106 protein-coding genes and 2 pseudogenes (2 of these 108 only partly in view) are annotated in these 114142 nt (G+C 60.8%); 32 read left to right on the forward strand and 76 right to left on the reverse strand.

Annotated features, from left to right (window positions below):
• The 4 genes from JFU58_RS00770 to fabB form a co-directional block, all read left to right on the forward strand.
• Positions 1 to 750 carry the 3' portion of an ABC transporter substrate-binding protein gene (locus tag JFU58_RS00770; RefSeq protein ID WP_201139696.1) on the forward strand. It extends 162 nt beyond the left edge of the window, so 750 of the gene's 912 nt are visible here — the last part of the coding sequence; its start codon lies off the left edge, out of view; it ends in the stop codon at positions 748 to 750.
• Positions 747 to 2648: an ATP-binding protein gene (locus JFU58_RS00775; RefSeq protein WP_201139697.1), complete on the forward strand. Its 1902-nt coding sequence runs from the start codon at positions 747 to 749 to the stop codon at positions 2646 to 2648. The genes JFU58_RS00770 and JFU58_RS00775 overlap by 4 nt, the downstream gene beginning before the upstream one ends.
• A gap of 248 nt (positions 2649 to 2896) precedes the next feature.
• On the forward strand, positions 2897 to 3412 hold the full coding sequence (fabA, locus tag JFU58_RS00780; RefSeq protein WP_003210552.1) for a 3-hydroxyacyl-[acyl-carrier-protein] dehydratase FabA: 516 nt from the start codon (positions 2897 to 2899) through the stop codon (positions 3410 to 3412).
• 11 nt (positions 3413 to 3423) lie between these two features.
• Complete coding sequence (gene fabB / locus JFU58_RS00785; RefSeq protein WP_017480195.1) at positions 3424 to 4644, forward strand: beta-ketoacyl-ACP synthase I; 1221 nt, start codon at positions 3424 to 3426, stop codon at positions 4642 to 4644.
• Positions 4645 to 5566: 922 nt separating this feature from the next.
• Here fabB and JFU58_RS32500 read toward each other — a convergent pair.
• The 3 genes and pseudogenes from JFU58_RS32500 to JFU58_RS00795 form a co-directional block, all read right to left on the reverse strand.
• Positions 5567 to 6430 (reverse strand): methyl-accepting chemotaxis protein, encoded by an 864-nt coding sequence (locus tag JFU58_RS32500; protein ID WP_404942412.1) that lies wholly within the window; start codon positions 6428 to 6430, stop codon positions 5567 to 5569.
• Positions 6422 to 7219: pseudogene (locus tag JFU58_RS32505) on the reverse strand (MCP four helix bundle domain-containing protein); the annotation flags it as partial. The gene JFU58_RS32500 and the pseudogene JFU58_RS32505, both read right to left, overlap by 9 nt.
• A 120-nt stretch (positions 7220 to 7339) precedes the next feature.
• Positions 7340 to 8344 carry an amidohydrolase family protein gene (locus JFU58_RS00795; protein WP_201139698.1) on the reverse strand — a complete coding sequence of 335 codons (1005 nt, stop codon included), beginning with the start codon at positions 8342 to 8344 and terminating at the stop codon, positions 7340 to 7342.
• A 140-nt stretch (positions 8345 to 8484) separates the two neighbouring features.
• Between JFU58_RS00795 and JFU58_RS00800 the strand changes: the two genes are divergently transcribed.
• Together JFU58_RS00800 and JFU58_RS00805 are read left to right on the forward strand one after the other, a co-directional pair.
• Entirely contained in the window at positions 8485 to 8901 is a 417-nt protein-coding gene (locus JFU58_RS00800) for an OsmC family protein (protein ID WP_017477540.1), read from the forward strand.
• Between the two features lie 63 nt (positions 8902 to 8964).
• Positions 8965 to 9837, forward strand: a complete 873-nt coding sequence (locus JFU58_RS00805; protein WP_093207593.1) for a pirin family protein — start codon at positions 8965 to 8967, stop codon at positions 9835 to 9837.
• Positions 9838 to 9972: 135 nt separating this feature from the next.
• On the opposite strand, the gene JFU58_RS00810 is transcribed toward JFU58_RS00805, so the two are convergent.
• The 4 genes from JFU58_RS00810 to JFU58_RS00825 form a co-directional block, all read right to left on the reverse strand.
• Complete coding sequence (locus tag JFU58_RS00810; protein ID WP_063028214.1) at positions 9973 to 10701, reverse strand: dienelactone hydrolase family protein; 729 nt, start codon at positions 10699 to 10701, stop codon at positions 9973 to 9975.
• A gap of 66 nt (positions 10702 to 10767) precedes the next feature.
• A complete protein-coding gene (gene htpG, locus JFU58_RS00815) occupies positions 10768 to 12672 on the reverse strand; it encodes a molecular chaperone HtpG (RefSeq protein WP_063033923.1) in 1905 nt (634 codons plus the stop codon).
• An 89-nt stretch (positions 12673 to 12761) separates the two neighbouring features.
• Positions 12762 to 13214: a PaaI family thioesterase gene (locus tag JFU58_RS00820; RefSeq protein ID WP_063028212.1), complete on the reverse strand. Its 453-nt coding sequence runs from the start codon at positions 13212 to 13214 to the stop codon at positions 12762 to 12764.
• Positions 13211 to 13687, reverse strand: a complete 477-nt coding sequence (locus JFU58_RS00825) for a PaaI family thioesterase (protein ID WP_063028210.1) — start codon at positions 13685 to 13687, stop codon at positions 13211 to 13213. The genes JFU58_RS00820 and JFU58_RS00825 overlap by 4 nt, the downstream gene beginning before the upstream one ends.
• 158 nt (positions 13688 to 13845) lie before the next feature.
• On the opposite strand from JFU58_RS00825, the gene JFU58_RS00830 reads away from it, so the two are divergent.
• Complete coding sequence (locus JFU58_RS00830; protein WP_017477534.1) at positions 13846 to 14088, forward strand: hypothetical protein; 243 nt, start codon at positions 13846 to 13848, stop codon at positions 14086 to 14088.
• A 253-nt stretch (positions 14089 to 14341) separates the two neighbouring features.
• Positions 14342 to 17875 carry a dermonecrotic toxin domain-containing protein gene (locus JFU58_RS00835; protein WP_201139699.1) on the forward strand — a complete coding sequence of 1178 codons (3534 nt, stop codon included), beginning with the start codon at positions 14342 to 14344 and terminating at the stop codon, positions 17873 to 17875.
• An 87-nt stretch (positions 17876 to 17962) separates the two neighbouring features.
• On the opposite strand, the gene brnQ is transcribed toward JFU58_RS00835, so the two are convergent.
• Positions 17963 to 19276 carry a branched-chain amino acid transport system II carrier protein gene (gene brnQ, locus JFU58_RS00840; protein ID WP_063028206.1) on the reverse strand — a complete coding sequence of 438 codons (1314 nt, stop codon included), beginning with the start codon at positions 19274 to 19276 and terminating at the stop codon, positions 17963 to 17965.
• A 523-nt stretch (positions 19277 to 19799) separates the two neighbouring features.
• Between brnQ and JFU58_RS00845 the strand changes: the two genes are divergently transcribed.
• The gene (locus JFU58_RS00845; RefSeq protein ID WP_201139700.1) at positions 19800 to 20762 is read left to right on the forward strand and encodes an IS110 family transposase; all 963 of its coding nucleotides are present in this window, start codon (positions 19800 to 19802) and stop codon (positions 20760 to 20762) included.
• Between the two features lie 110 nt (positions 20763 to 20872).
• Here JFU58_RS00845 and sucD read toward each other — a convergent pair whose 3' ends face one another.
• From sucD to sdhC, 9 genes are all read right to left on the reverse strand, one after another.
• Complete coding sequence (gene sucD / locus JFU58_RS00850; RefSeq protein WP_003210566.1) at positions 20873 to 21754, reverse strand: succinate--CoA ligase subunit alpha; 882 nt, start codon at positions 21752 to 21754, stop codon at positions 20873 to 20875.
• Positions 21754 to 22920: an ADP-forming succinate--CoA ligase subunit beta gene (sucC, locus tag JFU58_RS00855; RefSeq protein ID WP_003210567.1), complete on the reverse strand. Its 1167-nt coding sequence runs from the start codon at positions 22918 to 22920 to the stop codon at positions 21754 to 21756. Before sucC ends, sucD begins: the two co-directional genes overlap by 1 nt.
• Before the next feature lie 214 nt (positions 22921 to 23134).
• Positions 23135 to 24571, reverse strand: a complete 1437-nt coding sequence (gene lpdA, locus JFU58_RS00860; RefSeq protein WP_017477531.1) for a dihydrolipoyl dehydrogenase — start codon at positions 24569 to 24571, stop codon at positions 23135 to 23137.
• A 95-nt stretch (positions 24572 to 24666) separates the two neighbouring features.
• On the reverse strand, positions 24667 to 25905 hold the full coding sequence (odhB, locus tag JFU58_RS00865) for a 2-oxoglutarate dehydrogenase complex dihydrolipoyllysine-residue succinyltransferase (RefSeq protein ID WP_093207585.1): 1239 nt from the start codon (positions 25903 to 25905) through the stop codon (positions 24667 to 24669).
• Positions 25906 to 25949: 44 nt separating this feature from the next.
• Complete coding sequence (locus tag JFU58_RS00870) at positions 25950 to 28781, reverse strand: 2-oxoglutarate dehydrogenase E1 component (protein ID WP_063028202.1); 2832 nt, start codon at positions 28779 to 28781, stop codon at positions 25950 to 25952.
• A gap of 262 nt (positions 28782 to 29043) precedes the next feature.
• Positions 29044 to 29748 carry a succinate dehydrogenase iron-sulfur subunit gene (locus tag JFU58_RS00875; protein ID WP_003210571.1) on the reverse strand — a complete coding sequence of 235 codons (705 nt, stop codon included), beginning with the start codon at positions 29746 to 29748 and terminating at the stop codon, positions 29044 to 29046.
• Positions 29749 to 29759: 11 nt separating this feature from the next.
• Positions 29760 to 31535, reverse strand: coding sequence for a succinate dehydrogenase flavoprotein subunit (gene sdhA, locus JFU58_RS00880; protein WP_063028200.1), 1776 nt, complete (start codon positions 31533 to 31535; stop codon positions 29760 to 29762).
• A gap of 3 nt (positions 31536 to 31538) precedes the next feature.
• A complete protein-coding gene (sdhD, locus tag JFU58_RS00885; protein WP_003210573.1) occupies positions 31539 to 31907 on the reverse strand; it encodes a succinate dehydrogenase, hydrophobic membrane anchor protein in 369 nt (122 codons plus the stop codon).
• Positions 31901 to 32275 carry a succinate dehydrogenase, cytochrome b556 subunit gene (gene sdhC / locus JFU58_RS00890; RefSeq protein ID WP_008433998.1) on the reverse strand — a complete coding sequence of 125 codons (375 nt, stop codon included), beginning with the start codon at positions 32273 to 32275 and terminating at the stop codon, positions 31901 to 31903. The genes sdhD and sdhC overlap by 7 nt, the downstream gene beginning before the upstream one ends.
• A 363-nt stretch (positions 32276 to 32638) precedes the next feature.
• On the opposite strand from sdhC, the gene gltA reads away from it, so the two are divergent.
• Positions 32639 to 33928, forward strand: coding sequence for a citrate synthase (gene gltA, locus JFU58_RS00895; RefSeq protein ID WP_003210575.1), 1290 nt, complete (start codon positions 32639 to 32641; stop codon positions 33926 to 33928).
• 163 nt (positions 33929 to 34091) lie between these two features.
• Here gltA and JFU58_RS00900 read toward each other — a convergent pair whose 3' ends face one another.
• From JFU58_RS00900 to JFU58_RS00910, 3 genes are all read right to left on the reverse strand, one after another.
• A complete protein-coding gene (locus JFU58_RS00900; RefSeq protein ID WP_003210576.1) occupies positions 34092 to 35750 on the reverse strand; it encodes a cation acetate symporter in 1659 nt (552 codons plus the stop codon).
• Positions 35747 to 36058 carry a DUF485 domain-containing protein gene (locus JFU58_RS00905; protein ID WP_003210577.1) on the reverse strand — a complete coding sequence of 104 codons (312 nt, stop codon included), beginning with the start codon at positions 36056 to 36058 and terminating at the stop codon, positions 35747 to 35749. The genes JFU58_RS00900 and JFU58_RS00905 overlap by 4 nt, the downstream gene beginning before the upstream one ends.
• Positions 36059 to 36297: 239 nt before the next feature.
• On the reverse strand, positions 36298 to 37149 hold the full coding sequence (locus JFU58_RS00910; protein ID WP_026077970.1) for a glycine betaine ABC transporter substrate-binding protein: 852 nt from the start codon (positions 37147 to 37149) through the stop codon (positions 36298 to 36300).
• Positions 37150 to 37479: 330 nt separating this feature from the next.
• Between JFU58_RS00910 and JFU58_RS00915 the strand changes: the two genes are divergently transcribed.
• Positions 37480 to 39033: a glycoside hydrolase family 17 protein gene (locus JFU58_RS00915; RefSeq protein ID WP_093210195.1), complete on the forward strand. Its 1554-nt coding sequence runs from the start codon at positions 37480 to 37482 to the stop codon at positions 39031 to 39033.
• 88 nt (positions 39034 to 39121) lie between these two features.
• Here JFU58_RS00915 and JFU58_RS00920 read toward each other — a convergent pair whose 3' ends face one another.
• Positions 39122 to 39490, reverse strand: a complete 369-nt coding sequence (locus JFU58_RS00920; protein WP_063028197.1) for a hypothetical protein — start codon at positions 39488 to 39490, stop codon at positions 39122 to 39124.
• Between the two features lie 236 nt (positions 39491 to 39726).
• On the opposite strand from JFU58_RS00920, the gene JFU58_RS00925 reads away from it, so the two are divergent.
• A complete protein-coding gene (locus tag JFU58_RS00925) occupies positions 39727 to 41025 on the forward strand; it encodes a serine protein kinase PrkA (protein WP_010166231.1) in 1299 nt (432 codons plus the stop codon).
• Complete coding sequence (locus tag JFU58_RS00930; protein WP_003210582.1) at positions 41018 to 41806, forward strand: MlaA family lipoprotein; 789 nt, start codon at positions 41018 to 41020, stop codon at positions 41804 to 41806. The genes JFU58_RS00925 and JFU58_RS00930 overlap by 8 nt, the downstream gene beginning before the upstream one ends.
• Positions 41807 to 41836: 30 nt before the next feature.
• Here the strand turns inward: JFU58_RS00930 and JFU58_RS00935 are convergent, their stop codons facing one another.
• From JFU58_RS00935 to JFU58_RS00965, 7 genes and pseudogenes are all read right to left on the reverse strand, one after another.
• A complete protein-coding gene (locus tag JFU58_RS00935; RefSeq protein WP_201139701.1) occupies positions 41837 to 43828 on the reverse strand; it encodes an FUSC family protein in 1992 nt (663 codons plus the stop codon).
• 72 nt (positions 43829 to 43900) lie between these two features.
• A complete protein-coding gene (locus tag JFU58_RS00940; RefSeq protein WP_093207576.1) occupies positions 43901 to 44884 on the reverse strand; it encodes a GlxA family transcriptional regulator in 984 nt (327 codons plus the stop codon).
• A gap of 34 nt (positions 44885 to 44918) precedes the next feature.
• Entirely contained in the window at positions 44919 to 45824 is a 906-nt protein-coding gene (locus tag JFU58_RS00945; RefSeq protein WP_063028192.1) for a DUF808 domain-containing protein, read from the reverse strand.
• Between the two features lie 67 nt (positions 45825 to 45891).
• A pseudogene (locus JFU58_RS00950) lies at positions 45892 to 47312 on the reverse strand (efflux transporter outer membrane subunit).
• Positions 47309 to 50434: an efflux RND transporter permease subunit gene (locus JFU58_RS00955; protein WP_177025445.1), complete on the reverse strand. Its 3126-nt coding sequence runs from the start codon at positions 50432 to 50434 to the stop codon at positions 47309 to 47311. Before JFU58_RS00955 ends, JFU58_RS00950 begins: the two are co-directional and overlap by 4 nt.
• A gap of 5 nt (positions 50435 to 50439) precedes the next feature.
• Positions 50440 to 53502: an efflux RND transporter permease subunit gene (locus tag JFU58_RS00960; RefSeq protein WP_201139702.1), complete on the reverse strand. Its 3063-nt coding sequence runs from the start codon at positions 53500 to 53502 to the stop codon at positions 50440 to 50442.
• Between the two features lie 13 nt (positions 53503 to 53515).
• Positions 53516 to 54643, reverse strand: a complete 1128-nt coding sequence (locus JFU58_RS00965) for an efflux RND transporter periplasmic adaptor subunit (protein ID WP_063028188.1) — start codon at positions 54641 to 54643, stop codon at positions 53516 to 53518.
• A gap of 241 nt (positions 54644 to 54884) precedes the next feature.
• On the opposite strand from JFU58_RS00965, the gene JFU58_RS00970 reads away from it, so the two are divergent.
• Both JFU58_RS00970 and JFU58_RS00975 read left to right on the forward strand, forming a co-directional pair.
• Complete coding sequence (locus JFU58_RS00970; protein ID WP_063028186.1) at positions 54885 to 55490, forward strand: TetR/AcrR family transcriptional regulator; 606 nt, start codon at positions 54885 to 54887, stop codon at positions 55488 to 55490.
• A 206-nt stretch (positions 55491 to 55696) separates the two neighbouring features.
• Positions 55697 to 56155, forward strand: coding sequence for an REP-associated tyrosine transposase (locus tag JFU58_RS00975; protein ID WP_081253099.1), 459 nt, complete (start codon positions 55697 to 55699; stop codon positions 56153 to 56155).
• A 115-nt stretch (positions 56156 to 56270) separates the two neighbouring features.
• Here JFU58_RS00975 and JFU58_RS00980 read toward each other — a convergent pair whose 3' ends face one another.
• On the reverse strand, positions 56271 to 56711 hold the full coding sequence (locus JFU58_RS00980) for a GlcG/HbpS family heme-binding protein (protein WP_201139703.1): 441 nt from the start codon (positions 56709 to 56711) through the stop codon (positions 56271 to 56273).
• Positions 56712 to 56978: 267 nt separating this feature from the next.
• On the opposite strand from JFU58_RS00980, the gene gcl reads away from it, so the two are divergent.
• From gcl to JFU58_RS01020, 8 genes are all read left to right on the forward strand, one after another.
• Entirely contained in the window at positions 56979 to 58754 is a 1776-nt protein-coding gene (gene gcl, locus JFU58_RS00985; protein ID WP_063028181.1) for a glyoxylate carboligase, read from the forward strand.
• Positions 58755 to 58764: 10 nt separating this feature from the next.
• A complete protein-coding gene (hyi, locus tag JFU58_RS00990; protein ID WP_201139704.1) occupies positions 58765 to 59547 on the forward strand; it encodes a hydroxypyruvate isomerase in 783 nt (260 codons plus the stop codon).
• Between the two features lie 162 nt (positions 59548 to 59709).
• Positions 59710 to 60600, forward strand: a complete 891-nt coding sequence (locus tag JFU58_RS00995; RefSeq protein WP_201139705.1) for a 2-hydroxy-3-oxopropionate reductase — start codon at positions 59710 to 59712, stop codon at positions 60598 to 60600.
• Positions 60601 to 60779: 179 nt separating this feature from the next.
• Positions 60780 to 62045, forward strand: a complete 1266-nt coding sequence (locus JFU58_RS01000; protein ID WP_201139706.1) for a glycerate kinase type-2 family protein — start codon at positions 60780 to 60782, stop codon at positions 62043 to 62045.
• A 17-nt stretch (positions 62046 to 62062) separates the two neighbouring features.
• Positions 62063 to 63478 carry a pyruvate kinase gene (gene pyk, locus JFU58_RS01005; protein WP_201139707.1) on the forward strand — a complete coding sequence of 472 codons (1416 nt, stop codon included), beginning with the start codon at positions 62063 to 62065 and terminating at the stop codon, positions 63476 to 63478.
• A 131-nt stretch (positions 63479 to 63609) separates the two neighbouring features.
• Positions 63610 to 64485, forward strand: coding sequence for an urea transporter (locus JFU58_RS01010; protein WP_093207557.1), 876 nt, complete (start codon positions 63610 to 63612; stop codon positions 64483 to 64485).
• 31 nt (positions 64486 to 64516) lie between these two features.
• Complete coding sequence (locus tag JFU58_RS01015) at positions 64517 to 65341, forward strand: ion transporter (protein WP_177025432.1); 825 nt, start codon at positions 64517 to 64519, stop codon at positions 65339 to 65341.
• A 105-nt stretch (positions 65342 to 65446) separates the two neighbouring features.
• Positions 65447 to 66451 (forward strand): sulfate ABC transporter substrate-binding protein, encoded by a 1005-nt coding sequence (locus JFU58_RS01020; RefSeq protein WP_201139708.1) that lies wholly within the window; start codon positions 65447 to 65449, stop codon positions 66449 to 66451.
• A 141-nt stretch (positions 66452 to 66592) separates the two neighbouring features.
• On the opposite strand, the gene JFU58_RS01025 is transcribed toward JFU58_RS01020, so the two are convergent.
• Positions 66593 to 67207, reverse strand: coding sequence for a DUF5666 domain-containing protein (locus JFU58_RS01025; protein WP_017477504.1), 615 nt, complete (start codon positions 67205 to 67207; stop codon positions 66593 to 66595).
• Between the two features lie 178 nt (positions 67208 to 67385).
• On the opposite strand from JFU58_RS01025, the gene JFU58_RS01030 reads away from it, so the two are divergent.
• Complete coding sequence (locus JFU58_RS01030; RefSeq protein ID WP_026077966.1) at positions 67386 to 68582, forward strand: MFS transporter; 1197 nt, start codon at positions 67386 to 67388, stop codon at positions 68580 to 68582.
• On the opposite strand, the gene JFU58_RS01035 is transcribed toward JFU58_RS01030, so the two are convergent.
• Complete coding sequence (locus JFU58_RS01035; protein ID WP_017477502.1) at positions 68583 to 68987, reverse strand: type II toxin-antitoxin system HicB family antitoxin; 405 nt, start codon at positions 68985 to 68987, stop codon at positions 68583 to 68585.
• A gap of 21 nt (positions 68988 to 69008) precedes the next feature.
• Positions 69009 to 69197 (reverse strand): type II toxin-antitoxin system HicA family toxin, encoded by a 189-nt coding sequence (locus JFU58_RS01040; protein WP_026077965.1) that lies wholly within the window; start codon positions 69195 to 69197, stop codon positions 69009 to 69011.
• Positions 69198 to 69412: 215 nt separating this feature from the next.
• On the opposite strand from JFU58_RS01040, the gene JFU58_RS01045 reads away from it, so the two are divergent.
• On the forward strand, positions 69413 to 70294 hold the full coding sequence (locus JFU58_RS01045) for a LysR family transcriptional regulator (RefSeq protein WP_063028164.1): 882 nt from the start codon (positions 69413 to 69415) through the stop codon (positions 70292 to 70294).
• Here JFU58_RS01045 and phnP read toward each other — a convergent pair.
• The 13 genes from phnP to phnC all read right to left on the reverse strand — a co-directional run bounded on the left by phnP (position 70291) and on the right by phnC (position 80733).
• Positions 70291 to 71040 (reverse strand): phosphonate metabolism protein PhnP, encoded by a 750-nt coding sequence (gene phnP, locus JFU58_RS01050; RefSeq protein WP_093207547.1) that lies wholly within the window; start codon positions 71038 to 71040, stop codon positions 70291 to 70293. The two genes, JFU58_RS01045 and phnP, sit on opposite strands and share 4 nt — an antisense overlap.
• Entirely contained in the window at positions 71031 to 71594 is a 564-nt protein-coding gene (gene phnN, locus JFU58_RS01055; RefSeq protein ID WP_177025429.1) for a phosphonate metabolism protein/1,5-bisphosphokinase (PRPP-forming) PhnN, read from the reverse strand. The genes phnP and phnN overlap by 10 nt, the downstream gene beginning before the upstream one ends.
• Positions 71594 to 72742, reverse strand: coding sequence for an alpha-D-ribose 1-methylphosphonate 5-triphosphate diphosphatase (locus JFU58_RS01060; RefSeq protein WP_063028157.1), 1149 nt, complete (start codon positions 72740 to 72742; stop codon positions 71594 to 71596). Before JFU58_RS01060 ends, phnN begins: the two co-directional genes overlap by 1 nt.
• Positions 72732 to 73451 (reverse strand): phosphonate C-P lyase system protein PhnL, encoded by a 720-nt coding sequence (gene phnL / locus JFU58_RS01065; RefSeq protein WP_063028155.1) that lies wholly within the window; start codon positions 73449 to 73451, stop codon positions 72732 to 72734. The genes JFU58_RS01060 and phnL overlap by 11 nt, the downstream gene beginning before the upstream one ends.
• A complete protein-coding gene (phnK, locus tag JFU58_RS01070; RefSeq protein WP_108083535.1) occupies positions 73451 to 74260 on the reverse strand; it encodes a phosphonate C-P lyase system protein PhnK in 810 nt (269 codons plus the stop codon). Before phnK ends, phnL begins: the two co-directional genes overlap by 1 nt.
• Positions 74221 to 75087 (reverse strand): alpha-D-ribose 1-methylphosphonate 5-phosphate C-P-lyase PhnJ, encoded by an 867-nt coding sequence (locus JFU58_RS01075; protein ID WP_063028151.1) that lies wholly within the window; start codon positions 75085 to 75087, stop codon positions 74221 to 74223. The genes phnK and JFU58_RS01075 overlap by 40 nt, the downstream gene beginning before the upstream one ends.
• Positions 75080 to 76156 (reverse strand): carbon-phosphorus lyase complex subunit PhnI, encoded by a 1077-nt coding sequence (locus JFU58_RS01080; RefSeq protein ID WP_093207541.1) that lies wholly within the window; start codon positions 76154 to 76156, stop codon positions 75080 to 75082. The genes JFU58_RS01075 and JFU58_RS01080 overlap by 8 nt, the downstream gene beginning before the upstream one ends.
• A complete protein-coding gene (phnH, locus tag JFU58_RS01085) occupies positions 76156 to 76746 on the reverse strand; it encodes a phosphonate C-P lyase system protein PhnH (RefSeq protein ID WP_063028147.1) in 591 nt (196 codons plus the stop codon). The genes JFU58_RS01080 and phnH overlap by 1 nt, the downstream gene beginning before the upstream one ends.
• On the reverse strand, positions 76746 to 77183 hold the full coding sequence (phnG, locus tag JFU58_RS01090) for a phosphonate C-P lyase system protein PhnG (protein ID WP_017477491.1): 438 nt from the start codon (positions 77181 to 77183) through the stop codon (positions 76746 to 76748). The genes phnH and phnG overlap by 1 nt, the downstream gene beginning before the upstream one ends.
• An 11-nt stretch (positions 77184 to 77194) precedes the next feature.
• Positions 77195 to 77899, reverse strand: a complete 705-nt coding sequence (phnF, locus tag JFU58_RS01095; protein WP_177025426.1) for a phosphonate metabolism transcriptional regulator PhnF — start codon at positions 77897 to 77899, stop codon at positions 77195 to 77197.
• Between the two features lie 35 nt (positions 77900 to 77934).
• On the reverse strand, positions 77935 to 78717 hold the full coding sequence (gene phnE, locus JFU58_RS01100; RefSeq protein ID WP_003210621.1) for a phosphonate ABC transporter, permease protein PhnE: 783 nt from the start codon (positions 78715 to 78717) through the stop codon (positions 77935 to 77937).
• 148 nt (positions 78718 to 78865) lie between these two features.
• Positions 78866 to 79867 (reverse strand): phosphonate ABC transporter substrate-binding protein, encoded by a 1002-nt coding sequence (gene phnD / locus JFU58_RS01105; RefSeq protein ID WP_063028145.1) that lies wholly within the window; start codon positions 79865 to 79867, stop codon positions 78866 to 78868.
• Between the two features lie 32 nt (positions 79868 to 79899).
• Positions 79900 to 80733: a phosphonate ABC transporter ATP-binding protein gene (gene phnC, locus JFU58_RS01110; protein ID WP_201139709.1), complete on the reverse strand. Its 834-nt coding sequence runs from the start codon at positions 80731 to 80733 to the stop codon at positions 79900 to 79902.
• Positions 80734 to 81107: 374 nt separating this feature from the next.
• Between phnC and JFU58_RS01115 the strand changes: the two genes are divergently transcribed.
• The gene (locus tag JFU58_RS01115; protein WP_063028142.1) at positions 81108 to 81518 is read left to right on the forward strand and encodes an NUDIX hydrolase; all 411 of its coding nucleotides are present in this window, start codon (positions 81108 to 81110) and stop codon (positions 81516 to 81518) included.
• 141 nt (positions 81519 to 81659) lie between these two features.
• Here the strand turns inward: JFU58_RS01115 and JFU58_RS01120 are convergent, their stop codons facing one another.
• Entirely contained in the window at positions 81660 to 82556 is an 897-nt protein-coding gene (locus JFU58_RS01120) for a LysR family transcriptional regulator (protein WP_201139710.1), read from the reverse strand.
• Positions 82557 to 82662: 106 nt separating this feature from the next.
• Between JFU58_RS01120 and JFU58_RS01125 the strand changes: the two genes are divergently transcribed.
• Positions 82663 to 83895, forward strand: coding sequence for an MFS transporter (locus tag JFU58_RS01125; RefSeq protein WP_201139711.1), 1233 nt, complete (start codon positions 82663 to 82665; stop codon positions 83893 to 83895).
• 147 nt (positions 83896 to 84042) lie between these two features.
• On the opposite strand, the gene JFU58_RS01130 is transcribed toward JFU58_RS01125, so the two are convergent.
• The 10 genes from JFU58_RS01130 to ccmA all read right to left on the reverse strand — a co-directional run bounded on the left by JFU58_RS01130 (position 84043) and on the right by ccmA (position 91356).
• Positions 84043 to 84447: a hypothetical protein gene (locus JFU58_RS01130; protein ID WP_003210627.1), complete on the reverse strand. Its 405-nt coding sequence runs from the start codon at positions 84445 to 84447 to the stop codon at positions 84043 to 84045.
• Between the two features lie 15 nt (positions 84448 to 84462).
• Entirely contained in the window at positions 84463 to 85656 is a 1194-nt protein-coding gene (ccmI, locus tag JFU58_RS01135; RefSeq protein ID WP_201139712.1) for a c-type cytochrome biogenesis protein CcmI, read from the reverse strand.
• Entirely contained in the window at positions 85649 to 86122 is a 474-nt protein-coding gene (locus tag JFU58_RS01140; RefSeq protein ID WP_201139713.1) for a cytochrome c-type biogenesis protein, read from the reverse strand. The genes ccmI and JFU58_RS01140 overlap by 8 nt, the downstream gene beginning before the upstream one ends.
• Positions 86119 to 86655, reverse strand: coding sequence for a DsbE family thiol:disulfide interchange protein (locus JFU58_RS01145; RefSeq protein WP_063028134.1), 537 nt, complete (start codon positions 86653 to 86655; stop codon positions 86119 to 86121). The genes JFU58_RS01140 and JFU58_RS01145 overlap by 4 nt, the downstream gene beginning before the upstream one ends.
• Positions 86652 to 88640 carry a heme lyase CcmF/NrfE family subunit gene (locus tag JFU58_RS01150; protein ID WP_201139714.1) on the reverse strand — a complete coding sequence of 663 codons (1989 nt, stop codon included), beginning with the start codon at positions 88638 to 88640 and terminating at the stop codon, positions 86652 to 86654. Before JFU58_RS01150 ends, JFU58_RS01145 begins: the two co-directional genes overlap by 4 nt.
• A 3-nt stretch (positions 88641 to 88643) precedes the next feature.
• Complete coding sequence (gene ccmE / locus JFU58_RS01155) at positions 88644 to 89099, reverse strand: cytochrome c maturation protein CcmE (RefSeq protein ID WP_008434786.1); 456 nt, start codon at positions 89097 to 89099, stop codon at positions 88644 to 88646.
• Positions 89096 to 89272, reverse strand: a complete 177-nt coding sequence (gene ccmD / locus JFU58_RS01160) for a heme exporter protein CcmD (protein ID WP_008434788.1) — start codon at positions 89270 to 89272, stop codon at positions 89096 to 89098. The genes ccmE and ccmD overlap by 4 nt, the downstream gene beginning before the upstream one ends.
• Positions 89269 to 90024, reverse strand: coding sequence for a heme ABC transporter permease (locus JFU58_RS01165; protein ID WP_093207520.1), 756 nt, complete (start codon positions 90022 to 90024; stop codon positions 89269 to 89271). Before JFU58_RS01165 ends, ccmD begins: the two co-directional genes overlap by 4 nt.
• Before the next feature lie 85 nt (positions 90025 to 90109).
• On the reverse strand, positions 90110 to 90778 hold the full coding sequence (gene ccmB / locus JFU58_RS01170; protein ID WP_003210635.1) for a heme exporter protein CcmB: 669 nt from the start codon (positions 90776 to 90778) through the stop codon (positions 90110 to 90112).
• The gene (gene ccmA / locus JFU58_RS01175) at positions 90775 to 91356 is read right to left on the reverse strand and encodes a cytochrome c biogenesis heme-transporting ATPase CcmA (protein ID WP_242488193.1); all 582 of its coding nucleotides are present in this window, start codon (positions 91354 to 91356) and stop codon (positions 90775 to 90777) included. The genes ccmB and ccmA overlap by 4 nt, the downstream gene beginning before the upstream one ends.
• A 252-nt stretch (positions 91357 to 91608) precedes the next feature.
• Between ccmA and fliK the strand changes: the two genes are divergently transcribed.
• The 4 genes from fliK to JFU58_RS01195 all read left to right on the forward strand — a co-directional run bounded on the left by fliK (position 91609) and on the right by JFU58_RS01195 (position 95309).
• Positions 91609 to 93192, forward strand: coding sequence for a flagellar hook-length control protein FliK (gene fliK / locus JFU58_RS01180; protein ID WP_201139716.1), 1584 nt, complete (start codon positions 91609 to 91611; stop codon positions 93190 to 93192).
• Positions 93189 to 93518 (forward strand): EscU/YscU/HrcU family type III secretion system export apparatus switch protein, encoded by a 330-nt coding sequence (locus JFU58_RS01185; protein WP_003210638.1) that lies wholly within the window; start codon positions 93189 to 93191, stop codon positions 93516 to 93518. Before fliK ends, JFU58_RS01185 begins: the two co-directional genes overlap by 4 nt.
• A 163-nt stretch (positions 93519 to 93681) precedes the next feature.
• Positions 93682 to 94062, forward strand: a complete 381-nt coding sequence (locus JFU58_RS01190) for a Rap1a/Tai family immunity protein (RefSeq protein WP_201139717.1) — start codon at positions 93682 to 93684, stop codon at positions 94060 to 94062.
• 83 nt (positions 94063 to 94145) lie between these two features.
• Entirely contained in the window at positions 94146 to 95309 is a 1164-nt protein-coding gene (locus tag JFU58_RS01195; RefSeq protein WP_201139718.1) for a hypothetical protein, read from the forward strand.
• Between the two features lie 33 nt (positions 95310 to 95342).
• Here the strand turns inward: JFU58_RS01195 and JFU58_RS01200 are convergent, their stop codons facing one another.
• From JFU58_RS01200 to flhA, 14 genes are all read right to left on the reverse strand, one after another.
• Positions 95343 to 95738: a DUF2802 domain-containing protein gene (locus JFU58_RS01200; protein WP_017477477.1), complete on the reverse strand. Its 396-nt coding sequence runs from the start codon at positions 95736 to 95738 to the stop codon at positions 95343 to 95345.
• Entirely contained in the window at positions 95739 to 96224 is a 486-nt protein-coding gene (locus JFU58_RS01205; protein ID WP_003210641.1) for a chemotaxis protein CheW, read from the reverse strand. It lies immediately after the preceding gene.
• 73 nt (positions 96225 to 96297) lie between these two features.
• The gene (locus JFU58_RS01210) at positions 96298 to 97101 is read right to left on the reverse strand and encodes a CheW domain-containing protein (RefSeq protein WP_201139719.1); all 804 of its coding nucleotides are present in this window, start codon (positions 97099 to 97101) and stop codon (positions 96298 to 96300) included.
• A gap of 151 nt (positions 97102 to 97252) precedes the next feature.
• Entirely contained in the window at positions 97253 to 98041 is a 789-nt protein-coding gene (locus JFU58_RS01215; RefSeq protein ID WP_093207498.1) for a ParA family protein, read from the reverse strand.
• A gap of 51 nt (positions 98042 to 98092) precedes the next feature.
• Entirely contained in the window at positions 98093 to 98980 is an 888-nt protein-coding gene (gene motD, locus JFU58_RS01220; RefSeq protein WP_003210644.1) for a flagellar motor protein MotD, read from the reverse strand.
• Between the two features lie 15 nt (positions 98981 to 98995).
• Positions 98996 to 99736, reverse strand: coding sequence for a flagellar motor protein (locus tag JFU58_RS01225; RefSeq protein WP_017477474.1), 741 nt, complete (start codon positions 99734 to 99736; stop codon positions 98996 to 98998).
• Positions 99736 to 100857 (reverse strand): protein-glutamate methylesterase/protein-glutamine glutaminase, encoded by a 1122-nt coding sequence (locus JFU58_RS01230; protein WP_093207495.1) that lies wholly within the window; start codon positions 100855 to 100857, stop codon positions 99736 to 99738. The genes JFU58_RS01225 and JFU58_RS01230 overlap by 1 nt, the downstream gene beginning before the upstream one ends.
• Before the next feature lie 49 nt (positions 100858 to 100906).
• On the reverse strand, positions 100907 to 103129 hold the full coding sequence (locus tag JFU58_RS01235) for a chemotaxis protein CheA (protein WP_201139720.1): 2223 nt from the start codon (positions 103127 to 103129) through the stop codon (positions 100907 to 100909).
• Between the two features lie 11 nt (positions 103130 to 103140).
• Entirely contained in the window at positions 103141 to 103929 is a 789-nt protein-coding gene (locus tag JFU58_RS01240) for a protein phosphatase CheZ (protein WP_063028114.1), read from the reverse strand.
• An 18-nt stretch (positions 103930 to 103947) separates the two neighbouring features.
• On the reverse strand, positions 103948 to 104322 hold the full coding sequence (locus tag JFU58_RS01245) for a chemotaxis response regulator CheY (RefSeq protein ID WP_005790040.1): 375 nt from the start codon (positions 104320 to 104322) through the stop codon (positions 103948 to 103950).
• 170 nt (positions 104323 to 104492) lie between these two features.
• Positions 104493 to 105233: an RNA polymerase sigma factor FliA gene (fliA, locus tag JFU58_RS01250; RefSeq protein WP_003214541.1), complete on the reverse strand. Its 741-nt coding sequence runs from the start codon at positions 105231 to 105233 to the stop codon at positions 104493 to 104495.
• Positions 105230 to 106063, reverse strand: coding sequence for a flagellar synthesis regulator FleN (gene fleN, locus JFU58_RS01255; RefSeq protein ID WP_003192912.1), 834 nt, complete (start codon positions 106061 to 106063; stop codon positions 105230 to 105232). The genes fliA and fleN overlap by 4 nt, the downstream gene beginning before the upstream one ends.
• A gap of 105 nt (positions 106064 to 106168) precedes the next feature.
• A complete protein-coding gene (gene flhF, locus JFU58_RS01260) occupies positions 106169 to 107485 on the reverse strand; it encodes a flagellar biosynthesis protein FlhF (protein WP_017477470.1) in 1317 nt (438 codons plus the stop codon).
• 11 nt (positions 107486 to 107496) lie between these two features.
• Positions 107497 to 109611 (reverse strand): flagellar biosynthesis protein FlhA, encoded by a 2115-nt coding sequence (gene flhA / locus JFU58_RS01265; RefSeq protein ID WP_207198184.1) that lies wholly within the window; start codon positions 109609 to 109611, stop codon positions 107497 to 107499.
• Between the two features lie 401 nt (positions 109612 to 110012).
• Here flhA and JFU58_RS01270 point away from each other — a divergent pair, with 401 nt between their 5' ends.
• Entirely contained in the window at positions 110013 to 110228 is a 216-nt protein-coding gene (locus JFU58_RS01270) for a DUF6124 family protein (RefSeq protein WP_207198202.1), read from the forward strand.
• Positions 110229 to 110394: 166 nt separating this feature from the next.
• On the opposite strand, the gene flhB is transcribed toward JFU58_RS01270, so the two are convergent.
• The 6 genes in view from flhB to fliN are tightly spaced (at most 13 nt apart) and all read right to left on the reverse strand, a layout consistent with a single transcriptional unit that may run on beyond the window.
• Positions 110395 to 111531 carry a flagellar biosynthesis protein FlhB gene (gene flhB / locus JFU58_RS01275; RefSeq protein WP_093207489.1) on the reverse strand — a complete coding sequence of 379 codons (1137 nt, stop codon included), beginning with the start codon at positions 111529 to 111531 and terminating at the stop codon, positions 110395 to 110397.
• A 3-nt stretch (positions 111532 to 111534) separates the two neighbouring features.
• Positions 111535 to 112311, reverse strand: a complete 777-nt coding sequence (gene fliR, locus JFU58_RS01280; protein ID WP_003214551.1) for a flagellar biosynthetic protein FliR — start codon at positions 112309 to 112311, stop codon at positions 111535 to 111537.
• A gap of 13 nt (positions 112312 to 112324) precedes the next feature.
• The gene (gene fliQ / locus JFU58_RS01285) at positions 112325 to 112594 is read right to left on the reverse strand and encodes a flagellar biosynthesis protein FliQ (protein WP_003214552.1); all 270 of its coding nucleotides are present in this window, start codon (positions 112592 to 112594) and stop codon (positions 112325 to 112327) included.
• Positions 112595 to 112597: 3 nt separating this feature from the next.
• Positions 112598 to 113341: a flagellar type III secretion system pore protein FliP gene (gene fliP, locus JFU58_RS01290; RefSeq protein WP_003214554.1), complete on the reverse strand. Its 744-nt coding sequence runs from the start codon at positions 113339 to 113341 to the stop codon at positions 112598 to 112600.
• The gene (gene fliO, locus JFU58_RS01295) at positions 113341 to 113775 is read right to left on the reverse strand and encodes a flagellar biosynthetic protein FliO (RefSeq protein WP_177070635.1); all 435 of its coding nucleotides are present in this window, start codon (positions 113773 to 113775) and stop codon (positions 113341 to 113343) included. The genes fliP and fliO overlap by 1 nt, the downstream gene beginning before the upstream one ends.
• A 1-nt stretch (position 113776) precedes the next feature.
• Positions 113777 to 114142, reverse strand: partial view of a flagellar motor switch protein FliN gene (gene fliN / locus JFU58_RS01300; protein ID WP_201139721.1) — the 3' portion only. 102 nt of this gene lie beyond the right edge of the window; only the last 366 of its 468 coding nucleotides appear in the window; its start codon lies off the right edge, out of view; it ends in the stop codon at positions 113777 to 113779.

Below are 114142 nucleotides of genomic sequence, written 5' to 3' on the forward strand. Positions count from 1 at the left end.
GACAGCGTGAAGTTCACCCGACTCAAAGACCTTCCCTCCCCGGCGCACTTGCCGGCCAGCACCCGCCTGATCCTGCTGGACCTGCCCAGCCTCGACTGGCGCCTGCAAGACACCCAGGGCCCGCCGACCCTGGTATTGCGCATCAGCCGCCTGCAAGCCCGCCAGCGCCTGGGTGATAGCGTGCCGCCCAAGATCAGCTTGTTGTGGAGCGACCCGCCGCTGGACCGCCAACTGCGCCTGATCAGCGGCACCCTGCCCCAGGCCCGGCGCATCGGCGTGCTCTATGGCATCGACAGTGAATTCCTGCTGCGCGAGCTGCGCCAGTACGCAGCCCCCATGGGCCTCGAGATCGTGCCCCAGCTGTGGGACAACATTAATGACAGTCGCCCGTTGCAAAGCCTGTTCAAGAACAGCGACGTCTTGCTGGGGCTGGATGATCCCCAGCTGTACAACCCGAAAACCGCGAAAAACCTGCTGCTTAGCAGCTACGCCAGGCAGTTGCCACTGGTCGGGCCTAACGCCGGGTTCGTCAAGGCCGGCAGCCTGGCCAGCACCTACAGCGATCAGGCCGACTGGCTGAACGTACTTGACCGGCTACTGGACCATGCGCCCGCCAACTGGCCACGCTCGCTGTACCCGGAACGTTTCAAAGTCGTGGGCAACCCGCAGGTTGCGCGCTCACTGGGGATCGAACAGGTGGACGAAACCAACGTCGCCGCCCGCCTGGCCGAAGGAGAAAAACGCCCATGACCTTACGTCGCCGTTGGGACATCAACACCCGAACCCAGCTCATCACCCTGGGCCCGGCACTCCTGCTGACACTGCTGTTGATCAGCTTCTTTACCTTCGTACGGATCCAGGACTTGCGCCAGGAGCTGGACCACACCGGCCAGTTGATCGCCAACCAACTGGCGCCGGCCACCGAATATGGGGTTATTTCCGGCAACAACGACGTGCTCGAAAGCCTGTTGCGGGCCACCCTGGCCACGCCCCATGTGCGCTTTCTGGAGATTCAGGACAGCTCCGAAAACATTCTGGTGTATGTCGAGCAGCCGTCAGAGAAGCATGATCGCTCGCTGTCGGTGAAAGTGTTCCAGGCGCCGATTCGCCTGCAGCATATCCAGTTGGGCAATGACTTCTTCCAGGACAGCACCACAGAACCCAAGGCTCCCCGCGCGGATTATCTGGGACGGGTGATTGTCGGCATGTCCAACGACGCGTTCAGCCAGCGCCAGCAGGAAATCCTGTTCAAGGCCGGGATTCTTGCGCTGTTCGCCCTGTTGTTTACCTTCCTGCTGGCCCGGCGCCTGGCGGCCAGCCTGTCGCAACCCATCAGCGCCATGGGCAATGCAGTCAAGGCAATCCAGCAGGGCGATTACCAGACGCCACTGCCTATCGTCGATGACTCGGAACTGGGCGACTTGTCGCGCCACATCAATAACCTGGCCGACGGTTTGAACCAGGCCAGTCGTGAACAGCACCAGGCCATGGCCCAGTTGATCCAGACCCGCGAAGAAGCCGAGCGGGCGAACAATGCCAAGTCGGACTTCCTGGCGATGATGAGCCATGAACTGCGCACGCCGATGAACGGGGTGCTGGGCATGCTGCAACTGCTGGAAACCACCGACATGACCGAGGAGCAGACCGAATACGCGGCACTGGCCTCGGAGTCCACCGAACACCTGCTGAAGGTGATCAACGACATCCTCGACTTCTCGCGCATCGAGCGCGCGGCACTGGAGCTTGAGCACATTCCGTTCGACCTGGTGGAGCTGATCAGCAGTTGCGCCCAGGCTTTCCAGCATGCCGCCCAGCAACGCGGACTGGCGCTTGAAGTACCGATCCCGCAGGGCCTGGGCTCGCTGCAAGTACAGGGCGACCCGACCCGCATCCGGCAGATCCTGGTGAACCTGATCGGCAATGCCCTCAAGTTCACTGAGCACGGCACCGTCACCGTCGAACCCCATTGGCAGACCCTGGACCATGAATTGCTGTGGTTCACCTGCACCGTGCGCGACAGCGGGATTGGCATTTCCGCCGAGCGTCTGGAACTGATGTTCGACGCGTTCCAGCAAGCCGACAGTTCCATTTCAAGACGTTACGGTGGCACCGGACTGGGCCTGCCTATTGCACGCACCCTGGCCGAACGCATGGGCGGCACCCTTCGCGCCCAGAGCCAGGAAGGCCAGGGCTCGGTATTCACCCTGGAAATCCCCCTGGCGATCTACCAGCAGAGCTTGCCGGTGCTCGTGCCGAACGCCGAAGGCAGTGCCAGCGCAGGCGAAGGCCGCAACGTATTGCTGGTGGAAGACAATCCGGTCAACCGCACGGTGGTCGAAGCCATGCTGCGCAGCCTGGGGTTCGAGGTGAGCATCGCCACCGATGGTGCCGAAGCGATTCGCAGTGCCGAGAGCCTGATTTTTACCGCGATCCTGATGGACTGCCGACTGCCGGGCATCGATGGCTACGAGGCCACCCGGCAGATTCGCCAGTTGCCCGGCTGCGCCGACCTGCCGATCATTGCCCTCACGGCCAATGCCTTGCAGGGTGACCGCGAAGCCTGTCTGGCAGCCGGAATGAACGATTACCTGGCAAAGCCGTTCAAACGCACGGATTTACAGCAAATCTTGCAGCGATGGGTGCAGTAACACGGTGCCATCAGCCAACTGCGACTGGCGTGAAAGACGAAAGTGCGGCAGTCTTAGGCACCCGAACGGGCCCGTAAACCGGCCCGGTTTATAATTTCAGTGCACAAGTGTACATTCATGACCTTGACGCTGTGACTTTCACTACAACGCAATAGTCTATGTGTAGGCTGCCGATATGAGGCATGAACGCTTCAGTCGGCCGGGAAGATTTGCCCTGCCCTGCCGCATGGGATTATTGAGGAGCTCGCATGACCAAACAAAACGCCTTTACTCGGGAAGACCTGCTGCGCTGCAGTCGCGGTGAGCTGTTCGGCCCAGGTAACGCGCAACTGCCCGCCCCGAACATGCTGATGGTGGATCGCATCACCCATATCAGCGAAGAGGGTGGCAAGTACGGCAAAGGTGAATTGGTCGCCGAGCTGGATATCACCCCTGACCTGTGGTTTTTCGCCTGCCATTTCGAAGGCGATCCGGTGATGCCGGGCTGCCTGGGCCTCGACGCCATGTGGCAGCTGGTCGGTTTCTACCTGGGCTGGCAAGGCTTGCCGGGCCGCGGTCGCGCCCTGGGTTCGGGCGAGGTGAAGTTCTTTGGCCAGGTCTTGCCGACCGCCAAGAAAGTCACCTACAACATTCAAATCAAGCGCGTCCTCAAGGGCAAGCTGAACCTGGCCATTGCCGATGGTTCGGTGACTGTCGACGGTCGCGAGATTTATACTGCCGAAGGCCTTCGGGTCGGCGTATTCACTTCCACTGACAACTTTTAAGGGTTATCCGCATGCGCCGCGTCGTTATCACTGGTCTGGGCATTGTTTCGTGCCTGGGCAATGACAAAGAGACCGTCTCCGCTAACCTGCGTGCAAGTCGCCCTGGCATCCGCTTCAACCCGGAATATGCCGAAATGGGTCTGCGTAGCCAGGTTTCCGGCTCCATCGACCTGCCCCTCGAAGAACTGATCGATCGCAAGATCTATCGCTTCGTCGGCCACGCAGCTGCTTACGCCTACCTGGCCATGAAGGACGCGATCACCGATTCCGGCCTGAGCGAAGACCAGGTGTCCAACGTGCGCACCGGCCTCATCGCCGGTTCCGGTGGCGCGTCAACCTTGAACCAGATGGAAGCGCTGGACATCCTGCGCGAGAAAGGCGTCAAGCGTGTTGGCCCGTACCGCGTCACGCGGACCATGGGCAGCACCGTTTCCGCCTGCCTGGCCACGCCGTTCAAGATCAAGGGCGTGAACTACTCGATCTCCTCCGCTTGCGCCACCAGTGCTCACTGCATCGGTACCGCTGTAGAGCAGATCCAGTTGGGCAAGCAGGACATCGTGTTTGCCGGTGGCGGTGAAGAAGAACATTGGAGCCAGTCGTTCCTGTTCGACGCCATGGGCGCCCTGTCGACCCAGTACAACGAAACCCCGGAAAAAGCTTCCCGCGCCTATGACAAGAACCGTGATGGTTTCGTCATTGCCGGCGGTGGCGGCATGGTGGTGGTCGAGGAGCTGGAACACGCCCTGGCCCGTGGCGCGAAGATCTACGCGGAAATTGTTGGCTACGGCGCGACGTCCGACGGCTACGACATGGTTGCGCCAAGCGGCGAAGGCGCCATCCGCTGCATGCAGATGGCCATGTCCACCGTTGATACCCCGATCGACTACCTGAACACCCACGGTACTTCGACTCCGGTCGGCGACTCCAAGGAAATGGAAGGCGTGCGTGCGGTATTCGGCGACAAGGCTCCGGCAATCAGCTCTACCAAGAGCCTGTCGGGTCACTCCCTGGGCGCCGCGGGCGTTCACGAAGCGATCTACTGCCTGCTGATGATGGAAGGCAACTTCATGGCAGGTTCTGCCAACATCGAGGAACTGGATCCGGACGTGGCTGACATGCCGATTCTGACCAAGACTCGTGAAGATGCGACCATCAACACTGTGATGAGCAACAGCTTTGGCTTTGGTGGCACTAACGCTACCTTGGTGCTGAAGCGCTGGCAGGGTAAGTAAGTCCCCGCGGCTTGATCGCCTGAAAACGCCCCGACTGGTTCGGGGCGTTTTTTTTTGCCTCGGTTGTTGGGTGTATATCCATTATTTGGGTGATGGCTGCCTATGGTTCCGCTCTTACAGCGGCTCACTTTTGAAAAGCGCAAAAGTAAGCAAAACGATCTTGCCCCACCACTCGGCACCTCGCCTAGGCTCGGTGTGCTCACTCCGGCTTTGGACCGTGGGCCGCCGCGATGGGCCATCCTTGGCCCAGCGCGGCTAACCCGGCGTCCTGCCGGGTTACCCACGCTCCAAAGCCTGCGTTCGGCCAGCGTGGTTTAACGGGGCGCCTAAGATCAAAATCAAGATCAAAAGCAAGAGCACAGCGGCCTACCGGCCGGCTTGAGTGTTGAAGAGCAAAATCAAAAGCCAAAGCGGGCACGGTCCAAATGTGGGAGCTGGCTTGCCTGCGATGGCATCGCCTCGGTGTATCTGAAAGACCGAGGTGTCTGCATCGCAGGCAAGCCAGCTCCCACAGAAAAGCAGAGCTGCATCAGTTTCAGATTTGGCTTACGCTCTGAATCTTGCCTTTGCTTTCAACACTCAAGCCGGCCGGTAGGCCGCTGTGCTCTTGCTTTTGATCTTGATCTGACTGCCCCAATAAGCCCGAGGCCGAACGCAGGCAGTGCGGAGCGGGTAAACCGGCAGGACGCCGGTTTAGCCGCGCTGGGCCAAGGATGGCCCATCGCGGCGGCCCGCGGAGCAGTGCCGGAGTGAGGGAACACCGAGCCTAGGCGAGGTGCCGACAGGCGGGGCAGAGCCCTTTGCTTACTTTGGGCTGGGCCGGCATTCCGGCTTTTCCAAAGTGAGCCGCTGTAAGAGCGGAACCCTAAGTGGCCGTAACCTAAATAACGGATATACACCCCACTCTCCAAAAAACACGGGCCTAAACCGAAAACCTAGCCACCATCGTATTGAGATCCACCGCCAACCGCGACAACTCCTGGCTCGCCGCACTGGTCTGATTCGCCCCCGCCGAAGTCTGCTGCGCCAAATCGCGAATATTCATCAAATTGCGATCCACCTCCCGCGCCACCGCCGCCTGCTCTTCCGAGGCACTGGCAATCACCAGGTTACGCTCGTTGATCAGCGTAAAAGCCGAAGCAATCTCCTCCAGCGCCGTCCCAGCCGACTTGGCGATATCCAGCGTCGACCGCGCCCGAGTATTGCTCTGCTGCATAGAGCTCACCGCCTGATCAGTCCCCTGCTGAATCCCACTGATCATCTGCTCGATTTCCTGCGTCGACTGCTGGGTCCGATGAGCAAGCGCCCGCACCTCATCCGCCACCACTGCAAATCCACGCCCGGCATCCCCGGCCCGCGCGGCTTCAATGGCAGCATTCAACGCAAGCAAATTGGTCTGCTCGGCAATCGAGCGAATCACATCCAGCACCTTGCTGATGCCATACACCTTCTGCGCCAGGTCCTCCACCTGCGTCGCATTGGCCGTCACGTCATCCGCCAGGGACTCAATCGACAACACCGTCTGATGCACCTGCTCGCGACCATGCTGGGCAATACGGTCCGACTCACGGGACGCCTGTGAAGTGGCCACCGCATTGCTCGCCACCTCCTCCACCGCCGCCGTCATCTGGTTCACCGCCGTGGCCGCCTGCTCAATTTCCTGACTCTGCTGATGCAGCCCACGGGTGGCATCTTCCGTCACACAGCTGAGCTCTTCGGAAGCCGACGCCAATTGGCTGGACGAATCAGAAATACGCCGAATAGTTTCCCGCAGGCTCTCCTGCATGCTTTTCAGCGCCTGCTGCAAACGCGCCGGTTCATCCTTGCCGCTGACGGTAATCACACCGGTGAGGTCGCCGCTGGCCACGCCCTGGGCGACTTTCAGCGACTGGGATAACGGCAGCACGATGCTGCGGGTCAGCAGCAACGCCAGGCCAATGGTGATCAGTGCCGTCACGGCAATCATGCCCACCACCCAACTGCGCGATTGGGTGAACACACTTTGGGCCAGGCTCGCCGCCTGATTGGCGCTGACCTTGTTCAGTGTCACCAGCTCACGCAGGGTGCCGGCCAATTCATCAGCCAACTGGTTCATCTCGCCGTTGACCACCTTGATCGCGTCTTCCAGCTGGTTGGCCTGGGAAAACGCCATCACTTGCTCTTGGCGTTGCAGGTAGCGCGCTTCCTCGGCTTTAAAGCGATCGAACAGCACCCGCTCTTCGGGCAGCACAATCAAGCCTTCATAGAGCGACTGGGCCTTATGCAGACCGTTTTTCAGTTCGGTGATTTTCTGTTCATTCTGCGTGATCGCCTGCGGGTCGCGGTTAAGCAGCAGACGCAACGTCAAGGCCCGCACCCGCAGCAGATCCTGATTCATCTCGCCGACCGCCATCACGCTGGGCAGCCAGTTGTTTTCCACCTGATCCGACTGTTGACGCATATTGCCCATCTGCAACAAGGCGAACCCGCCCAGGGCAAATACCATCAGCGCCAGCAAACCAAAACCCAGGCCGGCGCGAGGGGCGATATTCAGACTTCTGATATTCATGCTCGGATCCTTCCAAATGCGCTGCATCCACCTGCAGCGGGCTCTTGAAAGGTATCGGCGAAGAACGGAGTTTGCGTAAGACGAAAACGCGATATCAAAACGCCTTATGATCGCCCTGCCCCGGCTGTAGCGATTCAGCTAAGCCCATCACCTGGGCTTGGGCAGAATCGCCAGGAAATTGTCCCGCGCGACCTTTCTGGCCACGTCCTCAGGCAGCGTATCAAGGAACGGGTCAAAGCTGCGCATTTCCTTACCGAGCTTGTTGAAACGTCCTACCACGTCTGAGCCGAGCATGAAGCGGTCCGGGAAGCGCTCTACCAGCTCTAACCACTCAGGGCGTGGCTTTCCCGCCTCATCCAGCAAGTAAGGCGTGAGCACGCTCCAGGAGAGGTCGACGTACAGGTTCGGATAAGCCTCCAGCATGCGCGCCAGGGTCGGCAGCAAAAAATCCATCTGCGTCTGGTGCCGATGGATTTCCATGCTGCTGCCCGCGTGGGCCCAGATAAACCGGGTGTGCGGATGGTTGCGCAGAGGCTCTTCCATTTCCGCCAGGTACAACGGATTTTTCTCACGCTTGGAGGTGATGTTGGAATGCACCATCACCGGCAGATCATTCTCCGCCGCCAGGTGATAGATGCGGGTCATCGCCTCGTTGTTGGCCCTTGGGGTGTCGCCGGAGGTCAGCGCAGTCAGGTCGTCGTGACGGGTAAAGACTTCGCCGATGCCTTGCCACAGCCCTGGATTGAGGTCGAGCATGCGCTGGATGTGGGACGCGGCGTTTTTATCGTTGGGGTTGAAACCGCTGAGGAACGGGTGAAAGTGCTGGCGTTGTTCCGGGGCCAGCTTATTCACCGCATCGGCGACAAAGACGTCAGTGGCGCTGTACCAATACGCGTCGGCATCGTCGCCGGCGTAATAGCGCGGACGCTTGGGTTCGTCTTCATGCCATTTCTTGGCCACGGGAATGCCGGAAATCATCACATGCTCGATGCGATTATCGGCCATGGCCTTGAGCAACTTGTCCATGCCCGCCGACTCCTGGAAGAAGTCGACGTAGTGCAGGTGTGCATCGCTGTAGGCATAGTCGCGGGCCTGCACCGCAAGGCTCGCGGCGGACAGTAACAGGGCAATACTCAGGCGGGTCCGGCGCACAGGGGTCTCTCAAACAAGGGCTAATGAAGGTAGACCTCAGGCCTCATCCGTGGGTTCAGCGGTAAACAATGGGGAACACCAAGGTGCCAGCATGCTCTATAACTGCATGAGCTTCTTCCTGCCACCCTGTGAGGTTTGCCATGCCTGTTACCGTGAATACGCTGAACGCCGAAAACTTTCGTCACAGCGTCAACATCAATAACCATGAGCTGTTTACCGACCTGCCCAAGAGCCTGGGCGGCGACGATTCGGCGCCCTCTCCCCACGATTACTTCGATGCCGCGCTGGCGTCGTGCAAGGCGCTGACGGTCAAACTCTATGCGCAGAAAAAAGACATTCCGCTGACCGGCGTCACCGTGGAAGTCACCCACGACAGCACCGAAGAGCAAAAGGGCAAATACAAGCTCAGCGTCAAACTCACCCTCAAGGGCGTACTCACCGACGAGCAACGCGATGAACTGCACCGCGTGGCGGATCGCTGCCCGGTGCACAAGCTGATGACCACCGCCGAAGTCACCATCGAGACCAAGCTCTCGGAAGGCGCCTTCAGCCAGTAGCGGCAACCTCCCGTCGAGCGGGTTATGCTCATGCCATCTAACCCGCTCAGACTGGGATGCACCATGACCACAACGACCGTGATCCGCCCGCGCGCCGAAGATGTGGAAGGCCAACCGATCCTGCGCCCGCTGCCCTCCCGGCAATGCCGCAGCGTCGGGCCTTTCGTGTTTTTCGACCATATGCTGCAAACCCGTTATGCCCCGGGCACCGGCATGAATATTCGCCAGCACCCGCATATCGGCCTCTCCACCCTGACCTACCTGTTTGAAGGCGAACTCCTGCACAAGGACAGCCTCGGCTCCGACCAATTGGTCAAGGCCGGGGACGTCAGCTGGATGACCGCCGGCAGCGCCATTGCCCACGTTGAACGTAGCCCCGAGGCGTTGAAGGCCAGTGGTTTCAGCCTGCACGGGTTGCAAGTGTGGCTGGCCTCGCCCCGGGAACATGAGCAAGGGCCGGGGCACTACAGCCATCACCCCGCCGCCAGCTTGCCGGTAAGTGACAACCTCGGCGTGCAGATTCGCCTGATTGCCGGTAGCGGCTTTTGCCTCGAGTCACCCGTGCCGGTGTTGTCGCCCACCTTGTATGCCGAGGTGCGGATGCAGACGGCTACGACGCTGCTGATCCCGGATGAGCATGCAGAACGGGCGGTGTATGTGCTGGAGGGTGAGGCGCAGCTGGATGGCGAGGTGCTGGAGGTGCATAGCCTGGTGGTGTTGCCGGCAGGCGAAAGCATGGCGCTGTTTGCCGAGACCGATTGCCATCTGATGGTGTTCGGCGGCGCGGCGCTGGATGGGCCACGGCGGATTAACTGGAATTTTGTGGCGAGTGATCCTGCGTTGATCGAGCAGGCTCGGCAGCGTTGGGCGGCTGGGGATTGGCCGACAGTGCCGGGGGAAAGTGAGCGGATTGAGTTACCTGGAGGCAAGGCTTAAGCGCTTTATTGCTGGTGAAACAGCCTTCGCGAGCAAGCCCGCTCCCACATTTTGACCGTGTACACCCTGAAGGAACGCGGTCGAAAGGTGGGAGCGGGCTTGCTCGCGAAGGGGCCAGCTCAGGCAACCGAACTATCAGCCCTTGAACACTTCATCCAGCAAGTTATGCATCGACTGGAAGGCCCGTGCAGCGGTCTTCGCGTCATACATCATCTTGCCCGGCACATTGGCGTGCGGGTCGGTAAACGAGTGCACCGCACCGCCGTAGCTCAGCAATTGCCAATCAACACCGGCTGCGTTCATTTCATCTTCAAACGCCGGCAGTTGCTCTTTCGGCACCAACGGGTCGGAAGCACCGTGCAACACCAGCACGGAACCCTTGATGTTTTTCGCATCGGCCGGGTTCGGTGTGTCGAGGCTGCCATGGAACGAAACCGCCGCTTTCAACGGAGCACCGGTACGCGCCAGCTCCAGGGAGCAGCAACCACCGAAGCAGAAACCGAAGGTCGCCAGCTTCGAGGTATCCACCGCGGCTTCGGTCTGGGTTTTCAGGTGATCAAGTGCAACCTGCATGCGCTTGTTCAGCAGCACCCGATCATTCTTCAACGGCATCATCGCCGCGCCCGCTTCATCGCCATTCGAGGGGCGAACCGTTTGCCCATAAAGGTCGGCGAGCAGCACCACGTAGCCCTTGCTGGCCACGCTCTTGGCGATCTCTTCAGCGCCGGCACTGACACCCATCCAGTTCGGCGCCATCAACAACCCTGGCAGCGGGCCCTTATGACTGGCATCAAACGCCAGGCGGCTTTCATAAGGCTGGCCATCAATCTGATAGACCACGGAACGCACGGTGATTTGGCTCATCATTTACTCCAGGTGAAAGGCTCTAGAACGAAAAAACCCGCCGAAGCGGGTTTTTCTACAACGGTGTTAAACCGACAGTTCAACCAACAGCTTGTTCAGTCGGCGCACATAAGCGGCCGGGTCTTTCAGGCTGTCGCCGGCAGCCAGGGCTGCTTGGTCGAAGAGGATGTGCGACAGATCGCCAAACCGCTCTTCGCTCTGCTCGCCGTCGAGTTTCTCGATCAGCGGGTGAGCCGGGTTGAATTCGAAGATCGGCTTGGAGTCCGGAACCTTCTGGCCGCTGGCTTCCAGGATCTGACGCATCTGCATGCCCAGGTCCTGCTCGCCGATGGCCAGGATCGCCGGGGAATCGGTCAGACGGTGGGAAACCCGCACTTCGCTGACAGCATCGCCCAAGGCGGTCTTGATTCGCTCAACCAGGCCCTCTTTGGACTTGGCCACTTCTTCAGCGGCTTTCTTGTCTTCTTCGGAATCCAGGTTGCCCAGGTCCAGGTCGCCACGGGCGACGTCAACAAAGCTCTTGCCGTCGAAGTCGCTGAGGTAGCTCATCAGCCACTCGTCGATTCGGTCGGTCAGCAGCAGCACTTCGATGCCTTTCTTGCGGAAGACTTCCAGGTGCGGGCTGTTCTTGACCTGAGCGTAGGTTTCGCCGGTCAGGTAGTAGATCTTGTCCTGACCTTCCTTGGCGCGAGCCAGGTAGTCGGCCAGGGAAACGGTCTGCTCACCGTCGTCACCGTGGGTCGATGCGAAACGCAGCAGGCCGGCGATTTTTTCCTTGTTGGCGAAATCTTCTGCCGGGCCTTCTTTCATGACCTGGCCGAAGTTTTTCCAGAAGCCCTTGTATTGCTCAGGCTCGTTCTTCGCCAGCTTTTCCAGCATGTCGAGGACACGCTTGGTCAGCGCCGACTTCATGGAGTCGATGATCGGGTCTTTCTGCAGGATTTCCCGCGACACGTTCAGCGACAGGTCGTTGGAGTCGACCACGCCTTTGATAAAGCGCAGGTACAACGGCAGGAAGGATTCCGCCTGGTCCATCACGAACACGCGCTGCACGTACAGCTTCAGGCCTTTCGGCGCTTCACGCTGGTACAGGTCGAACGGAGCACGGGCCGGTACGTAGAGCAACGAGCTGTATTCCAGCTTGCCTTCGACCTTGTTGTGACTCCAGCTCAACGGGTTCTCGTAGTCATGGGCGATGTGCTTGTAGAACTCCTGGTATTCCTCGTCTTTGACTTCAGTACGAGGACGGGTCCACAGGGCGCTGGCACGGTTGACCACTTCCCATTCCTGGGCAGGCGCCTCTTCGCCTTCGACCGCCGCTTGTTCTTTCGGCAGTTCGATCGGCAAAGCGATGTGATCGGAGTACTTCTTGATGATGTTGCGCAGGCGCCAGCCATCGGCGAACTCGTCTTCACCGGACTTCAGGTGCAGGACGATACGGGTACCACGGTCAGCCTTGTCGACGGTGGCGATTTCAAATTCGCCCTCGCCTTTGGACGACCAGTGGACGCCTTCGCTGGCAGCAAGGCCGGCGCGGCGGCTGAATACTTCAACCTTGTCGGCAACGATGAAGGCCGAGTAGAAGCCCACGCCGAACTGGCCGATCAGGTGCGAATCTTTCTTCTGGTCGCCCGACAGGTTTTTCATGAAATCAGCGGTGCCGGATTTGGCGATGGTCCCCAGGTGGGTGATCGCATCGTCGCGGCTCATGCCGATACCGTTGTCTTCGAGGGTGACGGTTTTCGCGTCTTTGTCGAAGCTCACACGGATTTTCAGTTCCGCGCCGCCTTCCAGCAACTCAGGCTTGGACAGGGCTTCGAAACGTAATTTGTCGACAGCGTCAGAGGCGTTCGAGATCAATTCGCGAAGGAAAATTTCCTTGTTGGAATACAGCGAATGGATCATGAGGTGCAGCAGTTGCTTCACCTCGGTCTGGAAGCCCAGGGTTTCCTTTTGAGTTTCCACACTCATGGTCATCAAACTCCAATTGGATGGCAGTGGCCGCGCCCTTGAGGGTTGGCGGCGGGTTGTCATCAAAGTTGGGGGCTAAGACCAGGATTTCAAGGGCGGGCCGGTTCCTCAATCTTGAAATGTGCACGGGCGGTGGCAATCGGTTCGGCCGGGGTACTTTGCCATGCGGTAATCGCCACATTGGCTACTCGTCGGCCCTGGCGCCATACCTGGCATTTGGCGTAGGTGTCGCGAAACTGGCCGGCGCGCAGGTAATCCAGGGAAAAGTCGATGATTTTGGGGACGCCTGGTGCACCGGTGAATACCAGCAAATGCAACGCCGCGGACAGCTCCATAAAGCCGGCAATCACCCCACCGTGGATTGCCGGCAATATCGGGTTACCAATGTTGTCCTTGTTGGCCGGCATGCGGAACAGCAATTCATCCCCCAGCCGCGTGCATTCAATGCCGATCAGTTTGGCGTAGGGAATCAGGTTGAGCAGCGCCTCATAGTTGCCGCGCTCATGGGCCTGCTGCAGACGCGTCTTGAACTGATGCTTCATGGCTGTTCTCCCTTGATTGCATTGCCCAGGCCCTGGCTGCCCTTGAGGCGCTTGCCCATGCGCATGAAGGTGCCCACCACATGGGCAATCGGCTGCTGCGGGTCGTCCTGATAGGCGAAGCCGCGGGTGAAGATCACGTCGGTGGTCACCCGGTAGCACTGGGCAAAACCGAATACCGGCTTGTGGGGTTCGGCCGGGTGCATGTAGTCGACACGCAGGTCCAGGGTCGGGCAGACCTCGAACTCCGGCAACACACATAAGGTGGCCATGCCGCAGGCGGTGTCCATCAAGGACGTGAGCGCGCCGCCGTGGATCACGCCGGTCTGCGGATCACCGACGATATGCGGTCCATAGGGCAGCACCAGCGTCATGCCATCTTCACTGGCGGCATGGACCTGGATACCCAGCACCTGGCAGTGGCGCAACGCTGAAACAAAGCGCGTGGCACGGGATAAAAGAGGATTTTCGGTCATTCAGTCTGGACTCTTATTAGTGTTGACCCGCGGTGTAGACAGTGCGGGTGAAAGTTCCTTGGCGGCTGTGGTTTATATATCTGTGTAATAAAAGGAACTAATGCTGAACCCCTACGCTCGAAAGGCCAGAAGATATCTTCAATAAGGAGAAACACCCCATGCGCAAGACTTTAGCTATTTCCATGATGCTGGCCGCTGCCCTCGGTCTCGCTGCCTGCGACAAGAAATCCGAAGACAAAGCCCAAGATGCTGCTGCACATTCTGAGCAAGCTCAGAAAGACATGGCGAAGGCTCAGGATAAAGTGAATGACGCTGCGAAAGAAAACGCCGATGCTGCCAAAGCTCAGGCCGAATCGAACGAAGCCGCCGCAAAAGAAGCAGCACCTGCAACCGGTTCTTGAGTCTGACGACTTGAACACCGTGGCTTGAAAAGCCAGTGTTGCAAAGGTTGCAAAGAAAGCCCGCCAAGTGCGGGCTTTACTTTGTCTGCTGCTTTTATCGGCGCAGTAACGTGCGAAAGATCGGACTAAGCCTCAATTGGCCCGAGGAACCAGCCCCACATTTAGAATCACTCAATTAACGCCCCGAAGGTACGGAGCTCCGCCATCGCTGGAATAGAAGGGAATGCCATGCTACTTCAGAGATAGAACCACCATGCTCACCCCCTCCAAACCCTCCAGCCCGGTATCCACCCCACACCTTGCCCCGCCGCCCACCAACAAACCGACGGCGCCCACAAGGCCGACAGCGCGACAAATTACGCAACCTCATACAGCGGGCTTGAATCACAGTGATTTCGTCATCCCCGGAGTGCGCGGCATAACGCCGGTCGTCGCGGATACCAACCGCCCCGCCACCGTCACCACCCAATCCCAATTGATTGACCAGCACCGGAAACTGAACAAACAAATTACTGACCTGCTAAGCCACCAGACAACATTCCATCGATTTATTCAGGTCCAGTTGAAAAAAGCCTTTCCCGAGCTCGATTCAATTGATCCGAATTCCATTCACGTCAAAACGTACGGTCAAAAGCCCGGCGCAGAACGCATCCTGACATCTACACAAACGCTGTCCCAGGCACTGTTCGACAAGATCATGGAAGTGAACCTGAACGCACTCACCGGTTCGCCTGACAAAGAAACTGAAACCGCCTTTTATATTAATGCACCAGACGGTGGTGCTCAGCGCAAGCTCGAACCCCGTTGTTCATTGCTCACGATCGCCCAAAATATTGCGACCCGGCTTCCCATCGCGCTCAGCAGCTATTGGAAAAAACCACCCTCAGGCCTCGGGTCCCAAGCGCCACGACAAGAACAGTTGCTGGCCTTGCATAGGCAGATGCTCTCCACCGAGGCGGCGCTACGCGTTGAGGACGGGACACTCAGCCACCCCGGCAAACAGCTGATCGACACGGCCTTTCAGTACCCCACCCTCGCAGCACGCGAAGGTGCGTTTGCATCAGGCAGTCGCCCCGGGGTGTACCCCATCAGGATTAATGACAACACCCCCAAGGGGGCGCTTTTAGCCGGCTGCTTCCTTATCACCAGCAAAGACGGATCGTCAGCTGAAGCGCCCTACACAGCAACGGACATCCGAAATATAGGGCTCAACGCGCCTAACGGTCCCGTTGTGCTTTACACCCCCTGCGACGGGTTCGAGGAGTTCGCGACCCCGGCCGATGCCCGTGAAGCCTTGTTACGCAGGATCAACGGTGATGAGGAGAAAGCAGGCGTACTGCTGAAAAGCTTGCCGCTGTCGGTGCAGCACAGTCGCAACCCACAATGGGGCGACGACTTGATGCTGGGGTTCGCGCCGGTATCGGGAGACGTGGTGGCCCAGGCATTGCCCTTGTTGCTGAAGCGCCAGGCAGATGAGGTTATGGAAACACTACAGTTCGCCTTCACCGCCGAGCCCGGCAAATATGGCACCGGGAATGTGCTGGATCCCGCAATCGCCACGGGCATCAATGACGCCGCCGACCTGTCGCTGCAATTTGATGGCAGCAATGCGATGCTCGCACGCAACGAAAAACTAATGGAAAAACGCCAGCCGCCATGGCTAAAAGAACTGACTCCGGAGCAGGAAGCCCGCTACCGGGACCTTGAGCAGGCGGAGCAGACCAGTTTCTCCCGCCTGCAACCGCTGCTGGAGAAACTGCCCTCCCTGGGAGATTTTGCAAAAAAGCTGCTGCTCCAGGCACTGAAAGACAAACTGCAAAAGCGCTACCCGAAGGATGACGTCGACCCCGACAAACTGATGGTCCGGGTCACGACAGAAAAATCCATAAACCTTCGTCAAATTGTGCTGCCCCGTATCCCTTTGCCGCCTACCACTGAACTGATATCGCTGACCGACCTGGCCCTGCGGAACACCTTGGCCTGGGATTCTGGCGTCTCACTGCTGTCCACCCAAACAACTTGGGAAGCAAATCTGGTCGGCGCCGACGGAAAACGCGTGACGCTGGATACGCAATGGCTTGAGGAGCTGATCAAGCCAGCCGATGTGGGTGGCAACTACCTGAGGCTGCTCGGTGAAAAGCTGGACCCGAGCGCCACATCGGGAGAGGCGGCGGCGTTGCGCAACGCCTGGAAGCATAACCAACAGGCGAGGCTGGCCAAGGACGCTTTTTTGACATCCCTCGATCCGGATGCCTATCTGAACAGGCAAAAAATCGCCGAGCAGTGGATCAACGCATCGATAGCCCATGCCGATTCCACCACATGGCCGGTTGTGAATGGGTCCTCCATCATCTCCCACCGTGTCGCAAGGGATGGAAAACCGGTTCAAGGCATGCTGGTCATCCAGCCAGCCGACCATCCATCGTTGGTGCTATACAGCCCGGACGCCCCCGACGGACGTCCCTTCAGGGAAATAGTCGGCCAGGGCCAACTGAACACTCTGCTGGCCAAACCTGAGTGGAAAACCTATATGGACCAGCGGGTTTCACCTGCAGATAAGTACTCGATTCACGACAAACTCTTCATACACCCGGTCAACATGGTCCTGAAGCAGCTGGCAGTCGACCATGAAGCCGGTATCGCGCTCAAACCGGTCAAAGGCTCCCTCGGCGAGCATCTCTACGCGCAAAACGTGGCCTTGGTGGCCGCCAAAGCCGGTAGCCAATTCATCACGAGCACTGAAGTAGCGGCCCAAAGCACCACCAACCAGCTGATATTTGCCGGCGAGGTGGCCATGTTGGTCCTGGACTTGATCCCTGTCACCAAAGGAATTTCCGCCGTCAGCAGGCTCTCAAAGGCTGCCTTGAAGGCCTTGCGCACTCCCGGGCGAAGCTTGCCTAAACTACTCACCCAGCCGGGCCAATGGGGCGCCGTCTATTCGGACTTTTCCATCGCCGCGGCAGGCCTTCCATTGCTTAGAAGAACACCGTTACGCCCGGTGTTCAGAGCGCCTGCGCACGCACCTCAACAGCGCCGGCCAATCGCTGCTGGCAAAGCTATTGGGCCAAGCCGTCACGTCTCGCAGGCTCCGAGTACGTCACTCTCGGTGGCGCGCCCCTCCAGCCTCCCTACCCCGTTGCCAAACCCGGCTCGCCCCACGCAGCCGTTGAATCGGGGGGATCTCGTCGCTCATGCGCTGGATAATCAACTACGGGCAGGAAAACCGCTGAACGCCACCGGGCCACAGCACGTAGGTGAAAAAGGGTTGATCCGTTACACCGATAACTCAGGCACGAGCAGCACGTCCAACTTCGGTAGTCGGCAATCAACGCCGCCGGGTCAAAAACCACATCCCGTGTTGACCAATACCAAAGCTCGTGACCTGAATGCCGAGAAACACCTGGCCGGCGCGGCATTGAACCCCAGGGCTCCTCGAGCGGAACTGGTGTCGATCACAAAGCCGGAGGACCTGAACGTGGTATCGAAACCCAATACCGTCAGCAAGTTCGTCTTCACCCAAGACAAGCAATTGATCGTGGGCAACATCGACAAAGATGCGCCGCCAAAATGGTTATCCCATCCTGCCATCGCGGAAATCGGTGCCGGCAGTGGTCAATCAGGACAGGTGGTCAGTGCAGGCTACATCAGGAAAGACATCATGGGGAAAATCCACCTTTCCAATGTATCTGGACACTATCTACCTAAACAAAACGATTTGAAGCCTGCCCAGGAATATTTGAAGAACCTGGGCGTGGATTCGACAAAGAGCATGTTGCCGATCCCCTGAAACAGGCAGATTGTCCTGACTCCGCGCATAAAAAAGCCCCGGAGCATTTGATCCGGGGCTTTTCGATTACGGCGTAGGCCGGAGGCTTTAAGCGATCGCTTCGCTACGCTTGCCCAGCACGCGGTCAACCACCACAGCAACGACCAGGGTCATCACCGAAGGCACCAGCCATGCCAGGCCCTGCTCGCTCAGCGGCAGGTGAGCCAGTTGCGATGGCATCCAGTCCGCCAGGCCAGCGCCCTTCAACGCGTCAATGCAGCCGAAGATGAACGACACCAGCATCACCGGGCCGACGATCCGGCCCTGCTCCTGCCAGAAGTCCTTACAGAAGCTCAGGGCCACCAGCACGATGCACGGCGGGTAGATCGCGGTCAGTACCGGGATCGAGAACGCGATCAACTTGGTCAGGCCCAGGTTGGATACAAACAGCGAGAACACCGCCAGGATCACCACCAGGGTTTTGTAGGACAGCGGCAACACACGGCTGAAATACTCGGCGCAGGCGCAGGTCAGGCCTACAGCGGTCACCAGGCACGCCAGGGAAATCAGCACGGCGAGGAAGCCGCTGCCCAGGGAGCCAAAGGTGTGCTGGACGTAAGCGTGCAGCACGGCCGCGCCGTTGGCGGCGCCGGCGGCCACTTCATGGCTGCCCGACCCCAGGCGGAACAGGCTGATGTACACCAGTGCCAGGCCTACTCCGGCGATCAGCCCGGCAATGATTGCGTAGCGGGTGATCAGCTTCGGCGACTCGACGCCACGGGAGCGAATCGCGTTGACGATCACGATGCCGAACACCAGGGCGCCCAGGGTATCCATGGTCAGGTAGCCATTGATAAAGCCCTGGGAGAATGGCGCAGCTACGTATTCAGGAGTGGCGACACCCACATCACCGGCCGGCAAGGCGAAGGCGGCAATGCCCAATACGGCCAGGGCGATGATCTTCAACGGCGCCAGGAAGCGACCGACGGTATCCAGCAAACGGCCTGGGTACAGGGAGATGAAGAACACCAACAGGAAGTACACGGAGCTGTAGAGGAACAGCGCCAACGGGCTTTCACCGGTCAGGGGCGCCAAGCCCACTTCAAACGACACGGTCGCGGTTCGCGGGGTAGCGAACAACGGGCCGACTGCCAGGTAGGCAGCTGCTGCCAGCAAGCCACCGGCGATCTTGCCGATCGGGCTGCTCAACGCGTCCATGCCGCCACCGACCTTGGCCAGGGCCACAACGGTGATCACCGGCAAACCGACCGCGGTGATCAGGAAGCCCAGCGCCGCCATCCAGACATGAGGCCCGGACTGCAAACCGACGATAGGCGGGAAGATGATGTTGCCGGCGCCCACGAACAGGGCAAAGGTCATAAAGCCCAACGCCAGGATGTCCTGGCTTTTCAACACTTTCATTTGAGGAAATACCACACTACTGAATCGGAATTTAGAGAGGGCTTCCCTATGGATGAGGGAAATACTGCCGGTCCTGATGGGGACCGACCGGTCTGGCGCGAGGCTTCCTTTTGGGATGCGTACGCATAAAGAGGCGGCTAGCCTAACGAATTTGCGGGTCAAACGCACTGTTGGGGGGCGAACTGTCCGATAAGCGACATTTTTATGTCGCGTTTTTATATTTAAATTTTGAAATGCGATGGAATGTGGGAGCTGGCTTGCCTGCGATAGCATCACCTCAGTGCATCAGAAACACCGAGTAGCCTGCATCGCAGGCAAGCCAGCTTGTATGGTTAGACTTGTAGGGGTGGTGGGACTAAAAGCCAGCATCTGACTCTAGCCAGTACAGACCGTGGGAGACTTCGCCCCACCCCTTCACCAAAGCGCCGATAAGGAATGCATCGGCCATGACCGACGATAGAAGCAAGCCAGCGCAACGGTGAAGCCCCAACAAGCCCATAAACCCTAACCCGGAGCGTTTTTCATGGCAATGACTGTCTTGCAATCAATCATCGGCGTGGATGTTGCTAAGGCTGAAGTCGTGGTCTGTCACATTGAAACAGACGAATTGAAGATTGTGCCCAACAACAAAACCGAGCTGAGGGCGTGGCTCAAATCTCTACCCGTGGACAGTGCCATCGCGATTGAGGCGACCAATATCTATCACCTGGATACGGTCAATTTGGCTCACGGGATGGGCCATAAGGTTTATGTGATTGATGGCTACCGCCTTAATCACTACCGCAAAAGCACGGGTGGGCGGGCGAAAACAGACGCCAGCGATGCGCGTTTACTGGCCCGTTATTTGAAAAATGAACAGGCTGATTTACGTGCCTGGAACCCGCCGCCGAAGATCTATACCAAGCTTCAAAGCTTGCTTCGCCGACGGGCAGCGTTGGTGAAAATGCGGGTTGGCCTTAGCCAAAGCTGGGCAGGTGAGCCACTCCTTAAGGCCTCATCAAAAAATGTCTCAGCCTGCCTTGCGAGACATGAACGGCTTATTGAAAAACGGATATTAGATGCCGTCACTGAGGCGGGCCTCTTGCATCAGATCAAACGCTGCCAAGCTGTTGAGGGGATTGGTTTTCTCACTGCGGTGGCGCTCACGATGGCGTTTCAACGAGGCGAGTTTGAAAGTGCCGATGCCTATATCGCGTTCCTGGGAATGGACTTGAGAGTATCTGACTCGGGGCAAATGAGCGGACGTCGCTCACTGAGCAAAAAAGGAGACTCGGAGATCCGTCGATTGCTGCATAACGCGGCGTCAGCAGGTATCAAGTCAAACGCTTGGAAACCGCTCTATGAAGGCTATCTGGGCAGAGGCCTGAAAACGACTCAGGCCTTGGTTATCATCGCTCGCAAGCTGGCGCGTATCGCGTTCTCCCTCATGAAAAACCTAAGCGAATACCAGTCGAAAGCGGTTTTGGGGGCTTCCCCCCAACCATAGAATCTCCCACAGTTGGTCGGCGTCATTCCAACCGATGAGTAATCCCCAGAATGCACAAAGGCCACCCGAAGGTGGCCTTTGTGTGGTGAAGCGTCAGTTAAGCGGGAGGCTTACTTGACAGCCCAACCGGTCAGCTCGGACAAAGCCTTGCCGATGTCTGCCAGCGAACGCACGGTTTTAACGCCTGCGTCTTCCAGGGCAGCAAACTTCTCGTCTGCAGTGCCCTTGCCGCCAGAGATGATTGCGCCAGCATGGCCCATGCGCTTGCCAGCAGGGGCAGTCACACCAGCGATGTAGGAAACAACCGGCTTGGTCACGTGTGCCTTGATGTAGGCAGCCGCTTCTTCTTCAGCCGAACCGCCGATCTCACCGATCATTACGATCGCTTCGGTCTTCGGGTCTTCCTGGAACAGCTTCAGGATGTCGATGAAGTTCGAGCCTGGGATCGGGTCACCGCCGATGCCGACGCAAGTCGACTGACCGAAACCGGCGTCAGTAGTCTGCTTGACAGCTTCGTAGGTCAGGGTGCCGGAACGGGAAACGATACCGACTTTACCTGGCAAGTGAATGTGACCTGGCATGATGCCGATCTTGCATTCGCCTGGAGTGATCACGCCTGGGCAGTTAGGGCCGATCAGGACTACGCCCAGCTCGTCGCACTTAACTTTAGCGTCCAGCATGTCCAGGGTAGGAATGCCTTCGGTGATGCAAACGATCAGCTTGATGCCGCCGAATGCTGCTTCCAGGATGGAGTCCTTGCAGAAAGGAGCTGGAACGTAGATCACGCTGGCGGTGGCGCCAGTGGCAGCTACAGCATCTTTCACGGTGTTGAACACTGGCAGACCCAGGTGCTCGGTGCCGCCTTTACCAGGAGTAACGCCACCAACCATCTTGGTGCCGTATTCGATGGCTTGCTGGGTGTGGAAACTACCTTGCGAACCGGTAATACCCTGGCAGATAACCTTGGTGTCTTTATTGATCAGGACGCTCATTATTTGCCCTCCGCAGCTTTGACAACTTGTTGAGCAGCGTCGGTCAGGCTGGTAGCAGCGATGATGTTCAAACCGCTTTCTGCCAGTACTTTAGCGCCCAGTTCAGCGTTGTTACCTTCAAGGCGCACAACAACCGGGATTTTAACGCCGACTTCTTTCACTGCACCGATGATGCCTTCGGCAATCATGTCGCAACGAACGATGCCGCCGAAGATGTTGACCAGTACTGCAGCGACGTTGGAGTCGGACAGGATGATCTTGAACGCTTCGGTAACGCGTTCTTTGGTGGCACCGCCGCCTACGTCGAGGAAGTTGGCTGGTTTGCCGCCATGCAGGTTGACGATGTCCATGGTACCCATGGCCAAGCCAGCACCGTTGACCATGCAACCGATGTTGCCTTCCAGGGCTACGTAGTTCAGTTCGAACTTGGCAGCGTGCGCTTCGCGCGGATCGTCTTGCGACGGATCGTGGAAAGTCTTCAGCTTAGGCTGACGGTACATGGCGTTGGCGTCGATGTTGATCTTGGCGTCGAGGCAATGCAGATCGCCGTCAGCCTTGATCACCAGCGGGTTCACTTCCAGCAGGGCCAGATCGTGATCCTGGAACAGTTTGGCCAGGCCTACGAAGATCTTGGCGAACTGGGCAACTTGCTTGCCTTCCAGACCCAACTGGAATGCCAGCTCGCGACCCTGGAATGGCTGAGCGCCAACCAGTGGATCGATAGTGGCTTTCAGAATTTTTTCTGGGGTTTCTTCGGCGATCTTCTCAATGTCCACGCCACCTTCGGTGGAGGCCATGAACACGATGCGACGGCTCGAACGGTCAACGACAGCGCCCAGGTACAGCTCTTTAGCGATATCAGTGCACGATTCAACCAGGATCTTGGTGACTGGCTGGCCATTGGCATCAGTCTGGTAAGTCACCAGACGCTTGCCCAGCCACTGCTGAGCGAAGGCTTTGGCGTCTTCTTTGCTGCGAACCAGCTTAACGCCGCCCGCTTTACCGCGACCACCAGCGTGAACCTGGGCTTTGACAACCCACTCGGTGCCGCCGATTTTGTCGCAAGCTTCTGCTGCTGCTTCCGGGGTGTCTACTGCGTAACCCTTGGATACTGGCAGGCCGTATTCAGCGAACAGCTGCTTACCCTGATACTCGTGAAGATTCATGCTTATTACCGTCTTCGTTAGGTACTGCGCATTCGGCGCTGCGCTCTTTATTGAGTGCCGCGCCACCTGTGACTGCTGCTTGCACAGTCAAACCACCAAAGGCCTGGACCCTGGGTGGTGAAACTGCGCAAGACTGCGTCCAGCGGATATTCCGCGGTGAGTCTTGCGCACAAGGCTCACGACGGGCAACCGCCGTGGTTTCTTATTATCTCGCTTAGCGCTTCTTCTTGTTGGCGATGTGGATGGCATGGCCATTCACTGCCAACGCGGCTTCGTGCAGCGCTTCAGACAGGGTCGGATGGGAGAAAACCATCATGCCGATGTCTTCGGCGCTGGTGCCGAATTCCATACCGATTGCGCCTTGCTGAACCAGTTCTGCTGCGCCTGGGCCAATCACGTGGACGCCCAATACGCGGTCAGTCTTGGCATCAGCGATGACTTTGACAAAACCACCGGTGTCGTTGGCTGCCATGGCACGGCCAGAAGCGGCAAACGGGAAGGTGCCGACGTTAACTTCAACGCCTTCAGCTTTCAACTGCTGTTCGTTCTTGCCGACCCATGCAATTTCCGGGTGGGTGTAGATAACAGACGGGATCAGGTCGTAGTTCATCTGGGTCTTGTGACCCTTGATGCGCTCGACAACCATGATGCCTTCTTCGGAAGCCTTGTGCGCCAGCATCATGCCGCGAACCACGTCGCCAATGGCGTAGACGCCTGGCACGGTGGTAGCGCAGTGATCGTCAACGTGGATGAAGCCACGCTCGTCGATGTTCACGCCGCTGTCGGAAGCCAGCAGATCAGTGGTCACTGGACGGCGACCAACGGCTACGATCAGCTTGTCGAAAGTGATGGTTTTTTCGCCATCCTTGTCGGTGTAGGTCACAACGACTTCTTCGCCGTTAACCTTGGAACCGGTAACGCGAGCGCCCAGCTTGATGTCCAGACCTTGTTTGGTCAGGGTTTTCAACGCTTCTTTGGACACTGCGGTGTCGGCAGCCAGCAGGAACGTGTCCAGGGCTTCCAGCACGGTCACTTCGGAACCCAGGCGGGACCAGACCGAACCCAGTTCCAGGCCGATCACGCCAGCGCCGATCACGCCCAGACGTTTTGGAACCGATTGGAATTCCAGGGCGCCGGTCGAATCAACGATCACCTTCTGGTCAACAGGAGCCGGTGGAATGTCGATTGGACGCGAACCTGGAGCCAGGATCACGTTCTCGGCTTCGATGACTTCTACCGAACCGTCAGGCTTGGTGATTTCAACTTTCTTGCCGGCCAGCAGTTTGCCGTGGCCTTGCAGGGAAGTCACGCCGTTGGCCTTGAACAGGGTCGCAACGCCGGAAGTCAGGCCTTTAACGATGTTGGCCTTGCGGCCTACCATTGCTGGCACGTCCATGGTCACGCCAGCGTGGTTGATGCCGTGGATGGCAAAACCGTCTTGGGCTTCGTGGAATTTCCAGGAGCTGTCCAGCAGCGCCTTGGAAGGAATGCAACCAACGTTCAGGCAAGTACCGCCCAGAGCCAGTTTGCCTTCCTTGTCGGTGTATTTTTCGATGCAAGCAGTCGAGAGGCCCAGTTGTGCGGCCTTGATGGCGGCAACGTAGCCGCCAGGGCCTGCGCCAATCACTACAACGTCAAATTTCTGCGACATGAAAAAAAATCCTCTTTAGCTAAAAGCTTCAAGCCGTGAGCCGCACTCCGGCCTGCCTTGCGGCAGACCGGGTGGTACGGCGCACCGCCGCTTTATCAGATATCCAGCAGCAGACGAGCCGGGTCTTCCAGCAGGTTCTTGATGGTCACCAGGAAAGTCACGGCTTCTTTACCATCGATCAGGCGGTGATCGTACGACAGCGCCAGGTACATCATCGGGCGGATAACCACTTGGCCGTTGATCGCCATAGGACGCTGCAGAATGTTGTGCATGCCCAGGATCGCAGCTTGTGGCGGGTTGACGATCGGAGTCGACATCATCGAACCGAAAGTACCACCGTTGGTGATGGTGAAGGTACCACCGGTCATCTCGTCGATGGTCAGCTTGCCGTCACGGGCTTTCTTGCCGAAGTTGGCGATGCCGCCTTCGATTTCAGCCAGGCTCATCAGTTCGGCGTTACGCAGAACCGGTACCACCAGGCCACGGTCGCTGGACACGGCAACGCCGACGTCAGCATAACCGTGGTAAACGATGTCGCCGCCGTCGATGGAGGCGTTGACTGCCGGGAAGCGTTTCAGCGCTTCGGTGGCCGCTTTCACGAAGAACGACATGAAGCCCAGGCGCACGCCGTTGTGGGACTTCTCGAACAGATCCTTGTACTTCGAACGCAGGGCCATGACTTCGGTCATGTCGACTTCGTTGAACGTGGTCAGCATCGCCATGTTCGACTGTGCTTCAACCAGACGCTTGGCCACGGTGGCACGCACGCGGGTCATCGGTACGCGCTTCTCGGTGCGGTCGCCAGCGGCGAACACAGGAGCAGCGGCAGCCGGGGCAGCAGCCTTGGCAGGTGCGGCAGCTGGAGCGTTTTTCTTGGCTTCAACAGCGGCAACCACGTCTTCCTTGGTTACACGGCCGTCTTTGCCGGTGCCCTTGATGGAAGCCAGGTTGATGCCGTTTTCGTCAGCCAGCTGACGTGCAGCCGGTGCAGCGATTGGATCTTCGCCGCCCGCAGCCGGTGCAGCAGCTGGAGCTGCGGCAGCAGCAGCGGCCGGTGCAGGAGCGGCGGCGGCGGCAGCAGGAGCAGCAGCAGCGCCGCCCTCTTCGATCGAGCCCAGAACCTGGTTCGACAGAACGGTAGCGCCCTCTTCGGCAACGATTGCGCCCAGCACGCCGTCAGCTTCAGCCAACACTTCGAGCACGACCTTGTCGGTTTCGATGTCGACGATCAGGTCGTCACGCTTGACGGCCTCGCCTGGTTTCTTGTGCCAGGTGGCAACGGTGCCATCGGCAACCGATTCCGGGAATGACGGGGCTTTGATTTCGATAGCCATTATCTGTGGGTCCTTAAAATTCGGTTTCAGTCAGCGCGAAGGCGTTAAACAGTGAAAGCATCTTGCAGCAGTTTTTCCTGCTGCTCGGCGTGCATCGACGCATAACCACACGCAGGTGCAGCAGAAGCATCACGACCGGCGTACTCCAAGCCCAGTGCCTGTTTGTGGTTGCCGATGCTGCGACGCAGATGATGCTGACTGCTGTACCAAGCGCCCTGGTTCATCGGTTCTTCCTGACACCACACCACGTTGGTGAGGTTGGTGTAAGGCGCGATGGCCTCCATCAGGTCGTCTTCCGGGAACGGGTAAAGCTGCTCGATTCGCACGATGGCGATGTCTTCGCGGCCTTCGGCACGGCGTTTTTCCAGCAAGTCGTAGTAGACCTTGCCGCTGCACAGGATCAGGCGAGTGACCTTGGCCGCGTCCAGGGTGTCGATTTCTGAAATAACGGTCTGGAACGAACCATCCGCCAGATCTTCCAGGGTCGAGATGGCCAATTTATGACGCAGCAGCGATTTCGGAGTCAGTACTACCAGCGGCTTGCGCAGCGGACGGATCACCTGGCGACGCAGCAAGTGGTAGATCTGGGCCGGGGTAGTCGGCACGCACACCTGAATGTTGTGCTCAGCACACAATTGCAGGTAACGCTCCAGACGGGCCGAAGAGTGCTCCGGACCCTGACCTTCATAACCGTGTGGCAGCAACATGGTCAGACCGCACAGACGGCCCCACTTGTGCTCGCCGCTGGTGATGAACTGGTCGATAACCACTTGGGCACCGTTGGCGAAGTCGCCGAACTGGGCTTCCCAGATCACCAGCGCCTGAGGCGTGGTGGTCGAGTAACCGTATTCGAACGCCAGTACGGCTTCTTCGGACAGGAACGAATCGAACAGGTCGAAACGTGGCTGGCCTTCGTACAGGTTCTGCAACGGGATGTAGGTGCCCGCGTCTTTCTGGTTGTGCAGCACAGCATGACGGTGCGAGAACGTACCGCGGCCGATGTCCTGGCCAGTCATACGGATCGGGTGACCTTCGAACGCCAGGGTCGCGTACGCCATGGTTTCAGCGTAACCCCAGTTGATCGGCAGGCCGCCGGCTTGCATCTTCTGACGGTCTTCGTAGATCTTCGCAACCTGGCGCTGTACGACGAAACCGTCTGGAATTTCCAGCAGCTTGGCCGACAGTTCCTGCAGGGTTTTCAGATCGAACGAGGTGTCGTGACGCGCCGTCCAGGCGTGGCCCAGGTACGGACGCCAGTCAACGAACAGCTCTTTGTTCGGCTCTTTAACCAGGCTTTTCACTACATGCAGGCCGTTGTCCAGCGCGTTGCGGTATTCATCGATCTTCGCTTGAACACGAGCATCGTCCACCACGCCGGCCTTGATCAGGCTATCGGCATACAGCTCACGGGTGGTGCGCTGCTTGGTGATTTGCTGGTACATCAACGGTTGGGTGCCGCTAGGCTCATCCGCTTCGTTGTGACCGCGACGACGGTAGCAGACCAGGTCGATGACCACGTCACGCTTGAACTGCATGCGGTAATCGATGGCCAACTGGGTCACGAACAACACGGCTTCCGGATCATCACCATTCACATGGAGGATCGGCGCCTGGATCATCTTGGCAACGTCGGTCGCGTACTCGGTAGAGCGCGCGTCCAGCGGGTTGCTGATGGTGAAGCCCACCTGGTTGTTGATGACGATGTGAACGGTACCGCCGGTCTTGAAGCCGCGAGTCTGCGACATCTGGAAGGTTTCCAGGACCACGCCCTGACCGGCGAATGCCGCGTCACCGTGGATGGAAATCGGCAGGACCTTCTCACCGGTGGAATCGTTACGACGATCCTGGCGAGCACGCACCGACCCCTCGACCACTGGAGAAACGATTTCCAGGTGGGATGGGTTGAACGCCATGGCCAGGTGAACTTCACCGCCGGTGGTCATTACGTTGGACGAGAAGCCCTGGTGGTATTTAACGTCACCGGAACCCAGCTCGACCTTCTTCTTGCCTTCGAACTCGTCGAACAGTTCGCGCGGGTTCTTGCCGAAGGTGTTGACCAGCACGTTCAAACGGCCACGGTGGGCCATGCCGATCACGATTTCCTTGGTGCCGTAGGAACCGGAACGCTGGATCAGCTCGTCGAGCATCGGGATCAGGCTTTCGCCGCCTTCCAGGCCGAAACGCTTGGTGCCCGGGTATTTGGTACCCAGGTATTTTTCCAGGCCTTCCGCTGCAGTGACGCGCTCGAGCAAGTGGCTCTTGACGTCTGCAGACAGCACCGGGCGACCACGCACGCCTTCAAGACGGTGCTGGAACCAGTGGCGCTGCTCGGAATCAGTGATGTGCGTAAATTCGGCACCGATGGTGCGGCAATATGTCTGCTGCAACGCTTCGTGAATTTCGCGTAGGCTCGCTTCCTCTTTGCCGATGAACAGGTCGCCGGCACGGAAGGTCGTATCAAGATCGGCATTGGTCAAGCCGTAATGATTGATCGACAGGTCTGCAGGTGCAGGACGCTGCCACAGCCCCAGCGGGTCAAGCTGGGCTGCCTGGTGGCCACGCATACGGTAGGCCTGGATCAGTCGCAATACTTCAACTTGCTTCTTCTCGTGCTCACTGCTCACGCTTCCGGCGGAAACCGGCTGGGCGCGGCGCTGGTTCTTTGCCAGCAGCACGAACTGATCGCGAATTGTTGCGTGCGATACATCGGTGGCAGCGTTGCCGTCTGAAGACAACGTCTGAAATTTGGTGCGCCATTCTTCTGGCACAGCGTTAGGGTCGTGCAGGTAGAGCTCATAAAGCTCTTCCACATAGGCAGCGTTACCACCTGAAAGATAGCCGCTGTTCCACATGCGCTGCATCACGCTTTCTTGCATGCTTGGTCACCCTCGATTTGGGGACACCACCGGCGAAAACACCGAGTTTGCTTGCAAAAGGCCAAGTGCAGCGACCAAAACAAGCCACTTAGGATCACGCTGATAGTTCGGGTACCAACCCGAATGCCCCTGCTTGTCTCATTTCTTCAAAATAAGAGCCGCGTCTTTGTAAGTCGCTGCTCAAGTTAAAACTACGGCGCCGGTTGAAGCCTGCGCCGTAGCATCTACGGGCACAACGGTCCTGCTTTTACTACAACGTCGGTTACACGCCGCTTTGCAGCAGCATGCTACGTACGTGACCAATGGCCTTAGTCGGGTTCAGGCCTTTAGGACATACGTTGACGCAGTTCATGATCCCGCGGCAGCGGAATACGCTGAACGGGTCATCCAGCGAAGCCAGACGCTCGGCAGTCTTGGTGTCACGGCTGTCTGCCAGGAAGCGGTACGCTTGCAGCAGCGCAGCTGGACCCAGGAACTTGTCCGGGTTCCACCAGAAGGACGGGCAGGAAGTCGAGCAGCAAGCGCACAGGATGCACTCGTACAGACCGTCCAGCTTCTCGCGCTCTTCCGGAGTCTGCAGACGCTCGATGGCCGGAGCCGGCGTGTCGTTCTGCAGGAATGGCTTAACCTTCTCGTATTGCTTGTAGAAGATGCTCATATCGACGACCAGGTCACGGATAACCGGCAAACCTGGCAGCGGACGAACAACCAACTTGTTGCCTTTCACCACGGAAGACAGCGGCGTGATGCACGCCAGGCCGTTCTTGCCGTTGATGTTCATGCCGTCGGAGCCGCAAACACCCTCACGGCAAGAGCGACGATAGGAGAAACCTTCGTCCTGCTCTTTAACCAGGGCCAGCACATCCAGCACCATCAGGTCTTTACCACCGGTATCGACCTGGAATTCCTGCATGAACGGCGCAGCGTCCTGATCAGGGTTGTAGCGATAAACACTGACTTTCAACATGGCAGCCACCCTTAGTAAGTCCGAATCTTCGGTTCAAACGTCGGAACCGTCTTCGGCGAGAAGTTCACGGCACGCTTGGTTACGCGCTTGTCACCCGGGAAGTACAGGGTGTGGCACAACCAGTTTTCGTCGTCGCGGTCTTCATAGTCTTCACGAGCGTGAGCACCACGGGATTCTTTACGAACCTCGGCGGCGATCGCAGTCGCTTCAGCCACTTCCAGCAGGTTTTGCAGCTCAAGGGCTTCGATTCGAGCGGTGTTGAACGCCTGGCTCTTGTCGTTGATCTTGACGTTGGCGATGCGCGAACGCAGGTCAGCCAGCTGGGCGATACCTTTCTGCATGTATTCGCCGGTACGGAACACACCGAAGTAGTTCTGCATGCAGCTTTGCAGCTCTTTGCGCAGCGAGGCAACGTCTTCGCCTTCGGTACGCGAGTTCAGGCCATCCAGACGCGCCAGGGCAGCGTCGATGTCGGACTGGCGTGGACGCGCGTAATCAACGCCTTCCTTGAGGGTCTGTTCCAGGAACAGGCCGGCGGCGCGACCGAATACCACCAGGTCGAGCAGCGAGTTGCCACCCAGGCGGTTGGCACCGTGAACCGATACACAGGCCACTTCGCCTACGGCGAACAGACCAGGGATGATCTGGTCAACGCCGTCGGCGTCCTGGGTGATCGCCTGGCCATGAATGTTGGTGGCAACGCCGCCCATCATATAGTGGCAAGTTGGAACAACCGGGATCGGCGCAACAGCCGGGTCAACGTGGGCAAAGGTCTTGGACAGCTCCATGATGCCTGGCAGACGGCTGTGCAGCACTTCTTCACCGAGGTGATCGAGCTTCAGCATTACGTGGTCGCCATCGGGACCACAGCCGTTACCGGCGATGATCTCTTTAACCATGGAACGGGCTACAACGTCACGACCGGCGAGGTCTTTGGCGTTCGGAGCATAACGCTCCATGAAGCGCTCGCCGTTCTTGTTGATCAGGTAGCCACCTTCACCACGGCAACCTTCTGTAACCAGTACACCGGCGCCGGCGATGCCGGTCGGGTGGAACTGCCACATTTCGATGTCTTGTACCGGAACGCCTGCACGCAGGGCCATGCCGATACCGTCACCGGTGTTGATCAGGGCGTTGGTAGTCGAAGAGTAGATACGGCCTGCACCGCCGGTCGCCAATACGGTGGCATTAGCCCGCACGTAAGAGGTTTCGCCAGTTTCGATGCAGATAACGATCATGCCTACAAAGGCACCGTCTTCGTTCTTCACCAGGTCGACGCCGTAGTATTCGTTGAGGAATACGGTGCCGGCCTTCAGGTTGGCCTGGTACAGGGTGTGCAACAGCGCGTGACCGGTACGGTCGGCTGCGGCACAGGTACGAGCGGCCTGGCCACCCTTACCGAAGTCTTTGGACTGACCGCCGAATGGACGCTGGTAGATGCGGCCCTGTTCGGTACGGGAGAACGGCAGACCCATGTGTTCCAGCTCGAAGACCGCTTCCGGGCCTACGGAGCACATGTATTCGATAGCGTCCTGGTCACCGATATAGTCGGAACCCTTGACGGTATCGTACATGTGCCAGCGCCAGTCATCGTTTGGATCGGCGGAGGCGATGGCGCAGGTGATGCCACCCTGGGCCGAAACGGTGTGGGAACGGGTCGGGAACACCTTGGTGATCACGGCAGTCTTGTGACCGCCCTGGGCCAGTTGCAGCGCAGCGCGCATGCCGGCACCGCCGCCGCCAATGATGATGGCGTCGAATGAAAGCGTATTAACTGTGTTAGCCATGAATCAGATACCCCAAAGAATCTGCACACCCCAGACGAAGTAAGCGAACATCGCGACGCCGCATACTGCCTGGAAGAGAAACCGTACTGCTGTCGCGGACTTGCCCAGCGCCATCGGCGTCAGGTAGTCGGTCGCGATGGTCCACATGCCAACCCAGGCGTGAGCGCCCAGGGCTACAAGGGCCAGCAGACTGAAGATGCGCATCCCGTTATGAGCGAACAGGCCGTGCCATTGGGCGTAGCCAATGCCAGGGTTCGCCGCGAGGTACCCGATCAGGAAGATGAAATAAGCCGCGAGAACAACCGCAGACACACGTTGCGCCATCCAGTCATAGAGGCCCGAACGCGACAGGTTCGTAACGCTGGTTACCATATCCAAACTCCCGCCAGAACGATCAGCACCACGGAAATGGCGATGACGATTTTCGAGCCCAGCTTGCCGCCTTCCAGCGTCTCACCGATACCCATGTCCATGATCAAGTGGCGAATACCGGCCACAAGGTGATAAAGCAGAGCGGACAGGAGGCCCCAGGCGACGAATTTGGCCAGCGGACTGGTCAAGCATGCCTTCACCTCGGCGTACCCTTCTTCCGAACCCAGGGATTTGCTCAATGCATAAAGCATGATGCCCAGGCCAAGAAACAGGATGATGCCGGATACACGGTGCAGGAACGACGTTACGCCGGTGATGGGGAGTTTGATGGTCCTTAGGTCTAGGTTTACAGGTCGTTGGCTATTCACGGCTTTTTTTCACACTGAAGAGCCCCTAACAATCAGGGCAAAGTTGTTGGGGAGTGCACTGGTCAGGTAACCACCACCCAGGGAGTGCGACCCCCATCAAAACGGGCCCAAAAGCCCCTGGCGGTCGGAGGCCGAGTATAGACAGTTAGGCAACTAATGACAACGCGCACTCCTCACCCTAATAGCGCATTGCGCTGGCGGCATAAAAGGCGTAAATGGCAGGTAATTTCGAGGAAAAAGTACGGTTAAAGCCTTCTGGAGCAAGACTTTAGGCAAATTGACATCTGAATTTATCTCACTATAGTGGTGCGGGCCCTGCGTGGGGGGTCTGTCTGATGATTTGAAGCATAAATAGGAGGCCACATGGCTGACAAAAAAGCGCAGTTGATCATCGAGGGCGCAGCCCCCGTCGAGCTGCCCATTTTAACCGGCACCGTTGGTCCCGATGTTATCGACGTACGGGGCCTGACGGCCACGGGCCGTTTTACATTTGACCCAGGCTTCATGTCGACCGCCTCTTGCGAGTCGAAGATCACCTATATCGACGGTGATAACGGTATCTTGCTGCACCGCGGCTACCCGATCGAACAGCTTGCTGAACAGTCGGACTACCTGGAAACCTGCTACCTGCTGCTTAATGGCGAATTGCCAACAGCCGAGCAAAAGGCCCAGTTCGTCAGCACCGTGAAGAACCACACCATGGTTCACGAGCAGTTGAAGACCTTCTTCAACGGCTTCCGTCGCGACGCCCACCCAATGGCCGTCATGTGCGGCGTAGTCGGCGCCCTGTCGGCCTTCTATCACGACTCCCTGGACATCAATAACCCGCAGCATCGCGAAATCTCCGCGATCCGCCTGGTTGCCAAGATGCCTACCCTGGCCGCAATGGTTTACAAGTACTCCATGGGTCAACCCATGATGTACCCGCGCAACGACCTGACGTACGCGGAAAACTTCCTGCACATGATGTTCAACACCCCGTGCGAGATCAAACCGATCAGCCCGGTGCTGGCCGCCGCGATGGACAAGATCTTCATCCTCCACGCCGACCACGAACAGAACGCCTCGACGTCTACCGTGCGCCTGGCGGGCTCTTCGGGTGCCAACCCGTTCGCCTGTATCGCCGCCGGTATCGCCGCACTGTGGGGCCCTGCCCACGGCGGTGCGAACGAAGCCGTATTGACCATGCTCGATGAAATCGGCGATGTATCCAACATCGACAAGTTCATCGCCAAGGCCAAGGACAAGAACGATCCGTTCAAGTTGATGGGCTTCGGTCACCGGGTCTACAAGAACCGCGACCCGCGCGCCACCGTGATGAAGAAGACCTGCGACGAAGTGTTGAAGGAGCTGGGGATCAAGAACGATCCGCAACTCGAACTGGCCATGCGCCTGGAAGAGATCGCCCTGACCGACCCGTACTTCATCGAGCGCTCGCTGTACCCGAACGTCGACTTCTACTCGGGGATCATCCTCAAGGCGATCGGCATTCCAACCAGCATGTTCACCGTGATCTTCGCCCTGGCGCGGACCGTGGGCTGGATCTCCCACTGGAAAGAAATGCTCTCCAGCCCGTACAAGATTGGCCGCCCGCGCCAGCTGTACACCGGCTACGAGTCGCGTGACATCACCAAGCTGGAAGACCGCAAGTAAGCTAACCGCTACTTGGCCACACCGAAAACGGCCTCCTTTGATAGGGAGGCCGTTTTTATTTGTGCCGGATTTGAGAAACAGTTTTGTCGTATTCGTTACCAATAAAGGCAAAAAAAAGCCCCGATCTCACGACCGGGGCCTTTTTTTTGTAACGGTTACACGCTTAGTGGCTTACCGCCCCACTCGCCCCCAGGCCAGTCTGCGAACGCACAAACTGCGGGAAGTACAGCGCACGCTCCTTCTCTGCCGCCGCCGACTTGTCGGTGATGGAGAAGAACCAGATGCCGATGAACGCGATGATCATCGAGAACAGCGCCGGGTATTCGTAAGGGAAAATCGCCTTCTCATGGTGCAGGATCGAGACCCAGATGGTTGGGCCGAGGATCATCAGGCCAACGGCGCTGATCAAGCCCAGCCAGCCACCAATCATTGCACCGCGGGTGGTGAGGTTTTTCCAGTACATGGAAAGCAGCAGCACCGGGAAGTTACAGCTCGCCGCAATGGAGAACGCCAGGCCTACCATGAACGCAATGTTCTGGCTTTCAAAAAGGATGCCCAAGCCAATCGCCAGCACTGCCAGGGCGATGGTGGTGATCTTCGATACCCGAATCTCATCCTTCTCGTTGGCCTTACCTTTCTTGATCACGCTGGCGTACAGGTCATGGGACACCGCCGAAGCACCCGCCAGGGTCAAACCGGCAACCACTGCCAGGATGGTGGCAAACGCCACGGCCGAGATGAAGCCCAGGAAGATACTGCCGCCCACCGCGTTGGCCAGATGCACCGCCGCCATGTTGTTACCGCCGAGCAAGGCACCTGCAGCATCCTTGAACGCCGGGTTGGTGCTGACCAGCAGGATCGCGCCGAAGCCGATGATGAAGGTCAGGATATAGAAGTAGCCGATGAAGCCGGTGGCATACAGCACGCTCTTGCGAGCTTCCTTTGCGTCACTCACGGTGAAGAAGCGCATCAGGATGTGCGGCAGGCCGGCGGTACCGAACATCAGTGCCAGGCCGAGGGAGAACGCCGAAATCGGGTCTTTCACCAGGCCGCCCGGGCTCATGATCGCTTCACCTTTAGGGTGAACCTTGATCGCCTCGGCAAACAGCATGTTGAAGTCGAAGTTGACGTGTTTCATCACCATCAGCGCCATGAACGAGGCGCCGGACAGCAGCAGTACTGCCTTGATGATCTGCACCCAGGTGGTCGCCAGCATGCCGCCGAACAACACATAGAGGCACATCAGGATGCCCACCAGGATCACCGCAACATGGTAATCAAGGCCGAACAGCAGCTGGATCAGCTTGCCCGCGCCGACCATCTGCGCGATCAGGTAGAACGCCACCACCACCAAAGAGCCACAGGCCGACAGGCTGCGGATCTGGGTTTGCCCGAGGCGGTAGGACGCCACGTCGGCAAAGGTGTATTTGCCCAGGTTACGCAGGCGCTCGGCGATCAGGAACAGAATGATCGGCCAGCCCACCAGGAAGCCGATCGAGTAGATCAGGCCATCGTAGCCGGAGGTGAACACCAGCGCGGAAATCCCCAGGAAGGACGCCGCCGACATGTAGTCACCGGCAATTGCCAAACCGTTCTGGAACCCGGTGATCTTGCCGCCGGCCGCATAGTAGTCGGCCGCCGACTTGTTGCGCTTGGACGCCCAGTAGGTGATGCACAAGGTCGCGCCAACAAAGGCCACGAACATCAGGATCGCTGCGATATTCAGCGGTTGTTTATGCACTTCGCCGGTCAATGCATCGGCCGCCCAAACGGCAGGAGCAAAAGCCGAGGCGCCGAGTACAGCCAATAGACGACGGATCATTGCGCAGCCTCCTTGAGAATCGCATTGTTCAGGTCGTCGAATTCGCCGTTGGCGCGTCGTACATAGATGCCGGTGAGGACGAAGGCCGACACAATCAGCCCGACCCCGATAGGGATCCCCCACGTGATGGACGAACCGGGGCTGATCTTGGCCCCCAGTATTTGCGGCCCATAGGCAATCAGAAGAATGAAAGCGGAGTACAGCCCTAGCATGATCGCCGAGAGAATCCAGGCGAATCTTTCCCTTTTACTAACCAGCTCCTTGAAACGCGGGCTGTTTTGAATCGAGAGGTAAATGCTGTCGTTCATTGTTTTTATCCTCGCAGCACAGCTTTTTATTATTGGAACATATCCACTGTATGCGGCTGCGGAACAGGTTCCAGACGACCTTAGTAGTAGAAGGAGTGTAGCGAGGGATATTGAAGGCGCAGGAATAATTGGCGGGGCGAAATAATGTGGGAGCCGGGCTTGCCCGCGATGAGATCACCTCGATACATCAGGTGCACCGAGACGTCTGCATCGCAGGCAAGCCAGCTCCCACAAGGGTCTTATTTAGCAGTCCACTCGGCGACACGCTCAGGGTGCTTGGCCACCCAATCCTTGGCCGCCGCTTCAGGCTTGGCGCCCTCTTGGATCGCCAGCATGACTTCGCCGATTTCATCCTTGGAGGCCCACTGGAATTTCTTCAGGAACGCCGCGACTTCCGGGGCTTTCTTTTCCAGGCCTTTGCTGCCGATGCTGTTGACGGTTTCAGCAGCACCATAAATTCCTTTTGGGTCGTCCAGGAAACGCAGTTTCCACTTGGCGAACATCCAGTGTGGCACCCAACCGGTGACCGCAATGGATTCCTGTTTGTCTTCGGCACGGGTCAGCTCGGCGATCATCGCCGCGCCCGAACTGGCTTGCAGCTTGTAGTCCAGGCCATAGGCCTTGATCGCTTCATCGGTCTTGAGCATCACGCCTGAACCGGCGTCGATACCGACGATCTTGTTCTTGAAGGTGGTATCGGTCTTGAGGTCTTCGATGGATTTGGCTTTCACGTACTCAGGCACGATCAGGCCAATCTTGGCGTCCTTGAAGTTGGGGCCGTAGTCGACCACCTTGTCCTTGTTCTTGGCCCAGTATTCACCGTGGGTCACCGGCAGCCAGGCGGAGAGCATGGCGTCGAGTTTGCCGGTGGCCACGCCTTGCCACATGATCCCGGTGGCGACCGCTTGCAGTTTCACGTCATAACCGAGCTTTTGCTTGATCACTTCTGCCGCCACGTGGGTGGTGGCGACACTGTCTGACCAGCCATCCACATAGCCGATGCTCAGGGTTTTGCTGTCGGCGCTGGCCAGTGTGGAGCTCATCGCAACTACCAGAGTGGCAGCTGCGCCCAAGAGTCGTCGCATCTTCATAGTGCTTCCCCGAAAGTGCTGCGCCCGGCGGATGCCGAGCGACGTCAACCTGTTGTTATGTGGTGCACCGCGCCCCCTTCACGCGCATCAATCACGTGGGTGCCTCGTCAGTGGAGGGCTGACACTTCGATCATCAACCTGCTGCCACAAGCGACCTGCTCTGACTGCGACCTCAGGTAAGCAAGAAACGACATCACATCGCCAGCAGGATGATTTGTAGGATATTCACCGACGATCCCGCCCGAACTTTGCATGTCAAAATTATGCGGCCCCACTGGGACGGCTCAAATCCGGGTAAGATGCGCGCCTTTGCCCCCAGACGGCCTGATCATGCCCGCGACTGCACGTTTCCCGCTCCTGCCCTATTTATTTGCCCTGATCCTCGGTGTGCTGGCCCTCGGCGGCTATTGGTACGGCCTTGGCCAACCGGTGGTGCTGCCGGACGTGGCCAGCGCCAGCCACAAGCTGCAATGTGCGTCCTACACGCCCTTCGACAAAGACCAATCGCCGTTCGACCAGCCGTTCAAACTGCGCCCCGAGCGCATGGACGCCGACCTGGCGTTGCTGGCCACCCGTTTCGAATGCATCCGCACCTACTCCCAGACCGGCCTTGAAGACTTGCCGGCACTGGCGCGCAAACACGGCCTGAAGCTGATGAGCGGCGCATGGGTCAGCAGTGATCCGGTGGCCACCGCCAAGGAAGTCGAGGCACTGATCGCTTCGGCCAATGCCAACCCCGACGTCGTCACCTCGGTGATCGTCGGCAACGAAACCCTGCTGCGCAAGGAAGTCACCGCCGGGCAGTTGGTCAAGCTGATCCATCACGTCAAGGACCATATCAAGCAACCGGTCACCTACGCCGATGTGTGGGAGTTCTGGCTGCAACACCCGGAAATCGCCCCGGCCGTGGACTTCCTGACCATCCACCTGCTGCCTTACTGGGAAGATGACCCGTCGGGCATCGACCAGGCGCTCAAGCACGTGGGCGATGTGCGCCAGACCTTCGGCAACAAGTTCGCCCCCAAGGATGTGATGATCGGCGAGACCGGCTGGCCGAGCGAAGGCCGTCAGCGGGAAACCGCAGTGCCGAGCCGGGTCAACGAAGCCAAGTTCATGCGCGGGTTCGTGGCCATGGCTGAAGCCAATGGCTGGCACTACAACCTGATCGAAGCGTTTGACCAGCCGTGGAAACGCGCCAGCGAAGGTGCTGTGGGTGGTTACTGGGGTCTGTTCGATGCGGATCGCCAGGACAAGGGCGTTCTCGCCGGCCCGGTGACCAATGTGCCGTACTGGCCGGTTTGGCTGGGGGTTGGCGGGATTATCCTGCTGGGTACGCTGCTGTTGGGCGGCCGCGTACGCACCACCCGTGCTGCGTTGGTGTTGCCGTTGCTCGGTGCCGTCGCTGCCTGCTCAATCGGCACCTGGGGCGAATTGAACCGGGTCACAGCGCGCTTCACCGATGAGTGGGTGTGGGCTGGATTGCTGGTGGCCTTGAACCTTGCGGTACTGGCTCACGCCGCCCTGGCGTTGAGTGCACGAGAAGGTTGGCGTGAACGCGCCTTCAACTGGATCGAGCAACGCGCTGGCTGGCTGGTGGCAATCGCCGGGTTCGCCGGTGCGGTCATGATGCTGGCGCTGGTGTTTGACCCGCGTTATCGCAGCTTCCCGAGTGCCGCGCTGGTATTGCCGGCGCTGGTGTACCTGGTACGTCCGGTGAGCGGGCTGCGGCGGGAGATTGCGCTGCTGGCGTTCATCATCGGTGCCGGTATTGCGCCGCAGCTGTTCCGTGAAGGGCTGATGAACCAACAGGCGTGGGGTTGGGCAGTGGTGAGCCTGCTCATGGTTGTAGCGTTGTGGCGATGCTTGCGGGTGCGCAAGGCTTAAGACCGCTTTCGCAGGCAAGCCAGCTCCCACATTTGGATCTGTGAACACGATCAAATATGGGAGCTGGCTTGCCTGCGATGGTGCCCTGTCAGGCTGCCCGAGGCGCCCTGACCAACCGCAACCCCGCAATCACCACCGCAAACACCGCAAAGGTCGTGTTGTACAACGCCAACGCCGGAAACCCGAACACCAGCGCCAACACCGCCAACCCCCACCCGGCTCGGCCCGGCACAAAAAACGCCAGCACCGACGTGATCAACGCCGCCCAGCCCAGCACCTTGAAGTGAATCATCAGCCCCAGGTTGGAACGCACCTGGCATTCCCAGCGGCTGGCCTCGTCAGCACAAATGCCCACCCAGCGGCCGTCCTCCATGAATCCGTAACGCGCGCCATAACTGGCGGCCAGCCAAAGCGGCAGGGCAATAAGCAACAGAATCAGCGGAAAACGGCGGGACATGAGGCACTCCGATAGACGAAAACGGCGCCCAGCTTAATCCCCCGGCAGCCGTTGGCAAGGCTTGGAAACAGATAAGTATTCATTAGTGCGTGCCAAAGTGTATCGTCTGGCTACTATTACCCCGATTCCGACGTTTTTTCCGACTTTTCGTGCCGAAGGCTGGCACTTCGGCAGCAACGCGGTGGTCATAGCCTGCGAACTCCACTTCAGCACGTTTTCCTCTTAGGGATTTAGTCATGCTCCGTTCCTTGCGCTGTGCGGCCCTGTTGGGCAGCCTTTTTCTGAGTGCGTCAGCACTGGCGGTCGATATCGACCAGGCCAGCTATGGCTACCCTTTGACCAACCCATTTGAAGCGACCATCGCGACCACCCCGCCGAACCTGCGGCCGGAACTGCCGTCCGACGATGAAATCAATCAGTCCGACTACACCCTGACGATGCGCCCCGAGCGTGAATTCAGCCTGCCCGACAATTTCTGGGCAGTGAAGAAACTCACCTACCGCATCGCCAAGCAAGACCGCGCCGCACCGCTGATCTTCCTGATCGCCGGCACCGGCGCACGCTTTGACAGCACCATCAACGAATACCTGAAAAAGCTGTACTACAAGGCCGGTTACCACGTCGTCCAGCTGTCGTCCCCCACCAGCTTCGACTTCATCGCCGCCGCCTCGCGCTTCGCCACACCCGGCATCAGCCAGGAAGACGCCGAAGACATGTACCGCGTGATGCAGGCCGTACGTGCGCAAAACCCGACGCTGCCCGTGACCGACTTCTACCTCACCGGCTACAGCCTCGGCGCCCTCGACGCAGCCTTTGTCAGCAAGCTGGACGAAACCCGTCGCAGCTTCAACTTCAAGAAAGTCCTGCTGCTGAACCCGCCGGTCAACCTCTATACCTCGATCACCAACCTCGACAAGCTGGTGCAGACCGAAGTGAAGGGCATCAACAACAGCACCACCTTCTATGAACTGGTGTTGAACAAGCTGACCCGCTACTTCCAGCAAAAGGGCTACATCGACCTCAACGATGCACTGCTCTACGACTTCCAGAACTCCAAGGAACACCTGACCAACGAACAGATGGCGATGCTGATCGGCACTTCGTTCCGCTTCTCGGCTGCCGACATTGCCTTCACCTCGGACCTGATCAACCGCCGCGGCCTGATCATCCCGCCCAAGTACCCGATCAGCGAAGGCACCAGCCTCACCCCGTTCCTCAAGCGTGCGCTGCAGTGCGACTTCGACTGCTACCTCACCGAACAGGTGATCCCGATGTGGCGTGCCCGTTCCGACGGTGGCAGCCTGTTGCAACTGGTTGACCAGGTCAGCCTGTATGCCCTCAAGGACTACCTGCACGACAGCCCGAAAATCGCCGTCATGCACAACGCCGACGACGTGATCCTGGGCCCGGGCGACCTTGGCTTCCTGCGTAAAACCTTCGGCGATCGCTTGACCGTCTACCCCCTGGGCGGCCATTGCGGCAACCTCAATTACCGCGTCAACGCCGACGCCATGCTGGAGTTCTTCCGTGGCTAAATATCTTCTGCTGCTCGCCGCCCTGATGTGCGCGGGCGTGGCCAATGCCGACAACAGCAAGGCCCACACGCCGACTGTAGTGGACTCCGACGGCTTCAAGGAGCCACTGAGCCATCTCAAGTTCAACCCCGGCCTGGACCAGCGTGAGTTCGAGCGTTCGTCGGTCAACGCCCTGAATGTCTACGACCCGCTGGAGTCGTGGAACCGTCGGGTGTACCACTTCAACTACCGCTTCGACCAGTGGGTGTTCCTGCCGGTGGTGGACGGTTACCGTTATGTCACCCCAAGCTTCCTGCGCACCGGCGTCAGCAACTTCTTCAACAACCTGGGGGATGTGCCCAACCTGTTGAACAGCCTGCTGCAGCTCAAGGGCCACCGTTCCCTGGAAACCACCGGGCGTTTGCTGCTCAACACCACCATCGGCATCGCCGGCTTGTGGGACCCGGCCACCGCCATGGGCCTGCCGCGCCAGAGCGAAGACTTCGGCCAGACCCTGGGCTTCTACGGTGTACCGGGTGGCGCCTACCTGGTGCTGCCGCTCTTCGGCCCCTCCAACCTGCGGGATACCACCGGCCTGCTGGTGGACTACGGCGCCGAGACCGAGATCAACTTCCTGAACGTGTCCAAGGTCAGCGAAAACCACCCGGAAATCTGGGCCCTGCGTGCTGTCGACAAGCGCTACCAGACCAGCTTCCGCTACGGCCAGATGAACTCGCCGTTCGAGTATGAAAAGGTGCGCTACGTGTACACCGAGGCGCGCAAGTTGCAGATCGCCGAGTAATACCCCCTGTAGGCGCTGGCTTGCCAGCGCCTACATCCCCCGCCGACACCACTTCCGCCACGTAAACCGCAATTGCAGCACGGCCGCCCTGGCCATATCCCTGTCCTGCTCAGCCAGCACCGAAGGCTGCTCAAGGGCTTCAAGCATCGCAACGCTGGCCGCGTCCATCAGTGACTCATTCGCCACGCTCGGTCCACCCTCCTCCAGCGCCGTCTCCAACGCCCGCAAATAGCGATCACGTTCAATCGCCAACGCGCCCCGGCTGCCCGCCAGGCAGGCACGCAATTCCAGCAACTCATCCCCCAGGTCCAGCCCGAGCAATCCATTGTCCCAATGGGCACGGCGATCAGCAGGCAAGGTTTCGCTGTAGCGCGACAAGCGAATCAGCCGGTCCGCCATGCGCCCGCCAAACCAGCTTTCAGCCTGTTCCAAGGGACGGGAAGTCAATTGCGCCAGGTCGAACAACGACGCCTTGAACATCCGCCGATAGTGATGCTCACCGGGATTGAGCTGGATCAGCCGAAACACCAGTACGGCGATCCCGACCCCCACCAACGTCGCAATGGCCTTGTTGAGGAAGGCGGCGAAGTCGTAGGTCATCACATTGCTGGGCCCGACGTTGTTGACGAAAAAAATGCAGAACGCTGAAGCCGTCGCCGCCAGTTTGAGGCGGCTCATGCACAGCGAAGCGAAAAACAGCGGCACGCCCAACGCCAGGCATAACAAGGGAAAGCCATCGAAGCCGGGCAACAGCACGAAGCACACAAACCCCGCCACCGGGATCGAAAGCGCAATGCCCTTGAGGAAATTCAGGCTTGAGGCCGACGGGTTTTCCCGTGCCGCAAACAGGCTCAGCACCACACCACAAATCGACACCGCGCCCAACCCCGAAGGCCATGCCGTAAAGATCCAGAACGCCGCCACCGCCAGGAACGCCAAGGCACTGCGCAACCCACCGAGCACGCCCTGCTCAATATCCCGGTGCCAGGACATCGCCCCCGGCGCGCCGGGCGGCACCCTGCCTTCTTCGACCGCGACCAGCGTCAATCCCCCCAGCTCAATCAAACGCAGTACTCGAGCCAGTTGCATCAGGCAAAAGTGCGCCTCCTGGCCAAGATGCGGAGCCTGCAAGACCAGGCCAAGCCGTTGCGCCAGCTCGGGCAGGTCATCGAGACGCTCCTGCTGCAACGCACCCGCCACCTCTTCAATCAGTGGCACCACCGCTGCCGTCTCATCGAGCATCATCCGCTGGCGCGCCACACCCCGCGCCGCCCGCAGCAGGCTGAGCAGGTCACGGCTGAGCACGCGCAAGGCCTGGGAGCGGCGTCGGCCCTTGGGCCCTTCAAACCAGGCGTGGTCGCGCTGGCTGTCCACCGCCACCAGGCGGCTCAACGCTTCGAGCAACCCTTTACGCTGATCATTGCCCAACAGCTCCGAAGCCGCGGCGCGCACTCCGGCCTGCCACGCGGCCCGCGCTTGAACCGCCAACACCTGCTCTACCCGGCGGGGCCATAAAATCGTGCTGGCGATGGAGGCGCAAAGGATCCCCAGGCTAATCTCCTGACAGCGTGCCACCGCCTCATCGAACACCCCCAGAGGTGCTGCGGTAGCCGGCAACGCAATAATCGCCGTGGTGTAACCCGCCAGTACAAAACCATAGGACGCGTGATTGCGCAGCAGCGAAGCCCCAGTGGTACAGAACGCCAGCCACAGCGCCATGCACAGCAGGAACAACAGCGGTGCCTGGCCAAACACGCCGATCATCGCGATGGAGACCATGGCCCCGACAAACGTGCCTACCAGCCGATACGCGCCTTTGGCCAAGACCATGCCGCTGGTGGACTGGCCAACGATAAACACCGTGGTCAAAGCCCATTGAGGCTGCTGCAAGTCAAAACAGAAGGCCAGGTACAACGCGACCCCGCCGGCGATCATGTTGCGCAAGGCAAACAGCAGATCGTTGCGGGAGGGGGCCAGCGTCGCTTGCCAGAAATCAGGGAGCTGAAAGGTGGAAGATTTCATGGAACCCGCATATAGATAGCAAGCTAATGATTAGCATCGTATCTATATTTTTTGCGAATGCCAATGTCGCGGTTATTTGACCAACCGCTTTTCCTTGGACGGCCTGTAGCCAAAGTAGGCGCTGTAGCACTTGCTGAAATGGCTCGGCGAGACAAACCCGCAAGCCACCAACACATCCACCTGGGACAGCTCGGTGTGTTGAAGCAGCCGGCGAGCCTCGGTAATGCGCAGTTCCAGGTAATAACGCTGAGGTGTGGTGCCCAGTTGCTCCTTGAACAAGCGCTCCAACTGGCGCCGGGAACGGCCCGCATAGACGGCCAGTTGCTCAAGTTCCAGAGGCTCTTCGAGGTTGGCGTCCATCAGGTTGACCACCTCGCGCAACGGCGCGCTCAAGCAGACGTTCTCAGTCGGTTTCACCCGCCGGTAGCGCGACTCCTCAAACGCCAGGATGTCCTCGATCCCCTCCACCAACGCTTTACCGTACAGCCCCTTGATCCAGTCCAGCGCCATATGAAACGCCCCGGACGGACTCGATGCCGTCAACCGGTCGCGGTCAATCACATACGGCTCGCTGCTGACCTGGGTCGCCTTGCAGAACTCGGCCAGGGCCGGGCGATGTTCCGGATGCACGGCGCATCGGTAGCCCCCCAGCAAACCCGCACGCCCGAGGAACCAAGCACCATTCCACAAACCGGCGAGGTTCACCCCCTGCTCCGCAGCGCTTTTCAGCAGATGGATGAATTCGTCGCAGGCCTTCAGTTCGGTGCGATAGCCACCGCAAATCACCAGCAGGTCCAACTCTTTAAGCACCGAAGACTCAAGCCGCGCATCGGGCCGGATCACCAGCCCCAGGTCGCTGGTCACCTCGCCTTCCTGCAAGCCGAAGGTCGAGGTAGAAAACGACGCGGGCCGCAGCAGGTTCGCGGTGATCAGCGTATCCAGCGCCTGGGTAAACGCCGGCAGCGAGAAATGTTCGAGCAACACAAATCCCGCACGCACCGTCTGACGGGCCTCGCCGGGACTTTCATTCAGGTAACGGAGGTTCTTGCCTTTCATGCCCCCGCTGAACTGCCGTCGCTCGATCAATTGCCTACGCCCTCGCCCGCTTCCAGAGGTTACCCACCACGCTGACCACCGCCAACACCACGGCCCCGGCGATGATCCCTGCCACGGCATTGAGCAACGTCGGCATCAACCACGCCAGCCCGCCGGTGCTCTGGCTCACCGTCTCGATCCAGTGATGCACCACCGGTACACCGTGGGTCAGGATCCCGCCGCCGACCATGAACATCGCCGCCGTGCCGATCACCGACAGGCTTTTCATCATGTACGGCGCCGCCCGCAAGATCGCCCCGCCAATGCTGCGCGCCGCCTGGCCGGGCTTCTGGGTGAGCCACAGGCCCAGGTCATCGAGTTTGACGATACCGGCCACCAGGCCGTAGACGCCGATGGTCATGACGATGGCGATACCCGACAACACGATCACTTGCTGCATCAGCGGCGCATCGGCCACGGTGCCGAGGGTGATGGCGATGATTTCGGCGGAGAGGATGAAATCGGTACGGATCGCGCCCTTGATCTTGTCCTTCTCGAAGGCCACCAGGTCCGTGGCCGGATCCGCCACGGCTTCCACCAGGTGCGCCTGTTCTTCGGTGCGCTTGTGGAAGAAGCTATGGGCGAGTTTTTCGAAGCCCTCAAAACATAAATAAGCGCCGCCCAGCATCAACAGCGGCGTCACCGCCCACGGCGCAAACGCGCTGATCAGCAAGGCAGCCGGCACCAGGATCAGCTTGTTGACGAAGGAGCCCTTGGCCACCGCCCACACCACCGGGATCTCCCGCTCGGCGCGCACCCCGGAGACTTGCTGGGCATTCAGCGCCAGGTCATCCCCCAACACGCCGGCGGTTTTCTTCGCAGCCATCTTGGTCATCAACGCCACATCGTCGAGCACCGCAGCGATGTCGTCGATCAATACCAGCAAACTGCTTCCTGCCATGGCTCAGGCTTCCCGTGATTCAAAGTGCGCCGAGAATAACGCGGCGCACACCGGGTTAGCGAGCCGTTCAGTGCTGAGGGGTTTGCCAACCACCGCCCAGGCTCTGGATCAGCGCCACACTGCCCTGGCTGAGCTGGCCCTGGGTGTCGCGAAGATTCTGCTCGGCTTGCAGCAACACCAGTTGCTGGGTCAGCACGGCTTCCTGGCTGACGGTGCCGGCGCGCAGCTGCGCCTCCTGGCTGCCGAACAGTTGCTGGTTGCGCTGGTAGACCTGCTGGAAGGCGTCGGCCTGGGTTTGCAGGTGGTTGATTGCCGAGAGGTTATCTTCGACGTTCTGCAAGGCACTGAGCACGGTGCCCCGGTAATTGGCGGCGATCTGGTCGTAGCTGGCCTCGGCCTGCCTGACCGCCGCTTCACGGGCGCCGCCGTCAAACAGGGTTTCCGCCAGGGCCGGGCCCAGGGTCCAGATGCGATTGGGCAGCGAGAATAGCCCGCCAAGGGCACTGCCCCGATAGCCGGCTTCAGCGGTGAGGTCCAGGGTCGGGAAGAATGCGGCTTCAGCCACGCCAATTTTCGCGTTGGCCGCCGCCGCCGAGCGCTCCGCCGCGACCACATCGGGACGCCGTTGCAGCAGGGTCGATGGCAAGGTCAAAGGGGGCGCGGCAGGACGAAGCTGTAGTCATCCCGCACAGCCACGGCAAACTCGCTCGGCGCCACACCCACCAGCACGGCCAGCGCATGTTCGTACTGCTCGCGGTCACGCAGCGAGGTCTGTAGATCGGCGATCGAGGTGGTCAACTGGTCTTGGGCCACCAGCAACTGGTCGTTGGTGGCGACGCCCTGGGTGAACTGCACCTGAATCATGTCCAGCAGTTGCTGATTGATCTTCTGCTGTTGTTGCAACAGGCGCACGTCGATATCCATCTGCCGCAGGGCCAGGTAGTTGCTGGCGACGCTGGAACTGATGGACAACCGCACCCCGGCCAGCAATGCGTCGGACTGCTGGGCGGTGGCCTGGCTGGACTCGATCCCGCGCCGCACCAGGCCCCACAGGTCCGGCTCCCAACTGGCGGTCAAGGTCGCGCTGACACTGTTCGAGACCCCGCCCGTCGTGGTACCGGTAGTCGACGTACCGCTGCCGCTGCCTGTCGACCCCCGCGAACCCGACAATCCTACGCCGACGGTCGGCCACAACCCTGCACGACTGGACGCCACCTGCGCCTGGGCCAAACGATAAGCGGCCTCCGCCGCGATGATCGACTGGTTGGCCTTGGCCGAGCGCGCCACCAGGTCGTTCAACACTGGGTCCTGATAGGCCAGCCACCACTGACTGTCCATCGCCCCCTGGGGATTCGACGCCGCACGCTGCCACTGCGCGCCTTCCTTGAATGACTGCGGCAGCTCCATGGCGGGCTTCTGGTAATCGGGCCCGACCATGCAGCCGCCGAGCAGCAGGCTGATGCAAAGCACGCTGTATTTCACATTCATAACCTTGCTTCCTTACGCCGACCCAGGCGCTGTGACGCCCGGTCGAGCCACAGGTAGATCACCGGGGTGGTGTACAGCGTCAGCACCTGGCTGAACAGCAGGCCACCAATAATCGAAATCCCCAACGGCCGGCGCAGCTCCGAACCGTAGCCGGTGCCCAGCACCAGCGGCAGCGCGCCAAGAATCGCCGCCAGGGTAGTCATCATGATCGGCCGAAAACGGATCAGGCAGGCCCGGCGAATCGCTTCCTTGGCCGTGAGGCCGAACTCCCGCCGCTCGGTGATCGCGAAGTCGATCATCATGATCGCGTTCTTCTTCACGATACCGATCAACAGAATCACCCCCACCAGCGCAATGATCGACAGCTCGGTGCCGGTCAGCAGCAAGGCAATCAGCGCACCGACACCGGCCGAGGGCAAGGTCGAGAGGATGGTCAGCGGGTGCATCAGGTTTTCGTAGAGGATGCCCAGCACGATATACACCGAGAGCAACGCGGCGACGATCAGCAACGGTTCGCTGGCCACCGACGACTGGAACACCTGGGCCGTACCGGCAAACTGGCCCACCACACTGGCGGGCATGCGCAGCTGCTTCACCGCGTCGTCCACCATTGCCGTGGCCTGGCCGATGGACGTGCCGGGGGCCAGGTTGAACGAGACCGTCACCGCCGGGAACGTGCCCTGGTGACTGATGGAAATCGCCGTGCGCGCCACCGTGTTGTCCGCCAGGGCCGACAGCGGCACCAGGGTCTGTTGAGTGGTCAGGTTGGGCGCTGCCGTGGTGCCCTTGGTGGCCGTGGCCTGGGTGCCCGTCGGCACGTAAATACCTTTGAGCGCTGAAGGGTCGGTCCAGTATTCCGGGGCGATTTCCATCACCACGTGGTATTGGTTGGCCGCGCGATACAGGGTGGCGACCTGGCGCTGGCCAAAGGCGTCGTACAGCGCCTGGTCGACCGCCGAGATACTCACCCCGAGGCGCGCCGCCGTGTCGCGATTGATCTGCACATTGGCCAGCAGGCTGTTGTCCTGCTGGTCGGTATTGAGGTCGGTCAGTTGCGGCAACTTGTGCAGCACCTCCACCACCTTGGGCACCCATTCGTCCAGGGATTCCTGGTCATCGGCGGTCAGGGTGTACTGGTATTGCGCGCCACTTTGCCGACCACCTACGGTGATGTCCTGGGCCGATTGCAAATACAGCTTGGTGCCCGGCAGGTCGCCAAGGCTGCGCCGGATCTGCCCGATCACCTCGGTGGCGTTGTCCTTGCGGTCCCCCAGGGGCTTGAGCAAGACAAACATCTGCGCGCTGTTGACCGCCCCGCCGCCGCCTCCGCCACCCCCGACAAAGCCAGCCACGGTTTCGATGTTCGGGTTCTTCATCACCTTGCGGTTGATCTCGGTGAAGTCCTTCTGCATTGCCCCGTAGGAAATGCTCTGGTTCGCCAGGATGCTGCCTTGCAAGCGTCCGGTGTCTTCCTGGGGAAAGAAGCCCTTGGGCACCAGCACGTACAGCACGCCAGCGAGGACGATCACCAGCACCGTGACAAAGCCCATCAGCACCGTATGGTCGATCACCCAGCCGAGGGTGCGATCGTAGAAGCGGTGAAAGCGCGAATCCGGGTGTTCGTTGCCTTGGTGAATCTCCTTCGGCGCCCGCAGCAGCACACTGGCGAGCATCGGCGTGACGGTCAGGGAGATCAGCATCGAGATCACGATGGCCACCGACAACGACACCGAAAACTCACGGAACAGCCGCCCGACAATCCCGCCCATCAGCAGCAGCGGAATAAACACCGCCACCAGGGACACGCTGATGGTCAGTACCGTAAAGCCGACTTCACGGGCCCCTTCCAGCGCGGCCTCCACCCGGGTCTTGCCGCGCTCCAGGTGGCGCATGATGTTTTCCACCACCACGATGGCATCGTCCACCACGAAGCCGGTGGAAATGGTCAGCGCCATGAGGGACAGGTTGTTCAGGCTGTAGCCGAGGAAGTACATCGCGCCGAAGGTGCCAAGCAACGACAGCGGTACCACGATCGCCGGCACCAGGGTGCTGCGCCAGTCGCGGAAGAAACCGAACGTCACCAGGGTCACCAGCAGGATCGACACCAGCAAGGTCACTTCCACGTCGTGCAACGAGGCACGAATGGTGGTGGTGCGGTCCATCAGCAGGCTGAGCTTGATCGTCGCCGGAATCGAGCTCTGCAAAAACGGCAGCGAGGCTTTCACCGCGTCCACCGTTTCGATCACGTTGGCCCCCGGCTGCTTGAACACCACCAGCAACACCGCCGGCTTGCCGTTGGACAGGCCGAAGTTGCGCAGGTCCTGCACGTCTTCGCGCACGTAGCCCAGGTCGGAGATATGGATCAGGTCGCCGTTGTGGGCCTTGACCACCAGTGGCCCATAGTCCTTTTCATCGAGCAACTGGTCGTTCGCCGCAATCCCGTAGTTACGGTCGCCGATGGCCACGTTGCCCTTGGGCAGGTTGACGTTGGAGGCGTTGATCACCTGGCGCACCTGCTCCAGGCTGACGCCGTACTGGTTGAGCCGGTCGGGGTTCAATTCCACCCGCACCGCCGGCAGCGCGCCGCCGCCCACCGTCACGTCACCGACGCCGGTGGTCTGCAACAACTTCTGCTCCAGCAGGGTCGAGGCCACGTCATACATCTGCCCCGGCGTGGCGCTGTCGGAGGTCAGGCTGATGATCAGGATCGGCGAGTCGGCCGGGTTGACCTTGCGGTACGTCGGGTTGCCCGACAGGTCACTGGGCAGGTTGCTGCGGGCGGCGTTGATCGCGGCCTGCACGTCCCGGGCGGCGCCGTCGATGTCGCGGTTCAGGTCGAACTGCAAGATGATCCGCGCCGAGCCGAGGCTGCTGGACGAGGTCATCTGCGTGACCCCGGCGATCTGCCCGAACTGCCGCTCCAGGGGCGTGGCCACCGAACTGGCAACCGTGGTGGGATCGGCACCGGGCAACGAGGCGCTGACGCTGATGGTGGGGAAATCCACCTCCGGCAGCGGCGCCACCGGCAACAGCATAAAGGCCAGCGCGCCAAACAACGCGAGGCCGGCCGCCATCAAGGTGGTTGCAATCGGGCGGCGAACAAACGGCGCGCTGAGGTTCATCGCCATCAGACCGCTTCAGCCGGACGGCGGCTGAAGCGCTGCCCCAGGCTGTGCATGGCCAGAAAGATTACGGGTGTGGAAAACAGCGTCAGCAACTGACTGAGCAACAACCCGCCGATAATCGCGATGCCCAGCGGATGCCGCAGCTCCGAGCCAATCCCGGTGCCCAGCGCCAGCGGTACCGCGCCGAACAGCGAGGCCATGCTGGTCATCAGGATCGGCCGGAACCGCAACTCCGCCGCCTGACGGATCGCCGCCACAGGGCTCAGGCCCCCCTCACGTAAGAGTTCCAGGGCGAAGTCGACCATCATGATGCCGTTTTTCATCACGATGCCGATCAGCAGCACAATCCCGATCAAACCGATAATGTCGAACTGCGTGCCGGTCACCAACAGCGCCAGCAAAGCCCCGAGCGCCGCGGAGAGCAACGTCGAGAGGATCGTCACCGGGTGCACGAAGCTCTCGTACAGAATCCCCAGCATCAGGTACACCACCACAATCGCCGCCACCACCAGGAACACCTGATTCGACAGCGACTGCTCGAACGTCGCCGCTGCACCTTCGAGGTTGGCCTGCACCGACAGCGGCAGGCCGACCTTGGCCTCGATGTCCTTGAGCCGCGTGACCGCCGCGCCAAGGGTCTGGCCGGGCGCGAGGTTGAACGACACGTCGGCATACGGAAACTGGCCCAGGCGGTTGATGGTCACGGGCGTACGCACCACCTGCAGGGTCGCCATGCTCGACAGCGGCGCGACCCCGCCGCCCGGGATGTCCACGTACAAGCCCGTGAGCAAGTCCGGCAGGTTGCGCGGCGGATGGTCGGTGGCGATCACCACGTGGTACTGGTTGAGCTGGGTGTAGATGGTCGAGACCTGGCGCTGACCGAAGGCGTCGTACAGCACGTCATCGATTGCCTGGGGCGTGATGCCCAGCCGCGACGCCGTGGCGCGGTCGAATGTCAGCTGGATCTGGTTGCCGAACTGCATCGCCTGGCTTTGCACATCGGTGAACATCGGGTCTTGCTTGATCGCCGCCAGCAGCTTGGTGGTCCACTGTTCCAACTCGTCCGGGTCGGTGGCTTGCAGACCCAGGCGGTAACTGGTGGTGGACACCGTAGCGTCGAGGGTCAGGTCCTGTACCGAGTGCAGGTACAGGCGGATGCCGGCGTCATCGGCGTTGGCATCGGAGAGCCGGCGGATCACTTCGGTGGCGCTGTCACGCTCGCCCCGCGGCTTGAGGTTGATCAGCAGGTTGCCCTGGTTGATGGTCGGGTTGGTCTGGTCGATCCCGACAAAGGACGACAGGCTTTGCACCGCCGGGTCCTTGAGGATTCGGGCGGCCAGGCGCTGCTGTTCGGTCTGCATCTGCTGGAACGAAACCGTCGGCGCCGCCTGGGAAATACCCTGGATCAGGCCGGTGTCCTGGTCCGGGAAAAAGCCCTTGGGCATGATCACCAGGGTCAGCAGCGTCAGTGCGGCGGTGAGCACCACCGAGATCAGAGTCAGGGTGCGGTGGGCCAGCACCCAGTCGAGGCCACGCACGTAGTGGGTGTTGATGCGGTCGAAGAAATCCGCGCGGCGTTCTTCGTGCTTATTCTTGAGCATCCGCGCGCACATCATCGGCGTCAGGGTCAGCGAGATGAAGGCCGAGATAACGATGGTCACGGCCACCGTCATGGCGAATTCGCGGAACAACCGGCCGACCACATCGCCCATGAACAGCAGCGGGATCATCACCGCAATCAGGGCAATCGACAGCGAAATAATCGTGAAACCAATCTGCTCCGAGCCCTTGAGCGCCGCCTCCAGCGGTGAGTCGCCGGCCTCGATATAGCGCGTGATGTTTTCGATCATCACGATGGCGTCATCCACCACAAAGCCGATGGCGATGGTCAGCGCCATCAGCGTCAGGTTGTTCAGGGAGAAGCCCAACGCATAGGCCACGGCCAGGGTGCCCACCAGCGTCAGCGGAATGGTGACGGCGGGAATGATCGTGGCCGGCACATTGCGCAGGAACGCAAAAATCACGATCACCACCAGCCCGATGGCCATGGCCAGTTCGTACTGCACATCGGTGACCGAGGCGCGGATGGTTTGCGTGCGGTCGGTCAGTACATCGACCTTCAAAGTGCCCGGCAAACTGGCGCGCAGTTTGGGCAGCAATTGCTGCACGCGGTCGACCACTTGAATCACGTTGGCGCCGGGTTGGCGCTGGATGTTCAGCACGATCGACGGCGTGCTGTTGGTCCACGCGGCCTGGCGCGGGTTCTCCGGGCCCTGGGTGGAAGTGGCGATCTGCGACAGGCGAATCGGTGCGCCGTTTTTATAGGCAATCACCAGATCGCGGTATTCCTCGGCCGACTGCAACTGGTCGTTGGCACCAATGGAATACGCCTGGAACTTGCCGTCGATATTGCCCTTGGCCTGGTTGACGTTGGCGGTGCCGAGGGAAGTACGCAGGTCATCGATGGACAGGCCCAGGCTGTTGAGCACCGAGGTATTCGCCTCCACACGCACCGCCGGGCGCTGGCCGCCGCTGATGGTCACCAGGCCGACACCGGTGATCTGCGAGATCTTCTGCGCCAGCCGTGTATCCGCCAGGTCTTCGACCTTGGTCAGCGGCAAAACGTCGGAGGTCAGAGACAGGGTCAGCACCGGCGCATCCGCCGGGTTGACCTTGCTGTACACCGGCGGGTACGGCAGGTTGGCCGGCAGGAAAGTGCCGGCGGCGTTGATGGCGGCCTGCACTTCCTGTTCGGCGACGTCCAGGGACAGCGACAGGTCGAATTGCAGGGTCACCACCGAAGCGCCGTCGGAACTGGTGGAGTTCATGGACTTGAGGCCCGGCATTTCGCCGAGCTGACGCTCCAGCGGCGCGGTGATGGATGAGCTGACCACATCCGGGCTCGCGCCGGGGTACTGGGTGAAGACCTGGATGGTCGGGTAATCGACTTCGGGCAAGGCCGACACCGACAGCAAGTGATACCCCAACAGGCCCAGCAACAGCACCGCCACCATCATCAAGGTGGTGGCGACGGGACGTTCGATAAAGGGCCGCGAAATGTTCATGCTCGGCAGCTCCTCACTGGGCGACGACCTTCACGGCCGAACCGTCATCCAGTTTGTCGGCGCCTTCGGTGATCACCTGCTCGCCTGGCTTGACGCCGTTTTCGAGCACCGCCGACACATCGCCCATGGACGGGCCGGTCTTGATATTGCGCAGGCTGGCCTTTTCGCCATTCACCACGAACACGAAATCGCCCTTGCTACCATGCTGGATCGCCCGGGTGGGCACCACGGCGACCTGGGTCAAGGTGTCGGCCTTCAGGCGCGCATTGACGAACTGGTTGGGGAACAGCGCATTGCCCGAATCATCGAACTGCGCCTTGACCTTGATGGTGCCGGTGGTGGTGTCCACCTGGTTATCCAGAGCCAATACGCTACCGGTGGCCAACAGCGCCTTTTTATTGCGGTCGTAGGCCAGCACCGTCACCGCGCCACGGCTCAACGCCTGATTGATCGGCCCCAAATCATCCTCGGGCACGGCGAATACCACAGTAGCCGGGTTCATCTGGGTGATGACTACGATTCCGGTGGTGCTGGTGGTCGTGACGTAGTTGCCGGGGTCTACCAGGCGCAGTCCCACTACACCGTCGACCGGCGAGGTGATGGTGCAGTAGCCGACCTGCACTTCAAGGTTCTGCACATTGCCCTGATCGGCGGCCACGGTACCCAGTTGTTGCTGGACCAAGGAGGCCTGGGTATCGACGGTTTGCTGGCTGGTGGACCCGGCCTTGACCAGTTCGCGGTAGCGTGCCAAATCGCGCTGGGCATTGCTCAATACGGCCTGGTCATGGGCCAGGGTGCCCTTGGCCACGGCCAGTTGGGCCTTGAGGGCACGGTCATCGATTCGCGCAATCACCTGGCCCTTGCTGACGTGCTGGCCTTCCTTGAATTCCACGCTGCTGAGGATGCCATCGACCTGGCTGACCACGGTCACGCTGCGGGTAGGTGTGACGGTACCGAGGGCATCGATGTAAACCGGCACGTCCTGCAAGGTGACAGGCACCACGGCTACCGGTTCGCCGGGGGCGGGTGGCTTGCCTTTATGCCCACCTGCAAAGAAGTGCAAACCCAGGGCAATCAACAACGCTACCAGTAACAACGTGCCAACTGCCCAGGCGAACGTACGTCGTCTGCTTCTCTCCACGGTTTCTCTCTCGAACGCCGAAATCAGGATGGAGCGAGCCGCCTGATTGGCCGCTCGCTGCCCTGAACTCTAGCAGTGCGTACAACTCATGCCTGTACGACCGTGAATGCGTTCAGCATCAAGACAGACAAAGTCAGCTGAGCGCCCCGTAACGCAAGGGCTGCAGCGCGATTCTTGAGCCCTGCGCAAAGCCGGTGCTACCATGCCCGACCGCCTGTCTTGGCAAGGAACCTCCTGGTCTATGAGCACCATTCGCGAGCGCAACAAAGAACTGATCCTGCGGGCTGCCAGTGAGGAGTTTGCCGACAAGGGCTTCGCCGCGACCAAAACCAGCGACATCGCCGCCAAGGCCGGGCTGCCCAAGCCCAACGTCTATTACTACTTCAAGTCCAAGGACAACCTCTACCGCGAGGTGCTCGAAAGCATTATCGAGCCGATCCTGGCGGCCTCCACCCCGTTCAATCCCGACGGCGACCCCAAGGAAGTGCTAAGCGGGTACATCCGCTCGAAAATCTGCATCTCCCGGGATTTGCCGTTTGCCTCGAAAGTATTCGCCAGCGAAATCATGCACGGCGCCCCGCATTTGAGCCCCGAGCAGGTGGAACAGCTGAATGCCCAGGCCAAGCACAACATCGACTGCATCCAGAGCTGGGTGGACCGGGGGCTGATTGCGCCGATTGATCCTCATCACCTGATGTTCAGCATCTGGGCGGCGACGCAGACGTATGCGGATTTCGACTGGCAGATTTCAGCGGTGACCGGGAAGGCGAAGCTGGATGAAGCGGATTATGAGGCGGCGGCGCAGACGATTATTCGGTTGGTGCTTAAAGGGTGTGAGCCGGACTGATAGACCGCGGTGTAGCCATCGCAGGCAAGCCAGCTCCCACACTGGATTTGTGCCAGACACAGAATGTATGAACGACGGAGGTCCCCTGTGGGAGCGGGCTTGCCCGCGATAGCGATCTCCCGGACACATCCCGCCAAAACCTGGAAGATCCCTTAAAACATTCCCATCTAGCCTTTCAGAACTCACTTCTGCAAAGGGGCAACGGAATGCCTGATCTACCCGCATCATGTCGTCTACGCACTGGCCGCTATAACGAACCCAACCGAATTTATCTTCTGACCAGCAACACACTGCATCGCGAACCAATATTCAGCGACTTCAAGCTAGGCAGACTGGTTGTTCAGCAATTCAGAATTGCGCAAAACCAGCGGCTGGCAACCTCACTCGCCTGGGTAGTGATGCCCGATCATTTCCACTGGTTGATTTCGCTGGAAAGCGGTTCGTTGGCTGACCTGATGCGCCAAGTCAAATCCAAAAGTACTCGAGTCGTGAATGCTGTTGCCGGGAGAAAAGGGCGTCTTTGGCAACCAGGTTTCCATGATCATGCCGTGCGGCGCGAAGAAAACCTTGAGGGCATCGCTCGGTACATCGTGGCCAATCCCTTGAGGGCGGGGCTCGTGCAAAAATATGGCGACTACCCACTGTGGGATGCGATCTGGCTTTGACTGGAGACCGAGTCGCCGCCATCGCGGGCAAGCCCGCTCCCACATTTTGATTTGTGAATACATTCAACTGTGGGAGCTGGCTTGCCTGCGATGACTATCCATCAGTCACCTCAAATCAAGCAGACACCCCCGCATCCGCCCACAACCCCTGCCCCTCGATCGCACTGATCGCACACTGCTCATCAATATCCGACGTATCCCCGCTGATCCCGATTGCCCCCAGCACCACACCCTCTTGATCCCGAATCAAAACCCCGCCCGGTGCCGGCACCACGCTGCCCTGCCCCAAACTGTTCAACGCCGCAATAAACGCCGGCCGCTGCTGCGCATCCAGCGCCAGCAGCCGCGAGCCTTTGCCCAGGGCTATCGCACCCCAGGCCTTGCCGATCGCGATCTGCGGGCGCAGCAGGCTCGCGCCATCTTCGCGCTGCAACGTAATCAAATGCCCGCCGCTGTCGAGTACCGCAATGGTCAGTGGCGCTGACGAAAGGGTGCGGCCTGCCGCGATGGCATGACTGGCCAGGTTGACTGCGACTTTCAAGGTTAAAGCGCTCATGGGTGCCGTCCTTATCTTGTTATGGGAAAGCCGTGGGGCTCTGTTTGATCAGAAGCCGGATCAAACAAATAGAACACAATAGATTTATTTTTTGTATACAATATTTCGAAACATACGCACCACACGTCGAAATATTCCTGTCCAGAAGCCTTCCGACGAACGTAAAGGCCACCCAAGAAAATGGATTGACCTGCCCCGCTCGCCGTGAATACACTTCGGACCAACACAACTTGTATACAATTACAAAACGCAAGAGGCACCAAAACCATGAGCAAAATGAGAGCAATCGAAGCCGCTGTCCTGGTGATGCGCCGTGAAGGGGTCGACACCGCCTTCGGTATCCCGGGCGCCGCGATCAACCCGCTGTATTCGGCCTTGCAGAAGGTCGGTGGCATCGATCACGTCCTTGCTCGCCACGTTGAAGGCGCCTCGCACATGGCCGAGGGCTACACCCGCACCAAGGCCGGCAATATCGGCGTGTGCATCGGCACATCGGGCCCGGCGGGCACCGACATGGTCACCGGCCTGTACAGCGCTTCGGCGGACTCGATCCCGATCCTGTGCATCACCGGCCAGGCGCCCCGTGCACGGATGCACAAGGAAGACTTCCAGGCCGTCGACATCACCAGCATCGTCAAGCCGGTGACCAAGTGGGCAACCACCGTCCTGGAACCGGGCCAGGTGCCCTATGCCTTCCAGAAAGCCTTCTATGAAATGCGCTCCGGCCGCCCAGGCCCAGTGCTGATCGACCTGCCATTCGACGTGCAAATGGCCGAGATCGAATTCGACATCGACGCCTACCAGCCGCTGCCCCTGGCCAAGCCGTTGGCGACCCGCATCCAGGTGGAAAAAGCCTTGGCCCTGCTGGACCAGGCCGAACGTCCATTGCTGGTGAGCGGTGGTGGCGTGATCAACGCCGACGCCAGCGAGCTGCTGGTGGAGTTCGCCGAATTGACCGGCATCCCGGTAATCCCGACCCTGATGGGCTGGGGCACGATCCCGGACGATCACCCGCAGATGGTAGGCATGGTCGGCCTGCAAACGTCCCACCGTTATGGCAACGCGACGATGTTGAAATCGGACGTGGTGCTGGGCATCGGTAACCGCTGGGCCAACCGTCACACCGGTTCGGTGGAGGTGTACACCGAAGGGCGCAAATTCATTCACGTGGACATCGAGCCGACGCAAATCGGCCGCGTGTTCACCCCGGACCTGGGCATCGTTTCCGACGCCGGCTCTGCATTGACTATGTTCATTGAAGTGGCCCGCGAGTGGAAAGCCGCCGGCAAGCTCAAGGACCGCAGCGCCTGGCTGCACGACTGCCAGCAACGCAAGGCCACCCTGCACCGCAAGACCCACTTCGACAACGTGCCGGTCAAGCCGCAACGGGTATACGAAGAGATGAACCAGGTGTTCGGCAAAGACACCTGCTACGTCAGCACCATCGGCCTGTCGCAGATTGCCGGCGCGCAGTTCCTGCACGTCTACAAACCCCGCCACTGGATCAACTGTGGCCAGGCCGGCCCGCTCGGCTGGACCATTCCGGCGGCGCTGGGTGTGGTCAAGGCTGATCCGACCCGCAAAGTCGTGGCGCTGTCCGGCGACTATGACTTCCAGTTCATGATCGAAGAACTGGCGGTGGGCGCCCAGTTCAAGCTGCCGTACATCCACGTGGTGGTGAACAACTCCTACCTGGGCCTGATCCGCCAGGCCCAGCGTGGGTTTGAAATGGACTACTGCGTGCAGCTGTCCTTCGACAACCTCAACGCGCCGGAACTCAACGGTTATGGCGTCGACCACGTGGCCGTCGCCGAAGGCCTGGGTTGCAAGGCCCTGCGCGTGTTCGAACCAGGTCAGATCCAGCCTGCACTGCGCAAGGCTCAGGAAATGATCGAAGAGTTCAAGGTGCCGGTGATCGTTGAAATTATCCTGGAGCGGGTGACCAATATTTCCATGGGCACCGAGATCAACGCCGTCAACGAATTCGAAGATCTGGCACTGGTGGGCAACGACGCGCCAACTGCCATTTCACTGCTCGATTAAGGAGAACCCCATGCCGCGTTTTGCCGCCAACCTGTCCATGCTGTTTACCGAACAGGACTTTCTTGCCCGTTTCAAAGCCGCCGCCGACGCGGGGTTCAGTGGCGTGGAATACCTGTTTCCCTATGAATTCAGCTCGGCTGAAATCAAGGCACAACTCGATGCCCACGGCCTGACACAAGTGCTATTCAACCTGCCGGCCGGTGACTGGGCCAAGGGCGAACGCGGCCTGGCCTGCCACCCGGACCGGGTCGAGGAATTCCGTGCCGGGGTCAACCTGGCCATCGCCTACGCCCAGGTGCTGGGCAACACCCAGATCAACTGCCTGGCGGGGATTCGTCCTGCCGGTGTGGATGACGAGACGCTTGAAAAAACCTTCGTCGCCAACCTCAAGTACGCCGCCGACAAGCTGCAAGCGGTGGGCATCCGGCTGGTGATGGAGATGATCAACACCCGTGACATTCCGGGCTTCTACCTGAACAACACGGCCCAGGCCCTGTCGATTCGCGAGCAGGTAGGCAGTGCCAACCTGTTCCTGCAATACGACATTTATCACATGCAAATCATGGAAGGCGATCTGGCCCGCACCATGGCCGCGCACCTGGGTGAGATCAACCACATCCAGCTGGCGGACAACCCGGGGCGCAACGAGCCGGGCACGGGTGAGATCAACTACCGCTTCCTGTTCGAACATTTGGACCGCATTGGTTATCAGGGTTGGGTCGGCTGTGAGTACAAGCCGTTGACCACCACCGAAGCGGGTTTGGGTTGGCTCAAAAGCCACAACGCGATCTAACCCACAACACAGAACCCAATGTGAAAGCAGGGCTTGTGTGGGAGCTGGCTTGCCTGCGATGCAGGCAACTCGGTCTCTCAGTTAAACCGAGGTGATGCCATCGCAGGCAAGCCAGCTCCCACACAAGCAGCTCTCACATCGAATAAAGAGAGGATTTTCATCATGGCTAAAATCGGATTTATCGGCACCGGCATCATGGGCCAACCCATGGCCGCCAACCTGCAAAAGGCCGGTCACCAACTGTTCCTTTCCGAGCACCACGGCAAGGCGCCGGCTGAATTGATCGACGCTGGCGCGGTGGCCCTGGCCAACCCGCAGCAAGTGGCCCAGGAAGCCGAGTTCATCATCGTCATGGTGCCCGACACCCCGCAGGTCGACGATGTGCTGTTCCGCGCCGACGGCGTTGCCGCAGGCCTTGGGCCGAACAAAGTAGTGATCGACATGAGCTCGATCTCGCCCACCGCCACCAAAGCCTTCGCCGCGAAGATCAACGAGACCGGCGCGCGCTACCTCGATGCACCGGTATCCGGTGGTGAAGTCGGGGCCAAGGCCGGCACCCTGAGCATCATGATCGGCGGCGACCCGCACACCTTCGAACGTGCCCTGCCGCTGTTCCAGGCCATGGGCAAGAACATCACCCTGGTGGGCGGCAATGGCGATGGCCAGACCGCCAAAGTGGCGAACCAGATCATCGTTGCCCTGAACATCCAGGCGGTGGCCGAAGCGCTGCTGTTCGCCTCGAAGAACGGCGCCGACCCGGCCAAGGTGCGTGAAGCGCTGATGGGCGGTTTTGCCTCCTCGAAAATCCTCGAAGTGCATGGCGAGCGGATGATCAAGGGCACCTTCGACCCGGGCTTCCGTATCAGCCTGCACCAGAAGGATTTGAACCTGGCGCTGGCCGGTGCCAAGGAGCTGGGGATCAACCTGCCAAACACCGCCGGCACCCAGCAGGTATTCAGCACCTGCAACGCAATCGGTGGCGGCAACTGGGACCACTCGGCGCTGATCAAGGGCCTGGAACATATGGCGAATTTTTCGATTCGCGATAAATAACCTCCCCTGTTGGAATGCAATCCCTTGTGGGAGCTGGCTTGCCTGCGATAGCGATCTTTCAGACACCTTCCCATTGCCTGATACACCGCTATCGCAGGCAAGCCAGCTCCCACACTTAATCGCATTTCAAGTTTGAAAATGATGCACCCCTAATAACAAGAATCCCCGGGAGCCCGCTTATGTCGGTCGATCCGCAACACCTGCTTCGCGAGCTGTTTGCCACAGCCATCGACGCCGCCCACCCCCGGCAAGTCCTCGAACCCTATCTGCCCGCCGACCGCAGCGGCCGTGTCATCGTGATCGGCGCCGGCAAAGCCGCCGCCGCCATGGCGCTGGTGGTGGAAAACTGCTGGCAAGGCGAAGTCTCGGGCCTGGTGGTGACCCGCTACGGCCACGGCGCGCCCTGCAAGAAAATCGAAGTGGTCGAAGCCGCGCACCCGGTCCCGGATGCCGCAGGCCAGGCCGTCGCCAAGCGTGTGCTGGAGCTGATCAGCAACCTCAGCGAAGACGACCGCGTGATCTTCCTGCTCTCCGGCGGCGGCTCTGCACTGCTCGCCCTTCCGGCCGCCGGCATCACCCTGGCAGACAAGCAAGCGATCAACAAAGCCCTGCTCAAATCCGGCGCCGCCATTGACGAGATGAACTGCGTGCGCAAGCACCTCTCGGCGATCAAGGGCGGGCGCCTGGCCAAGGCCAGCTGGCCGGCCACGGTCTACACCTATGCGATTTCCGATGTGCCGGGTGACCAGGCCACGGTCATCGCTTCAGGCCCCACCGTCGGCGACCCGAGCACTTCGCAACAGGCGCTGGCGATTCTCAAGCGCTACCAGATTGAAATCCCGGCGTCCGTACGCACCTGGCTGCAAAGCCCGGAGTCGGAAACCGTCAAGCCCGGCGACCCGGTCCTCGCCCGCAGCCATTTCCAGCTGATCGCCCGCCCGCAGCAATCCCTGGAAGCGGTGGCGGTGAAAGTCCGCCAGGCCGGTTTCAGCCCGCTGATCCTTGGCGACCTGGAAGGCGAAGCCCGAGACGTGGCCAAGGTGCACGCCGGTATCGCCCGGCAGATCATCCAGCACGGCCAACCGCTGGCGGCGCCTTGCGTGATCCTTTCCGGCGGTGAAACCACCGTGACCGTGCACGGCAATGGCCGTGGCGGGCGCAATGCCGAATTCCTGCTGAGCCTCACCGACAGCCTCAAGGGCCTGCCCGGCGTCTACGCCCTGGCGGGTGACACCGATGGCATCGACGGCTCGGAAGACAACGCCGGCGCGATCATGACGCCCACCAGCTACGCCCGCGCCGAAGCCCTGGGCTTGAGCGCCAGTGACGAACTGGACAACAACAATGGCTACGGCTACTTCGCGGCCCTCGACGGCTTGATCATCACCGAGCCCACCCGCACCAACGTCAACGATTTTCGCGCCATTCTGATCCTAGAGCCCTGAAAGAGAGTCCCCTGAACATGACGCCTGACAAGAAGGTCAAGATCCTCGCCACGCTGGGCCCGGCCACCGACAGCATCGATGACATCCGCGAACTGGTGGAAGCCGGGGTGAATATCTTCCGGTTGAACTTCAGCCATGGCGATCATGCCGACCACGCCCAGCGCTACCAGTGGATTCGCCAAGTGGAACGCCAGCTCAACTATCCCCTCGGCATCCTCATGGACCTGCAGGGCCCGAAGCTGCGGGTCGGGCGTTTTGCCGAAGGCAAGGTGCAACTGATTCGCGGCCAGGCCCTGCGCCTGGACCTCGACCCGACGCCCGGCGACCAGCGGCGGGTCAACCTGCCGCACCCGGAAATCATCGCCGCCCTCAAGCCCGGCATGGACCTGCTGCTGGACGACGGCAAACTGCGCCTGCGGGTGATCACCAAGCACGCCGATGCCATCGACACCACCGTGCTCAATGGCGGCGAACTGTCAGACCGCAAAGGCGTGAACGTGCCCCAGGCGTTGCTGGAACTCAGCCCGCTGACCACCAAGGATCGCCGCGACCTGAACTTCGGCCTGGAACTGGGTGTGGACTGGGTGGCGCTGTCGTTTGTGCAACGCCCGGAAGATATCCGCGAAGCCCGCGAGTTGATCGGCGACAAGGCATTCCTGATGGCCAAGATCGAGAAGCCCTCGGCGGTGCAGCGCCTGCAGGAAATCGCCGAGCTGAGCGACGCGATCATGGTCGCCAGAGGAGACCTGGGGGTGGAAGTGCCGGCGGAGAGCGTGCCGCAAATCCAGAAGGACATCATTGGCGTCTGCCGTCAGCTGGGTAAACCGGTGGTGGTGGCCACGCAGATGCTCGAGTCCATGCGCTTCTCACCGGCGCCGACCCGCGCCGAGGTCACGGACGTGGCCAACGCGGTGGCTGAAGGGGCGGATGCGGTGATGCTCTCGGCGGAAACCGCTTCCGGTGAATACCCGCTGGAAGCGGTGTTGATGATGAGCAAGATCATTCGCCAGGTGGAAAACGGCCCGGACTACCAGACGCAACTGGACGTCAGCCGGCCCAAGGCGGATGCCACGGTGTCGGACTCCATCAGCTGCGCGATTCGCCGTATCAGCAGCATCCTGCCGGTGGCGGTGCTGGTGAACTACAGCGAGTCGGGCAGTTCCAGCCTGCGCGCGGCGCGGGAACGGCCGGCGGTGCCGATTCTGAACCTGACACCGAACCTGTCCACGGCACGGCGCTTGAGCGTGGCGTGGGGCGTGCATTCGGTGGTGAATGATCGGCTGCGGCAGGTGGATGAGGTGTGTTCCACGGCGCTGGAAATTGCCCAGGCACAGGGCATGGCGCAGCGCGGGGATACGTTGGTGATCACCGCGGGGGTGCCGTTTGGGCAGCCGGGGTCGACCAATTCGTTGCGGATCGAGACATTGATCTAGCGCCTGTAAGGGCCCCTTCGCGAGCAAGCCCGCTCCCACATTTTGATCACTGTTCGACATGACAACTCGGTCGAATGTGGGAGCGGGCTTGCTCGCGAAGGGGGCAACTCGGTCCCTCAGACTCACTCACCATGCCCAACCAATCCTGCCCCGACTGGGCCGAAGCCCTGCTCAACGGCTTCAGCCAGATTTTCCTCCAGCGCCACCCGCTGTGTGGCCTGCTCTGCCTGCTGGCGATCCTGATCGGCGCCCCGGCCCTGCTCGGCGGTGCACTGCTGGGCGGTGTCGCCGGTTTGCTGACCGCCCAACGCCGCGGCTATCCCAAGGCCGAGCGCCAGGCTGGCCTCTATAGCTATAACGGCGTGCTACTCGGCTTGCTGATCAGCCAGCATTTCACCTGGTCGGCACTCTTGCCACCGTTGATCCTCGCCTGTGGCGGCCTCAGCGCGATCGTCACCCGCCAGTGGCTCAAACGCGCCTCCACCCCGGACGACCTGCCCGCCTACACCGCACCGTTTGTCGTGCTCGGCTGGCTGCTGCTCGGCACCACTCCACCTGTCGCATTCGCCGCCAGCGAACCCGGCACCTGGGCGCTGCTCTGCGCACCGTTTAATGGCCTTGCCCAAGTCATCCTGCTGAACCAGCCTCTGGCCGGTCTGTTGATCGGCCTCGGCCTGCTGCTCGCCAACCGCCGCGCCGCGTTGTGGGCATTGACCGGTGCGAGCCTCGGCGTGCTGCTCGCCCTGCTGATGGACGAGCCCGCCAGCGCCCTGCTCGGTCTGCACAGCTACAACCCGGCTCTGGCGGCATTGGCCCTCAGCCAGCAACGCCGCCACCCCTGGCTGCCGCTGACCGGCATCCTGCTGGCGATCATCCTCACGCCGGGCTTTACCGGCCTGAACCTGCCAGCGCTGACCGCGCCGTTTATCCTCGCCACCTGGCTGGTGCGCGCCAGTCAGCGGGTGATGCAGAAAACCCGCATGGACAGCCCCTTCGAATCCCCCTAGGCTTCGCTGATCTTCGATTCAGGCGACTTCCATGGACAGCAACAAACACTGGCGTGAACGTCTCTACGTCATGGTGTTCCAAAGCGACACCCCGGCCGGCCGGCGCTTCGACAGCACCCTGCTGTTGATCATTCTCGCCAGCCTGGTGATCGTGATCCTCGACAGCATCCAGGCGGTCCACGACAACTACGCCAACGTGCTGGCCTATATCGAGTGGGGCTTCACGATCATCTTCGCCATCGAGTACGGCCTGCGGCTGTATTGCTCGCCCAAGCCGTTGCGCTATGCCTTCAGCTTTTATGGGCTGGTGGATTTGCTGGCCATCGTGCCCGGGATCCTGGCCCTGTATTACAGCGACGCGCAGTACCTGTTGATCATCCGGATCATTCGGATGCTGCGGATCTTCCGGGTGCTCAAGCTCGGCCCGTATCTCAAGCAGGCCAACTACCTGATGTCGGCGCTGCGGGGCAGCAAGCAGAAGATCGTGGTGTTCCTGGTCAGCGTCTGCACACTGGTCACGGTGTTCGGCACCTTGATGTACGTGATCGAAGGCCCGGAACACGGCTTTACCAGCATTCCCAAGGGCATCTATTGGGCGATCGTGACCCTGACCACTGTAGGTTTTGGCGATATCGTGCCGAAGACCCCGCTGGGCCAGGTAATTTCGTCGCTGGTGATGATCACCGGTTACTCGATCATCGCCGTGCCCACCGGGATCTTCACCGCCGAACTGGCCAACGCCATGCGTGGCGAAATGCTGCAAACCGATTGCCCGGTGTGCAAGAAAAACAGCCATGAGCCGAACGCCGCGTTTTGCTCACGCTGCGGCAATGGGCTTTTCAAGAAAGTGGAATAAGCAAAGTTCTTTTTAATCTTTAAGCGACTATGCGCCCCCCGTTATAGTCGCTGGCATATTGCCCCTATGTGTTTCAAAACCTTCTCGAACAACAAGGAATGAGCAGTGAAAAAACTCGTTAGTGCCTCTCTCCTGGCCGCCGGCCTTGCACTGGCTGGCGTCGTCCAGGCCGCCCCGGTCACCCTGCTCAACGTCTCCTACGACGTGATGCGCGACTTCTACAAAGACTACAACGCCGCCTTCCAGAAGCACTGGGCCGCCGATCACCCGGACGACAAGCTGACCCTGCAGATGTCCTTCGGTGGTTCGAGCAAACAAGCGCGCTCGGTGATCGACGGCCTGCCGGCTGACGTGATCACCATGAACATGGCCACCGACATCAACGCACTGGCAGACAACGGCAAGCTGGTGCCCGACAACTGGGTCACCCGCCTGCCGAACAACAGCGCGCCCTTCACCTCGGCCACGGTGTTCATCGTACGTAAAGGCAACCCGAAAGCCCTGAAAGACTGGCCGGATCTGCTCAAGGACGGCGTACAAGTCATCGTGCCGAACCCGAAGACTTTCGGTAACGGCCGCTACACCTACCTGTCGGCCTGGGGTTATGTGCTGAAGAATGGCGGTGACGAAGAGAAGGCCAAGAAGTTCGTGGGCGACCTGTTCAAACACGCCCCCGTGCTGGACACCGGTGGCCGTGCGGCGACTACCACGTTCATGACCAACCAGATCGGCGATGTGTTGGTGACCTTTGAGAACGAAGCAGAAATGATCGCCCGTGAATTTGGCCGTGATCAGTTCGAAGTGATCTACCCGAGCGTTTCCGCAGAAGCTGAGCCGCCGGTGTCGATTGTCGACAAAGTGGTCGAGAAGAAAGGCACCAAAGTGGCTGCCGAGGAATACCTGAAGTACCTGTGGTCGCCGGAAGGCCAGGAAACTGCCGCCAACAACTACCTGCGTCCACGTGACCCGAAAGTGCTGGCCAAGTACACCGACCGTTTCCCGAAGGTCGACTTCCTGTCGGTAGAGAAAACCTTTGGTGACTGGCGCACCGTGCAGAAGACCCACTTCAATGATGGTGGGGTTTTTGACCAGATCTATTCCGGGCAGTAAACAGCTCTAACTGGAGAAACCCGGTCAAAAATGTGGGAGCGGGCTTGCTCGCGAATGCGGTGGATCAGTCGGTACATCCGGTGACTGTCACACCGCATTCGCGAGCAAGCCCGCTCCCACATTTGTTTCAGTGTTCAGCCGTTACATCGGTGGCGTCACGCCATCCTTGCCCGCAGAAATCGCCTGGGCCGTCACGCTCCCATCCTCACCCTTCGCCGCAAACATCACCACTTTCACCCCAGGCTTCAGCAAGCTGCGATCACCCGGTTCCAGGTTGACGATCGGCACATCATCCGGCACCACGATCTTTTGCTCGCCGCCCTTGTACTTGACGGTCAACGTCCGGCCCTTGCTCACCACCAGGTCACCCACGGTACCGTTGGTCATGCTGCTGCCTTCCTTCAGGTCGAACGCCCGATGCCCGTCGCCGGTACCCGCCATGGCCGGTGGGAACACATGCACTTCCAACGCCGTCAGGGTGCCATCCGCGTTAGGCATGGCCGCCGAGCCGATATAACTGCCAGGCTTGATGTCTTCGATCTTGGCCAAAGTGACTGCACGCACCAGCGTGTCCTTGGTCAGGTGCACGGTGACGTCTTCACCGCTGTTGACCTTGACGTGCATCGCGTCGCCGTCCATCGCGGTAATCGCACCCCGTACGCCAACACGCGGGGCATCCGCGGCCTGGGCAACGCCCACGGTCATCAGCGCGGCCAGACTTGAGGCCAGGAGCATCTTGTTGAATGTCGTCTTCATGGCAGTCGATTTCCTGTTTATGCAGTTGTGACTGAATGTATCATCGACCTTCAGCCCGAAAGTTAACGTTTCAGTCATTAATTCCCGGCATGAGTGTTATCACCGCAGACGGGCTACTCCCGCTCCGGCTCAATCATTATTCTCGCTCGCCTCTTTCCTTCGCTTTTATGAGAACACCATGAACGCTACGCCCCACGCTACAAACACCATGACCCGAGGCATGGTGATGCTGTTTGCGTTCTGTTGCGGCGCCATCGTCGCCAACATCTACTACGCGCAACCGATCATCGAACTGATCGCCCCGGACATCGGCCTCACGCCGGCCATGGCCAGCCTGATCGTGTCCCTGACCCAGATCGGCTATGCCCTGGGCCTGTTCTTCCTGGTGCCGCTGGGCGACTTGCTGGAAAACCGCCGGCTGATGATCATCACCACCGTGGTGGCCATCGCCAGCCTGCTGGGTGCGGCGTTCACCGAGCAGCCGAACCTGTTCCTGCTGGTGTCGCTGCTGATCGGCTTCAGTTCGGTGTCGGTACAAATCCTGATTCCGCTGGCGGCGCACCTGGCGCCGGCCGAATCCCGTGGCCGGGTGGTCGGCAGCATCATGGGCGGCTTGCTGCTGGGTATCCTGCTGGCCCGGCCGGTGTCCAGCGTGGTGGCCGACCACTTCGGCTGGCGCGCCATGTTCATGGCTGCCGCGGCACTGATGGCGTTTATCAGCGTGGTGCTGATGCTGACCATCCCCAAGCGTCAGCCGGATCACGCCGCCAGCTATGGCCAGTTGCTGGGCTCCCTGGGCACCTTGCTGCGCCGCCAGCCGGTGCTGCGCCAGCGGGCGTTTTACCAGGGCTGCATGTTCGCCACCTTCAGCCTGTTCTGGACCGCCGCCCCGCTTGAACTGTCCCGCAACCATGGCCTGAGCCAAAGCCAGATTGCCCTGTTTGCCCTGGTCGGTGCCCTGGGCGCCATCGCCGCCCCCATCGCCGGGCGCCTGGCGGATGCCGGCCACACTCACCGCGCCTCACTGCTGGCGATGCTGTTTGCTGCGCTGAGTTTCCTGCCGGCCTTCGTGCACCCGCTGTACAGCGTGATTGGCCTGGCGGTGACCGGCGTGGTCCTGGACTTCTGCGTGCAGATGAACATGGTCCTCGGCCAACGCGCCATTTACGCCCTCGACGCCAACAGCCGCAGCCGCCTGAACGCGCTGTACATGACCAGCATCTTCATCGGCGGCGCCTTCGGCTCGGCGATTGCCAGCAGCGTGTACGAACATGGCGGCTGGCTGGGGGTGATGCTGGTGGGCAGCGCCTTCCCGCTGGTGGCGTTGTTGCGTTTCCTGAGTGCATCGCGGCAAGGCGCGGTAGCGACTGCCTAGTTACAACCGCACCAATTTCTCCAAAGCCGCATCGGCCAGAAATGACGAGCGGCTTTTCACTTTGTGCTCCCGCACATAACGGTCGATACGCTGGATCACATAGCCGGGCAAGGTCACGTTGACCTTCTCGGTCTTGCCCAGATACGGCGAGATGTCGAGCTCCAACATTCCCCAGCCCATGCCGGCGTAATCCTCATTATCGTGATGGGCGGCCACCGACGTTGGCATCGGAATCACCCGGCCTTCTGCGGCGATCTCTTGCAGCATGATGTGCGCCACTTCAACCGCCGCGTTGTAAGCCTCTTCAAAACTGTCCCCGGCGGTCACCGCACCTGGAATGTCGGGGATCTGGATACCGGTGGCGACAAAGTCATCGCCCCATTCGATACAGATTGGGTATTGCATGGAAAATCTCCTTAAACCGTCCTAAAACGAAAACAGCCCGGCACGTTTCCTGATACTTCGCACGGTGCCCATGGGCAGATCCTTCTTGGGATGGGGCACCGGTATCGTGTACGGGTTATAGCGGTGGGTGAAAAGATGATGGCTGCCCGTCACCCGATCCAGCACCCAACCTGCCTCTTGCAGCTCTTTGATCAATAGCCTGCTTTGCACCACAGCCTCCTTGCTCTGGCTCGAATAAAGGTAACTCCAGAGTTATCTTTACTCAAGCACAGAATTCATCAGGCTGACTGGCGGCTGTTTTACCGGATGTTGGAAAAACAACGAATCTATTCCCTTAAGGAATAAATTCTATGCCCCCGAATTGACTTCCACGCTTTTCCTAAAGGCCCCATGATTCCCGAAACGCCACGCCACAAGGACACCCGATGGACCGCCTCACTGCCATGGAAACCTTCGTCCACGTCGTCGAGACCGGCTCGTTTTCCGCTGCCGCAAAACGTATGGGAGTCGGCCAGCCCGCCGTTTCCAAAGGCATAGCGCAACTGGAAGCCCGGTTGGCGGTCAGCTTGCTGATGCGCTCCACCCGGGGCCTGACGCCCACCGAGGCCGGGCTGGTATTTTTTGAAAAGGCCAAGCGCGCGGTCGACGAAGCCAACGGTGCCGACGACGCCGCCCGGGGCGCCGGCAACGGCCTGTCGGGCAACTTGCGTATCAGCGCCGGCGTGACCTTGTCCCGCTTGCACATCATTCCCAACCTGGGCCCGTTCCTTGAGCAGCACCCCGGTTTGAATGTGGACGTGGTACTCGACGACCGCCTCCTCAACCTGGTGGAAGAAGGTATCGACGTCGCCCTGCGCATCGGCAACCTGAGTGACTCCGGCCTCACTGCCCGCAAGATCGGCCAAAGCCCCAGCCGGGTGTTCGGCACCCCGGCCTACTTCGAACGTTACGGCGAGCCCCACACCCCGGCAGATCTGCTGCACCACCAGGCGGTGATCTATAGCTTGAGCGAAAGCACCTGCTGGCCCTTCAGCCAAGGTGCTCATCAATACCCCATCGTCGCCGACGGACGCCTGCGTGTTACGTCATCCGAGGGTATTCGCGCAGGCGTCCTCGCCCACCATGGGGTGGCCATGACCGCCGAATGGATGTTCGCCCCGGAGATCGCCAGTGGCGAGGTCAAGGCGGTGCTGACTGACTGGGAACTACCGCCCCGGGACTTGTGGGCGGTAACGCCGACAGGCCGGATGGCAGGTGCCAAGGCCCGGGCGTTTATCGAGTACGTGGAGGGCGTGTTCAGCCGCTAAACCACCCGCCCATCCCAGCCTACCGTCACATGGCGCGGCAACTCCCGCCGATGCTGCAACAACCACGCATCCAGCGTGTGCCCCACATGGGTCAGCACACCCAACTCGGCCTTCACCTCATCAATGCACTGCAACGCCAACGTCAGGTCATTGTGATTACGCGGAGCCTGGGGTTGCGGCGGCATGGAGCAGTCCAGCACCAGTACATCCAGCGGTTCACGCTGCAGCCAGTCGCGGGTAGCCGGTGGCAGGCCAACGGTGTCGGTGAGGTAGGCGATGCGCCTCCCCTCGCCTTCCAGCAGATAACCCAAGGTGGGTTTGGAGTGCACCAACGGCAGCGCAGTGACGCTCAGCTCACCCAACTGGCGGGTTTCAAACTCGGCAAACGGCTGGCTGAAATCGAGGATGCCGGGGTGCTTGTACAGGTCGGACAACCCTTCCGGATCCACCGGACCATGCACCGGAATCACCAGCCCTTGCCCCCAACGCAAATGCAGCAGGCCTTGGGCGTGATCGGCGTGGTAGTGGGTCTGGAGAATCCCGTTGAAACTGCGGGGCGGGAAGCGTTCGGTGAGGTCGGGCAACCCGCTGTCGATCAACCAGCGCTGGTCGCCGCACTCAATCAACGCGCTGCATGGGCGACGCCGCAGGCTCTCATCACGGCGGGCCAAATCACAGGCCGCGCACTCACAGCCATACACCGGGACTTGCCGCGCATCGCCGGTGCCCAGCAGGGTCAGGCGCATGCCGGTTGCCCGTCGAGGCAGCCCAGCAGGCGCTCGACCGTGTGTTCCAGTTGGCCGGAGTTGTCGAGCAGGAAGACATCCGGTGCCGAGCTCAAGCCTTCGGCGAATCGCGCATTGCGTGCCAGCCGCTGATCAATCTCCGCCACGGATTCGCGGCCCCGCGCCAGCAAACGCTGGCGCAAAACGCCTTGATCCACCGTCAGCAATACCACCAGCAGGTTCGGGTAACGTAAGCGGGTTTGCGCCAGGTGGCCGCGAGAGCCGTTGACCAGCACGTCATCTCCCGCCGCCAACCACCCGTCGATTTCCCGGGGGATGCCGTAGGACAAGCCGTTGGCGTGCCAACTGAGGGCAAACGCGCCCTCGGCTTCCATCGCGGCAAACTGCTCCGGGCTCACACCCTGCGCCGCTTCGCCCACCGCTTCCGCCGAGCGGGTGATGACCCGCCGCACAATGCGGCAGCCACGCTCGGCCAAACGCGGGCGTGCGGCATCCAGCAGGCTGTCCTTGCCCGAACCCGATGGTCCGATGAGATAGATCAACCTGCCTGCCATCAAAACACCCTCTTCGCTTGTCGCCAGACTTGTTGGACCACTGGCAGTCCGTCGCGGCTTTTTTTGGCTTGCACCAGGTCGGCCCGCAGACCGATAGCGATTTCGCCGCGATCACTCAGGCCCGCCGCGTGTGCGGGTGCCAGGCTGATCATCTTGACCGCCCGGGATAGGTCGCCACCGTCCTGTTGATCGGCCAGCACGAACGCCGCCTGCAGCAGGCTGGCCGGGTAGTAGTCACTGGAAAGTATATCCAGCAATCCTTCGGCAGCCAGGCCGGCGGCGGCCACATTACCCGAGTGGGACCCGCCACGCACCACGTTCGGCGCGCCCATCAGAACTTTCATGTTCAGTTCCTGGCAGCCACGTGCCGCTTCCAGGGTGGTAGGGAATTCGGCGATGGTCATCCCGTAGCGTGCCGACTCCTCGACGTGAGCCAGCGTTGCATCGTCATGGCTGGCCACCGACAGCCCGCGCGCCAGGCAATGCTCGACGATCGCGGCGCGGTAGCGGTCGCTGTATTCCTTCGAGTTGGCCATTTGCAGCTTGATGAACGCGTCCATGGTCTCGTCATTCAGGTGGTACTTGCCCATGTAGTACTCACGGTACTTGGATTCGAGCACGAACTGGCGCTGGCCCGGCGAGTGGTCCATCACCGACACCAACTGCACCAGCGGGTTTTCCACCAGGTCACGAAACACGCTCAAGGTGTCGGGGTGGCACAGCTCGCAGCGCAGGTGCAGACGGTGTTCGGCGCGGGTCAGGCCGGCGCTTTCTGCCGAGGCGATGGCATTGAGCATCGCCGGCAGTTTTTGCATGCGGTTGCCCTTGGGGTTCACGTCGCCGATGGACACCGCGTCGAATACCGTGGTGATGCCGGCCGCGATGATTTGCGCGTCATGGCTGAGCACCGCCGAGGTCGACGGCCAGTCCACGCCGGGGCGCGGGGTCATGTGTTTTTCCAGGTTGTCGGTGTGCAGTTCCACCAGCCCCGGCAGCAGGAAATCACCGTCGAGGTCCTGGGCCTGGGGCAACTGGCTGCGGCCTTCGGCGATGTCGGCGATCAGTCCGTCCCGCAGCACTACGCTGCCAAGGAACATGCGATCAGCCGTCACCAGCCGGGCATTACTGAGGATCTGTTCAGCGGGCATGGGCGTATTCCTCTTGGGCAACGGGCGCGGGAGTCATGTCGAAATGGCGGTCGGCCACCGCTTCACGGGCGGCGCGGTCGTGGAAGATGCCGATCAGTGCGGCACCGCCGGCCTTGGCTTCGTTCATCAGCTCCAGCACCACCTGGCGGTTGCTGTCGTCGAGGGACGCGGTGGGTTCGTCCAGCAGCATCACCGGCCAGTCCACCATGAAGCCACGGGCGATGTTGACCCGCTGCTGCTCGCCGCCGGAGAACGTGCCGGGTGCCAACTGCCATAGGCGCTGGGGAATGTTCAGGCGGGTCAGCAGATGCTCGGCGCGCGACTGTGCATTGGCCTTCGACCAGCCACGGGCCAGGGCGGGCTCCATCACCACATCCAGGCAGGCCACGCGCGGGATCACCCGCAGAAACTGGCTGACGTAGCCCAGGGTCTGCTGGCGCACTTGCAACACCTCCCGAGGCTCGGCACCGACCAACTCCAGCCACTCGCCGAGGTGCTGCACACGAATGCTGCCGCCTGCCGGTAAATAGTTGCCGTACAAGGTGCGCAGCAACGTACTTTTACCGGCGCCGGACTGGCCATGCAGCACCAGGCATTCACCGCCTTTCACGCTGAACTCCACCCCGCGCAGCACGTTCAGCACTACGCCGTTCTGCTGGTGCAAGGTGAAGGTTTTCGAGAGGTCACGGACCTCGATCAAGGCATTCATCATGGCTGCAATACCGAAGACACCAGCAGTTGAGAGTAAGGGTGCTGTGGATCGTCGAGGATCTGGTCCGTCAGCCCGGTTTCCACCACGCGGGAACGGCGCATCACCATCAGGCGGTCGGCCAGCAGGCGTGCCACGGCGAGGTCGTGGGTCACGATCACCACCGCCAGATCCAGCTCGCGAACGAGGCCGCGCAGCAGGTCGAGCAAGCGCGCCTGTACCGACACGTCCAGGCCGCCGGTGGGTTCGTCCATAAACACAAGGCGCGGGCTGGAGACCAGGTTGCGGGCGATTTGCAGGCGCTGTTGCATGCCGCCGGAGAAGGTCCGGGGCAAGTCATCAATGCGCTGCGGGTCGATTTCCACCTGGCCGAGCCAGTCGAGGCCGGCGCCGCGCAGTTGCTCATAGTTGCGCACGCCTTGAGCCATCAAGCGCTCGCCGATGTTGGCGCCGGCCGACACGCCCATGCGCAAACCGTCCCGTGGGTTTTGCTCGACAAAGCCCCACTCGGTGCGCAGCAAGGTGCGGCGTTCGGCTTCGCTGGCGCTGTACAAATCCAGCCATTCGCCGCCCTTGCCGCGATAGCCGATGTTCCCGGCCTGCGGCGGCAAACGTCCGCTGAGCAACGAGAGCAAAGTGGACTTGCCCGAGCCGGATTCGCCAACAATCCCCAGCACTTCGCCAGGGTACAAATCGAAGCTGACGTCCTGGCAGCCCTTCTCTTCGCCGTATAACAACGACAGATCACGCACTTGCAAAAGAGGCTGGCTCACTGGTTGTTCTCCTTGACCCGTTGGGCGCAATACCAGGTGTCGGAACACACAAAACTCTGGGTACCGGCGTCGTCGAGAATCAGCTCATCGAGGAACGATTCATGGCTGCCGCAGATGGCGCAGTTGTGTTCCCACTTCTGCACTTCGAACGGATGGTCTTCAAAGTCCAAGCTAGTGACCTGGGTGTACGGCGGCACTGCGTACAGACGCTTTTCGCGACCGGCACCGAACAGCATCAGCGCCGGGCTCATGTCGAGTTTCGGGTTGTCGAATTTCGGGATCGGCGACGGGTCCATCACGTACCGCTCATCCACCATCACCGGGTAGGCGTAGCTGGTGGCGATATGGCCAAAGGTGGCGATGTCTTCGTAGAGTTTTACGTGCATCACCCCATAATCATTCAGGGCGTGCATGGTGCGGGTCTCGGTTTCCGACGGTTCGATAAAGCGCAGCGGCTCCGGGATCGGCACCTGGTAGACCATGATCTGGTCCGCGTGCAACGGGGTTTCCGGGATGCGGTGGCGGGTCTGGATCACCGTGGCGTCCGGGGTGCTTTCAGTGGTGGCGACGCCGGCGGTGCGCGCGAAAAAGCGCCGGATTGACACGGCGTTGGTGGTGTCGTCGGCGCCCTGGTCGATCACCTTGAGCACGTCGTCAGCCCCCAGGATCGCGGCGGTCAGTTGCATGCCGCCGGTGCCCCAACCGTAAGGCAGCGGCATCTCGCGACCGCCGAACGGTACCTGATAACCGGGGATCGCCACGGCCTTGAGCAAGGCGCGGCGGATCATGCGTTTGGTCTGCTCGTCGAGGTAGGCGAAGTTGTACGCCGGGTCACGGGCAGGTGTTTGGGTCAGGTCATTCATGGCGCGTGCCCTCGGCCGGTTGGCGCAGTTTGCGGATCAGCTCCAGTTCGGACTGGAAGTCCACGTAGTGAGGCAATTTGAGGTGGGAAACAAAGCCCGCCGCCTCGACGTTGTCGCAGTGGGACAGCACGAATTCCTCCTGCTGGGCCGGCGAGACGATCTCTTCGTTGAACTCATTGGCCCGCAGCGAGCGGTCCACCAGCGCCATGCCCATCGCCTTGCGCTCGGCATGCCCGAATGCCAGGCCGTAGCCCCGGGTGAACTGCGCCAGCTCGGTGGCCGAGCCGACGAACTGGTTGACCATCTCGCACTCGGTGACTTCGATGCTGCCCAGGCAGACCGGGAAACCCAACTCTTCCGGGTCGATCCACACCTCCACATCGCCGATACGAATCTCACCGGCAAACGGGTGGTTGCGGCCGTAGCCGCGCTGGGTCGAGTAACCCAGTGCCAGCAGAAAACCTTCATCGCCACGGGCCAGGGCTTGCAGACGCTGGGCGCGGTTGGCCGGGTATTCCAGCGGGTCGCGGGTGATGTCGGCGACGCTGCCGGTGTCGTCGGATTCGTTCTTGATCAGCCCTTCCTTGGCCAGCAAGCCGAGTACCCGAGGGCATGGTTCAAGGGCAGCATCCGGCGTGGTTTGCGGGCCAGGGTATTCACCTTCGGCCAGCAGTGCGAAGTCCAACAGGCGGTGGGTGTAGTCGAAGGTCGGGCCCAGCAGTTGCCCACCCGGCACGTCCTTGAAAGTCGCCGACAAACGCCGGCTCAGGGACATCTGCGCGGTATCAATCGGCAGGCTCGGGTTGAAGCGCGGCAACGTGGTGCGGTAGGCCCGCAGCAGGAAGATCGCTTCCACCAGATCCCCCGCCGCTTGCTTGATTGCCAGCGCAGCCAGCTCTGTGTCGTACAGCGAGCCTTCGCTCATCACTCGCGCGACCGCCAACGGCAGTTGCTCGCGGATCTGCTCCACGCTCAGTTCCGGAATGGAGGTATCGCCCCGGCGTTTTTTCGCCAGCAGACGGTGGGCATTGTCGATGGCCTGTTCGCCACCCTTGACGGCTACGTACATCAGGCATGCTCCTGTGCAATTCGGGTGCTGCGTGGCAGGCCGATCAGGTGATGGCCGGCGGCGAACAACACGTCCAGGCCACGGGGAAACGTCTCGCGGCGTTGACGCTCCAGCCAGAACGCCTGGGGCACCGGCAGGTTGACCTGACGCTGGGTCTTGATCCCCGGACCGCGCCAGTTCAAGGCGCGACCGGCTTCCAGGTCGGTCAACTGGACCAGCAAGGTGCAGGACTGATCGGGGTAGCGGTCATTGCCGTGGTCGAAGCCGCTGAGGTCGAGCAAGTCCTGTTCACCGAGCAAGGCGAACGCGGCCTCTTCACGGTTGGCGGTCAGCGGGCAGCCGCAGTGGAACGCCAGGTTGGCGCGAATCAGCGGTGTGTCGAAGCACGGCGCCAGCCACAGCGGCGTGTCCATATCCAGCAGCGCGAGGCACAGCGCGTAGGTGGCCGGCGCCAGGCCTTCAAGGCTCGGGGCGGCGGGCAAGGACTGGATCAGACCAGGCTCGGCGAGGGCCTTGAGGGCGCCGCGAAAACCGCGCTGGGCGTCCAGCACCGGGTCTACAAACGCCGGTTGCAAGCGTTGGGCATTCATCAGTTTTCTCCTCGAACCAGGGTGAAGAACTCGACCTTGGTGGCGGCGGTGTCGGCCTCTTTGTGCGCCCGGCGTTCGGCCTGGGCGTTGGCCAGTGAGCCGATCAGGTCGCTGAGCCAGGGGCTCGGGTGTGCGCCCTGCAAATGCGCATCCGCCAGGGCCGCCAGTTCGGCATGGACCTTGTCGCGCCCGGCCAGGTAGCTGTAGCCGGTGCGCCCGTCCGCCAGGCGCACCACGCAGCGGGTCACGCTCATTTCGCCGAGGTTGAACGGCGCGCCATTGCCGCCCATGCGGCCGCGCACCAGGGTCATGCCGATTTCCGGGGCGCGGATCAGTTGGTAATCCACGTCGCGCAGGGCGTCTTCATGGGGCAGCAATTCACTGCGAAAGGCGCGGGCGAGCACGCCGATCCAGTGTTGACGCGGGGACAGGTTCATCGAGGTCTCCATCAGGTCACCACTTGGTACTGGAAGCGATCCGAACGGCTGGTGGACTGCGCCAGCTCCACCGGGCGGCCGTCGCGATCGCGGGAAAGGGTGAATACGGTCAGCGCCGGCAAGTGCCGGGGCATCATCAGCAGTGCGGCTTCGTCGCGGTTGGGCAAACGCGCGCCGATCAGGCTCTGGGTGCGGGTCAACGGCAGGTCGCGCTCACGCAGGTAGTGGCGTAGCGAGCCGCCGTTGTAGTCCGCCAGCAGCGGCGCATGGCTGGCGCAGTAACGATGACGGATCAGGCTGACCGGCTGGTGGTCGAGCTTGCGCAGGGTCTGCAGCTCGATCATTGGCGCCATCTCGGCGATGCCCAATTGCTGCGCCTCTTCGCGGCTGGCGAAGCAGTAGCGACGCTTGAGCAGCATCGCTTCCACGCCCACGCCTTGGGCCGACAACGACTGGCTGTAGGAGGTCTCGGCCCCCATCGGGTAAATCAGCGGGCGGTCCAGCACTTGGGTGCCCTTGCCCTGGCGGCGCAACAGGCTACCTTCGAACACCAGCTCATCGATGGCGCGGCGCAGGGTGTGGCGGTTGACGCCGAAGCGTTCAGCCAGTTGCACCTCGCCCGGCAGGAATTCACCGGCCTGGTAGCTGCTCAGTTCGCGGCGCAGGATGTCGGCGAGTTCGCGGTACACCGGCTCATCTTGTCTAGACAACTGCATGCTTAAAAAAAGCGCCCTCGGGCACCCCTCCGACGTCAGATGAACTGCTTGCGCAGGCGTTGGGACAGCACGTCGATACAGCTCACCACCACGATGATCACCAGCAGCACCGCGCAGGTCTGCACGAACTGGAAGGCGCGGATGTTTTCCCAGAGGATCACGCCGATCCCGCCGGCACCGACCATCCCCACCACCGTCGCCGAGCGTACGTTGGCCTCGAAGCGGTAGAGCGCGTAGGACACCCACAGCGGCATCACTTGCGGGATCACGCCGTAGATCACTTCCTGCAAGGCACTCGCGCCGGTGGCTCGCACACCTTCAACGGGGCCCGGGTCGATGGCTTCGACGGCTTCGGCAAACAGCTTGGCGAGGACGCCGGTGGTGCTGATCCACAAGGCCAGGACACCCGCGAAAGGACCGAGGCCCACCGCGACCACGAACAACATGGCGAACACCATTTCGTTGATCGAACGGAAGGCATCCATCACCCGGCGCAGCGGCTGATGAATCCACCACGGCGTGATGTTGTCGGCGCACAGAATGCCCAGCGGCACCGAGCAGACAATCGCCAGCACCGTGCCCCAGAGGGCGATTTGCACGGTGACGATCATCTCCTTGAGGTAGGAGCGCCATTCGTGGAAATCCGGCGGGAAGAAGTCGGCGGCGAAGGTCGCCATGTTTCCGGAATCGCGGTACAGCGCCAGCGGGTTCATCTCGGCGCCGTGCCAGGCCCAGGCCAGCAGGATCAGGAACAGGCCCCAGCCCAGGTATTGCGGCCAAGTCCTTTTGCCCACTGCTTCAGCATGCAAGGTAGTCATGGGTCACTCTCGGTGTAGGGTTGGAACTGGGCTTAATGTGGGAGCGGGCTTGCTCGCGAATGCGGTGACTCAGTCGCCGGATGCGTTGAATGACACACCGTATTCGCGAGCAAGCCCGCTCCCACATGAACCCGGTTCCTACAGGGGGTTAGCCGTTGGCTGCGGTCTTTTTGTCCAGTTCGGTGATGCGCTGTTGCAGCTTGGCGAGGTCGGCGTCGATATCCGCCAGCTTCTTGGCCTTGTCAGCCGCTTCCAGCTTGTCGTCGGCGCTGATGGTGGTGCGCTGCTTGAACAGCTCCAGTTGGCGGATCGGCAACAGCTGGTCGTCGCTGGATTTGAGGAACTTGCCCAGTTGCATGTTCTTCAGCACGGCCTTCTCTTCGTCGGTGTCACCGTAGTTGGCGAAGAAGTCGCGGATCTTGGTCTTCTCGCTGTCGCTCAGGGCCTTGCTCCACACCATCGGGTCGGCCGGGATCAGCGGCGACTTCCAGATCACCTTGAGCATCGCGGCCTTGTCCGGCTGGGTGACTTCCAGGCGGTCCCAGCTTTCGGTGTTGAAGGTGGCGACGTCCAACTGCCCTTTGGCCACGCTCAGTGCGTTGACTTCATGGCTGGAGTTGAGAGTGCGCTTGAAGGCGGTGGCGGCGTCGACGTGGTTCTTGGCGAACACGTAGTAGCCGGGTACCAGGTAGCCCGAGGTGGAGTTCGGGTCACCGTTGCCGAAGGTCAGGTTCTTGGCGTTCTTGAGCATGTCATCGACGTTGTTGATCGGGCTGTCCTTGCGCACGATCAGTACGCTCCAGTACCCGGCAGCCCCGTTGGCGGCGGCGGTCTGGGCGAAGATTTCGCCGTTGGAACGGTCCACCGCTTCCATCGCCGCCTTGTTACCCAGCCAGGCCACGTCGACCTTGTTGAAACGCATGCCCTGAATCAGGCCGGCGTAGTCGGAGGCGAAGGTGGCGTTGATGGTCAGGCCGGTCTTCTTGTGCATGTCATCCAGAAAGGGCTGCCAGATGCTCTTGAGGTTCTGCGAAGACTCGGTGGACATGATGCCGAAATTGATCGCCTTGTCGGCGGCCTGGGCATTGCCCATGGCCACGCTGGCTAACAGCACGGCGGACAGAAACACATGACCGATACGGTTCAACATGGAGAGGATTCCTGTGGGTCGTTAGTAAGGTTTCAAGCGCGGGCCAGGGCCAACCGTGCGGGGACGACGGGTGTGCGGGTCTGGTCGGAAAACATCAGGCTGGTGTCGACATCGGCACCGTACAAATCATTGAGGAATTGGCTGCTCAGGTCGCTGGCCTGCCCATCGAAGTGAATCCGCCCGCCCTTGAGCGCCACGGCTCGCGGGCAATAACGCATGGCGTAATCGACCTGGTGCAGGGTGACCACCACGGTCTTGCCGTCGCGGCCGTTGATGTCGGCGAGGATCTCCATGACCTTGCGCGCCGACTCCGGGTCCAGGGAGGCGATGGGTTCATCCGCCAGGATCACTTCGGCGCGTTGCGTCAAAGCGCGGGCGATTGCCACGCGTTGCTGCTGGCCGCCGGACAAGGTGGAGGCGCGCTGGCTGGCCAGGTCCGCCAGGCCGACGCGGGCCAGGGATTCCATGGCGAACTGTTTTTCCTCGGCGTTGAACAACCCGAGGTTGCCACGCCAGCGCGGCATGCGACCCAGGCAACCGAGCAGCACGTTGTCGAGCACGCTCAGGCGGTTGACCAGGTTGAACTGCTGGAAGATGTAGCCGATGTCGGCGCGCAGGCGCCGCACCTTGCCATTCAACCGCCCGCTGGCCTGCACTTCCCGGCCCAGCACCTTGACGCTGCCGCCGTTGCTCTTGTCGCAACAGGCCAGACCCGCGAGGTGGCGCAGCAAAGTGGATTTGCCGGAGCCGGAAGCGCCAATCAGCGCGACCATCTCACCGGTGGCAACGGTAAGCTCGAGGTCGACCAATGCGGATTTTTTCGCAAAGGTCTTGTTCAGATGATCGACATGGATAGCTGGAGTCATGGGCTTCTCTGTCTGGTTGAACAGCCATCCGTGGCTGCGTTTGAGTTCAAACGACAGTAGGCGCGGGCTGTGTCAGCCCTATGACTTGCACATGACTGGAGTAAAACCGTTTGATGAAGGTTTGATGAAAGGTTGGAAGTAGCTGTAGGACTTTGATCGTTCCCAAGCTCTGCGTGGGAATGCCGTCTCGGACGCTCTGCGTCCAGCTGGGGATGGAAGGTTGAAGTCTTGCGCAGTGGTGACGCGGAGCGTCACGGGATGCATTCCCACGCAGAGCGTGGGAACGATCCAATGAAAGGTCTTCGCCCGGCAGTGGAAATGTGCCGGGCTGTGGTGCAATAGCTGGTCGTCAATATGTGCAAGAGGGCAACGTGATGGGAAAAGACAAGGCATGTCCGGTCGTTCTGCGAACCCGCCAATCGCTGGAAATCCTCGCCTTCAAACACCCACTGGCCGGCCTTCAACTGGTCAAGGGCAGCGTGGAGCCTGGCGAAAGCACCGACGCAGCTGCGATTCGGGAATTACAGGAAGAAGCCGGGATAACCGGCAAGGTGATACGTAACCTGGGCACTTGGCACTCAGCGTCCACGGGGCATACATGGGCCTTTCATCAATGCCTGATCCCTGAAGACCTGCCAGATACCTGGACCCATTTTGCAGAGGATGATGGCGGCCACGAGTTCCAGTTCTTCTGGCACCCGCTGGCGAGCGAGTCGTCAGAAGAGTGGCATCAGGTGTTTAAAGATGCCCTGGAGTTTCTAAAGTCGCGCCTTGCCGAGATCTAACTGGCAACGTAAATCCAATGTGGGAGCCGGGCTTGCCCGCGATAGCGGTGTATCAGCAACAGTTTCAAAACCTGATACACCGCTATCGCAGGCAAGCCAGCTCCCACATTTTGATTTTCATCAGGTTCAAATTCGTCGGTGTTATTGGGCGGTGCGGGCGCGCAATCGCGGCATCACAAAATCCAGAAACGCCCGCAGCTTCAGCGGCAACGGCGACTGGCCTTTGTGCACCAAACTGATGGGCAGCGGCGCCGACTCGAACGCCTCAAGCACCACCGCCAACGCCTCCTCCCGCAGCGCATCCGCCACTTGATACGACAGCACCCGAATCACCCCAACTCCCAATGTCGCCGCCTCAATCGCCGCTTCTGCGGTGTTCACCGACAACCGCGAATGCACCAGTACCGAGAGCCCGGTTTTACCCGCACCAAATCCCCACGCCCCTTGGGATGCCAGCACTTCGAAAGTGATGCAGTCATGTCCCGCCAAGTCCTGGGGTTCGGCCGGTACACCGCGAGCGGCCAGGTACGCCGGGCTGGCGCACACCACCCGCCGCACCGTGCCCACCTGCATGGCCTTGAGCGAGCTGTCGGGCAGTTCACCGATGCGCACGGCCACATCGCAGTGTTCTTCCATCAGGTGCACGACGCGGTCGGTAAGGATCAGGTTGATGTCGATCTCCGGGTACTGCGCCAGAAATTCCGCCACCACCGGCACAATGTGCAGCCGCCCGAAGACCACGGGCGCGGTGACCACCAATTCGCCCCGGGGCTGAGAGTATTCGCCAGTGGCCGCGCGCTCGGCCTCGCTGATGTCTTCAAGAATGCGCCGGCATGCGTCGAGGTAAGAGGCGCCGGCATCGGTCAACGACAGCTGGCGCGTGGTGCGGTGCAGCAGGCGGGTTTTCAGGTGCGTCTCAAGTTCAGCCACCTTGCGGCTGACGCTGGCCAGCGGCATGTCGAGGCGCCGCGCCGCAGCCGTCAGGCTGCCTGCATCAACCACGGCAACGAAGATGGACATGGATTCAAGACGGTTCATGGCAACCTATCAAATTCTGGAAGGATGATTCCAAATCCTAGGGGATTATCCTGCCAAGCGCGAGTGCGTAACGTTGGCCACTCATCTCCGCCCCCGGAGATCTGCATTGAAGGAGAGCGCCGTGAGTGGCCAACCGATTACTGACCAAAGTCCTGCAGCGCCTGCGGTCGCGCCGCGCGGCAAGATCATCATGATGGCGGTGATCGCCGGCGCGGTGATCACCAATATTTACTGCACCCAGCCGATCCTGCCACTGATCGCCTCGGACATGGGCGTGGACGTGACCACCGTGGACCTGGTGGCCGGTTCCGCCCTGCTGGGGTTTGCCACCGGCCTGGCATTGCTGTTGCCGATGGGCGACCGCTTTGACCGGCGCAAACTGGTACTGGGGCAGATCGCCCTGGCGTCCTGTTTCGCCCTGGCGGCGGCGTTTTCACCGGGTATCTGGGCGCTGGTTGCGGCGTCATTTGGCTTGGGGATTGTGAGCTGTGTACCGCAGCAACTGGTGCCGTTCGCGGCGGTGATGTCGCAGCCCCACGAACGCGGGCGCAATGTAGGCACGGTGGTCAGCGGGATCATGGTGGGCATTCTGCTGGGGCGCACTATCGCCGGCGTGGTCGGTGAGGCTTATGGCTGGCGGGCGGTATACGCGATGGAAGCGGCGTTCATGATCCCGGTGTGGATCGCCGCCGCCAAGCTGCTGCCACGGGGCGTGCCCAGCACCAACCTGTCCTACCCTCGCCTGCTGGCTTCGCTGTGGCCGCTGATGCGCGACAACAGCCCGATTCGCCAATCAATGATGGTGCAGGCGCTGTTGTGGGCTTGCTTCAATGCGTTCTGGGTGAATCTGGCGGCGTTGCTGGCCCACGGGCCATGGCAGTTGGGCAGTGCCTGGGCCGGTGGCTTCGGGATTATCGGGGCGGCAGGTGCATTGGCGGCGTCGCTCGGTGGACGGGCTTCCGACCGGCTGGGTTCGCGTAAGGTGATTGGGGCGAGTATTGGTATTGTCACCTTGGCATTCCTGCTGCTGGCGTGGGCGGAAACCTCGATTATTTTGCTGGTGCTGGGGGTGATCGTGCTGGATATCGGGGTGCAGTCGGGGTTGGTGTCGAATCAGACGCGGGCGTTTGCGGTGGACCCGAAAGCCCAGGGCCGCATCAACAGTTTGTACATGACGGCGACGTTTTTTGGCGGCGCGGTGGGGGCGACGGTCAGCGGCTGGTTGATGGCGCGGTTTGGCTGGATGGGGATTGTCGAGTTTGGGGTGATGCTGGGGGTGATTGCCGGGGTGATCCATTGGATCGGTGGCGCAGGCCAGGCCGAATATCAAAAACAGTAGAAATCCTGTGGGAGCCGGGCTTGCCCGCGATGGCGGTGTATCAGCCACAACTTCATAACCTGACACACCGCTATCGCAGGCAAGCCAGCTCCCACAGTTGATTGCATTTCACGCTCACAAAAAAGGCGACCCGAAGGTCGCCTTTTTTCATTGCGCGTACTGCTTGCTCAACCCCGGCGGCACGCCATGGACGTCGGTCTCTTCCCAAGGCCCGTTCGGGCTGATGGAGCGGCTCCAGCCGTTGCTCCAGCGGTAGTAGGTGCGCTGGCGATAGAACGTATCCGGCTGTTCGTCCAGCACGTACACCTGCATCTTCCCGTCCCAGTGGCTGGCAGCACCTGGCGGAGGTGCGAAGGTCGGCGAGGAGCTAGGCACCGGCTTCGACGGCTTGATCACCGGGCCGGAAGGCTGGGTGCCTGGCTGCGTGCTCGGCTGGGTCGACGGCCCTGTCGGTGGAATGGTCGGTCCGGTGGGCGACGGAGGCCGGTGGACCGCACAAGCACTCAACCCCAATACCAGGCTGAGCAGGGTGATACGTGCGATAGCGGTCATGGGCATTTCCTCGAATTATTTATCCGGACTGTCGATGGTCAACTGCTGCAGTGCCGTGGTGCTGCTGGCCAGCGGTTGGCTGCGGCCGATCCACTCGCCAGTTGTCGGAACACCAGCCCGGGATATGCGCGCAACCAGTTGGACTTCGGGAAAGTTGGACAGTTTCAACTGCGGCATCATCGCGTCGCTGTCGCCCAGTTCGACGGTAATCGGCAGGTCGGCCACGGTCACGCGCTTGGCCGCCAATGGCGCCGGCGGGCCTTTGACGGCACGGGCGAAGATGAACACGCTGTCGGTCGGCAAGGCCTTGGCCTTCACATCCGCCGCCAGGTCCACACGCACTTGCATCTGCTTTTGTGCTTTCACGGGCGCCACGCTACCGCCGCCCTCTCTGAGCTTCTCGGCAGCCCGGTCAATGCCGCCTTGCAGTGCGACACGGGAGTTGTCTTCCGGCGGCAGTTGCGCCAGCAGGCGGTTCCAGTAGTCGATCGCTTCCTGGTAACGCTGGCCTTCAAAGGCGGCGATACCCAGCAGGCCGAGGCTGGTGACTTCTTTCGGATCGAGTTTCAGTGCTTCGTCGGTCAGGGCCTGGACCTTGGGCGACCACTGTTTGTTATCGGCAAAGTACTGGGCCTGGGCCCACTGCCCGAGCAGCTCCGGCTGGCGACCGGCCAAAGCCACGGTGCGCTCGAAGACTTTGGCCGCATCGGCGGAACGGTCCTGGGCCATGTAGGCACGACCGAGGAAGTACAGGCCTTCCGGCGAATCCGGTTGGGCGGCAGCGGCGCGCTCCAGTCGGCGGGTCATGTCTTCCATGGACACCGGCGGCTGGGAGAATTCGCGTGTCAGTTCGACCTTGTCGCTGGCCCCGTAATGCAGGTACAGCGCAACGCCCAGCACCGGCACCAGAAAGGCCGCGAGCAACGGCAACGGTTTGCCGAGGCGTGATTCCCGGGGCTTTTCCACGCCCTCGGTATCCGCCAGCAACTCGCGAGCTGCTTCAGCGCGGCCACTGTCCAGTTGGGCCGCATCCAGCACGCCTTCGGACTGCTGGGTTTGCAGTTCCGCCACACGTTCTTGATACAGCGCCACGTTCAGCGCGGTGCGATCCTCTTCACGCTGGGCACGGCGGCCGCGTAACACCGGGATCAGCAGGAAACTCAAGGCAATCAGAAGCAGCAGACCGGCTGCGAGCCAGAAATCAATCATCAGTTTTTTTGTCCAGCAGTTGGTCGAGGCGTTGACGCTCATCGACGGAAAGCGAGTCCGAGCCATCGGCCGGGGCGACACGACGGCGGCGCACAATCACCGCCATCACCACGATACCGGCGAGCAACAACCCGGCCGGGCCGAACCACAGCAGCGCAGTCTTGCCGGTGAGCGCTGGCTTGTAGCGCACGAAGTCACCGTAGCGGTCGACCATGAAGTCGATGATCTGCTGATTGTCCTTGCCCTCGCCGAGCATGCGGAAAATCTCTTTGCGCAGGTCGGCGGCGATCGGTGCGTTGGAGTCGGCGATGTCCTGGTTCTGGCACTTGGGGCAGCGCAGTTCCTTGGTCAGTTCGCGAAAACGCTCGCGGTCACCGTCCTTGGCAAATTCGTAAGTGTCGATGGCGGCGTGGGCCACGCCAGCCATGCTCAAGCCCAACACAGCGGCGGCTAACCAACGCTTCATGGCTTGGCCTCATCCACCAGCGCCTGGTACTTGGCGGCCAGTTGCTCGCGCCACACCACTTCGTCGATCACGCCCACGTACTTGTCGCGGATCACGCCCTTGGCGTCGATGAAGAAGGTTTCCGGGGCGCCATAGACGCCGAGGTTCAGGCCGAGGTTGCCGTCTTCGTCGCGGATATCCAGCTGGTATGGGTTGTGGAACTCTGCCAGCCACTTCAGGGCGGCAGCATTATCGTCCTTGTAGTTGATGCCGTAGATCACCACGCCCTGCTCCGCCAGCTTGTTCAGCACCGGATGCTCCACGCGGCAGGAAATGCACCAGGTGCCCCACACGTTGACCAGTGCCGGTTTGCCCAGCAAGTCAGCCTGGGTCAGGGTTTTGTCGCCCTGCACCGTCGGCAGCGAGAACGCCGGGAATGGCTTGCCGATCATGGCCGACGGCAGCTCGGCCGGGTCCAGGTACAGCCCGCGATACAGGAACACCGCCACCACCAGGAATGCCGCCAGCGGTAACACCATCAACCAACGCTTCATACCGCCGCTCCTTGCAGGCCGAGGGCTTCACGCACTCGGCTCTTGACCTTGACCCGGTAGCGCCGGTCCATCGCTGCCAGCAAACCACCGAACCCGGTGAGCAGGCCGCCGAACCAGATCCAGCGCACAAACGGTTTGACGTGGACCCGCACGGCCCAGGCGCCATCGCCCAGCGGTTCACCCAGGGCGACGTAGAGGTCGCGGGTGAAACCGGCGTCGATCCCGGCTTCGGTCATCATCGAGCTTTGCACGGTGTACAGGCGTTTTTCCGGGTGCAGCACCGCCACTTCCTTGCCATTGCGCACCACACGTACGGTGCCTTTGTCGGAGGTGAAGTTCGGGCCTTCGAAGTGCTTGGCGCCTTCGAAAATGAAGTGGTAACCGGCCAGGTCCATGGACTCGCCGGGCGCCAGGCGCAGGTCGCGCTCGGCACTGTTCTGGCTGGACAACACCACGCCCAACGCACACACGGCGATGCCGATGTGGGCGACCTGCATGCCCCAGTAGCTGCGGGTCATGGTCGGCAGGCCTTTGATCAAACCTTTGTGGCGGGTCTTGTCGATCAGGTCACGTACGCCGGCCAGCAATACCCAGGCAGCCAGCATGAAGGTGGCGAGCACGGCCCAGTTGAAGTCGCCGTAGGCTATACCGGCAATCACGGCCAGCGCGGCGCTGCCGAGCAGTACCGGGGTGAGCATGCCCACCAGCCATTTCACCGGGGTGTCTTTCCAGCGCACCAGTACGCCGACCGCCATCACCACCATCAACAGCGCCATCAACGGGATAAACAGTGCGTTGAAGTACGGCGGGCCGACGGACAGTTTGGCGCCGCTCAGGGCATCCAGCACCAGCGGGTACAGGGTACCGAGTAGGATCATCGAAGCCGCCACCACCAGCACCAGGTTATTGCCCAGCAACAGGGTTTCCCGGGACCAGAGGTTGAATCCCACATGACTTTTGACCACTGGCGCGCGCAGGGCAAACAGGGTCAGCGAGCCACCAACCACGAACAGCAGGAAGATCAGGATGAACACGCCGCGCTCCGGGTCGGAGGCAAACGCGTGAACCGATGTCAGCACACCGGAACGCACCAGGAACGTACCCAGCAGGCTCAGGGAAAACGCGGCGATGGCCAGCAACACGGTCCAGCTTTTGAACACGCCGCGTTTTTCGGTGACTGCCAGCGAGTGAATCAGCGCCGTGCCCACCAGCCAGGGCATAAAGGAGGCGTTTTCCACCGGGTCCCAGAACCACCAGCCGCCCCAGCCGAGTTCGTAGTAGGCCCACCAAGAGCCCAGGGTGATGCCGATGCCGAGGAACGCCCAAGCGACGATGGTCCATGGCCGCGACCAGCGCGCCCAGGCCGCATCGAGGCGTCCGCCGAGCAAGGCGGCGATGGCAAAGGCGAAGGCGACCGAGAACCCGACGTAGCCCATGTAGAGCATCGGCGGGTGCACGATCAGGCCGATGTCTTGCAGCAGCGGGTTGAGGTCGTGACCGTCTACCGGGATCTGCGGCAGGATGCGGGTGAACGGGTTGGAAGTCATGATCAGGAACAGCAGGAAGCCGATGCTGATCATGCCCATCACCGCCAGCACCCGGGCCAGCATGACTTGCGGCAGTTGGCGGGAGAAGATCGAGACAGCAAAGGTCCAGCCGCCGAGGATCAACGCCCACAGCAGCAACGAACCTTCGTGGGCACCCCACACGGCACTGAACTTGTAGTACCAGGGCAAGGCGCTGTTGGAGTTGTTGGCGACATAGGCGACGGAAAAGTCGTCGGTCATGAAGGCGTAGGTCAGGCAACTGAAGGCGAACACCAGAAAGGCGAACTGGCCCCAGGCAGCCGGCTGGGCCAGGCTCATCCACAGGCGGTCACCGCGCCAGGCACCCAGCAACGGGACCACGGCCTGGACGATGGCGAAGCACAGGGCGAGGATCATCGCCAACTGGCCCAGCTCTGGAATAAACAATGCGGACGTCATGACTTAGCCCTCCTTGGCAGGGGTCGGGGCGGATTGGCCGCTGTCTTTGAGGGCCTTGGTGACTTCCGGCGGCATGTATTTTTCATCGTGCTTGGCCAGCACTTCGTCGGCCACTACCACGCCGTCGGCGTTGAGCTTGCCGAGGGCGACGATGCCCTGCCCTTCGCGGAACAGGTCCGGGAGGATGCCGCGGTAGGTGATGGTCACGGATTTGTTGAAGTCGGTGACGATGAATTTCACGTCCAGGGAGTCCCCGGAACGTTGCAGCGAGCCCTTCTCGACCATGCCACCGGCGCGGATTCGCGTGTCCAGCGGCGCTTCGCCGTTGGCGATCTGGGTCGGGGTGTAGAACAGGTTGATGTTCTCCCGCAGGGCACTCAGGGCCAGGGTCACGGCAATGCCGACACCGGCCATGATGGCCAGGATGATCAACAGACGCTTTCTACGCAGCGGATTCACTTTTCGGTCTCCCGGCGCAAACGACGCGCCTCTTGTTGCAGGTAACGCTTGCGGGCCAGGATCGGCGCGGCGACGTTGAGGGCCAGCACCGCCAGGCAGATGCCATAGGCCGTCCAGACATACAGGGCGTGATGGCCCATGGCGAGAAAATCACTGAAAGAGTTGAAGCTCATCCACGGGCTCCCAGGCTGTTTTGCACTTCGGCCTTGACCCAACTGGTGCGGGCTTCACGCTTGAGCACTTCGAGGCGCATGCGCAGCAGCAGCACGGCGCCGAAGAAGCAGTAGAACCCCAGCACCATCAGCAGCAGCGGCGCCCACATTTCCACGGGCATTGCCGGCTTTTCGGTGAGGGTGAAGGTGGCGCCCTGGTGCAGGGTGTTCCACCACTCCACCGAGTATTTGATGATCGGGATGTTGATCACGCCGACAATCGCCAGCACCGCGCAGGCCTTGGCGGCGCTGTCACGGTTGCTGATGGCGTTGCCCAGGGCGATCAGGCCGAAATACAGGAACAGCAGGATCAACATGGAGGTGAGGCGCGCGTCCCAGACCCACCACGAACCCCAGGTCGGCTTGCCCCAGATCGCGCCGGTGACCAGCGCCACGGCGGTCATCCAGGCACCGATGGGCGCGGCGCATTGCAAGGCCACGTCCGCCAGCTTCATCTTCCACACCAAGCCGACGACGCCGCACACCGCCAGCATCACGTAGCAGGACTGGGCCAGCATCGCGGCGGGAACATGGATATAGATGATGCGAAAGCTGTTGCCTTGCTGGTAGTCCGGCGGCGCGAAGGCCAGGCCCCAGACCAGGCCGATGCCGATCAGCAATACGGCGGCGATGCTCAACCACGGCAGCAGTTTGCCACTGATGCCGTAAAACCATTTGGGCGAGCCGAGCTTGTGAAACCAGGTCCAGTTCATGCTGTTTCCATCACGGTTGCTTCTCGTCGTTGCGAGAAGCTTAGGGTCTTTACTGGTTAAGGTTATATCCCTTAACCAGACCTCATTATTCGCCGACGCTGATCTTCAGGCCAGCCGCTATAGCAAAGGGTGTCAGGGTTACCGCCAGGGCGGCCAGGCTGCCAAGCCACAGGAGGTAACCGGTCGCCGGCATGCCCTGGAGCGCGGCTTGCAAAGCGCCGCTGCCCAGGATCAACACCGGGATATACAAAGGCAAAATCAGCAGGGCCAACAACAGGCCGCCGCGTTTCAAGCCGACCGTCAGCGCCGCACCTACGGCGCCCAACAAACTGAGCACCGGCGTACCCAGCAATAATGACAGGAGCAACACCGGCAGGCACTCGGTCGGTAATCCCAGCATCATCGCCAGCAACGGCGCGAGCAATACCAGCGCCAGGCCGGAAAACGCCCAGTGTGCCAGTACCTTGGCCAAGACCAGAAGTGGCAGGGGGTGCGACGAAAGGACCCACTGCTCAAGGGAACCATCTTCAAAATCACTGCGAAACAGCCCGTCCAGCGAGAGCAGGACCGACAAAAGCGCCGCCACCCAGACCAGTCCCGGAGACAAGGTTTGCAACAGTTTAGTCTCGGGGCCCACCGCCAACGGGAACAGCGCGATCACAATCGCGAAGAACACCAGCGGGTTGGCCAGTTCGGCCGGGCGGCGACAGAGTAACCGCGCTTCGCGGGCGACCAACAGGGCAAAAACACTCATACCGACCACCGGCCCAGGTCGAGGTCGCGGTAACCGGCAGGCATGCGCGTCAAGGTGTGGTGAGTGGTCAGGACCACCATGCCGCCCTGCTCGCAGTGCGCGGCAAGGTGTTCTTCCAAATGGGCGACGCCTTGTTTGTCGAGGGCGGTGAAGGGTTCGTCGAGAATCCATAGCGGCGGGCCGTCCAGATACAAACGGGCCAGGGCCACGCGGCGCTGCTGGCCGGCGGACAGGGTGTGGCAGGGAACGTCTTCGAAACCCTTCAGGCCAACGGCAGCGAGGGCCTGCCAGATCGCGTCGCGGCTCGCGGGATGATGCAGAGCGCTGAGCCAGCTGAGGTTTTCTTCGGCGGTGAGCACATCCTTGATCCCGGCGGCGTGGCCGATCCAGATCAGGTTGCGCGCCAGCTCGGTGCGTTGCTCGTGCAACGGTTTACCGTTGAGCCGCACTTCCCCCGCCGTCGGCTGCATCAGGCCGGCCAACAGGCGCAACAGGCTGGTCTTGCCGCTGCCGTTGGGGCCGCTGACCTGCACCATGTCGCCGCCCGCCAGACGCAGTTCGAGGTGTTCGAACAGCATCCGCAGGTCACGTTCACAGGCGAGCGCTACGGCTTCTAGAAGAGGGCTGGTCAAGAGATCGCGGGCCTTTACGGTTCAAGTCGGCGGTGGAACGGCCGTTAAAGAGATGCACATTAACTGCTTTGGCGACCGTTTTTAGAGAGCTGGATCAATCAGTTGTGTTGTTTTTAACGCTCTCTTTGAAGACGGGCGGCATTATACATGTGATGCCCTACTCTAAAGAGGGCAATTTCCCTTGAGACGGCGCGCACGATGACCGGTGAGATCAATCTTCCCACGCTTCCTCCGACGCTGCCGGCCGGGCCTGCGCCCGCGCCCGCGACGGGTGAGCTGCTGAAACTGCTGGAGCCGCAGACCGGCCTGATTGACCCCGGAAAAACCGTGAATGCCGAGGTGCTGGCACTGAAACAAGGCGGCGATGCGTTTCAGTTGCTGCTCAAGCTGACCCTGGAAGGCGGCCGGCAAACCCTGGTGCAGGCCAGCAGCAGCCAGCCGCTGCCGCTGGGCGCCCAGGTGGAAGTCAGCCAGACCCCTTCGGGCAATTTGTCCATCAGCCTTCAGCAGGCGTTGAGTTCCAGCGTCGCTGCGCTGACTCGCATCGACACCACCCAACTGCCGGTGGGCACCCTGCTGCAAGGCAAGGTGCTGACCACCCAGGCGCTGCCACAGGGTGCCAACCAGCCGGTGGTGTATCGCTCGCTGGTGTCGGTGCTCAATAACGTCCTCAGCGGCGCGACCCTGACCATCGAAAGCCCGCAGCCGCTGCGCATCGGCAGCTTGCTCAGCGCCGTGGTGCAAAGCGCCCAGACCTTGAGCTTTGTGCCCCTGAGCGGGCGCCAGGATCAACTGGCCGTGGCCCAGCAACTCTCCACCCAACAAAGCCGCCAGGGCTCGCTGGACGTGGTGTTCACCGCGCTGCAAAGCCTGCCGGCGACCAGCAGCGACAGCACCTCGGTCGATTTGCGTGCCGCCGCCGAGCGATTGCTGGCGAGCCTGCCCGACCTGGCCCAAGCCAGTAATCCGAAGGTACTGGCGCAACTGATCCAGAACAGCGGCACATTCCTGGAAGCCAAGCTGCTCGCCGGGCAAAACCCGCAGATACCGCCACTAGACATGAAAGGTGCCCTGCTGCGCTTCGTCGCCGACCTGCTGCCGGCCCTGCCCGCCAACACCAATCTCAATGCGATCCTGGCGTCCAACACCCTGGCGCAACTGCTGCCCAGCTTCGTGCGCAGCCCGTTGGGCACCCTCGGCCAGGTCGGCGCCCGCCAAGCGCCCGCAGGCTTTCCGCTGCCGGATCGGCTGATGCAACGCCTGGAAGGTGAGAGCGACCTGGAAAACCTGCTGCGCCTGGCCGCCGGCGCCATTTCCCGGCTGCAAAGCCATCAGTTGTCGAGCCTGGAACAAACCGGCACCACCGCCGATGGCAAGCTCTTGACCACCTGGCAGTTGGAAATCCCGATGCGTACCTTGCAGGACATCGTGCCATTGCAGGTCAAGTTCCAGCGTGAAGAACCCGCCCCCGACAAGGATCAGCCGGAACGCAAGGACAGCAAGGACCCCAAGCAAATGCTCTGGCGCGTGGAAATGGCCCTCGACATGGAGCCCCTGGGCCCGTTGCAGGTCCAGGCGCAACTGAGCCAGGGCAAACTGTCGAGCCAGCTGTGGGCGACCCGTCCGTTCACCGCCAGCCTGATCGAAAGCCACCTGGGCAGCCTGCGCGAGCGTCTGGTGTCGTCGGGACTCAACGTCGGCGACCTGGACTGCCACCTCGGCACCCCGCCGCGTGGCCCGAAGACCGGACTGGAACAACGCTGGGTGGATGAAACCGCATGAAAAATCCCAACCCGCCCCGCCAGGCCATTGCTCTCAAATACGACGGGCAACAAGCACCGACCCTGACAGCCAAGGGCGACGACGCCCTGGCCGAAGCCATCCTCAAGCTGGCCCGGGAAAACGAAGTCCCGATCTACGAAAATGCCGAGCTGGTCAAATTACTGGCGCGCATGGAGTTGGGGGACAGTATCCCGGAAGAGCTGTACCGCACCGTCGCCGAGATCATCGCGTTCGCCTGGACGCTGAAGGGCAAGTTCCCGGTGGGATATGACCCGGACGCGGGGCCGGTGGAGCGGGATGTGACGGAAAGAGGCGACGATTATTAATGTGGGAGCGGGCTTGCTCGCGAATGCAGCGTATCAGTCAATACATCTGAGACTGATCCAGCGCTTTCGCGAGCAAGCCCGCTCCCACACTTGATTGGCTCACATTAAGCCGTAACAACGGCGGATTAATCTGTCGCGACCCCCTAATCCCGGAGCGCGGCAGTTGAAACGGACTTCAATCCTGACAGCACTGAGTCTTTGTGTGTTTTCCCTGACGGCAACGGCCAGCAACGAGGCCCATGACTACCTCACGGCCTGTCGCGAAGCCAAGAAGCAATCGCCGGATGCACCACCGTCCTACCAGGCCGCCTATTGCCTCGGCATCACCACGGGCGTGCTGAGGACGCTGGAATACAAAGATGAATTCACCCGCAGAAACCGCCGCCTTTGCCAGCCGGAAAACCTGGAGCCAGGGCATTTGGTAGAGATGGTTCTGGAGTACAGCAAGAAATACCCTGCGGCAGAGCGAAGTGGCACGACCCGGCTGGTGAGGGGCGCAATTACCGAGCGCTATCCGTGCCCGAAGAGAAGCAACACGCTCTAGCGGAAGCCGCAGCCGCTGATGTATAGCAATTATATCTTTCAAGGTATAGATTATCTCGAACTCGATAGTTCAGGATAAAACCTATGAGCCCCACCCGCCCAATCCTCAGTCGAAAGCTACTCGCCGAAGCGCTCGCCCGTGATTTGGCGGGCGAGTCATTTGCCGATTACAGCTCCGGCATGTTCCTCGCGGCACCCCGTCGCACGGGCAAAAGTACTTTCCTGCGCAACGACCTCATCCCCGAATGCAAGACCCGAGGCTGGCTGCCGGTTTACGTGGACCTCTGGATGAACCGCGAAATCGACCCCGCCGAGCTGATCTCCGGCGCCATCGGCAAAGCCCTGGGCGAGTTCGAAAGCGCGGTGAGCAAGGCGGCCAAGAAAGCCGGTATCGAGAAGATCAGCCTGCTGCGCACCTTGAGCTGGGATTTCACCAAGCCTCAACTGCCCGCCGGCACCACGCTCAGCCACGCCCTGGACGTGCTGCATCAGGTCTCGGGGCAAATGATCGTGCTGATCGTCGACGAAGCCCAGCACGCCCTCAACAGCGAAGGTGGGGTGAACGCAATGTTCGCCCTCAAGGCAGCGCGAGATCATCTCAACGGCAGCAGCACCACCGATGGCCTGCGCCTGGTCTTCACCGGGTCCAGCCGGGACAAACTGGCCAACCTGGTACTCAAGAGCAAACAACCGTTCTTTGGCGCCCACATCACGCCGTTCCCACTGCTGAGCCGGGACTTTGTGGAGTTCGTGACGGACCTGTGGAACCAGCGCCTGGCCGCAACCAACCAGTTCAACCTCGAAGATATGGACTATGCGTTCCAGCTCGTCGGCCGGCGCCCGGAAATGCTCAACAAGCTATTGACCGAAGTGAGCGTGGGTCTTGGCGAGGCCAGCAATCTTGGCGAGCTGCTGAGGACGGGAGCACTGAATCACCAGGCCGGAATCTGGAGCGACTACGAGAGCGCCTACAACGACCTTTCCCCCCTGCAACAGGCGGTACTCGAAGTGATGGGCGAACGAACCCTGGGCAAGCAAGCGTTTTCGCCTTTTGCGGAAAAAACCTTCCAGGATGTGAACCGCAAACTGGAGCAGGCCCAGGTCGAGCCGAACGCCAGCACCCCAAACGTGCAGAAAGCACTGGAAGTGCTGCGGGAGAAGGAGTTGGTCTGGAAAGCCAACCGTGGTGAATATGCGCTGGAAGACTCGACCATGGCCGAATGGCTGAGCAATCGGCATCAGCTATAAGCGACAAGCCAACCTGCTTGCCGCTCGTAACCTTCAGTTGTCCTTGTGCAACCGGCTCATCAACTGCGCTTCAGCCTGGGTCAACCCGCAGGACTGCGTCAGCTCATCCACCGTCGCGCCCATGCCCACCAGCTTCGCCGCCTGGGCGAATGAGAGGCTCGACGGGTCACGCTGCTCGAGCGCCGACAGCTTGTCCGGCAACGGCGCCAGCACCGCACGCAGTTCGTGCACTTCATCCCCCACACGCACCGCGCTTTGCTGGAAGTGGTCGACCCGCTTGGCCAGCTCCAGGATTCGCCGGTCGCGCGCAGCGTCGCGCTCGACCTGTCGAGCAGCCAATTCCCGTTGCTGGCGCACGTAGCGCAGCAGAAAGCCCAAAGTCCCGGCCCACAGGATGGCCAGGACGATCACCGCTACCTCAAGGAACAATCAGATATTCTCCAGATCCTGCCATTCTTCTTCGCTCATCATCTTGTCCAGCTCAACCAGAATCAGCAGTTCGCCGTTCTTGTTGCAGACACCCTGGATGAACTTGGCCGATTCTTCGTTGCCGACGTTCGGCGCGGTCTCGACTTCAGATTGGCGCAGGTAAACCACTTCCGCCACGCTGTCGACCATGATCCCGACCACTTGCTTGTCGGCTTCGATGATCACGATGCGGGTGTTGTCGTTGACTTCGGTCGGCACCAGGCCAAAACGCTGGCGAGTGTCGATCACGGTCACCACGTTGCCGCGCAGGTTGATGATGCCCAGCACGTAGCTTGGGGCACCCGGCACCGGAGCGATTTCGGTGTAGCGCAGCACTTCCTGCACACGCATCACGTTGATGCCGTAGGACTCGTTGTCCAGCTTGAAGGTGACCCATTGCAGGATTGGATCATCCACCAGACCTTGTGCGGACACTGACTTGTTCATACTCCAGACCCCTTCAAATACCGTTGGTTACGGTGTGTGTTCTTGGGCAGCGCCGTAGCACTGCTGCTTGTTATCAAGTGCGTTTGTTGAGCGGCATGGCTTTTACCGCACCGCTGGCAATCAGCTCCGCCAGTTCGGCGACATCCAGCAACGCGCACATGTGTTCGATCACGGTGCCCGCCAGCCATGGCCGCTGGCCCCGGTGGCTGCGCCATTTGATTTCGTTCGGGTCCAGGCGCAATGAACGGCTGACCTGATGCACTGCCAGCCCCCACTCGTAGCCCTGGACCGAAATAACGTATTGCAGGCCCTGGCGGAAATCATCCCGATAGCGGTCGGGCATGACCCAACGCGCGGTGTCCAATACCTTCAAGTTGCCCTGCTGGCTCGGCAGGATCCCGAGGAACCATTCCGGCTGGCCAAACAACGGCGTCAACTCCTGGCCTTCCAGGGAGTAGATCGACCCCAGGCACACCAGCGGCACTGCCAGGGTCAGCCCGGCGACGTCGAACAGCAAGCATTCGAACGGTTCTGCGGCCCATACCGGGCGACCATCGCCCTGCACCGGCGGCGGGGTGATGCTCGGCGGGAGGTGAACCTCAACCACCGGCGCGATCACCACAGGCGTAACAGGCTTAACAGGCTCGGGCACAGCCACCGTTTCCGGAACGGCTAAGGGAACCACCAACGCATCACGGGCCTGCTCTTCCAGGACCGCCAGTTGAAACTCGTCCAGGGCCGCGGGTGTTGGCTCGATGACTTCATCGAGGATCAGAATCGGTTCCGGTATTTCCTCGGTCGCGTCCTGGAGCAAGGCGTCCAGGTAGGACTCCAGCGCCAGCTGCGGCCGGGTCTTGAAATCAACGGGACGGTTCATCTGTATGCCCACGCGCAAGCCCCACCAACCCTGTATTCAGAGGTTATCGGCCTGTAAGTGTCCGGACTTGAATCGAGAGCCGGTTTTGTCAGAAAAACCGCGGCGTCTGCATCGCTGGCAAGCCAGGCTCCTACAGGGCTGTTTATGATCATCACGCCACCTGCGCCACAAGTTGCTGGGACAACAGGTGCTTGAGCAACGCCCGATACGCCAGCACCCCACGGCTCTTGCCGTCGAACTGCGATGGCGTCAGCCCTGCCCGGCTCGCATCCCGCAGGCGCGTGTCCACCGGGATGTAGCCTTGCCAGATGGTGTCCGGATAAGCGTCGCGCAATACCCGCAGGGTGCCGAGGGAGGCCTGGGTACGGCGGTCAAACAGGGTCGGCACGATGCTGAACGGCAACGCCTGTTTGCGCGAGCGGTTGATCATTGCCAGGGTGCTGACCATGCGTTCCAGGCCTTTGACGGCCAGGTGCTCGGTCTGCACCGGGATCACCAGCTGTTGGCTGGCGGCCAGGGCGTTGACCATCAACACGCCGAGCAACGGCGGGCTGTCGATGATCGCGTAGTCGAAGTCCTGCCACAGCTGCGCCAGGGTCTTGGCGATCACCAGGCCCAGGCCGCTCTGCCCCGGCGACTGACGCTCAAGGGTGGCCAGGGCGGTACTGGACGGCAACAGCGAGATCTTTTCATTGCTGGTAGGCAGCAACAGTTGGCCCGGCAAATCGGTCGGCACGCTGCCCTTGTGCAGGAACAGGTCATAGCAACTGTGCTCCAGGGCATCCGGGTCGTAGCCGAAATAGCTGGTCATGGAGCCGTGGGGGTCCAGGTCGACCACGACCACACGCTTGCCGGCCTCTGCCAGCAAGCCGGCCAAGGCGATGGAAGTGGTGGTTTTACCGACACCACCCTTTTGATTGGCAACTGCCCAGACTCTCATTCTGATTGTTCCTCCCGGCAGGCACAGGCTCGACCGAGAAATTGCATGGGGTTATAGAGCCGGTGACGGAGAATTGACGGCACTCCCGCGAACCGGCGCCTTTACGGGCGCTGGTGCAGTTTGTGTGCCAGCCCGCTTCAAGGCGGCATCCGGTGTTGCATTGGCGGTGCCGGTACCGGTCAGGCTGCGGCGCACATCCAGGTTGCGCGACACCACCAACACCACCCGACGATTGCGCGCGCGGCCTTCCGCCGTGGCGTTATTGGCCACCGGCTGGAACTCGCCATACCCCACCGACGCCAGGCGCCCGGGGTTCACGCCCTGCATCGCCAGCATCCGCACAATACTCGCCGCGCGGGCCGAAGACAGCTCCCAGTTGGTCGGATATTGCGCCGTGCTGATCGGCAAGTTGTCGGTAAACCCTTCAACGTGTACCGGGTTCTCAAACGGCTTCAGGATCGCCGCCACCTTGTCGATGATGGTGAACGCCTGGTCGCTGGGCATCGCATCGGCGCTGGCGAACAGCAGGCTGGAATTCAGCTCGATTTCCACCCACAACTCATTGCCGCGCACGGTCATCTGGTTGGAGCTGATCAAGTCGCCAAAGGCTGCACTGATGTTATCGGCGATGCTTTTCAGCGGGTCACTGGTGCCACCGATGCCGGCGGCGGTTTCATCGCTGTCATTGACCAGCGGCTTGGCCGGGGTCACGGTCTTGGGGCGTTCTTCGCCGATGGGAATCGGCTTGAGGGCGCGGTCAGCGTCGTTGAACACACCGATCAGCGCCTGGGAAATGACTTTGTACTTGCCTTCGTTGATTGAGGAAATGGAGTACATCACCACAAAAAACGCGAACAACAGCGTAATGAAGTCGGCGTAGGACACCAGCCAGCGTTCATGGTTGACGTGTTCTTCAGGCTCGCGGCGGCGACGGCTCACAACAAATACCTCCCATCAATCCATGAAGCCCTGGAGCTTCAATTCGATGGAGCGCGGGTTTTCACCCTCGGCAATCGAGAGGATGCCCTCCAGCAACATCTCGCGATAACGCGACTGGCGCATGGCGATCGACTTGAGCTTGCTGGCCACCGGCAACAACACAAGGTTGGCACTGGCCACGCCGTAGATGGTAGCGACGAACGCCACGGCGATCCCGCTACCCAGTTGCGACGGATCGGCCAGGTTGCCCATCACGTGGATCAAGCCCATCACCGCGCCGATGATGCCGATGGTCGGCGCATAGCCGCCCATGCTTTCAAAGACTTTGGCCGCGTTGATGTCGCGGCTTTCCTGGGTGTAGAAATCCACTTCCAGGATGCTGCGAATCGCTTCCGGCTCAGCGCCGTCCACCAGCAACTGCAGGCCTTTGCGTGCGTAGCTGTCGGGCTCGGCATCGGCCACGCCTTCCAGGCCCAGCAGGCCTTCCTTGCGCGCCGTGAGGCTCCAGTTGACCACGCGGTCGACGCCGCCCGGCAGGTCGACACGCGGCGGGAAAATAATCCAGATAAGGATCTGCATCGCGCGTTTGAACGAACTCATGGGCGATTGCAGCAAGGCTGCGCCCACCGTGCCGCCGATCACAATCAACGCTGCCGGGCCGTTGGCCAGGGCACCCAGATGGCCGCCTTCGAGGTAGTTGCCGCCGATAATCGCGACAAACGCCATGATGATGCCAATCAGGCTCAATACATCCATTACAGGCAGGCCTCCACCAGATGCTTGCCGATGTCGTCCAGGCTGTAGACGGCGTCGGCCAGGTCAGCTTTGACGATGGCCATGGGCATGCCATAGATCACGCAGCTGGCTTCATCCTGGGCCCAGATCGCGCTGCCGCCCTGCTTGAGCAGGCGTGCGCCTTCGCGGCCGTCGGCGCCCATGCCGGTCAATACCACCGCCAGAACTTTGTCGCCGTAGGACTTGGCGGCGGAACCGAAGGTGATATCCACACACGGTTTGTAGTTCAGGCGCTCGTCACCCGGCAGGATTTTGATCGCACCACGACCATCGACCATCATCTGCTTGCCGCCAGGGGCCAGCAGCGCGAGGCCCGGGCGCAGGATGTCGCCATCCTCGGCTTCCTTGACGCTGATGCGGCACAACTTGTCCAGGCGCTCGGCGAAGGCCTTGGTGAACGCAGCCGGCATGTGCTGGATCAACACGATCGGCGCCGGGAAGTTGGCCGGCAGCTGGGTCAACACCCGCTGCAAGGCAACCGGGCCGCCGGTGGAGGTGCCGATGGCCACCAGCTTGTAGGCCTTGCGCTTGGGAGCAGGCGAATGCGCGGCGGGCGCAGCCGTACGCACAGGGGCTGCGGCCGGGCGCGCAACCGGCGCAGGCGCCGGGCGACCAAAGGTGCTCGGGGCTGCCGGTGGCGGTGTAACAGGTGCCGGCGCCGGTGCACTGAACAGGCTGCGTCGGTTACTGCGGGAGATGCTGTGCACCTTCTCGCAAAGCATCTGTTTGACCTTCTCGGGATTGCGCGAGATGTCTTCGAAATTCTTCGGCAGGAAGTCCACCGCGCCGGCGTCCAGCGCATCCAGGGTGACCCGGGCGCCTTCGTGGGTCAGCGAGGAGAACATCAACACCGGAGTCGGGCAGCGCTGCATGATGTGCCGCACCGCCGTGATGCCGTCCATCATCGGCATCTCGTAGTCCATGGTGATCACGTCTGGCTTGAGGGCCATGGCCTGATCGATCGCCTCTTTGCCGTTGGTGGCCGTGCCGACCACCTGGATATTGGAATCCGATGAAAGAATTTCCGAGACGCGGCGGCGGAAGAAACCTGAATCGTCCACCACCAGGACCTTGACTACCATAAACACTCCGTTAGGCCGGGCGAGGGACAACCGCCCTGCCCGGGCCGAATCAAATACGCCGTGCGGCGTAACGCTTGAGCATGCTCGGAACATCCAGAATCAGCGCGATCCGACCGTCACCGGTAATGGTCGCACCCGACATGCCCGGGGTTCCCTGCAGCATTTTGCCCAAAGGCTTGATGACCACTTCTTCCTGGCCCACCAGCTGATCGACCACAAAGCCGATACGCTGGGTGCCCACGGAAAGAATCACCACATGGCCTTCGCGCTGCTCTTCATGCTTGGCCGAAGCCACCAGCCAGCGCTTGAGGTAGAACAGTGGCAGCGCCTTGTCGCGCACGATCACCACTTCCTGGCCGTCCACCACGTTGGTGCGCGACAGGTCGAGGTGGAAGATTTCGTTGACGTTGACCAGCGGGAAGGCGAACGCCTGGTTGCCCAGCATCACCATCAGGGTCGGCATGATCGCCAGGGTCAACGGCACCTTGATGACGATCTTCGAGCCCTGGCCCTTGGTCGAGTAGATGTTGATCGAACCGTTGAGCTGGCTGATCTTGGTCTTCACCACGTCCATGCCCACGCCACGGCCCGACACGTCGGAAATCTCGGTCTTGGTGGAGAAGCCCGGGGCGAAGATCAGGTTGTAGCACTCGGTGTCGGTGAGGCGGTCGGCGGCGTCCTTGTCCATCACGCCACGCTTGACCGCAATGTTGCGCAGTATCGTGGGGTCCATGCCTTTGCCGTCGTCGGTGATCGACAGCAGGATATGGTCGCCTTCCTGTTCGGCCGCCAGGATCACTTTGCCCTGGCGGTTTTTGCCCGAGGCTTCGCGCTCTTCCGGCGTCTCGACACCGTGGTCGACCGCGTTGCGCACCAAGTGGACCAGCGGGTCGGCCAGGGCCTCGACAAGGTTTTTGTCGAGGTCGGTTTCTTCACCCACCAGTTCCAGGTTGATCTCTTTCTTGAGCTGGCGTGCCAGGTCGCGAACCAGGCGCGGGAAGCGGCCGAAGACTTTCTTGATCGGCTGCATCCGGGTCTTCATGACGGCGGTTTGCAGGTCGGCGGTGACCACGTCGAGGTTCGACACGGCCTTTTGCATGGCCTCATCGCCGCTGTTCAGGCCCAGTCGCACCAGGCGGTTACGCACCAGCACCAGTTCGCCGACCATGTTCATGATGTCGTCCAGGCGCGCGGTATCAACCCGCACGGTGGTTTCGGCTTCACTGGCCGGTTGCTTGTCTGCGGCCGGAGCAGCAGCGGCACGCGCGGGTGTCGGGGCCGGTGCAGGTTTGGCAGCCACTGGTGCAGCGGCCTTGGCGGCCACCGGGGCTGGCGTTGTCACCGCAGCGGCAGCTGTAGCAGCCGGTGCAGCAGCGCCGACCACTTCGGTGAACTTGCCCTTACCGTGCAGTTCATCCAGCAGGGCTTCGAATTCGTGATCGGAGATCAGTCCATCGGCAGCCGGTGCAGCGGCTGCAGTAGCAGCAGGTGCTGCAGGTGCGGCGGCGGTTGCGGCGACTTCCGGCAGTGCATCGGCAGCAAACGAGCCTTTGCCATGCAACTGGTCCAGCAGCGCTTCAAATTCGTCGTCGGTGATTTCGTTGCTGGCAGGCGCCGCGGCTTCCGTAGGCGCTGGCGCTGCGGCCACCGCGTCCGGGGCAAACTGACCCTTGCCGTGCAACTGGTCGAGCAACGACTCGAACTCGGCGTCAGTGATGTCTTCAGTGGTTGGCACCATGGCCGGCGCATTGGCCGGCGGAGCCTCGGCTTCGGCCTTGACGGCGTTCAGCGAGTCCAGCAGTTGTTCAAATTCGCTGTCGGTCACGTCGCCCGCAGGCTCGGCGACAGGCTCAGCCACCGCTTCGACCACCGGCGCGTTGGCCGCAGGTTCCGCCAGGCGCGCCAGGGCGGCCAGCAGTTCCGGAGTGGCGGCCGTGATCGGTGCACGTTCGCGCACTTCACTGAACATGCCGTTGACCGCGTCCAGCGCTTCCAGGATCACGTCCATCAGTTCCGAGTCGACGTGTCGCTCACCCTTGCGCAGGATGTCGAACACGTTCTCGGCGATGTGACAGCACTCCACCAGCTCGTGGAGCTGGAGGAAGCCGGCGCCCCCTTTTACAGTGTGAAAACCGCGAAAAATTGCATTGAGCAGGTTCGCATCATCCGGTCGGCTTTCCAGCTCGACCAGTTGTTCGGACAGTTGCTCTAAAATTTCGCCGGCCTCTACAAGGAAATCCTGAAGGATTTCTTCATCGGCGCCGAAGCTCATGGGTGTGCTCCTTAGAAGCCTAAACTGGACAGCAAATCGTCTACGTCGTCTTGCCCGGATACAACGTCTTCACGTTTATCGGCATGAATCTGCGGACCTTCACCCTTGGCGAGGTGTTTTTGTGGATCTTTTTCAGAAAGGATCGCTTCGCGGTCATGTTCGATGCCGGCAAACCGGTCGACCTGGCCCGCCATCAACACCAGTTTGAGCAGGTTGCTTTCCACTTCGGTGACCAGTTGGGTCACGCGCTTGATCACCTGACCGGTGAGGTCCTGGTAGTCCTGGGCCAGCAGAATGTCATTCAGGTTGCTGGAAACCGTGCGGTTTTCCTGCTCGCTGCGGGACAAAAAGCCCTCGACCCGACGCGCCAGTTCACGAAACTCTTCAGCGCCCACTTCCCGACGCATGAACCGGCCCCAGTCAGTGCTCAGGGCCTTGGCTTCACTGGCCATACCGTTGACCAGAGGCGTGGCGTTTTCCACCAGGTCCATGGTGCGGTTGGCCGCCGCCTCAGTCAGCCTGACCACATAGGACAGGCGTTCGGTGGCATCCGTGATCTGCGAGATTTCTTCGGCCTGGGGCATGTGCGGGTCAATCTGAAAATTGACAATCGCACTGTGCAACTCACGCGTGAGCTTGCCCACTTCCTGGTACAGGCCGCGGTCACGGGTCTGGTTGAGCTCATGGATTAACTGCACCGCGTCACCGAACTGGCCTTTTTCAAGGCTTTCGACAAGTTGGTGAGCATGTTTTTTCAGGGTCGACTCAAAGTCGGCCTGCGATGATTCTTTATGCTCCATAGCTCCCCCGTGGCAGCATCAATGACCGATGCGTTCGAAGATCTTTTCGATCTTCTCTTTCAAGGCCAGTGCAGTGAATGGCTTGACCACGTAGCCGTTAACCCCGGCTTGGGCGGCTTCGATGATCTGTTCACGCTTGGCTTCAGCGGTCACCATCAGCACAGGCAGGCTGCGCAGTTTTTCATCAGCGCGCACGTGGCGCAGCAGATCGATACCGGTCATGCCCGGCATGTTCCAGTCTGTTACCAGAAAGTCGATGCTCCCGCTGTTGAGGATCGGAATCGCCGTAATGCCGTCATCCGCCTCGACCGTGTTAGTGAACCCAAGGTCACGCAACAGGTTTTTTATGATCCGCCGCATCGTTGAGAAGTCATCAACGATGAGGATTTTCATGTTCTTGTCCAATTCGACCTCCAAGCAGTCTTAAACGCGCCCAGCACCTGGGCGCGCCATATCAATCAACAGGCGTTACACAAAAAGGACTACCGGGGGCGCACCACGGGCCAAGCCCGTCCGGGCGCAGAGCCCGGACGGTATCGTTCGCAGTGTCCCCACACTGCCTGTCAGCGCGCTCGCCACTCTCCCAAACGCCCCCGCAAGCGGGCCGCGCACTGGCTGTGTAACTGGCTGACCCGCGATTCGCTGACACCCAGGACCTCACCGATTTCCTTGAGGTTCAGCTCTTCGTCGTAGTACAGCGCCAACACCAGTCGCTCACGCTCCGGCAAATTGGCAATCGCGTCCGCCAGCGCACGCTGGAAGCGTTCATCTTCCAGATCGCGTGACGGTTCGAGATGAGCACTCGCGCCGTCCTCGTGCAGCCCTTCATGTTCGCCGTCCTGCAAAAGGTCGTCGAAACTGAACAGGCGGCTGCCCAAGGTATCGTTCAAAATCCCGTAATAATCGTCGAGACTCAATTGGAGTTCGGCCGCAACTTCGTGATCTTTAGCGTCGCGACCGGTTTTTGCTTCAATTGAGCGAATTGCGTCACTCACCATCCGCGTGTTGCGGTGTACCGAACGCGGCGCCCAATCACCTTTACGCACTTCATCGAGCATGGCCCCACGGATACGAATCCCCGCGTAGGTCTCGAAACTCGCGCCCTTGCTCGCGTCGTATTTAGTCGACACTTCGAGGAGGCCGATCATCCCCGCCTGGATCAAGTCTTCGACCTGGACGCTGGCAGGCAAGCGCGCCAGCAAGTGATAGGCAATGCGCTTGACCAGAGGCGCATAGCGCTCGATCAATTCGACCTGACTGTCACGTGCCGACTTCTTGTAAAGGTTGTAGCCGCTGGCTGTCATAGCACCGGTCCTGCGCTCGTCTGATGCACCAATCGCTCGACGAAAAACTCCAGATGCCCCCGAGGATTGGCAGGCAACGGCCAGGTATCGACCTTCTGGGCAATAGCCTTGAACGCCAATGCGCACTTCGAACGAGGGAACGCTTCATAGACCGCACGCTGCTTTTGCACGGCCTTGCGTACGCACTCGTCGTAAGGAACTGCGCCAACGTATTGTAAGGCGACATCGAGGAAGCGATCTGTGACCTTGGTCAACTTGGCGAACAGATTCCGCCCTTCCTGCGGGCTTTGGGCCATGTTGGCCAGCACGCGGAAGCGGTTCATGCCGTAGTCGCGGTTGAGCAGTTTGATCAGGGCGTAGGCGTCGGTGATCGAGGTGGGTTCATCGCACACCACCAGCAATACTTCCTGGGCTGCGCGCACGAAGCTGACCACGGATTCGCCGATCCCGGCGGCGGTGTCGATCACCAGCACGTCGAGGTTGTCGCCGATGTCACTGAACGCCTGAATCAGGCCGGCATGCTGCGCCGGGCTCAGGTGCACCATGCTCTGGGTGCCGGAAGCGGCCGGCACGATGCGAATCCCGCCGGGGCCTTGCAACAGTACGTCGCGCAGCTCACAGCGGCCTTCGATCACATCGGCCAGGGTATGTTTGGGCGTCAGTCCCAGCAGAACGTCGACGTTCGCCAGGCCCAGGTCAGCATCCAGCAGCATGACGCGACGGCCAAGCTCTGCCAGAGCCAGGGACAAATTCACTGACACGTTAGTTTTCCCGACGCCACCTTTGCCGCCGGTCACCGCGATCACCTGTACGGGATGCATGCTGCCCATTTTATTTCTTTACCTTGTCTTGCTTAGACGCAGGCTACATAAGTTGGCCGCGGGAACTGCTGGCAGGCCATCGATGTAGATACTTTGCAATGTGTTCATATTGCCTCAGCCGACTCGCTTGTTCGGGCTGTGGTAGAGGTCAGCAAACATGTCAGCCATCGCTTCCTCACTCGGTTCTTCCTGCATTTGCACGCTGACAGCCCGGCTGACCAACTGATGACGGCGCGGCAGATGCAAATCATCCGGGATCCGCGGCCCGTCGGTCAGGTAGGCGACCGGTAACTCATGACTGATGGCCAGGCTCAATACTTCGCCCAGGCTCGCCGTCTCATCCAGTTTAGTCAGGATGCAGCCCGCCAGCCCACAGCGCTTGTAGCTGTGATAGGCGGCGGTCAATACCTGCTTCTGGCTGGTAGTGGCCAGTACCAAATAGTTTCGGGATTTGATCCCGCGCCCGGCCAGGCTTTCCAGCTGCATGCGCAGGGCCGGGTCGCTGGCTTGCAGGCCGGCGGTGTCGATCAGCACCACGCGCTTGCGCAGCAGCGGGTCGAGGGCGTTGGCCAGGGACTGGCCCGGGTCGACGTGGGTCACCGGCACATTGAGGATGCGGCCCAGGGTCTTGAGTTGCTCCTGGGCGCCAATGCGGTAGCTGTCCATGCTCACCAGCGCGATGTTCTGTGCGCCGTACTTGAGCACGTAACGTGCGGCCAGCTTGGCCAGGGTGGTGGTCTTGCCCATGCCGGCAGGGCCGACCATGGCGATCACGCCGCCTTCTTCCAGGGGTTCGATTTCCGGGGTGACGATCATCCGCGCCAGGTGGGCCAGGAGCATGCGCCAGGCCTGGCGAGGTTCTTCAATTTGCGTGGTCAGTTGCAGCAGGTCGCGGGACAACGGGCCGGACAGGCCGATGCGTTGCAGGCGACGCCACAGGTTGGCCTGTTGCGGCTGGCTGCCCTGCAACTGGTTCCAGGCCAGCGAGCCCAGCTGCACTTCCAGCAGTTCACGCAGGCCGTTGAGTTCGAAACGCATCGAGTCGAATACCCGCTGGTCTACCGCTGCCGCCGGGGCGGGCGCAGCAGGACGCGGCGGTTCAACAAAAGTCGGCTCTACCAGCGGCTCGGACGCCGTCAGCGGCAACCCGGCAAACAGCTGGCGATTGGTGGATGCGTCGCTGTCGCCACGCATGCTCAGTTCAGCCTGGGCCGAGACAATGCGCGAAGCGGTCTTGCGCAGCTCGTCTTCCAGTTCCATGTTCGGCACACGCGGCGCCAGGGCCGAGGGCTTGTAATCCAGGGCAGCCGTCAGCTCCACACCGCCGGCAATACGACGGTTACCGATAATCGCAGCGTCGGCGCCCAACTCATCACGTACCAGTTTCATGGCCTGACGCATATCGGCGGCGAAAAAACGCTTCACTTGCATATCCCACTACCTCAGCCGTTGGGCCCTACTGTCGCGACGATAGTCACTTGCTTATTGTCAGGAATTTCCTGGTAAGCCAATACATGCAAATTCGGTATAGCCAGGCGTCCAAACCGCGACAACATCGCCCGGACGGGGCCAGCCACCAGCAGGATCACCGGATGGCCTTCCATTTCCTGGCGCTGCGCGGCCTCAATCAACGAACGCTGCAGCTTCTCAGCCATGCTTGGCTCCAGCAACACGCCTTCATCAGCGCCCTGCCCAGCCTTCTGAATACTATTGAGCAATATTTGTTCCAACCTTGGTTCCAAGGTGATCACAGGCAGCTCAGAGTCAAGCCCTACAATGCTTTGGACGATTGCACGCGACAATCCGACGCGTACTGCGGCCACTAGGGCGGCAGTATCTTGACTCTTGGCGGCATTGTTGGCGATAGCTTCGGCAATGCTGCGAATATCCCGCACCGGCACCTGTTCGGCCAACAGCGCCTGCAGCACCTTGAGCAGTTGCGAGGTAGACAGCACGCCCGGCACCAGCTCTTCGGCCAGCTTTGGCGAGGCCTTGGCCAGCAATTGCAAGAGTTGCTGGACTTCTTCGTGGCCGATCAGCTCGTGGGAATGCTTGTACAGAATCTGGTTAAGGTGGGTCGCGACCACCGTGCTGGCGTCGACCACGGTGTAGCCCAACGACTGCGCCTGGCTGCGCTGGCTGATTTCGATCCACACAGCTTCCAGCCCAAAAGCCGGATCTTTGGCGGTAATCCCGTTGAGGCTGCCGAACACCTGGCCCGGGTTGATCGCCAGTTCGCGGTCCGGGTAGATCTCGGCTTCGGCCAGGATCACCCCCATCAGGGTCAGGCGGTAGGCGCTGGGGGCCAGGTCTAGGTTGTCGCGGATGTGCACGGTAGGCATCAGGAAGCCCAGGTCCTGGGACAACTTCTTGCGCACACCCTTGATCCGCGCCAGCAACTGCCCACCCTGGTTGCGATCCACCAGAGGAATCAGACGGTAACCGACTTCCAGGCCGATCATGTCGATCGGGGTCACGTCGTCCCAGCCCAACTCCTTGGTTTCAAGGGCCCGGGCCGGCGATGGCAGCAGTTCCTGCTGACGCGCCACTTCCTGCTGGGCAATCACCTTGATGTTGTTTTGCTTTTTCCAGAACAGGTAGGCACCACCGGCGGCCATGGCAGCCATGCTCAGGAACGAGACGTGAGGCATGCCCGGCACAATACCCATGATGGCCATGATGCCCGCCGCCACGGCCAGCGCCTTGGGCGAGGCAAACATCTGCCGGCTGATCTGCTTGCCCATGTCTTCGGAGCCCGAAGCACGGGTCACCATGATCGCCGCCGCTGTAGATAACAACAGTGATGGCAATTGCGCCACTAAACCGTCACCGATGGTCAGCAAGGCGTAAACCTTACCGGCGTCGCCGAAGGTCATGCCGTGCTGGAAGATGCCTACTGCCATGCCGCCGATCAGGTTGATAAACAGAATCAACAGGCCGGCGATGGCGTCGCCGCGCACGAATTTGCTGGCACCGTCCATGGAACCGTAGAACTCGGCTTCCTGGGCGACTTCAAGACGACGGGATTTAGCCTGGTTCTGATCGATGAGGCCGGCGTTGAGGTCGGCGTCGATGGCCATCTGCTTGCCGGGCATCGCGTCGAGGGTGAAACGCGCGCTCACCTCGGAAATCCGCCCGGCGCCCTTGGTCACTACCACGAAGTTGATGATCATCAAGATCGCAAAAACCACGATACCGACCACGTAGTTACCGCCGATCACCACCTCACCGAAGGCCTGGATCACCTTGCCTGCGGCGGCGTGACCGTCCTGGCCGTGGAGCATCACCACCCGGGTGGAGGCCACGTTAAGCGCCAGCCGCAGCAGCGTGGCGATCAGCAGAATCGTCGGGAACACCGCGAAATCCAGCGGCCGCAGGGCGTACACACACACCAGCAACACGACCACGGACAGCGCGATGTTGAAAGTGAAGAACACGTCCAGCAGGAACGGCGGCATTGGCAACATCATCATTGCCAGCATCACCAGCAACAACAACGGCACACCCAGATTGCCTCGCGAGAGGTCAGTCAGGGTGCCACGGGCCGTGCTGAGCATTTGAGAGCGATCCACCGGTATTCCTCGTTTCCTTGAAGCAAACTTTTGACGCCGGGAGACGTCCTGGAGGCGGTATTGCAAGAAGCCTTCCAACTTTTGCTTGAGGGAGCAGATCGGCCTCACGGACAGCGAAGGGCTACCGCCGTACACACATCACCTGTGGCGAGGGAGCTTGCTCCCGTTGGGCTGCGCAGCAGCCCCAGAACGGCTTACACGTTTTTGCCTGAATAACCGCGATAGCTTTATTGGGGGCGCTTCGCACCCCAGCGGGAGCAAGCTCCCTCGCCACACCAGCTCGTTCGCGGGAGATGGCGAAACGTCCGACAGGGATTTAGGGTTGCTGGTGGGAAGAAAAAGGCGCTATCGAAGATAGCCATTCCTCCTCCCAAAACGCCCCCGTCGTGCTATTCAGCGTAATCGACGGCATCAGTACCGAAGACCTGCTGGTCAACCTCACCGAAACACTGGCTTCGGCCCATGCCCTGACCTGCGACTTTGCCTGTGAACTGGAAGGATCGCGGCGGGAAGGCGCGCTGGGGATTGCGCAGTTGATTGAGATGGGTCGGTTGCTGGCTGATCGGGTGCTGGATGACATAGCGCCCTTGCCGGCGACTTAAACGTTGCCAGATGCAATTCGGGAACGCTCAGGAGATTTTTGTTGAATGGGAGGACGCCTTCGCGAGCAAGCCCGCTCCCACATTCGACCGCGTCTCTATAGGATGTACACGGTCAAATGTGGGAGCGGGCTTGCTCGCGAAGAGGCCGGCACAGGCGCTACAACACTCAGGAATCCCGACGCAAATCCGGCGGAATCGGCAGGTCTTTGAGCGGATCCGGCCGCTTGCCCTTGCCCGCCCGGTACTGGCGGATCTGATACACGTACGCCAACACCTGAGCCACCGCCAGGTACAGTCCGGCCGGAATCTCCTGGTCGAGGTCGGTGGAGTAAAAAATCGACCGCGCCAACTCCGGCGACTCCAGCAGCAGAATGTCATTGGCCACGGCAATCTCACGGATTTTCAACGCGGTGAAATCACTGCCCTTGGCCAGCAGCATCGGCGCCCCACCCTTCTCCGGGTCGTACTTGAGCGCCACGGCATAGTGAGTCGGGTTGGTGATGACCACGTCGGCGTCGGGAACGGCAGCCATCATCTTGCGCTGGGACATCTCGCGCTGCAGCTGACGAATCCGCTGTTTGACCTCGGGCCGGCCTTCCTGGTCCTTGTGCTCGTCGCGCACTTCCTGCTTGGTCATCAGCAGTTTCTTGTGGCTTTCCCACAGCTGGATCGGCGCATCCACCGCGGCAATGATGATCAACCCGCAGGCCATCCACAGCGAACTCCAGCCCACCACTTGCACACTGTGGATGATCGCCAGTTCGATCGGCTCGTGGGCGATGCGCAGCAGGTCGTCGATGTCGGACGACAACACCGTCAACGCCACAAACAGGATCAGGATGAACTTGGCCAAGGCCTTGAGCAGTTCCACCAGGGCCTTGGTGGAAAACATCCGCTTGAGCCCGGGCCCCGGGTTCATCCGGCTGAACTTGGGCGCCATGCTGCCGGCGGCAAACAGCCAGCCGCCGAGGGAAATCGGGCCGATCAGTGCGGCCAGCAGCAAGGTAATCAGGATCGGTTGCACCGCAAGGATCGCGATCTTTCCGGAGTGCAGCAGGTACAGGCCCATGGCGCCCGGGCTGAGCAGCACCTCACGGGGCAGGGAGAAATTCAGGCGCATCAACTCCATCAGGTCCAGGGCCAGGCCACCGCCGTAGATCAGCAGGCCACCGGAGCCGGCTAGCATGATCGCCAGGGTGTTGAGCTCTTTGGAACGGGCAATCTCGCCCTTTTCCCGGGAGTCCTTTTTACGTTTCTCCGTGGGGTCTTCTGTTTTGTCCTGGCCACTCTCGCTCTCGGCCATGGCTTACCGCGCCCGCGCCAAGTCACGTAAGAACTGCAGGGCGTCAGTCGCCAGCGGTTGATACTGATTGAGAATGTCAGCCATGCCGACCCAGAAAATCCCCATGCCCAGCACCAGGGTCAGCGGAAAACCGATGGAGAAGATGTTCAACTGCGGCGCCGCCCGGGTCATCACGCCAAAGGCGATATTGACCACCAGCAGCGCGGTGATCGCCGGCAATACCAGCAGCAACGAGGCACCGAGCACCCAGCTCAAGCGCCCCACCAGTTCCCAGAAGTGATTGACCACCAACCCGCTGCCCACCGGCAAGGTGGTAAAGCTCTCGGTCATGACCTCGAACACCACCAGATGGCCGTTCATGGCCAGGAACAGCAAGGTCACCAGCATCGTCAGGAACTGCCCGATCACCGCCACCGACACGCCGTTGGTAGGGTCGACCATGGACGCGAAGCCCATGCCCATCTGGATCGAGATGATTTGCCCGGCGATCACAAAGGCCTGGAAGAACAGCGTCAGGGAGAAACCCAGCAAGGCACCGATGATGATTTGCTCGGCGATCAACATCATCGCACTGAGGTCCAGGGCATTCACCGGCGGCATCGGCGGCAAGCCCGGCACGATAACCACGGTAATCGCCACCGCGAAATACAGGCGGATGCGGCGTGGTACCAGGGTGGTACCGAACACCGGCATGGTCATCAGCACCGCCGTGACCCGGAACAACGGCAGAATGAACGAGGCCACCCAGGTGCTGATCTGGGTGTCGGTCAACGCCAACATCGAATTCACGGGGTCAGCCGATCAACTGCGGAATACTGCCGTACAGCTGCAGGATGTATTCCATGAAGGTTTGCACCAGCCACGGGCCGGCAACGATCAGGGTGATCAGCATTACCAGCAGGCGCGGCAGAAAGCTCAGGGTCTGTTCGTTGATCTGGGTCGCAGCCTGGAACATCGCCACCAGCAGGCCCACCAACAGGCTCGGCACTACCAGCACAGCGACCATCATGGTGGTCAGCCACAGGGCTTCACGAAACAGGTCGACCGCTACTTCTGGCGTCATCGTCTACACCCCACCGAAACTGCCGGCCAGGGTGCCGATAATCAGCGCCCACCCGTCCACCAACACAAACAGCATGATCTTGAACGGCAACGAAATGATCAGCGGCGACAGCATCATCATACCCATGGCCATCAGCACACTCGCCACAACGAGGTCGATGATCAGGAACGGAATGAAGATCATGAAGCCAATCTGGAACGCAGTCTTCAGCTCCGAGGTCACGAACGCCGGCACCAGGATGGTCAGCGGCGCCATGTCGGGACTGGCGATGTCGGTACGCTTGGACAGCCGCACGAACAACTCAAGGTCGCTGGAACGGGTCTGCGACAGCATGAAATCCTTGATCGGGCCCTGGGCCTTGTCGATCGCATCCTGGGCGGTCATTTTCTCCGCCAGATAGGGTTGCAGGGCTTGCTGGTTCACCTTGTCGAACACCGGCGCCATGATGAACAGCGTCAGGAACAGCGCCATGCCGGTCAGGATCTGGTTCGACGGCGTCTGTTGCAGGCCGAGGGCCTGCCGCAGGATCGAGAACACGATGATGATCCGGGTGAAACTGGTCATCAGCATCACGAACGCGGGGATGAAGCTCAGCGCGGTCATGATCAGCAGGATCTGCAGGCTGACCGAATACTCCTGCGCGCCCGCCGCGTTGGTGCCCAGGGTAATCGCCGGGATCGACAACGGGTCTGCCGCGTACGCCAGCGGCGCTGCCAGCAACAGCATGAGCGTCAATAAAACGCGCATTACTTCTTATCCTTCTGATCCTTGCCCAGCAACTCCATGAGGCGCTGGGCGAATTCCGGCGTGGCCGCTTGGGTCTGGGCCACTTCCACAGGCTGCTTGAGCACGTGCAACGGGGTGATGCGGCCGGGGGTGATGCCCAGCAGAATCTGCTCGTCGCCCACCTGCACCAGCACCAGCCGGTCCCGCGGGCCAAGGGCACGCGAACCCACCAGCTCAATCACCTGGGCATTGCCCGGGCCAATGCGCTGTACACGGCGCAACACCCAGGCGAGCACGAAGATCAGCCCCACCACCAACAACAAACCCAACACCAACTGGGTCAGTTGCCCGCCAACGCCACTGCCGAGCGCCGGTGCGGCCGCCTGGGCGACCGGTTCTGCTGCCATTACGCTCAAGGGCAGCGTCGATAACAGTCCTACCAGTGAGCGCTTCATATCAACGCAACTTCTTGATGCGTTCACTTGGACTGATCACGTCGGTCAGGCGGATGCCGAACTTCTCGTTGACCACCACCACTTCGCCATGGGCAATCAGCGTGCCGTTGACCAGCACGTCCAGCGGCTCACCGGCCAGACGATCCAGCTCGATCACCGAACCCTGGTTGAGTTGCAGCAGGTTGCGGATGTTGATTTCGGTGCTGCCGACTTCCATGGAGATCGACACCGGGATGTCGAGGATCACGTCCAGGTTCGGACCGTCCAGGGTCACCGGCTCGTTGTTCTTCGGCACGCTGCCGAACTCTTCCATGGGAAGGCGGTTGCCCACCGGTGCGGTGGCCGCATCAGCTGCCAGCAGCGCGTC

Source organism: Pseudomonas sp. TH34 (assembly GCF_016650865.1).
GTDB classification, from domain to species: Bacteria; Pseudomonadota; Gammaproteobacteria; order Pseudomonadales; family Pseudomonadaceae; genus Aquipseudomonas; species Aquipseudomonas yamanorum.

What these genes read in the sequence shown, in the direction of transcription:
- fabA (WP_003210552.1), top strand. Translation starts at nt 2,897, where the DNA reads ATGACCAAACAAAACGCCTTTACTCGGGAAGACCTGCTGCGCTGCAGT.
- JFU58_RS01035 (WP_017477502.1), bottom strand. Translation starts at nt 68,987, where the DNA reads ATGCAATACCCAATCTGTATCGAATGGGGCGATGACTTTGTCGCCACC.
- JFU58_RS01120 (WP_201139710.1), bottom strand. Translation starts at nt 82,556, where the DNA reads ATGAACCGTCTTGAATCCATGTCCATCTTCGTTGCCGTGGTTGATGCA.
- JFU58_RS00970 (WP_063028186.1), top strand. Translation starts at nt 54,885, where the DNA reads ATGAGCACCATTCGCGAGCGCAACAAAGAACTGATCCTGCGGGCTGCC.
- pyk (WP_201139707.1), top strand. Translation starts at nt 62,063, where the DNA reads ATGACGCCTGACAAGAAGGTCAAGATCCTCGCCACGCTGGGCCCGGCC.
- flhF (WP_017477470.1), bottom strand. Translation starts at nt 107,485, where the DNA reads ATGCAAGTGAAGCGTTTTTTCGCCGCCGATATGCGTCAGGCCATGAAA.
- JFU58_RS00900 (WP_003210576.1), bottom strand. Translation starts at nt 35,750, where the DNA reads ATGATCCGTCGTCTATTGGCTGTACTCGGCGCCTCGGCTTTTGCTCCT.
- ccmD (WP_008434788.1), bottom strand. Translation starts at nt 89,272, where the DNA reads ATGAGCTTCAACTCTTTCAGTGATTTTCTCGCCATGGGCCATCACGCC.
- JFU58_RS00920 (WP_063028197.1), bottom strand. Translation starts at nt 39,490, where the DNA reads ATGTCCCGCCGTTTTCCGCTGATTCTGTTGCTTATTGCCCTGCCGCTT.
- fliA (WP_003214541.1), bottom strand. Translation starts at nt 105,233, where the DNA reads ATGACAGCCAGCGGCTACAACCTTTACAAGAAGTCGGCACGTGACAGT.
- JFU58_RS00910 (WP_026077970.1), bottom strand. Translation starts at nt 37,149, where the DNA reads ATGAAGATGCGACGACTCTTGGGCGCAGCTGCCACTCTGGTAGTTGCG.
- sucC (WP_003210567.1), bottom strand. Translation starts at nt 22,920, where the DNA reads ATGAATCTTCACGAGTATCAGGGTAAGCAGCTGTTCGCTGAATACGGC.
- JFU58_RS01245 (WP_005790040.1), bottom strand. Translation starts at nt 104,322, where the DNA reads ATGAAAATCCTCATCGTTGATGACTTCTCAACGATGCGGCGGATCATA.
- JFU58_RS01215 (WP_093207498.1), bottom strand. Translation starts at nt 98,041, where the DNA reads ATGAGAGTCTGGGCAGTTGCCAATCAAAAGGGTGGTGTCGGTAAAACC.
- phnF (WP_177025426.1), bottom strand. Translation starts at nt 77,899, where the DNA reads ATGCAGTTGTCTAGACAAGATGAGCCGGTGTACCGCGAACTCGCCGAC.
- phnN (WP_177025429.1), bottom strand. Translation starts at nt 71,594, where the DNA reads ATGGCAGGCAGGTTGATCTATCTCATCGGACCATCGGGTTCGGGCAAG.
- JFU58_RS01240 (WP_063028114.1), bottom strand. Translation starts at nt 103,929, where the DNA reads ATGGAGCATAAAGAATCATCGCAGGCCGACTTTGAGTCGACCCTGAAA.
- JFU58_RS00775 (WP_201139697.1), top strand. Translation starts at nt 747, where the DNA reads ATGACCTTACGTCGCCGTTGGGACATCAACACCCGAACCCAGCTCATC.
- JFU58_RS01230 (WP_093207495.1), bottom strand. Translation starts at nt 100,857, where the DNA reads ATGGTAGTCAAGGTCCTGGTGGTGGACGATTCAGGTTTCTTCCGCCGC.
- JFU58_RS00925 (WP_010166231.1), top strand. Translation starts at nt 39,727, where the DNA reads ATGCTCCGTTCCTTGCGCTGTGCGGCCCTGTTGGGCAGCCTTTTTCTG.
- JFU58_RS01205 (WP_003210641.1), bottom strand. Translation starts at nt 96,224, where the DNA reads ATGAACAAGTCAGTGTCCGCACAAGGTCTGGTGGATGATCCAATCCTG.
- JFU58_RS00980 (WP_201139703.1), bottom strand. Translation starts at nt 56,711, where the DNA reads ATGAGCGCTTTAACCTTGAAAGTCGCAGTCAACCTGGCCAGTCATGCC.
- JFU58_RS01075 (WP_063028151.1), bottom strand. Translation starts at nt 75,087, where the DNA reads ATGAATGACCTGACCCAAACACCTGCCCGTGACCCGGCGTACAACTTC.
- fliQ (WP_003214552.1), bottom strand. Translation starts at nt 112,594, where the DNA reads ATGACGCCAGAAGTAGCGGTCGACCTGTTTCGTGAAGCCCTGTGGCTG.
- flhA (WP_207198184.1), bottom strand. Translation starts at nt 109,611, where the DNA reads ATGCTCAGCACGGCCCGTGGCACCCTGACTGACCTCTCGCGAGGCAAT.
- gltA (WP_003210575.1), top strand. Translation starts at nt 32,639, where the DNA reads ATGGCTGACAAAAAAGCGCAGTTGATCATCGAGGGCGCAGCCCCCGTC.
- JFU58_RS01080 (WP_093207541.1), bottom strand. Translation starts at nt 76,156, where the DNA reads ATGTACGTAGCCGTCAAGGGTGGCGAACAGGCCATCGACAATGCCCAC.
- JFU58_RS01225 (WP_017477474.1), bottom strand. Translation starts at nt 99,736, where the DNA reads ATGGATGTATTGAGCCTGATTGGCATCATCATGGCGTTTGTCGCGATT.
- phnH (WP_063028147.1), bottom strand. Translation starts at nt 76,746, where the DNA reads ATGAATGCCCAACGCTTGCAACCGGCGTTTGTAGACCCGGTGCTGGAC.
- JFU58_RS32500 (WP_404942412.1), bottom strand. Translation starts at nt 6,430, where the DNA reads ATGCAGGAGAGCCTGCGGGAAACTATTCGGCGTATTTCTGATTCGTCC.
- fabB (WP_017480195.1), top strand. Translation starts at nt 3,424, where the DNA reads ATGCGCCGCGTCGTTATCACTGGTCTGGGCATTGTTTCGTGCCTGGGC.
- JFU58_RS00810 (WP_063028214.1), bottom strand. Translation starts at nt 10,701, where the DNA reads ATGAGCCAAATCACCGTGCGTTCCGTGGTCTATCAGATTGATGGCCAG.
- JFU58_RS01150 (WP_201139714.1), bottom strand. Translation starts at nt 88,640, where the DNA reads ATGACGTCCGCATTGTTTATTCCAGAGCTGGGCCAGTTGGCGATGATC.
- sdhA (WP_063028200.1), bottom strand. Translation starts at nt 31,535, where the DNA reads ATGGCTAACACAGTTAATACGCTTTCATTCGACGCCATCATCATTGGC.
- JFU58_RS00875 (WP_003210571.1), bottom strand. Translation starts at nt 29,748, where the DNA reads ATGTTGAAAGTCAGTGTTTATCGCTACAACCCTGATCAGGACGCTGCG.
- htpG (WP_063033923.1), bottom strand. Translation starts at nt 12,672, where the DNA reads ATGAGTGTGGAAACTCAAAAGGAAACCCTGGGCTTCCAGACCGAGGTG.
- phnC (WP_201139709.1), bottom strand. Translation starts at nt 80,733, where the DNA reads ATGACTCCAGCTATCCATGTCGATCATCTGAACAAGACCTTTGCGAAA.
- ccmB (WP_003210635.1), bottom strand. Translation starts at nt 90,778, where the DNA reads ATGAGTGTTTTTGCCCTGTTGGTCGCCCGCGAAGCGCGGTTACTCTGT.
- phnE (WP_003210621.1), bottom strand. Translation starts at nt 78,717, where the DNA reads ATGACTACCTTGCATGCTGAAGCAGTGGGCAAAAGGACTTGGCCGCAA.
- JFU58_RS00905 (WP_003210577.1), bottom strand. Translation starts at nt 36,058, where the DNA reads ATGAACGACAGCATTTACCTCTCGATTCAAAACAGCCCGCGTTTCAAG.
- odhB (WP_093207585.1), bottom strand. Translation starts at nt 25,905, where the DNA reads ATGGCTATCGAAATCAAAGCCCCGTCATTCCCGGAATCGGTTGCCGAT.
- brnQ (WP_063028206.1), bottom strand. Translation starts at nt 19,276, where the DNA reads ATGAAAGTGTTGAAAAGCCAGGACATCCTGGCGTTGGGCTTTATGACC.
- phnG (WP_017477491.1), bottom strand. Translation starts at nt 77,183, where the DNA reads ATGAACCTGTCCCCGCGTCAACACTGGATCGGCGTGCTCGCCCGCGCC.
- JFU58_RS00805 (WP_093207593.1), top strand. Translation starts at nt 8,965, where the DNA reads ATGACCACAACGACCGTGATCCGCCCGCGCGCCGAAGATGTGGAAGGC.
- JFU58_RS01195 (WP_201139718.1), top strand. Translation starts at nt 94,146, where the DNA reads ATGAGCCCCACCCGCCCAATCCTCAGTCGAAAGCTACTCGCCGAAGCG.
- JFU58_RS00945 (WP_063028192.1), bottom strand. Translation starts at nt 45,824, where the DNA reads ATGGCAGGAAGCAGTTTGCTGGTATTGATCGACGACATCGCTGCGGTG.
- JFU58_RS01010 (WP_093207557.1), top strand. Translation starts at nt 63,610, where the DNA reads ATGCCCAACCAATCCTGCCCCGACTGGGCCGAAGCCCTGCTCAACGGC.
- JFU58_RS01025 (WP_017477504.1), bottom strand. Translation starts at nt 67,207, where the DNA reads ATGAAGACGACATTCAACAAGATGCTCCTGGCCTCAAGTCTGGCCGCG.
- fliK (WP_201139716.1), top strand. Translation starts at nt 91,609, where the DNA reads ATGACCGGTGAGATCAATCTTCCCACGCTTCCTCCGACGCTGCCGGCC.
- JFU58_RS01030 (WP_026077966.1), top strand. Translation starts at nt 67,386, where the DNA reads ATGAACGCTACGCCCCACGCTACAAACACCATGACCCGAGGCATGGTG.
- JFU58_RS00800 (WP_017477540.1), top strand. Translation starts at nt 8,485, where the DNA reads ATGCCTGTTACCGTGAATACGCTGAACGCCGAAAACTTTCGTCACAGC.
- JFU58_RS01000 (WP_201139706.1), top strand. Translation starts at nt 60,780, where the DNA reads ATGTCGGTCGATCCGCAACACCTGCTTCGCGAGCTGTTTGCCACAGCC.
- JFU58_RS01235 (WP_201139720.1), bottom strand. Translation starts at nt 103,129, where the DNA reads ATGAGCTTCGGCGCCGATGAAGAAATCCTTCAGGATTTCCTTGTAGAG.
- JFU58_RS00870 (WP_063028202.1), bottom strand. Translation starts at nt 28,781, where the DNA reads ATGCAAGAAAGCGTGATGCAGCGCATGTGGAACAGCGGCTATCTTTCA.
- JFU58_RS00830 (WP_017477534.1), top strand. Translation starts at nt 13,846, where the DNA reads ATGCGCAAGACTTTAGCTATTTCCATGATGCTGGCCGCTGCCCTCGGT.
- gcl (WP_063028181.1), top strand. Translation starts at nt 56,979, where the DNA reads ATGAGCAAAATGAGAGCAATCGAAGCCGCTGTCCTGGTGATGCGCCGT.
- JFU58_RS01015 (WP_177025432.1), top strand. Translation starts at nt 64,517, where the DNA reads ATGGACAGCAACAAACACTGGCGTGAACGTCTCTACGTCATGGTGTTC.
- JFU58_RS00825 (WP_063028210.1), bottom strand. Translation starts at nt 13,687, where the DNA reads ATGACCGAAAATCCTCTTTTATCCCGTGCCACGCGCTTTGTTTCAGCG.
- JFU58_RS01145 (WP_063028134.1), bottom strand. Translation starts at nt 86,655, where the DNA reads ATGAAGCGTTGGTTGATGGTGTTACCGCTGGCGGCATTCCTGGTGGTG.
- JFU58_RS00975 (WP_081253099.1), top strand. Translation starts at nt 55,697, where the DNA reads ATGCCTGATCTACCCGCATCATGTCGTCTACGCACTGGCCGCTATAAC.
- sucD (WP_003210566.1), bottom strand. Translation starts at nt 21,754, where the DNA reads ATGAGCGTCCTGATCAATAAAGACACCAAGGTTATCTGCCAGGGTATT.
- phnL (WP_063028155.1), bottom strand. Translation starts at nt 73,451, where the DNA reads ATGAATGCCTTGATCGAGGTCCGTGACCTCTCGAAAACCTTCACCTTG.
- JFU58_RS01060 (WP_063028157.1), bottom strand. Translation starts at nt 72,742, where the DNA reads ATGCCCGCTGAACAGATCCTCAGTAATGCCCGGCTGGTGACGGCTGAT.
- ccmI (WP_201139712.1), bottom strand. Translation starts at nt 85,656, where the DNA reads ATGATTGATTTCTGGCTCGCAGCCGGTCTGCTGCTTCTGATTGCCTTG.
- fliP (WP_003214554.1), bottom strand. Translation starts at nt 113,341, where the DNA reads ATGCGCGTTTTATTGACGCTCATGCTGTTGCTGGCAGCGCCGCTGGCG.
- JFU58_RS00845 (WP_201139700.1), top strand. Translation starts at nt 19,800, where the DNA reads ATGGCAATGACTGTCTTGCAATCAATCATCGGCGTGGATGTTGCTAAG.
- JFU58_RS00935 (WP_201139701.1), bottom strand. Translation starts at nt 43,828, where the DNA reads ATGAAATCTTCCACCTTTCAGCTCCCTGATTTCTGGCAAGCGACGCTG.
- JFU58_RS01115 (WP_063028142.1), top strand. Translation starts at nt 81,108, where the DNA reads ATGGGAAAAGACAAGGCATGTCCGGTCGTTCTGCGAACCCGCCAATCG.
- JFU58_RS01185 (WP_003210638.1), top strand. Translation starts at nt 93,189, where the DNA reads ATGAAAAATCCCAACCCGCCCCGCCAGGCCATTGCTCTCAAATACGAC.
- JFU58_RS00940 (WP_093207576.1), bottom strand. Translation starts at nt 44,884, where the DNA reads ATGAAAGGCAAGAACCTCCGTTACCTGAATGAAAGTCCCGGCGAGGCC.
- JFU58_RS01130 (WP_003210627.1), bottom strand. Translation starts at nt 84,447, where the DNA reads ATGACCGCTATCGCACGTATCACCCTGCTCAGCCTGGTATTGGGGTTG.
- JFU58_RS00820 (WP_063028212.1), bottom strand. Translation starts at nt 13,214, where the DNA reads ATGAAGCATCAGTTCAAGACGCGTCTGCAGCAGGCCCATGAGCGCGGC.
- JFU58_RS00960 (WP_201139702.1), bottom strand. Translation starts at nt 53,502, where the DNA reads ATGAACATTTCGCGGCCCTTTATCGAACGTCCCGTCGCCACCACCTTG.
- JFU58_RS00995 (WP_201139705.1), top strand. Translation starts at nt 59,710, where the DNA reads ATGGCTAAAATCGGATTTATCGGCACCGGCATCATGGGCCAACCCATG.
- flhB (WP_093207489.1), bottom strand. Translation starts at nt 111,531, where the DNA reads ATGGCCGAGAGCGAGAGTGGCCAGGACAAAACAGAAGACCCCACGGAG.
- phnP (WP_093207547.1), bottom strand. Translation starts at nt 71,040, where the DNA reads ATGCGCCTGACCCTGCTGGGCACCGGCGATGCGCGGCAAGTCCCGGTG.
- lpdA (WP_017477531.1), bottom strand. Translation starts at nt 24,571, where the DNA reads ATGTCGCAGAAATTTGACGTTGTAGTGATTGGCGCAGGCCCTGGCGGC.
- phnD (WP_063028145.1), bottom strand. Translation starts at nt 79,867, where the DNA reads ATGTTGAACCGTATCGGTCATGTGTTTCTGTCCGCCGTGCTGTTAGCC.
- JFU58_RS01210 (WP_201139719.1), bottom strand. Translation starts at nt 97,101, where the DNA reads ATGAACCGTCCCGTTGATTTCAAGACCCGGCCGCAGCTGGCGCTGGAG.
- JFU58_RS00955 (WP_177025445.1), bottom strand. Translation starts at nt 50,434, where the DNA reads ATGAACCTCAGCGCGCCGTTTGTTCGCCGCCCGATTGCAACCACCTTG.
- JFU58_RS00835 (WP_201139699.1), top strand. Translation starts at nt 14,342, where the DNA reads ATGCTCACCCCCTCCAAACCCTCCAGCCCGGTATCCACCCCACACCTT.
- fliO (WP_177070635.1), bottom strand. Translation starts at nt 113,775, where the DNA reads ATGAAGCGCTCACTGGTAGGACTGTTATCGACGCTGCCCTTGAGCGTA.
- ccmA (WP_242488193.1), bottom strand. Translation starts at nt 91,356, where the DNA reads ATGCTGTTCGAACACCTCGAACTGCGTCTGGCGGGCGGCGACATGGTG.
- fleN (WP_003192912.1), bottom strand. Translation starts at nt 106,063, where the DNA reads ATGGGCAGCATGCATCCCGTACAGGTGATCGCGGTGACCGGCGGCAAA.
- JFU58_RS01045 (WP_063028164.1), top strand. Translation starts at nt 69,413, where the DNA reads ATGGACCGCCTCACTGCCATGGAAACCTTCGTCCACGTCGTCGAGACC.
- JFU58_RS01140 (WP_201139713.1), bottom strand. Translation starts at nt 86,122, where the DNA reads ATGAAGCGTTGGTTAGCCGCCGCTGTGTTGGGCTTGAGCATGGCTGGC.
- fliR (WP_003214551.1), bottom strand. Translation starts at nt 112,311, where the DNA reads ATGTTGGCGTTGACCGACACCCAGATCAGCACCTGGGTGGCCTCGTTC.
- sdhD (WP_003210573.1), bottom strand. Translation starts at nt 31,907, where the DNA reads ATGGTAACCAGCGTTACGAACCTGTCGCGTTCGGGCCTCTATGACTGG.
- JFU58_RS00915 (WP_093210195.1), top strand. Translation starts at nt 37,480, where the DNA reads ATGCCCGCGACTGCACGTTTCCCGCTCCTGCCCTATTTATTTGCCCTG.
- hyi (WP_201139704.1), top strand. Translation starts at nt 58,765, where the DNA reads ATGCCGCGTTTTGCCGCCAACCTGTCCATGCTGTTTACCGAACAGGAC.
- JFU58_RS01165 (WP_093207520.1), bottom strand. Translation starts at nt 90,024, where the DNA reads ATGAACTGGACCTGGTTTCACAAGCTCGGCTCGCCCAAATGGTTTTAC.